94 protein-coding genes, 8 tRNA genes, 7 pseudogenes and 1 other annotated feature (1 of these 110 running past the window's edge) are annotated in these 115,343 nt (G+C 43.0%); of the genes and pseudogenes, 34 read left to right on the top strand and 75 right to left on the bottom strand.

What is annotated here, in order from left to right:
- Positions 1-309 precede the first annotated feature (309 nt).
- Positions 310-1,314, bottom strand: coding sequence for a patatin-like phospholipase family protein (locus I6L24_RS00005; RefSeq protein ID WP_085064458.1), 1,005 nt, complete (start codon positions 1,312-1,314; stop codon positions 310-312).
- 123 nt (positions 1,315-1,437) lie between these two features.
- Here I6L24_RS00005 and chrA point away from each other — a divergent pair, with 123 nt between their 5' ends.
- The gene (chrA, locus tag I6L24_RS00010) at positions 1,438-2,643 is read left to right on the top strand and encodes a chromate efflux transporter (RefSeq protein WP_085064459.1); all 1,206 of its coding nucleotides are present in this window, start codon (positions 1,438-1,440) and stop codon (positions 2,641-2,643) included.
- A 55-nt stretch (positions 2,644-2,698) separates the two neighbouring features.
- Here chrA and I6L24_RS00015 read toward each other — a convergent pair whose 3' ends face one another.
- Both I6L24_RS00015 and gltS read right to left on the bottom strand, forming a co-directional pair.
- A complete protein-coding gene (locus tag I6L24_RS00015; protein WP_005252633.1) occupies positions 2,699-4,174 on the bottom strand; it encodes an alanine/glycine:cation symporter family protein in 1,476 nt (491 codons plus the stop codon).
- 45 nt (positions 4,175-4,219) lie between these two features.
- Complete coding sequence (gltS, locus tag I6L24_RS00020; protein WP_064096397.1) at positions 4,220-5,458, bottom strand: sodium/glutamate symporter; 1,239 nt, start codon at positions 5,456-5,458, stop codon at positions 4,220-4,222.
- An 899-nt stretch (positions 5,459-6,357) separates the two neighbouring features.
- On the opposite strand from gltS, the gene I6L24_RS00025 reads away from it, so the two are divergent.
- Positions 6,358-7,065: a nitroreductase gene (locus I6L24_RS00025; protein WP_064096398.1), complete on the top strand. Its 708-nt coding sequence runs from the start codon at positions 6,358-6,360 to the stop codon at positions 7,063-7,065.
- 77 nt (positions 7,066-7,142) lie between these two features.
- Here the strand turns inward: I6L24_RS00025 and I6L24_RS00030 are convergent, their stop codons facing one another.
- Entirely contained in the window at positions 7,143-8,360 is a 1,218-nt protein-coding gene (locus tag I6L24_RS00030) for a multidrug effflux MFS transporter (protein WP_085064460.1), read from the bottom strand.
- Positions 8,361-8,498: 138 nt separating this feature from the next.
- Between I6L24_RS00030 and yccS the strand changes: the two genes are divergently transcribed.
- From yccS to I6L24_RS00050, 4 genes are all read left to right on the top strand, one after another.
- Positions 8,499-10,673 (top strand): YccS family putative transporter, encoded by a 2,175-nt coding sequence (gene yccS / locus I6L24_RS00035; protein WP_174894294.1) that lies wholly within the window; start codon positions 8,499-8,501, stop codon positions 10,671-10,673.
- 85 nt (positions 10,674-10,758) lie between these two features.
- On the top strand, positions 10,759-11,319 hold the full coding sequence (locus I6L24_RS00040) for a YcxB family protein (RefSeq protein WP_004280696.1): 561 nt from the start codon (positions 10,759-10,761) through the stop codon (positions 11,317-11,319).
- A 169-nt stretch (positions 11,320-11,488) separates the two neighbouring features.
- On the top strand, positions 11,489-14,071 hold the full coding sequence (locus tag I6L24_RS00045) for a PepSY domain-containing protein (RefSeq protein ID WP_216986249.1): 2,583 nt from the start codon (positions 11,489-11,491) through the stop codon (positions 14,069-14,071).
- Between the two features lie 98 nt (positions 14,072-14,169).
- On the top strand, positions 14,170-14,964 hold the full coding sequence (locus I6L24_RS00050) for a YdcF family protein (protein ID WP_085064463.1): 795 nt from the start codon (positions 14,170-14,172) through the stop codon (positions 14,962-14,964).
- A gap of 25 nt (positions 14,965-14,989) precedes the next feature.
- Here the strand turns inward: I6L24_RS00050 and I6L24_RS00055 are convergent, their stop codons facing one another.
- The 11 genes and pseudogenes from I6L24_RS00055 to I6L24_RS00105 all read right to left on the bottom strand — a co-directional run.
- Positions 14,990-15,451: a DUF2750 domain-containing protein gene (locus tag I6L24_RS00055; protein ID WP_004645832.1), complete on the bottom strand. Its 462-nt coding sequence runs from the start codon at positions 15,449-15,451 to the stop codon at positions 14,990-14,992.
- A 72-nt stretch (positions 15,452-15,523) separates the two neighbouring features.
- A tRNA-Val gene (locus tag I6L24_RS00060) sits at positions 15,524-15,599 on the bottom strand.
- A gap of 105 nt (positions 15,600-15,704) precedes the next feature.
- Positions 15,705-15,781, bottom strand: a tRNA-Asp gene (locus tag I6L24_RS00065).
- 12 nt (positions 15,782-15,793) lie between these two features.
- A tRNA-Val gene (locus I6L24_RS00070) sits at positions 15,794-15,869 on the bottom strand.
- A 69-nt stretch (positions 15,870-15,938) separates the two neighbouring features.
- Positions 15,939-16,015, bottom strand: a tRNA-Asp gene (locus I6L24_RS00075).
- Between the two features lie 14 nt (positions 16,016-16,029).
- Positions 16,030-16,105, bottom strand: a tRNA-Val gene (locus I6L24_RS00080).
- Between the two features lie 21 nt (positions 16,106-16,126).
- Positions 16,127-16,203: transfer RNA gene (locus I6L24_RS00085), tRNA-Asp, on the bottom strand.
- 48 nt (positions 16,204-16,251) lie between these two features.
- Positions 16,252-16,328 (bottom strand) — tRNA-Asp (locus I6L24_RS00090).
- 28 nt (positions 16,329-16,356) lie between these two features.
- Positions 16,357-16,432: transfer RNA gene (locus I6L24_RS00095), tRNA-Val, on the bottom strand.
- A 493-nt stretch (positions 16,433-16,925) separates the two neighbouring features.
- On the bottom strand, positions 16,926-17,459 hold the full coding sequence (elsL, locus tag I6L24_RS00100; RefSeq protein WP_085064464.1) for a cell wall-recycling L,D-carboxypeptidase ElsL: 534 nt from the start codon (positions 17,457-17,459) through the stop codon (positions 16,926-16,928).
- 125 nt (positions 17,460-17,584) lie between these two features.
- A pseudogene (locus I6L24_RS00105) lies at positions 17,585-17,938 on the bottom strand (YbaN family protein); the annotation flags it as partial.
- Positions 17,939-18,025: 87 nt separating this feature from the next.
- Here I6L24_RS00105 and I6L24_RS00110 point away from each other — a divergent pair.
- From I6L24_RS00110 to dapE, 3 genes are all read left to right on the top strand, one after another.
- Positions 18,026-18,901 carry a DUF1853 family protein gene (locus tag I6L24_RS00110; protein WP_085064466.1) on the top strand — a complete coding sequence of 292 codons (876 nt, stop codon included), beginning with the start codon at positions 18,026-18,028 and terminating at the stop codon, positions 18,899-18,901.
- Between the two features lie 112 nt (positions 18,902-19,013).
- Complete coding sequence (locus I6L24_RS00115; protein ID WP_004280704.1) at positions 19,014-19,166, top strand: entericidin A/B family lipoprotein; 153 nt, start codon at positions 19,014-19,016, stop codon at positions 19,164-19,166.
- 121 nt (positions 19,167-19,287) lie between these two features.
- The gene (dapE, locus tag I6L24_RS00120; protein WP_085064467.1) at positions 19,288-20,424 is read left to right on the top strand and encodes a succinyl-diaminopimelate desuccinylase; all 1,137 of its coding nucleotides are present in this window, start codon (positions 19,288-19,290) and stop codon (positions 20,422-20,424) included.
- 65 nt (positions 20,425-20,489) lie between these two features.
- Here the strand turns inward: dapE and I6L24_RS00125 are convergent, their stop codons facing one another.
- The 6 genes from I6L24_RS00125 to pilG form a co-directional block, all read right to left on the bottom strand.
- Positions 20,490-20,948, bottom strand: coding sequence for a hypothetical protein (locus I6L24_RS00125; RefSeq protein WP_044111490.1), 459 nt, complete (start codon positions 20,946-20,948; stop codon positions 20,490-20,492).
- A 3-nt stretch (positions 20,949-20,951) separates the two neighbouring features.
- Positions 20,952-25,403, bottom strand: a complete 4,452-nt coding sequence (locus I6L24_RS00130) for a hybrid sensor histidine kinase/response regulator (protein ID WP_085064468.1) — start codon at positions 25,401-25,403, stop codon at positions 20,952-20,954.
- A gap of 167 nt (positions 25,404-25,570) precedes the next feature.
- Entirely contained in the window at positions 25,571-27,643 is a 2,073-nt protein-coding gene (locus tag I6L24_RS00135; protein ID WP_005106253.1) for a methyl-accepting chemotaxis protein, read from the bottom strand.
- Positions 27,644-27,689: 46 nt separating this feature from the next.
- On the bottom strand, positions 27,690-28,226 hold the full coding sequence (locus I6L24_RS00140; protein WP_004280709.1) for a chemotaxis protein CheW: 537 nt from the start codon (positions 28,224-28,226) through the stop codon (positions 27,690-27,692).
- A gap of 5 nt (positions 28,227-28,231) precedes the next feature.
- Positions 28,232-28,600: a response regulator gene (locus tag I6L24_RS00145; protein ID WP_004280710.1), complete on the bottom strand. Its 369-nt coding sequence runs from the start codon at positions 28,598-28,600 to the stop codon at positions 28,232-28,234.
- Between the two features lie 25 nt (positions 28,601-28,625).
- Positions 28,626-29,009, bottom strand: coding sequence for a twitching motility response regulator PilG (gene pilG / locus I6L24_RS00150; RefSeq protein WP_004280711.1), 384 nt, complete (start codon positions 29,007-29,009; stop codon positions 28,626-28,628).
- Between the two features lie 286 nt (positions 29,010-29,295).
- On the opposite strand from pilG, the gene I6L24_RS00155 reads away from it, so the two are divergent.
- The 4 genes from I6L24_RS00155 to I6L24_RS00170 all read left to right on the top strand — a co-directional run bounded on the left by I6L24_RS00155 (position 29,296) and on the right by I6L24_RS00170 (position 36,069).
- Entirely contained in the window at positions 29,296-29,943 is a 648-nt protein-coding gene (locus I6L24_RS00155; RefSeq protein WP_005104054.1) for a hypothetical protein, read from the top strand.
- A gap of 51 nt (positions 29,944-29,994) precedes the next feature.
- Positions 29,995-31,122: an efflux RND transporter periplasmic adaptor subunit gene (locus I6L24_RS00160; protein ID WP_005104057.1), complete on the top strand. Its 1,128-nt coding sequence runs from the start codon at positions 29,995-29,997 to the stop codon at positions 31,120-31,122.
- A 24-nt stretch (positions 31,123-31,146) separates the two neighbouring features.
- A complete protein-coding gene (locus I6L24_RS00165; RefSeq protein ID WP_216986250.1) occupies positions 31,147-34,254 on the top strand; it encodes an efflux RND transporter permease subunit in 3,108 nt (1,035 codons plus the stop codon).
- Between the two features lie 96 nt (positions 34,255-34,350).
- Positions 34,351-36,069 (top strand): proline--tRNA ligase, encoded by a 1,719-nt coding sequence (locus I6L24_RS00170; RefSeq protein ID WP_216986251.1) that lies wholly within the window; start codon positions 34,351-34,353, stop codon positions 36,067-36,069.
- Between the two features lie 68 nt (positions 36,070-36,137).
- Here the strand turns inward: I6L24_RS00170 and I6L24_RS00175 are convergent, their stop codons facing one another.
- From I6L24_RS00175 to I6L24_RS00210, 8 genes are all read right to left on the bottom strand, one after another.
- Positions 36,138-37,559 (bottom strand): hypothetical protein, encoded by a 1,422-nt coding sequence (locus I6L24_RS00175; RefSeq protein ID WP_216986252.1) that lies wholly within the window; start codon positions 37,557-37,559, stop codon positions 36,138-36,140.
- A 21-nt stretch (positions 37,560-37,580) separates the two neighbouring features.
- Positions 37,581-39,866: a hypothetical protein gene (locus I6L24_RS00180; RefSeq protein WP_216986253.1), complete on the bottom strand. Its 2,286-nt coding sequence runs from the start codon at positions 39,864-39,866 to the stop codon at positions 37,581-37,583.
- Between the two features lie 33 nt (positions 39,867-39,899).
- Complete coding sequence (locus I6L24_RS00185) at positions 39,900-40,622, bottom strand: hypothetical protein (RefSeq protein WP_216986254.1); 723 nt, start codon at positions 40,620-40,622, stop codon at positions 39,900-39,902.
- A 12-nt stretch (positions 40,623-40,634) separates the two neighbouring features.
- Positions 40,635-42,638, bottom strand: a complete 2,004-nt coding sequence (locus tag I6L24_RS00190) for a hypothetical protein (RefSeq protein WP_216986255.1) — start codon at positions 42,636-42,638, stop codon at positions 40,635-40,637.
- Between the two features lie 234 nt (positions 42,639-42,872).
- Positions 42,873-43,442 (bottom strand): dCTP deaminase, encoded by a 570-nt coding sequence (gene dcd, locus I6L24_RS00195; protein ID WP_004280726.1) that lies wholly within the window; start codon positions 43,440-43,442, stop codon positions 42,873-42,875.
- Positions 43,443-43,565: 123 nt separating this feature from the next.
- Positions 43,566-44,159 (bottom strand): LysE family translocator, encoded by a 594-nt coding sequence (locus I6L24_RS00200; RefSeq protein ID WP_004732019.1) that lies wholly within the window; start codon positions 44,157-44,159, stop codon positions 43,566-43,568.
- A gap of 257 nt (positions 44,160-44,416) precedes the next feature.
- Positions 44,417-45,676: an iron-sulfur cluster carrier protein ApbC gene (gene apbC / locus I6L24_RS00205; protein WP_004645854.1), complete on the bottom strand. Its 1,260-nt coding sequence runs from the start codon at positions 45,674-45,676 to the stop codon at positions 44,417-44,419.
- Positions 45,677-45,951: 275 nt separating this feature from the next.
- The gene (locus I6L24_RS00210; RefSeq protein WP_004280731.1) at positions 45,952-46,749 is read right to left on the bottom strand and encodes a putative sodium/potassium/calcium exchanger; all 798 of its coding nucleotides are present in this window, start codon (positions 46,747-46,749) and stop codon (positions 45,952-45,954) included.
- 313 nt (positions 46,750-47,062) lie between these two features.
- On the opposite strand from I6L24_RS00210, the gene metG reads away from it, so the two are divergent.
- Both metG and I6L24_RS00220 read left to right on the top strand, forming a co-directional pair.
- On the top strand, positions 47,063-49,123 hold the full coding sequence (gene metG / locus I6L24_RS00215; protein WP_004280733.1) for a methionine--tRNA ligase: 2,061 nt from the start codon (positions 47,063-47,065) through the stop codon (positions 49,121-49,123).
- 142 nt (positions 49,124-49,265) lie between these two features.
- Positions 49,266-49,622, top strand: coding sequence for a hypothetical protein (locus tag I6L24_RS00220; RefSeq protein WP_216986256.1), 357 nt, complete (start codon positions 49,266-49,268; stop codon positions 49,620-49,622).
- Positions 49,623-49,676: 54 nt separating this feature from the next.
- On the opposite strand, the gene I6L24_RS00225 is transcribed toward I6L24_RS00220, so the two are convergent.
- Entirely contained in the window at positions 49,677-49,793 is a 117-nt protein-coding gene (locus tag I6L24_RS00225) for a hypothetical protein (RefSeq protein WP_086044934.1), read from the bottom strand.
- Positions 49,794-50,061: 268 nt separating this feature from the next.
- On the opposite strand from I6L24_RS00225, the gene I6L24_RS00230 reads away from it, so the two are divergent.
- Positions 50,062-51,042, top strand: coding sequence for an MBL fold metallo-hydrolase (locus tag I6L24_RS00230; protein ID WP_034436281.1), 981 nt, complete (start codon positions 50,062-50,064; stop codon positions 51,040-51,042).
- A gap of 448 nt (positions 51,043-51,490) precedes the next feature.
- Complete coding sequence (locus tag I6L24_RS00235; protein WP_216986257.1) at positions 51,491-52,678, top strand: ammonium transporter; 1,188 nt, start codon at positions 51,491-51,493, stop codon at positions 52,676-52,678.
- A 69-nt stretch (positions 52,679-52,747) separates the two neighbouring features.
- On the opposite strand, the gene I6L24_RS00240 is transcribed toward I6L24_RS00235, so the two are convergent.
- Entirely contained in the window at positions 52,748-53,371 is a 624-nt protein-coding gene (locus I6L24_RS00240) for a LysE family translocator (protein WP_004280739.1), read from the bottom strand.
- A gap of 103 nt (positions 53,372-53,474) precedes the next feature.
- A complete protein-coding gene (locus I6L24_RS00245; RefSeq protein ID WP_085064447.1) occupies positions 53,475-53,657 on the bottom strand; it encodes an NF038215 family lipoprotein in 183 nt (60 codons plus the stop codon).
- Positions 53,658-53,837: 180 nt separating this feature from the next.
- Between I6L24_RS00245 and I6L24_RS00250 the strand changes: the two genes are divergently transcribed.
- The gene (locus I6L24_RS00250; RefSeq protein WP_044111059.1) at positions 53,838-54,719 is read left to right on the top strand and encodes a 1-aminocyclopropane-1-carboxylate deaminase/D-cysteine desulfhydrase; all 882 of its coding nucleotides are present in this window, start codon (positions 53,838-53,840) and stop codon (positions 54,717-54,719) included.
- On the opposite strand, the gene I6L24_RS00255 is transcribed toward I6L24_RS00250, so the two are convergent.
- Positions 54,716-55,039 (bottom strand): DUF4870 family protein, encoded by a 324-nt coding sequence (locus I6L24_RS00255; RefSeq protein ID WP_044111062.1) that lies wholly within the window; start codon positions 55,037-55,039, stop codon positions 54,716-54,718. The genes I6L24_RS00250 and I6L24_RS00255 overlap by 4 nt on opposite strands.
- Before the next feature lie 187 nt (positions 55,040-55,226).
- Here I6L24_RS00255 and I6L24_RS00260 point away from each other — a divergent pair, with 187 nt between their 5' ends.
- The gene (locus tag I6L24_RS00260) at positions 55,227-56,426 is read left to right on the top strand and encodes a BaiN/RdsA family NAD(P)/FAD-dependent oxidoreductase (RefSeq protein WP_085064448.1); all 1,200 of its coding nucleotides are present in this window, start codon (positions 55,227-55,229) and stop codon (positions 56,424-56,426) included.
- 29 nt (positions 56,427-56,455) lie between these two features.
- Here I6L24_RS00260 and I6L24_RS00265 read toward each other — a convergent pair whose 3' ends face one another.
- The 7 genes and pseudogenes from I6L24_RS00265 to eat form a co-directional block, all read right to left on the bottom strand.
- The gene (locus tag I6L24_RS00265) at positions 56,456-56,605 is read right to left on the bottom strand and encodes a hypothetical protein (RefSeq protein WP_004280747.1); all 150 of its coding nucleotides are present in this window, start codon (positions 56,603-56,605) and stop codon (positions 56,456-56,458) included.
- 129 nt (positions 56,606-56,734) lie between these two features.
- On the bottom strand, positions 56,735-56,902 hold the full coding sequence (locus tag I6L24_RS00270) for a hypothetical protein (protein ID WP_004280748.1): 168 nt from the start codon (positions 56,900-56,902) through the stop codon (positions 56,735-56,737).
- Positions 56,903-56,970: 68 nt separating this feature from the next.
- Positions 56,971-58,917 carry a mechanosensitive ion channel gene (locus tag I6L24_RS00275; RefSeq protein WP_216986258.1) on the bottom strand — a complete coding sequence of 649 codons (1,947 nt, stop codon included), beginning with the start codon at positions 58,915-58,917 and terminating at the stop codon, positions 56,971-56,973.
- A 201-nt stretch (positions 58,918-59,118) separates the two neighbouring features.
- Positions 59,119-59,451 carry a hypothetical protein gene (locus I6L24_RS00280; RefSeq protein WP_005106219.1) on the bottom strand — a complete coding sequence of 111 codons (333 nt, stop codon included), beginning with the start codon at positions 59,449-59,451 and terminating at the stop codon, positions 59,119-59,121.
- Positions 59,452-59,589: 138 nt separating this feature from the next.
- A complete protein-coding gene (gene eutC, locus I6L24_RS00285; RefSeq protein WP_216986259.1) occupies positions 59,590-60,405 on the bottom strand; it encodes an ethanolamine ammonia-lyase subunit EutC in 816 nt (271 codons plus the stop codon).
- 9 nt (positions 60,406-60,414) lie between these two features.
- Positions 60,415-61,800: pseudogene (locus tag I6L24_RS00290) on the bottom strand (ethanolamine ammonia-lyase subunit EutB).
- A gap of 25 nt (positions 61,801-61,825) precedes the next feature.
- A pseudogene (gene eat, locus I6L24_RS00295) lies at positions 61,826-63,268 on the bottom strand (ethanolamine permease).
- A gap of 149 nt (positions 63,269-63,417) precedes the next feature.
- On the opposite strand from eat, the gene I6L24_RS00300 reads away from it, so the two are divergent.
- Together I6L24_RS00300 and I6L24_RS00305 are read left to right on the top strand one after the other, a co-directional pair.
- The gene (locus I6L24_RS00300; RefSeq protein ID WP_004280758.1) at positions 63,418-63,840 is read left to right on the top strand and encodes a hypothetical protein; all 423 of its coding nucleotides are present in this window, start codon (positions 63,418-63,420) and stop codon (positions 63,838-63,840) included.
- Between the two features lie 109 nt (positions 63,841-63,949).
- Positions 63,950-64,312, top strand: a pseudogene (locus I6L24_RS00305) (transposase domain-containing protein); the annotation flags it as partial.
- A 174-nt stretch (positions 64,313-64,486) separates the two neighbouring features.
- On the opposite strand, the gene I6L24_RS00310 reads toward I6L24_RS00305, so the two are convergent.
- Complete coding sequence (locus I6L24_RS00310) at positions 64,487-65,248, bottom strand: ferredoxin--NADP reductase (RefSeq protein ID WP_004280760.1); 762 nt, start codon at positions 65,246-65,248, stop codon at positions 64,487-64,489.
- An 85-nt stretch (positions 65,249-65,333) separates the two neighbouring features.
- Between I6L24_RS00310 and gigC the strand changes: the two genes are divergently transcribed.
- Positions 65,334-66,212 carry a LysR family transcriptional regulator GigC gene (gigC, locus tag I6L24_RS00315; RefSeq protein WP_004280761.1) on the top strand — a complete coding sequence of 293 codons (879 nt, stop codon included), beginning with the start codon at positions 65,334-65,336 and terminating at the stop codon, positions 66,210-66,212.
- Positions 66,213-66,251: 39 nt separating this feature from the next.
- Here gigC and I6L24_RS00320 read toward each other — a convergent pair whose 3' ends face one another.
- The 17 genes from I6L24_RS00320 to ndhC all read right to left on the bottom strand — a co-directional run bounded on the left by I6L24_RS00320 (position 66,252) and on the right by ndhC (position 83,941).
- Positions 66,252-66,974, bottom strand: coding sequence for a cold shock domain-containing protein (locus tag I6L24_RS00320; RefSeq protein WP_216986260.1), 723 nt, complete (start codon positions 66,972-66,974; stop codon positions 66,252-66,254).
- A gap of 162 nt (positions 66,975-67,136) precedes the next feature.
- Complete coding sequence (locus I6L24_RS00325; protein ID WP_216986604.1) at positions 67,137-67,496, bottom strand: hypothetical protein; 360 nt, start codon at positions 67,494-67,496, stop codon at positions 67,137-67,139.
- Positions 67,497-67,688: 192 nt separating this feature from the next.
- The gene (locus I6L24_RS00330; RefSeq protein ID WP_004732065.1) at positions 67,689-67,982 is read right to left on the bottom strand and encodes a cold shock domain-containing protein; all 294 of its coding nucleotides are present in this window, start codon (positions 67,980-67,982) and stop codon (positions 67,689-67,691) included.
- Positions 67,983-68,066: 84 nt separating this feature from the next.
- Positions 68,067-68,702: a uracil phosphoribosyltransferase gene (gene upp / locus I6L24_RS00335; protein ID WP_004280765.1), complete on the bottom strand. Its 636-nt coding sequence runs from the start codon at positions 68,700-68,702 to the stop codon at positions 68,067-68,069.
- 123 nt (positions 68,703-68,825) lie between these two features.
- Positions 68,826-70,370, bottom strand: a complete 1,545-nt coding sequence (gene nuoN / locus I6L24_RS00340) for an NADH-quinone oxidoreductase subunit NuoN (RefSeq protein WP_216986261.1) — start codon at positions 70,368-70,370, stop codon at positions 68,826-68,828.
- A 3-nt stretch (positions 70,371-70,373) separates the two neighbouring features.
- Positions 70,374-71,987, bottom strand: a complete 1,614-nt coding sequence (gene nuoM / locus I6L24_RS00345) for an NADH-quinone oxidoreductase subunit M (protein WP_004280767.1) — start codon at positions 71,985-71,987, stop codon at positions 70,374-70,376.
- Position 71,988: 1 nt separating this feature from the next.
- Positions 71,989-73,884: an NADH-quinone oxidoreductase subunit L gene (gene nuoL, locus I6L24_RS00350; RefSeq protein WP_216986262.1), complete on the bottom strand. Its 1,896-nt coding sequence runs from the start codon at positions 73,882-73,884 to the stop codon at positions 71,989-71,991.
- Positions 73,881-74,189: an NADH-quinone oxidoreductase subunit NuoK gene (gene nuoK / locus I6L24_RS00355; RefSeq protein WP_004280769.1), complete on the bottom strand. Its 309-nt coding sequence runs from the start codon at positions 74,187-74,189 to the stop codon at positions 73,881-73,883. Before nuoK ends, nuoL begins: the two co-directional genes overlap by 4 nt.
- The gene (gene nuoJ / locus I6L24_RS00360) at positions 74,189-74,707 is read right to left on the bottom strand and encodes an NADH-quinone oxidoreductase subunit J (RefSeq protein WP_171054322.1); all 519 of its coding nucleotides are present in this window, start codon (positions 74,705-74,707) and stop codon (positions 74,189-74,191) included. Before nuoJ ends, nuoK begins: the two co-directional genes overlap by 1 nt.
- Entirely contained in the window at positions 74,707-75,249 is a 543-nt protein-coding gene (gene nuoI, locus I6L24_RS00365) for an NADH-quinone oxidoreductase subunit NuoI (protein WP_004280771.1), read from the bottom strand. The genes nuoJ and nuoI overlap by 1 nt, the downstream gene beginning before the upstream one ends.
- An 18-nt stretch (positions 75,250-75,267) precedes the next feature.
- Positions 75,268-76,284 carry an NADH-quinone oxidoreductase subunit NuoH gene (nuoH, locus tag I6L24_RS00370; protein ID WP_004280772.1) on the bottom strand — a complete coding sequence of 339 codons (1,017 nt, stop codon included), beginning with the start codon at positions 76,282-76,284 and terminating at the stop codon, positions 75,268-75,270.
- Positions 76,285-76,287: 3 nt separating this feature from the next.
- Positions 76,288-78,966 (bottom strand): NADH-quinone oxidoreductase subunit NuoG, encoded by a 2,679-nt coding sequence (gene nuoG, locus I6L24_RS00375; RefSeq protein ID WP_216986263.1) that lies wholly within the window; start codon positions 78,964-78,966, stop codon positions 76,288-76,290.
- A gap of 11 nt (positions 78,967-78,977) precedes the next feature.
- Complete coding sequence (gene nuoF / locus I6L24_RS00380) at positions 78,978-80,309, bottom strand: NADH-quinone oxidoreductase subunit NuoF (protein WP_004280774.1); 1,332 nt, start codon at positions 80,307-80,309, stop codon at positions 78,978-78,980.
- Entirely contained in the window at positions 80,306-80,815 is a 510-nt protein-coding gene (nuoE, locus tag I6L24_RS00385; protein WP_004280775.1) for an NADH-quinone oxidoreductase subunit NuoE, read from the bottom strand. Before nuoE ends, nuoF begins: the two co-directional genes overlap by 4 nt.
- 14 nt (positions 80,816-80,829) lie before the next feature.
- A complete protein-coding gene (gene nuoC, locus I6L24_RS00390; RefSeq protein WP_004732074.1) occupies positions 80,830-82,617 on the bottom strand; it encodes an NADH-quinone oxidoreductase subunit C/D in 1,788 nt (595 codons plus the stop codon).
- A 91-nt stretch (positions 82,618-82,708) separates the two neighbouring features.
- Entirely contained in the window at positions 82,709-83,389 is a 681-nt protein-coding gene (locus I6L24_RS00395) for a NuoB/complex I 20 kDa subunit family protein (protein ID WP_004280778.1), read from the bottom strand.
- A 6-nt stretch (positions 83,390-83,395) separates the two neighbouring features.
- Positions 83,396-83,941: an NADH-quinone oxidoreductase subunit A gene (gene ndhC, locus I6L24_RS00400; protein WP_004280779.1), complete on the bottom strand. Its 546-nt coding sequence runs from the start codon at positions 83,939-83,941 to the stop codon at positions 83,396-83,398.
- Positions 83,942-84,513: 572 nt separating this feature from the next.
- Between ndhC and I6L24_RS00405 the strand changes: the two genes are divergently transcribed.
- Positions 84,514-84,870 (top strand): hypothetical protein, encoded by a 357-nt coding sequence (locus I6L24_RS00405; protein WP_004645876.1) that lies wholly within the window; start codon positions 84,514-84,516, stop codon positions 84,868-84,870.
- Between the two features lie 66 nt (positions 84,871-84,936).
- On the opposite strand, the gene bfmS is transcribed toward I6L24_RS00405, so the two are convergent.
- Together bfmS and bfmR are read right to left on the bottom strand one after the other, a co-directional pair.
- Entirely contained in the window at positions 84,937-86,607 is a 1,671-nt protein-coding gene (gene bfmS / locus I6L24_RS00410) for a sensor histidine kinase BfmS (RefSeq protein WP_216986264.1), read from the bottom strand.
- 42 nt (positions 86,608-86,649) lie between these two features.
- Positions 86,650-87,366: a response regulator transcription factor BfmR gene (gene bfmR, locus I6L24_RS00415; protein ID WP_005104084.1), complete on the bottom strand. Its 717-nt coding sequence runs from the start codon at positions 87,364-87,366 to the stop codon at positions 86,650-86,652.
- Positions 87,367-87,932: 566 nt separating this feature from the next.
- Between bfmR and I6L24_RS00420 the strand changes: the two genes are divergently transcribed.
- The 5 genes from I6L24_RS00420 to I6L24_RS00435 all read left to right on the top strand — a co-directional run bounded on the left by I6L24_RS00420 (position 87,933) and on the right by I6L24_RS00435 (position 94,493).
- Positions 87,933-90,770, top strand: coding sequence for a ribonucleoside-diphosphate reductase subunit alpha (locus I6L24_RS00420; RefSeq protein WP_005252681.1), 2,838 nt, complete (start codon positions 87,933-87,935; stop codon positions 90,768-90,770).
- 129 nt (positions 90,771-90,899) lie between these two features.
- The gene (locus I6L24_RS16710; protein ID WP_005104087.1) at positions 90,900-91,028 is read left to right on the top strand and encodes a hypothetical protein; all 129 of its coding nucleotides are present in this window, start codon (positions 90,900-90,902) and stop codon (positions 91,026-91,028) included.
- A 226-nt stretch (positions 91,029-91,254) separates the two neighbouring features.
- Positions 91,255-91,491 (top strand): DUF2188 domain-containing protein, encoded by a 237-nt coding sequence (locus I6L24_RS00425; protein WP_005104088.1) that lies wholly within the window; start codon positions 91,255-91,257, stop codon positions 91,489-91,491.
- 317 nt (positions 91,492-91,808) lie between these two features.
- On the top strand, positions 91,809-93,092 hold the full coding sequence (locus I6L24_RS00430; RefSeq protein ID WP_004645882.1) for a ribonucleotide-diphosphate reductase subunit beta: 1,284 nt from the start codon (positions 91,809-91,811) through the stop codon (positions 93,090-93,092).
- A gap of 300 nt (positions 93,093-93,392) precedes the next feature.
- Positions 93,393-94,493 (top strand): nucleotidyltransferase family protein, encoded by a 1,101-nt coding sequence (locus I6L24_RS00435; protein WP_086044541.1) that lies wholly within the window; start codon positions 93,393-93,395, stop codon positions 94,491-94,493.
- On the opposite strand, the gene I6L24_RS00440 is transcribed toward I6L24_RS00435, so the two are convergent.
- The 14 genes and pseudogenes from I6L24_RS00440 to I6L24_RS00505 form a co-directional block, all read right to left on the bottom strand.
- The gene (locus I6L24_RS00440) at positions 94,485-95,123 is read right to left on the bottom strand and encodes a Cap15 family cyclic dinucleotide receptor domain-containing protein (protein WP_086044540.1); all 639 of its coding nucleotides are present in this window, start codon (positions 95,121-95,123) and stop codon (positions 94,485-94,487) included. The two genes, I6L24_RS00435 and I6L24_RS00440, sit on opposite strands and share 9 nt — an antisense overlap.
- 320 nt (positions 95,124-95,443) lie before the next feature.
- A protein-coding gene (locus tag I6L24_RS00445; protein WP_148334753.1) for an IS3 family transposase occupies positions 95,444-96,663 on the bottom strand; the annotation gives its coding sequence in 2 pieces (ribosomal slippage) (positions 95,444-96,387 and positions 96,387-96,663; 1,221 coding nt in all).
- Positions 96,272-96,388 (bottom strand) — a sequence feature (AL1L pseudoknot). Its footprint overlaps the gene before it by 117 nt.
- A 48-nt stretch (positions 96,664-96,711) precedes the next feature.
- A pseudogene (locus tag I6L24_RS00450) lies at positions 96,712-97,110 on the bottom strand (HAD family hydrolase); the annotation flags it as partial.
- A 366-nt stretch (positions 97,111-97,476) separates the two neighbouring features.
- Complete coding sequence (actD, locus tag I6L24_RS00455) at positions 97,477-98,703, bottom strand: putative acinetoferrin export transporter ActD (protein WP_005180623.1); 1,227 nt, start codon at positions 98,701-98,703, stop codon at positions 97,477-97,479.
- Positions 98,704-98,757: 54 nt separating this feature from the next.
- Complete coding sequence (locus I6L24_RS00460) at positions 98,758-101,154, bottom strand: TonB-dependent receptor (protein WP_086044539.1); 2,397 nt, start codon at positions 101,152-101,154, stop codon at positions 98,758-98,760.
- A gap of 9 nt (positions 101,155-101,163) precedes the next feature.
- On the bottom strand, positions 101,164-102,399 hold the full coding sequence (gene actC, locus I6L24_RS00465; protein WP_004814643.1) for a putative ferric acinetoferrin MFS transporter permease subunit ActC: 1,236 nt from the start codon (positions 102,397-102,399) through the stop codon (positions 101,164-101,166).
- On the bottom strand, positions 102,396-102,767 hold the full coding sequence (locus I6L24_RS00470) for a hypothetical protein (protein ID WP_004961737.1): 372 nt from the start codon (positions 102,765-102,767) through the stop codon (positions 102,396-102,398). Before I6L24_RS00470 ends, actC begins: the two co-directional genes overlap by 4 nt.
- Positions 102,764-103,402: an acinetoferrin biosynthesis acetyltransferase AcbD gene (acbD, locus tag I6L24_RS00475; protein ID WP_086044538.1), complete on the bottom strand. Its 639-nt coding sequence runs from the start codon at positions 103,400-103,402 to the stop codon at positions 102,764-102,766. The genes I6L24_RS00470 and acbD overlap by 4 nt, the downstream gene beginning before the upstream one ends.
- A gap of 27 nt (positions 103,403-103,429) precedes the next feature.
- The gene (gene acbC / locus I6L24_RS00480) at positions 103,430-105,247 is read right to left on the bottom strand and encodes an acinetoferrin biosynthesis protein AcbC (RefSeq protein WP_086044537.1); all 1,818 of its coding nucleotides are present in this window, start codon (positions 105,245-105,247) and stop codon (positions 103,430-103,432) included.
- Positions 105,244-106,725 carry an acinetoferrin biosynthesis monooxygenase AcbB gene (gene acbB, locus I6L24_RS00485; protein ID WP_004814635.1) on the bottom strand — a complete coding sequence of 494 codons (1,482 nt, stop codon included), beginning with the start codon at positions 106,723-106,725 and terminating at the stop codon, positions 105,244-105,246. Before acbB ends, acbC begins: the two co-directional genes overlap by 4 nt.
- On the bottom strand, positions 106,718-108,502 hold the full coding sequence (gene acbA, locus I6L24_RS00490) for an acinetoferrin biosynthesis protein AcbA (protein ID WP_004781124.1): 1,785 nt from the start codon (positions 108,500-108,502) through the stop codon (positions 106,718-106,720). The genes acbB and acbA overlap by 8 nt, the downstream gene beginning before the upstream one ends.
- Before the next feature lie 408 nt (positions 108,503-108,910).
- Positions 108,911-110,198 (bottom strand): annotated as a pseudogene (locus I6L24_RS00495) (ISL3 family transposase); the annotation flags it as partial.
- Between the two features lie 21 nt (positions 110,199-110,219).
- Complete coding sequence (lspA, locus tag I6L24_RS00500; RefSeq protein ID WP_227592301.1) at positions 110,220-110,678, bottom strand: signal peptidase II; 459 nt, start codon at positions 110,676-110,678, stop codon at positions 110,220-110,222.
- 57 nt (positions 110,679-110,735) lie between these two features.
- Complete coding sequence (locus I6L24_RS00505) at positions 110,736-111,632, bottom strand: cation transporter (RefSeq protein ID WP_004781121.1); 897 nt, start codon at positions 111,630-111,632, stop codon at positions 110,736-110,738.
- A gap of 95 nt (positions 111,633-111,727) precedes the next feature.
- Between I6L24_RS00505 and cadR the strand changes: the two are divergent.
- A pseudogene (gene cadR, locus I6L24_RS00510) lies at positions 111,728-112,135 on the top strand (Cd(II)/Pb(II)-responsive transcriptional regulator).
- A gap of 180 nt (positions 112,136-112,315) precedes the next feature.
- Positions 112,316-112,570: a hypothetical protein gene (locus tag I6L24_RS00515; protein ID WP_216986265.1), complete on the top strand. Its 255-nt coding sequence runs from the start codon at positions 112,316-112,318 to the stop codon at positions 112,568-112,570.
- A gap of 89 nt (positions 112,571-112,659) precedes the next feature.
- On the opposite strand, the gene I6L24_RS00520 is transcribed toward I6L24_RS00515, so the two are convergent.
- Positions 112,660-112,872: a helix-turn-helix domain-containing protein gene (locus I6L24_RS00520; protein WP_004281769.1), complete on the bottom strand. Its 213-nt coding sequence runs from the start codon at positions 112,870-112,872 to the stop codon at positions 112,660-112,662.
- A 168-nt stretch (positions 112,873-113,040) separates the two neighbouring features.
- Here I6L24_RS00520 and I6L24_RS00525 point away from each other — a divergent pair, with 168 nt between their 5' ends.
- The 4 genes from I6L24_RS00525 to I6L24_RS00540 all read left to right on the top strand — a co-directional run.
- Entirely contained in the window at positions 113,041-113,523 is a 483-nt protein-coding gene (locus I6L24_RS00525) for a hypothetical protein (RefSeq protein WP_216986266.1), read from the top strand.
- A gap of 128 nt (positions 113,524-113,651) precedes the next feature.
- Complete coding sequence (locus tag I6L24_RS00530) at positions 113,652-113,843, top strand: helix-turn-helix domain-containing protein (protein ID WP_216986267.1); 192 nt, start codon at positions 113,652-113,654, stop codon at positions 113,841-113,843.
- 172 nt (positions 113,844-114,015) lie between these two features.
- Positions 114,016-114,687: a Tn7 transposase TnsA N-terminal domain-containing protein gene (locus I6L24_RS00535; RefSeq protein WP_216986268.1), complete on the top strand. Its 672-nt coding sequence runs from the start codon at positions 114,016-114,018 to the stop codon at positions 114,685-114,687.
- 2 nt (positions 114,688-114,689) lie between these two features.
- Positions 114,690-115,343, top strand: partial view of a Mu transposase C-terminal domain-containing protein gene (locus I6L24_RS00540; protein ID WP_216986269.1) — the beginning only. The gene runs 1,233 nt beyond the window's last position; 654 of the gene's 1,887 nt are visible here — the first part of the coding sequence; its start codon is at positions 114,690-114,692; its stop codon lies off the right edge, out of view.

The following is a 115,343-nucleotide window of genomic DNA, read 5'->3' on the forward strand; positions in this document are numbered from 1 at the left end:
ACTGCATTCTGGCATGAACATAGATGCTTTTGAATATTTGATCAACTTAAGTATACGAATAATAATATTTAAATTTTAATTTAGGACGAATAAGGCTTATTATTTAAAACAATATACTTATAATTCAATTTGTTATATTTAAAATTAATTTTATCTTTTGCGATAATTCCGACTGACTGATACACATAGGCAATCATCTTATCTTTTATAACAATCAGTTAAGCGTTACAGCCGATGATCCTTTATCCTTTTGATTGAATATACCTATCCTGCGATATAGGGATAAACAGAAATTTCAAAAAAAAAGATTTATTGAGCTTGATGTTCATGTACCACAAACTGTGGAATGCGATGTCCTTGAGCATAATCATGTTTTTGGTAGGCTTGTGAAATTTCCATCAACTTTAACTGGGTCGCCTCGGCACCAGCCTGCATGGTGAGTTCCCTGCCACGTACATCAAAGATATGGCCTTTTTCGCGTAAGTCCGGCTGAATCACCACATCTGCATGCTTTAATTCTTCATGCGCCAGATGTTGCTGCATAATATTGATGTTCTGGTTAAATAGCCCCCAGACATTGCTGGTTTCCGTGTGAATGGGCTGTGCCAGAATATCCACCGCAATCACAATATCGGCTCCCAACTCACGTGCCACATCGACCGGCACAGGACTGACCAGACCACCATCTACATATTCTTTACCTTGAATAAGAGTCGGAATAAACATACTCGGAATCGAGACTGAAGCACGTACCGCCTGTCCGGTATTGCCATAGTTAAAGACGACTTTCTTGCCTTCTTTCAGCGCGGTTGCTACCACAAACATTGGGATTTTCATGGCTTCAAGCGGGGTTTGATCGACCTGCAAATTGACATAGTCCTCAACTTTCTTGCCATCAAAAAAACCTTTTCTGGCCAGCTTGATATCACGGACATCATTCGGTCGCATGTTGAGAGCAATATTGCGCAGTTCAATCGCCGGTTTGCCACTTGCATAAATGGATCCCACAATACTGCCCGCACTGGTTCCGACAATAAAATCTGGTTGAATACCCGCCTGTTCCAGTACTTCCAACGCACCAATATGCGCATAGCCACGCGCACCGCCACTGCCCAGAACTAAAGCAACTACCGGACGTTGCTGGGTTTGCTTGATCTTTTGAAAATCAATTTGATTCGGACGTGCCTGAGCTTCTCCGCGTTGTGCAGCAGGTTGTAGATGACTAGTCGCCGCTTGGGCTGTCATTGGGGTCGTTTGGCAAGCACTTAGGCCAAATGTACCCAGTATCACCATACTCAACACATATTTCTGCATGCAGAGAATGTCCTCATTAATCTAAAGCAGCATAGTGTATAAACACATGCATAAATAGTCTGTAGAATTTCGTAAAACTGTCATACAGTTCAGCTACTTTATCTTCATTTTTCCCATAACTGTATGCCTTCAATCTCACTGTACCGGATTTTCCTGATTTTCCTGCAACTGGGCTGCATTTCATTTGGCGGTCCAGCGGCGCATCTGGTGTTTTTTCACCGAAAATTTGTGACCCAACTGCAATGGTTGAATGACACCCAATACAGTCAACTGGTCGCTTTGGCACAACTTTTACCCGGGCCGAGCAGCAGTCAGGTGGGGCTGTCGATCGGTTATCTGCAACGGGGCTATACTGGTGCCGTGATCGCATGGTTGGGTTTTACCCTGCCCTCAATGATTCTGATGACCTTGGTGGCGCTCTTGGGTCAAAGCTATTTTCATATTTTAAACTCAAACAGCTTTCATACCATCCAGTTAATTGTATTTTCTGTCATCGCCTGGGCATTCTGGCAAATGCTGAGAAGCTTCTGTAAATCGGCTTGGCAATACGCTGTCTTAATCCTCTCGGTGGCATTACTGATAGTCGTTTCAGTGAGTTTTAATCAGATTCTGGTCATTATACTGGGCGCAATCTGTGGACTCTTGGCTGGACATTTTTCCCACTCAGATTTGAAACCCAAAGAAATTAACAAAACGGCAATCAGCTCGCCTTATATTCGATCTGCCGCTGCGCCCTATTGGCTGTTGGCATTTATCCTCCCATTTGTGCTGCTGCCCTTAGCAGGCAAGTTATGGGGTGAATCAGAGCTGCAATTTTTTTCCAATTTCTATCAGACTGGCTCGCTGGTGTTTGGTGGTGGTCATGTGATTTTGCCTTTATTGCATCAGGATTTTGTCACGACTAGTTTGGTGAGTGCCCAATCTTTTGATCTTGGCTATGCATTTGCCCAGCTCATGCCTGGACCTTTATTCAGTTTTGCCAGTTATATTGGTGCTTTGCTGCCTTGGACGCCTTATGTCTGGCTAAATACACTGTTAGCAACCTGTGCAATCTTTTTACCTTCATTTTTTCTGATCTTTGCTACCTTGCCCTACTGGTCATGGTTGATGCAGCAGCGCCATATTCATCAGGCGGTGATGGGCATCAATGCTGCGGTGGTGGGGCTATTGCTGTATTTATTGCTGGATCTTTCACAACGTTATTTTAGTTATGGCTCCGACCTAGTCTTTGTCGCGGTGATGATTGCTCTGCTACGCTCAAAACTACCGGTCTGGTTCAGCCTGATTTTAGGCTTTGTGCTTTATCAAAGTTATTTAAATTTCTTTTAAATAAAACTTTGGCACAAAAAAAGCCCCGAATGATCGGGGCTTTTTGCTTCAAGTCTTACCAGATATCTGATTTGACCTTGTCTTTAAATTTAGGATGGTTATCCAGTTTAAATTCAGGCTCTTTCACACCACGCTTCAACTGACCAGTATAGTCGCGAAGTAGCATCAGCAAGAATGGCATCAGCAACAGGATTGCGATCAGGTTGATGCTTGCCATGACACCCATGAACAGATCTGCCATATTCCAGATCAATGGCACACTGGCGATAGAACCGAAATACACCATGACCAATACAAATAAGCGGAAAATCAACATCACCCGGCTATTGTTATTGATGAACTGGACGTTTCCTTCGGCATAGGCATAGTTACCAATAATCGAAGAATAGGCAAACAGGAACAGAATCAAAGCCAGGAAGTCATCACCCCAGGCACCAATCTGGCTTTCAAGCGCCATCTGGGTCAAGGTCACGCCTTCAAAGCCTGCATTTTCATACAGACCCGAAACCAGAATAATAATCGCGGTACATGAACACACCACAAAGGTATCTACAAATACTCCGAGCATCTGTACCAGACCCTGGTTGACCGGATGTTTGACATCGGAAGCTGCAGCAGCATTCGGTGCCGAACCCATCCCTGCCTCGTTAGAGAACAGACCACGCTTGATGCCCATCATCATCGCCATAGATACCATGGCGCCAAAGAATCCACCAGCGGCGGCTTCAAATTCAAAGGCTTTACTGAAAATGAGCTGGAAGATGGATGGGAGCAAATCGTAATTGATGACCGCAATATACAAAGCCACAGCCAGATAAAGCACAGCCATAAACGGCACAAAGCTTTCCGCAACTTTCGCAATCCGTTTAATCCCGCCAAAAATGATCACCGCAGTCATCAAGACCAGAAACAATCCGACCCAGGAAATTTCCAGATTCAGGCCGCCTAATGGCAGAATCAGGTTCGCCTGATCCCAGCCCCAGGCATGAGAGGTTGCTCCGGTAATGGCATTGGCCTGAACTGCATTGAAGACAAAACCATAAGTCGTGATCAATGCAATCGCAAAGACAATCCCGAGCCATTTCTGTTTCAGGCCTTGAGTAATGTAATAAGCTGGACCACCACGGAATTGCTGGTTTTTGTTATCTCGCACCTTAAACAACTGTGCCAAAGAGGATTCAACAAAAGCAGAACTCATGCCCAAAAAGGCAGTAAACCACATCCAGAACACGGCACCGGGGCCACCAATCGCAATCGCAATGGCGACACCCGCGACATTGCCCACACCGACCCGGCTTGCCAGTCCAGTGACAAAGGCCTGAAACGGGGTAATGCCGTGCGTATCCTGAACCTTGCCACGGCTATTTTTCATGACTTTCATGCTGTGCCAGAACAAACGAATTTGTACTGCACCCGTCATGATCGTGTAGAAAATACCGACTGCGACCAGAAACACCACCAGAAAATCCCATAAAGGGCCATTCAGGGCATTAATCCAGCCGAGTAAGGTTTCATTTAACTGATCATTCATGTCACATCCTTATGAGCCTATGACTCATCGTATCAGGCATAAAAATTATGCAAAAAACTTCAAAATCATCTGAATAACAGTAGCATTGATTAAGTCAACGAAGAACGCACCACATAATGGAACAATCAGGAAGGCCTTATGCGACGCACCATACATATTGGTAATCGCCTGCATATTGGCAACCGCTGTTGGCGTTGCGCCCATACCGAAACCACAATGACCTGCTGCAAGTACCGCAGCATCGTAGTTTTTGCCCATGATGCGGAAAGTGACGAAAGCTGCATACAAAGCCATGGTGATGGTTTGCGCACCCAGAATCACCATGAGTGGTCCTGCAAGGTCAGCCAATTGCCATAATTTCAACGACAATAATGCCATCGCCAAATACAGTGACAATGAAGCATTACCAAACACATCAATCGCGCGATCAAAAATCTGAACCTTGAAAATGCCTTCCAGTACATTACGCAGGAGTACACCGCCGCCCAATGCCCAGACAAATGTTGGCAGTTCAAAAGCAGTACCTTTACTGAAACCTGTCATAAACTCTGCAAAAGCCAAACAGCCTGCAAACAGGCCCAATGTGGTAATTGCATTATCGGCAGTAATCAGACGCAGACGATGTGGATATTCAAATTGTACGTATTCCTCTGAAGTGCTATCCATTGGGGTGTTGTCACGCTTTTCGATCTGCTGATCGGTACGTGCAGTAGCCAGGTTATAACGGTTGATCAGCAACTTGGCTAAAGGTCCACCAATGATCCCGCCGATGATCAGACCGAAAGTCGCACTGGCCATACCCAGTGCCAAAGCACCCTGAATGCCATGTTCAACTTCAAAAATCTCCCCCCATGCACCCGCAGTACCATGACCGCCGGTTAAGGTAACTGAGCCTGCAATCAGGCCAATCAGTGGGTCAATACCAAGCAGTGTTGCCAGACTCATACCGACTGCATTTTGCAAAACAATAAAAATCGATATAGCAAACAAGAAAATTACCAGACCGACACCGCCTTCACGCAACTTGGAAAAGTTGGCACTCAGACCGATCGAGGCAAAGAAGATCAACATAAAACTGGTTTGTAGCTCTGAACTGGTGGTGATGCTGTATCCCCACAGTGAATGCACCAGTAATGAGATGATCGCAGCAACCAAACCGCCTGCAACCGGCTCAGGAATGTTGTAGCGCTTTAAAAAATCGATTTTATTAACCAGGAACCGCCCAAGTAATAAAACAATCACTGCGGCAATCAGGGTATAAAATGCGTTAAAAGTAAAATCCATAATTTTTTGCCCAAGATGATTCTGAATTTTTTATTATTCTAAAAGTCGTAGAGTTGACTATATGTCTAGCTCTCTCATTAGATATGCATCCGTTACATCCGGATTTAATCTATGACCTTTAGAAAACAAAACGTTTATCATCTCTTTCAAACTTATGAATATCATCGTCACGATCATATTCAACAAATGAGAGATTTATAAAAGCAACACCATTTCTATTCCGATACTCAGTCTTTTGGAAAATTGCAGGCAATCTTCAAACAGACGTACATGCTAATAAAAAAACTGTGTTTTAAGCTCAAAAAACATTCACTGATTGATGAGTGCTTTCAACCTAAAGGCTTCATTCAAGCCATCTGGAATAGCGTTATTTCAAACAGATCTTGATCATGCAAAGCATGAATTAAGATGAAAAGTCGTACATTATGCTGTTTCTTTGTATAACGTTATATTGTTTTTTATTAGCAATAGTTAATAAAACTATAAAAAATAATTATAAGTTCTCATTTTTTATATGAAGATTAAACTATCTTTTAATTCAAAAAAAATATTAGTCTCTTACTCAAAACAGAATAACACCGGAATCCTGAAATTAAATTAACTCGATTTTCAGGCAAAATAAATGTGTTCTCTGTGTGAAATTGTTATTGTTAAATTGTTCAAACACTTGGGATTTAAGCTATTTTTTTCACTTAAAGACAATTTTCATAACGATCTTTATTCTGATCATTTAGAGGACTAAACTCGTATTTTGGAAGGCCAAATAAGTGCTCTTTGGCTATTTTTTGGATAAATCATTTTTATCAGCCGGTAAACAATAAAATTTTCCTATCCCCCCTTCTGTTTGTTTAGTTTATAGTCATTGCCAACTCAATAAGGATATTTGACTGGACTTTACAATGGATCAAAATTTTGTTCATGCGGTAGATCACACCATTACCTCTCGTCATTCAGTACGTGCTTTTTTAAATACACCCGTGAATACCGACACCTTAAAAGAGATTTTGGCCGTTGCCAGCCGTGCCCCTTCAGGAACCAATACCCAACCCTGGAAAGTGTATGTGGTAACTGGCAAAAAGCGCGATGAAATCGTGCAACGTGTCTGTCAGGCACAAATGCAAATCTATGCAAATCCGGAATTGTCACAGCAGTATCAGGAAACTTTTGCCTATTATCCTGAACAATGGATCTCGCCATTTATTGAACGTCGTCGTGAAAATGGCTGGGGTTTATATGGCTTGCTTAACATTCAAAAAGGTGAAAAGGAAAAAATGGCACGTCAGCAGTTACGTAATTTTGAACTATTTGATGCGCCTGTCGGCCTGTTCTTTACTGTCCATCGTTCTTTGGCGATTGGTTCCAAAATGGATGTTTCAATGATGATCCAGAATGTCATGCTGGCCGCAAAAGCCCGCGGTCTGGACACTTGCCCGCAGGCTGCCTGGAATCATTTTCACCCGATCGTACTTGATCTGGTGGGTGCTCCAGCCGATGAAGAGCTGGTCTGCGGTATGGCACTGGGCTATGCCGATCCAGAGCAGATTGTTAACAGCTTTATTACCCCGCGCGTTCCCGTAGAGGAATTTGCCGTGTTTATCGAAGAGTGAGGCAGGCAGGGCTAAGTCAATTGACTTAGCCCTCTGTCCAGACCAGTATTTTTATTGCCTGAGAGAACATCCAGCATCTATGCATTTTTTAGGCTGGGCATTTTTATTTTAAAAATTGTCCAAGCAGAAATACAAACAAAAACCAGCATGATCAATGCCATATTCAGTAAAGCCTGCCAGAGCATAAAATTCAGTAATACGCCGGCCAGTAATCCACAGACAAATTGCATACTTCCCATAATGGCACTGGCAGTTCCTGCCCGCTCGCCCTGTTCAGCCATTGCCAGAGCCATGGCATTCGGACCAGTAAAACCGATAGCTGCCACTATGACAAACATGCCTGGCAGTACCCAGAGCACAGAGTTTACGTCCAGACAGCCCAGCAGGATTAAAGCTGACACACCGGCAAACTGCAGACAGGTGCCGATTTTCAGACGCTGCAATATCGAGAAACGTCCGGCCAGATGCTTATTCAATGTCGAAAACAGCATGATGCCGACCGCATTTGCACCAAAAGCATAGGCAAACTGCTGCTCGGTGAGCTGATAACGATCCATCAAAATGGCCGAAGAAGCACTGATATAACAGAACATCACCGCACCGGAAAAACAGCCGGCATAAAGCGGGCGCCGAAAGCTGGGATCCTGAAAAATGCTACGGTATAGGCTTAATACCTGTTGAAAATTCAGCTTGAGACGGCGTTCTGGTTCCAAGGTTTCTTTAAAAAGAAAGTGCACACAAGCCAGACTCAGCAAACCACAGCCCATTAATACCAGAAATATCGTGTTCCATTCATAAAATTTTAGTATCCAGGCCCCCAGACTCGGGGCAATAATTGGTGCAATCGCAGTCACAATCATCATGCTGGCAAAGGCCTGAGCTGCTGAGTGCATATCCAGACGGTCACGAATTGCAGCACGTGCCATGACCACGCCAACACAGCCACCGAGAGCTTGTAAAATCCGGGCAGTGATCAGACTCCATTCATCCTGCACAAAGACACACAGCAAACTTGCCCCAATGTATAAGCACAGCCCAAAATACAGTGGCGGTTTACGTCCAATCCGGTCACTGATCGGTCCATAAATCAGCTGTCCGACAGCCAGACCAAAGAAATAGGCCGGCAGGCTATTGGAAACCATTTGAGTACTGACACCAAAATCTGCAGCCATGGCCGGCAAGGCAGAAAGATACATATCAATGGATAAAGGCCCGAGCGCACTCAGTGCTGCCAGCAACACAATCCAGGACATGGCATAAGGTTGTTGTACTATTTTATTCGATGTCATAAGCATGAAGATTTAAAGCGCTAATATGCAGACAAATTAACACAGTGCATAGTATGATTTAGCCTGAAATGAAGATTTATAAATCTACTATTTTCATTAGTATATTCAGATTCAGCTGTAAAACTGCAGCATAAAGGACGACCTTTGAAATCTTGGCTCACTCGTCTCAAGCAAACCACCTATAACACGACCTTGATGTATAACCTGCGCATGATGACGGCATTTGCAGGTACCGCCTTTGTTCCCTATTTTATGGGACAACAATTGATGACGATCCCATTGACTTTAGGGGTGGTCGCAGCTGGTTTAAGCGATATTGATGACCGCTTTTCGGTGCGGATTTTAAATCTGCTCTACACCTACATTGGCTTCTTTATTACGGCAGTAGGCGTATATCTGCTTTTTCCTTATCCCTTGCTGTTTGCCTTGGCCTTAATTGTGTCCTGTATTGCCCTGATTTTGCTGGGTTCACTAGGGCGACGCTATGCCACGATTTCCTACGGCTGTCTGGTGATTTCCGTTTATTCCATGCTCGGGGTGGAGCTGTTTGATGAATGGTATAAACAGGCTGGTTTATTGGTCATCGGCGCGATGTGGTACGGTCTGCTGTCGACCATCAGTTTCCTGATTTTCCCTGCCCGGTTGGCGCAAGACAAGCTTGCCATTTCCTATTCTGCTCTCGGTGACTTTTTATATGCCAAGTCCAATCTGTTTGATGTGGACATGACCCCGAAAAGCTATCAGCAAAGCATGATTGAACTCTCGCTTGAAAATGGGAAACTGATTGCGATTTTTAATGAGATGAAAACTGCCCTTTTGACTCGCCTGAAAGGTGACCGGGGGCAAAAAGACACCCGTCGCAGCCTGCAATATTATTTTGTCGCGCAGGATATTCATGAACGTGCCGATTCAGCGCATATTGATTATCAGAAACTGGCCAAGATTTTCCAGCATAGCGATATCCTGTTCCGCTTCCAGCGCATCATGTCAATTCAGGGCAAAGCCTGTAAGGACCTGAGTGAAAGTTTGCTGATGCGCAAACCTTATGTACATAACCAGCGCTTCAAGCATGCCTTTGATAACCTGAGACAGTCTCTGGATAAGTTACGTCAGGAGCAGCAGTATGATCAGGTCTGGATCAGTGCCCTGTTTGCGCTGTTTCAAAACCTGAAATCGATTGATGCCCAGTTACGCAACCTGGAAACCGAGCAGAATATCAAGTCCGAGCGTTTCAAACATATCGAGAACCAGCTTAGAGATGATGACCTGAAAGGCTGGGATGACATCAAGATTCGGATTAAGCAGCATCTGACCCCAGAATCGGTGCTGTTCCGGCATGCCATTCGCCTGTCGATTGTGCTGCTGATCAGCTATATTTTTGTACAGGTCAGCAATATTGAATATGGTTACTGGATTTTATTGACCGCACTCTTTGTCAGCCAGCCCAACTTTAACGCCACCAAACGGCGTTTACGTCTGCGTATTATCGGTACGTTGGTCGGTATTATCCTCGGTTATGCCATTTTATATTTTGTGCCGTCCATCGAAGGACAATTATTGCTTCTGGTACTGAGTGGGATTCTGTTCTTTGAATTGCGCAGTAAACAGTATGCACAGGCCACCGCCTTTATCACAATTTTAGCCCTGATCAACTTCAACCTGGACGGTATGGGCTATGCCGCGGCCATCCCGCGTATGATCGACACCTTGATTGGCTGTGCGATTGCCTGGTTCGGCGTCAGCTTTATTTTTCCAGACTGGAAGTTCCGGCGTTTGCCGCGAAGTATCAAACGCAGCCTGCAGGCAGAAGCAGATTATTTGAGTGAAGTAATCGAGCAGTATAAATCAGGACGTAATAATGGCCTGAAATATCGGATTGTGCGCCGTGCGGCCCATAATACCGATGCCGAGGTGGCTTCACTAATTTCGACACTGGCCACTGAACCGGATATTGATCCGGTACAAAAATCGCTAGCCTTTGAGTTCCTTTGTCTGAACCATACTTTTATCAGTTATATTGCTGCACTGGGCGCACACCGGGAAAAAATTGAAGATCAGGACATTCTGAATTTACTAGACAAAGCACTTGAGAACATTCGTGGTGCATTGCTAAGAGATGAAATGCCCGATTTAAGTGCGCAAAATATGATTGCCCATATTCGCCAGCGCCTGGCTCAAGATCAGGAGCAAGATCAGAAATCCCTGATCATTTTGCAGCAACTGTCTTTAATGTTCAGCATTTTAAAGCAGTTGAGCCAACTGAAACAAAGTTTGAGTCATGAGCGTGATGAACAGGCAACTGAATTAGGTTCATTATAATTTGGCTGATTTTGGAACAATATACTCACTGAATTGGTACAATTAGTGCTAAACTTTTTACAGTTTAAAATCTGCTAATTTCATTATGACTGCGAAAAATTTATACGCTTATACCCTACAGCCTGTGAACTATGAAATTTCAGAAGCCGAGCAGCGTCATGCTCAGCTGGTGATCTGGCGTAGTACCAATAAAATTGGCATGAAAGCATGGCTGATCATGGGTGCTGTTGTTGCACTTTCTATTCTGGGCATTCTGCTCCTGAAGAACTATTCTACCGTGTTCTGCTGGGTGGCCATTGTCTGTGTGGTGTTGTATTACCTGATCCGTACCTTTGGTCTGGAATGGTATGTTAAACGCAAGATGAATGAATTTCCGGTACAGGAAATCAAAGGTGTTCGCCTGGGCGTGCAACCGCATGGTATCGTGATGCGCCAGAAAATGGGCATGCAGGAAGGTGTTGGCGCGATTAGCTGGAAAGACATCTATGAATGGTACAACACACCAGAATTCATGTTGGTCAATTTCAAAGTAAAAGGCCAGCAAGGCGCCTATATCCTGCCGAAACGTCTGGACAGCAAAAACTTCTCTTTCGCTACGATTCGCAAGCATCTGGAAGCAGAAGTCGGCGCAGCAAAACAAATCTAAACTGTTCTTTCTTCAGTGAAAAACCTCCTGCCCCGGCATGGAGGTTTTTTTAATCTCAAAATAATAAATGATAATGAGAATAAATATTATCCTCAACACCTATAATTCGGGCTCAAACTTCAGTTATAATTTTGCCACTTTTATAGATCTCACCCTTAATCTGACGACCATGTTTAAAAAGACATTTTTCCAAATCCACTGGTTTCTGGGGATTACAGCAGGTTTAATCCTCTCGATAATGGGGGTCACTGGCGCAATCTATTCCTATGAACAACAAATATTAAAATGGATGAATAGCGACAGTTATACGGTTCAGGTTCAGCAACGTGACAAACTCACGCCTGCCGAGCTGTATCAGCACTTTAACCGTACTGCGCCTGACATGAAGATCAACAGTATTACCGTGGCACAAGATCCAAGTGCTTCGAGTACCGTGAATGTCGCTAAAGAAGGCGCACGGCGTGGTCAGAACATCATGATCAACCCGTATACTGCGGAAGTCTTACCAGAGATTAAGGGTCGGGAGTTTTTCCAGTTTATTCAGCAACTGCATCGTAATTTGACGGTTGGTCCAGTAGGTAAACAGATTACCGGTGCCTGTACCCTGATGCTGATCTTTTTTGTCTTGTCAGGTCTATACCTGCGCTGGCCGAAACGTCATTCGATCAAGCAATGGTTCTTTGTAAAACCTCAGCTGAAAGGCCGTAATTTTATCTGGGATCTGCACGCTGTTGTGGGAACCTGGGTGGTGATTTTTTACCTGATTTTAGCCTGTACCGGCCTGTACTGGTCTTATGACTGGTGGCGCAATGGCATGTTTAAGGTACTGGGTGTAGAGCGTCCGCAACCGGAAATGCAGGCCAATGCCGGCAATAACCGTGGTGAAGGACATCCAGGCGGCGAACGTGGCCCACGTGCTGAAGGTGAAGCACGCGAAGGTCTCAGCCCTGAAGCTACTGTCCGTGCATTGGACCAGAGCTGGATTGGCTTTAACACTGAATTTTCAGATAAGTATTCTACTGTAACGTTTAACCTTCCGAAAAAACCGGATGGTGAAATGCAACTGAGCTTTGTCGATCCAATCGTTCAGCATGAACGTGCACGAAACAGTGCCACTTATAATTACCAGACAGCTGAATTTACCAAAGTTGAGCTGTATGAAGATAAAAAGCTCAATGAAAAGATCATGAGCAGCATGTTACCGGTGCATCGTGGCAGCTTCTTCGGCCCGATCTACCAGTTCTTTGCCATGGTCGCAGCCTTGTTGATGCCGTTGTTCTTCGTGACCGGCTGGATGCTTTATCTGAAACGTCGCAAACAGAAACGCTTAACACTGGCAGCACGTCAGGGTGCGACTGCAGTAAACCTGGATGAAAATGCAAAACCGTGGCTCATCGCCTATGCCTCACAAACAGGGGTTTCTGAGCAACTGGCTTGGCGTACAGCAACTGCCCTGCAGGAAGCACGTCAACCGGTAACAGTGAAGCCGGTACAACAACTGACGCTTGCCGATTTACTGCAAACCGAACAGGTATTATTTGTTGCCAGTACCTATGGCACGGGCGAAGCACCAGATCTGGCTTCTTCTTTTGAGAAAAAAATCCTGTCTGCTCAAGCTGATCTCAGCCATTTAAGTTATGCGGTATTGGCTTTAGGTTCTCAGGAATATCCAGACAGCTATTGCAGTTTTGGTCACCGTATTGATCAGTGGTTAAAACAGAATGGTGCCCAGCAGCTATTCAATACGATTGAAGTCGACAATGCCAATAACGAGCATATCCAGCAATGGAATAGTGCGCTGGAACAAGTCACTCGACTTGAGCTACAAGCGATGAGTATTGATAAGACCTTTGATCACTGGAGTTTGAGTAAACGTGAAGTCCTCAATCCGGGTAGTCTGGGTGCGCCTGCCTTCAATATCGAACTGACCCCTGAGCATGAAGCCGTCTGGCAAGCAGGTGATATTGCCGAGATTCAGCCAGGAAATAGCCCAGAACGTATTCATGCATTTATGCAAAAGCACCAGATAGCAGCGGGTACACAAGTACCTTCTATGCAACAGAATATTGAACAGGCACTCTGGGATCGTGATCTGACTCAGGCTGAACCTTTTGATTCTCTGGATCAGCTCCTCACGCAATTACCGGTTTTGGCAACACGTGAATACTCCATTGCCAGTATTCCAAGCCAGCAGGTTTTACGTCTGGTGGTACGTCAGCAAACCGATGCTAGTGGTAATCTGGGATTGGGTTCAGGCTGGCTGACCCAGCATGCGGCTCTCAATGCGCCCATTGCACTGCGTATTCGCAGCAATGAATCTTTCCACCTGATTGATGACAACCGCCCGATTATCTGTATTGGTAATGGTACCGGCATTGCCGGACTATTAAGTCTGCTCAGTGCGCGTAACCGTCAGGACTATAGCCAGAACTGGCTGATCTTCGGTGAACGTCAGCGTGAACACGACTTCTTCTTTGAAGAAACCATTCAGGCCTGGCTGCAAATGGGAACCCTGAAACGTCTCGATCTTGCATTCTCGCGCGACCAGCAGGAAAAAGTTTATGTACACCATAAACTGCGTGAACAGGCTGAAGAACTAAAAGCTTGGATTGCTCAAGGTGCAGTGATTTATGTCTGTGGTAGCATCAATGGCATGGCCAGCGATGTGGATCAGGCCCTGATTGAGATTCTCGGTGAAACGCTGCTCGATCAATTACGTCTGGATGGACGTTATCGCCGTGATGTATATTAAGATAACCTGATATGCTAAAAACCGGGCTCAATGGCCCGGTTTTTATTGAAGATGCAAAAGCAATAATAAGAATATGAATAAGAAAAAAGGAACCCTGGATGCTCAATCAACTTAAACGAAGTCTTAGCCTGATCTCTGGCTTGATCCTATGTATCAATAGCGTCTGGTTACTGAGCCAAGGTCAGAGGCATTTTGCTATTGCCCTGTCGATCTTCATTGGGGTGGCACTCATCCTGTACGCCTTATTTTTTTCATCTATTCAGCGCTGGAAACAGAATTCCCGATTCAGAACCTTGTTCTGGAACAGTCTCTGGGGCGGATTTCTATTCTGGATCATCAGTGTCGCGGCTTTCTTCGCTTATATCCAGATGTCAATCAACCCGACTATTCCGGCACGACCTGCTGCAGCGATTTTAGTATTAGGTAGTGGTATTAATCAGGGTCAGCCCTCACCCATCTTAAAAAATCGTCTGGATACCGCAGCAAAATATGCAGAACGATATCCGAACACTTTAATCATTATGACCGGTGGACGAAATTTCTGGGAGAGACAGAGCGAAGCTGAAGTCATGCAAAGTTATATCTACACGAACTATCCGCAGCTCAAAAACCCCATTAGCTTAGAAGATCAAAGCAGAAGTACCCAACAGAACCTGCAATATTCTCAGGCAATCCTAAAACAGCAACATATTGATCGAAATGAGCCCATCGCGATTGTCACTAGCGATTTTCATAGCCCTCGTGCCCGTGCCATTGCCAGACATCAGGGTTATCAACAAGTCATCAGCCTGAGTGCCAGCACACCCCAGAATGTTCGCTATAATTCCTGGTTACGCGAATATTTTGCTTTGATAAGTGGCTGGCTACTGAATGAATATTCATTGTTCCAATAAACAAGCTGTTTTAAAAACAATAAATTTAATTTAAACGGATCTGCCTAGGCAAAGGCATATCCGGATTTTTAAACAGTTCCGGCTTTTGCACATAGATCTGATACAGATAATTTTTAATATCAAGTAATAATTTTTCCGGTGCCACCAGAATATTCTGCCCTTCCGGGGTCAGGTCAAGCGAAACAATGGTACTTTCCTGACGTAAAAAGGGAATGACTTTCTCTACAAAATCCTTGAGACCAATTTCCTGAATCTCGTAATTTTCCCAATTGTCTTTAATCAACAGTCGAGCCAGACCTTTACTTTGCCAACAGGCAAATGCGCGTTGTCCGGTCGGCGTGGCACATAAGGCCCACCCATCCTGATAGAGTGCAAAAATGCCAGCATTAGCAACAATGGCTTCAATATATTGCTTATAAAGCTGTTGAGGATCGAAAGCAGTTTTTTGGGATTTGGTCGCGGCTTTGCGCTGATAGGGATTTCTCATGGTCGTGAAATCTTAATATTATTATAATACAATCAGATTCTAAGGAATAAATAGAGTTGAAGCAAGAAGATATGGTGGGCGCTGACGGGATCGAACCGCCGACATTCTGCTTGTAAGGCAGACGCTCTACCAACTGAGCTAAGCGCCCTGAGAAAACAACAACGTTGTTTTAAATGACGCAAGACCAACAAGGGATGTAGTCTTGGTATCTTGAAAACTCAGATCTCAGGAATCCAAGCTTCTCATCTTAGGATGGCGCAGCGGACGGGGCTCGAACCCGCGACCCCCGGCGTGACAGGCCGGTATTCTAACCAACTGAACTACCGCTGCATCGTAAGAATCTGGTGGGCGCTGACGGGATCGAACCGCCGACATTCTGCTTGTAAGGCAGACGCTCTACCAACTGAGCTAAGCGCCCTGATAAAGAGTGTCAATCTTTAGTTTATTAAATTCAGGCTCAGGGACCTCAATTTAATTTCTTTTGAAATGGCGCAGCGGACGGGGCTCGAACCCGCGACCCCCGGCGTGACAGGCCGGTATTCTAACCAACTGAACTACCGCTGCATCGCAAAAGAATCTGGTGGGCGCTGACGGGATCGAACCGCCGACATTCTGCTTGTAAGGCAGACGCTCTACCAACTGAGCTAAGCGCCCTCAAAAGGTCTATCGTATAAATGGCGCAGCGGACGGGGCTCGAACCCGCGACCCTCGGCGTGACAGGCCGATATTCTAACCAACTGAACTACCGCTGCATTTACACAATGTCACTATTGTGGCAAACGAAAATCAAGATCTTAAAGTGGCGCAGCGGACGGGGCTCGAACCCGCGACCCCCGGCGTGACAGGCCGGTATTCTAACCAACTGAACTACCGCTGCAACTATAAGGTCTCAACATAAAAGAGCTTGGTGGGCGCTGACGGGATCGAACCGCCGACATTCTGCTTGTAAGGCAGACGCTCTACCAACTGAGCTAAGCGCCCTTTCTAAACGTCTATCATCGTTTGATGGGTGCATTATAGAGAATCTGCACAGCCTGTCAAACGCTTTTCGGAATGTTTTCCACTTTTTAGGTGTGACTGATTAAAAAATAGGTTGTTTGTTAAAAAAAACAACACTTTTTGTTTATTTTTTAAGTCTCTACCGAAATTTTTTAATTTTCAAAATGAAAATTGAAGCGAAATTTTGTGTTTTACCCTGCGAAGTTTCAGTCTAACCACACGACATATTGCAATTCTGATTAAGGATTATACAAAGCTTTAAAATACTCGACGTTGTGTTCATGTAATCTTTCAACTGTCATTTATTTTTATTCAGAAAATACCAGTAAATCTAAGCTTCAAATAATCATTTAACCCATTCCATGCGATAAAAATACCATCTGGATCAGATTAATCAATCTTTTCTGCTGTCTCCACCAAGCAGATTCAGTCCATAAAAACAAAACCATTTTCACATAATCTTAAAATCTAACTTTTATTCGCTTTTCGAAACATTCAGCCTGCCCAGATCTAATGCCTGTTCTGAAATATAGACCAGTGCATCTTCACTGATCAGGTCAAATAATTCAGCGACCTCCGGATTACGCATACGGATACAGCCGTGCGACAGCGGCTCTCCCATCTTTTCGGTTTCTGGGGTGCCATGAATATAGATATAACGCTGATAGGTATCGCAGCCTTCGCCTTGATTAAAACCTGCCTCAAGGCCTCTCAGCCATAAAATACGCGTCAGGATCCAGTCACGCTGCGGAAATTCCGCTGCCAGTTCGGCATTATAAATTTCACCCGTCGCCTGACGTGCGACAAATACACTATTTAAGGGAGCATTCTGACCAAACTTTTCAGCAACTCTGTGCCAGCCACGCGGGGTCTTGCCACTATTTTCAGTTTCACCAATGCCATTTTTGCCACTGGAAATCAGATATTGTTTGTTTAGACGGGGCAGATACAGTTTTTGTTGGGCAAGATCAATCAGGATATCGGCTTGATCCAGATGCAAGGTATTCATGACTTGTTATTCTCAGACTCTATTTTGTTTGGTTTTATAGGGTTTAACTGATTATCTTCAGATGGCGCTGTTGGTATATCTGTCTTTTCTGGGTCGACTGTATTTTTCTGAATAATGATCTGATTTGGTTCAGGACGTCGCCATAACCAGATCGCGACGATCAGCATCGTAATATTGGTAAAGGCTTTAACTGCTAAGGGTGCCGTGGTAAACAGCATGATGATCCCGCTGATCAGCATCATGATACTGGCCAGCCATTTGGCCTTACGCGGTACAGTACCGTGCGCGCGCCAATCTCTTAAGGTCGGGCCATATTTGGGATGATTCAATAACCAGTCATCCATTTGCGGCCAGCCTTTAGATGCCGCCCAGGCCGCCAGAATCAAAAAGACCGTTGTTGGCATACCCGGCAGGATTGCACCGATAAAGCCCAGGATCACAAACAGCACCACCAGACTTCGCCAAAACAACACTTTCATACATCAACCCTAACCGCAGAATTCAGGTAGTATAAAGCGTTTTCCGATACTGTCCGTTGTATTTCTGCACTTTTCACAGGTTGTACTATGCCCTTTTCCAGTTTAAACCAAAATCTTGTAGAAGCATGGCAACGTTATCAACATCCTCTGGTGCGGCAACTGGCATTTGCTGTTGGCAGTCCGAATATCCTGTCCCATATTCCAAATGAACTTGAACTCATACATCACTTTGAACTGCATGACAGCCAGACCTGGCAGCGACATCTTAGTCATTATCATCCACGCTTGGAATTTCTTGATCAGCATCCAGAAGAATTAATCAAATTTGTGCAGCAACTGAAAAGTACGCGTTTAGGACTGCGCTTTGAAATGCTGGTCTGGTTCTGGTTACTCGATGACGCTTTTCATCCCTATCGGCTGCTTGGCCATAGTCTGCAAAAAATTGAAGGCGCAAAGACCTTAGGCGAACTGGATTTTCTGCTATTAAATAGCGATACAGGACAGATTGAACATTGGGAAGTAGCATTGAAATATTATCTAGCCGAAGCCGATTTTAGTTTGCCGCATTGGTATGGCCTGAACCGCACCGATACTTTAATCAGAAAAATGAAGCATTTCACACAAAAACAATTCCAGTTTGATGAGGCTTTGCAGCATCCGATTCAAAAACGTTTTTGCGTCTTGAAGGGACAACTGTATTTGCCTACACATCATGCCGATCAGCCAATTCCCTCATGGATTAATACAGAACGGCGTCTGGGTTTATGGGGACAGCATATTCCCGTTGCACAGCACAGTTTCTATCGTCTGCAACGACATGAATGGATTTATCCGCAAGCCCGGCCGAGCAGTTCAGCTGCGATCTGGTGGACGGATGGCCTCTATAAAAAGGTCGATAGCAATGACTTTTATATGTATCGCAATCCGGTGCTGATCCAGCATCCATCGCATAAGCCCCTATAAAGCATTACATTTATTAACCGAAGCACTATGAAAACCACATATTTTTTAGAGCGTATATTTTCTACTCTAAGTCCCACATCATAATAATTTTATTATTGATTATACGGAGATGATGATGAAAAAAATTCTTGCTGCTTCATTAATGATGGCTTTTGTATTGACTGGCTGTAACACCGTAAAAGGCATGGGCAAAGATGTGTCTAAAGCTGGCGATGCGGTAACCAATACTGCTGAAAAAACCTCTGACGAAATCCGTCAAAACTAGTTTTTTTCTAAACGCTCACAGAACCCTATCCCAGATAGGGTTTTTTTATATCAGTCGTTCACATTCAAGCCTATATTCGCCTATTATAGAGCCGAAAAAATTATCGACTGTTGAATACCGTATGAGCTCTTCCGCTACCCTCGATTTAAGCCTGCAACTATTACGTCAGCCTTCTGTCACACCGATTGATCATGACTGCCAGAACATCATGGCTGAACGTTTAAAGAAGATTGGTTTCAATATTGAATCCATGCGCTTTGAAGATGTAGATAATATCTGGGCACGCAAAGGCACAGAAGGTCCGGTCTTCTGTTTCGCTGGCCATACCGATGTCGTGCCAACAGGGAATCTGGATGCCTGGAACTCAGATCCTTTTTTACCAGAAATCCGTGAAGGCAAACTTTATGGTCGTGGCAGTGCCGACATGAAGACGGCTTTGGCAGCCATGGTAGTTGCAACAGAACGTTTTGTTGAAAAATATCCGAATCACAAAGGTTCGATTGCCTACCTGATTACTTCAGATGAAGAAGGTCCATCGATTAACGGCACGGTGAAAGTGATTGAAACACTGGAAGCGCGTAATGAGAAAATTACCTGGTGTCTGGTCGGTGAACCGTCAAGTACTAATAAACTGGGCGATATAGTCAAAAATGGCCGTCGTGGTTCATTAAATGCCAACCTTACAGTCAAAGGCAAACAGGGTCATGTGGCTTATCCGCATCTGGCCGTGAATCCGATTCATACCGCCTCTAAAGCCATTGCTGAACTGTGCGACACAGTCTGGGATCATGGCAACGAATATTTCCCGGCGACGACCTTCCAGATTTCCAATATCAATTCGGGTACAGGCGCAACCAATGTTGTTCCCGGCACCATGAACCTATTGTGCAACTGGCGTTATTCAACTGAAGTGACCGCCGAAGAACTCAAAGTACGTACTTTAGAAATTCTGGATCGTCATGGTGTGGACTATGACATTTCTTGGACTTTATCTGGCCTGCCTTTCCTGACGCCAGTTGGTGAACTAGTAAATGCAGCTAAAACCGCCATTCTGAATGTGACGGGGACTGAAACTGAACTATCGACTTCGGGCGGTACCTCAGATGGCCGCTTTATTGCCCCTACCGGCGCACAGGTACTGGAACTTGGCGTATTGAATGCCACGATTCATCAGATCAATGAACATGTCGATATTGCAGACTTAGAGCCATTGGCTGAAATCTATGAGCAGATTCTCGTGAATTTACTCGCCAATTAAGTAAATTCATAACGCAATAAAAAAGGAACTCCATGGAGTTCCTTTTTTATATTTTATAGCCTGGATTACAGCCCGATTGTAGCCTGAATATTGGTCATATTCGGAATATGGAACAGCTGTTCGTTCATGCGCACATATTGAAAGATGGCAGGATCATTCACCGGCTGATCGACATCGACCACTTCGGAAATACGAATCCGGATGGTTTTCGGCATTTCATTACACATCAGGGCAAAGCGCTGAGTAATTTCATCCCCCTCAATCACCAGTGCCACCCCATTTTGACGTGACGGATCATTCACTGCATAGACCGGTAACTGTGCCTCATGCCATTCTACAGTTTTGACCTGAGTATTGCTATCCAGTGCTGACAGGACAATGTTTTGTGGCAATAACATCGGATCTTTGCCATGACAGTCAATAATATAGGCATCAATAAATCCGGTCGATACCGTAATCAGATGCTGAAGTTCCTGCTGGCTAATCTGATCAGCCATTTTATTGCTTGAATTGGTCTGACTCATATATTACCTCTGTTTTTCAGCAATCAGTTGCTGGATATTGGCCAACAGTTCCGCTTCCTGGAACGGTTTACCCATATAATGCGTTACGCCCAAGCTGAATGCACGTTCACGATGCTTCTCACCGGTACGTGAGGTAATCATGATAATCGGCAAGTCACGGTGAATATCATGGTGACGAACCAGATTGGTCACTTCGAAACCGTCCATGCGCGGCATTTCGATATCCAGCAACATCAGATCCGGTCTGACGTTTTCAAGCTGCTCGATCGCATCTACGCCATCTTTGGCAGTGACAATATCATAGCCTTGACGTTCAAGCAGACGCGACGTCACTTTACGTACAGTCACCGAGTCATCGACAATCATCACCAGACGACGTGCATTTGAATTACGCGAACCATCACGCTGATCATTCAGCTGTTTGACACGCTGTGTCGCCTGAATCTGGCGGGCAACATTCTGTCCATCGAGAATCAGACAGACCTGACCATCACCCAGAATCGTGGCACCGGCCACTACCCCGACGTTGGCAAACTGCTGTCCAATCGGTTTTACTACAATCTGCGCTCGTGAACCGACCAACTGATCGACCAGCAAGGCAATGGTTTGACCACTATTACCTTTAATCAACAGCACCGGCAATGAATGACCAACATTATTCAGACGTGGAATCGGCTGGTTGCCAACAAACTCAGACAGATAACGCAGCTTATAGTTTGCGCCATCGATCTTGAAATAGTCATCTTTACTGTTGAAATAGCTTTCCAATGTGGTCGGTGCAATACGCACAATTCGGTCAATCTGCGCCAGAGAAATCGCATATTGCTGATCGCCCACTTTCACCATCAAGGCATCGCTGACCGCTACGGTCGTCGGTACGCGAATCGTAAAGACCGTACCCTTGCCCAGTTCCGAGCTCACTGACACATGGCCGCCCAGTGATTTGATCTCGCTTTGTACCACATCCAGACCGACACCACGACCAGAAATCTGGGTCACTGCTTTCGCGGTACTGAAACCAGGATGGAAGATAAATTGCAGGATTTCTTCCTGATCAATGACTTGATCCGCTTTGATTAGATCCAGACTCAGCGCTTTTTCACGAATCTTCTCCGCATCGATCCCCTTACCATCATCACTAAAGGACACGATTACATCGGTTCCCTGACGGCTGATGTTCAAGACAATAGAACCGACTTCCGGCTTGTTCAGTGCGATACGATCTGCAGTATCTTCCAGACCATGGTCAATCGCGTTACGCAGCATATGCTCAAATGGGGTGACCAGACGCTCGAGAATGTTACGATCCAGTTCACCTTCGGTATTCTGTACGATCAGTTCTGCAGGACGGTTCAAGGTGGTCGAGGTTTGACGCACGATACGCTGTAAACGCGGCAACATCCGATCAAATGGAACCAGACGGGTACGCATCAGGCTTTCCTGAATCTCGGCCTGAATACGGGATTGTTGCAATAACAGACCTTCAGTTTCGCGAACCTTGTCGGCCAGTGTACTCTTGAAGTCGACCAAATCTGATGCTGATTCTGCAAGTGACTTGGACAGCTGGTTGAGCGACGAATATTGGTCCATTTCCAGCGGGTCAAAGTCGGCATAGCGCGAGTTCTCTGAACCATGTTTGGCAATAATCTGTGATTCCAGCTCGCCTTCCATTCGACGTAACTGATCAGCAAGACGTTTGATCGCCAATTCCATCTCGTTCAGGGTATTGCCTAGCTGACCCAGGTCCATCTCGATACGCGAACGGTTAATCGAGTTCTCACCGGACAGGTCAATCATCTTCTCGACCAGATCAGCAGAAATACGGATCATCTCGTTATTGCTATCGCTGGTGCCGCTATTCGCCCACTCACCCATCATCTGTGGCGGTTCAGTACCATCACCTTCAACGAAGCCAAAGTCGGTGCTGACCACCATATTATCTGTCTTCGCCAGACGCTCAGGCAATTGCGCAGTAACGTCCACATAAGCAATCTTTTTCAGACTGCTGTGCAGCTGATCAAAACCATTATAGTCACGCTGGAAAATCGCCTGTCTTAACCAGACCAGCGTTTTCTGCAATAAGCCATCATAGGCATTCGAGTTAAATTGATAGACCGCAAACTGTTCGAAAGTTGTTTCCAGCTCATAGGCGATACTGGCCACTTCTTCAACATCAATCATACGTGCACCACCCTTGATACTGTGGGCAGCACGCTGTAATTGCAGCAATAAACTACGGTCACTACGCTGATCAAACCATTGATTGAGGAGCTTCTCGGCATTCGCCAGAATCTCTTCGGATTCTTCAAGGAAAGATTCTTCAACAATGGATTTCAGTTCGTCTTCTTCAGAGCGTTCTACTGGTGTGTCTTCAATAGCCTCAGAAGACTTAGAGATTTCCAGTAATTCTTCAGCTTCAGCCAGATCAGTTGCAGGCTGTTCAGTCGTTGCTGACTCTTCAAGTTGCGGCTCAGAAATTGATGTCGCTTCGACCTCTGCAACTTTAACTCCAGTGTTCGCGCTCTCCACAGCAGCAACAGCTTGTCCAGAAACCAATGCCTGAATATTTTGCAGAATCGCAATCGCTTCTGGTGCAGGATAATCAATACCGTCTTCCCGAATGGATTGAATACGATCGGAAACGTTATCCTGAACCAGACGAATAATCTGGATTAAAGCAGGTGTTACGGCAATTTGCTGACGGATCACCCGCTCATAAATACTTTCTAGTTCATGCGCAATCAAACCGATATGCGATGCTGCGATCATGTTTGCACCACCTTTTAAGGTATGCAAATGACGCATCAGATTGTTCAGTGAGGTCGTATCATCCTGTTTTTTGCTCCAGGTATTCAGATCTTCATCAATGCCTGCGAGCAATTCATCCGCTTCTTCCAGGAAGATACTTAATAATTCTTCATCAAAATCACGGTTGGTTTCAGTACTTTGCTGCTGCTGACGATCTGCAGCGATGCGTTGACTCAAACCAGCAAAATCGACACTGCCAGGCGCGACAGTTTCAGCCACTTGTGTGGCCTCTGAGCTTAGCTCAATATTCTGATTACTAGTATCTTCAGCAAATATCTCGAGATCCTGCTGCACAAATGCAGACAGTTCACTGAGTATTTTTTGAATCTCATCATTCAGAATGACGCGCTGTCCTGCGGCCAGGGTATCAAATAAATGAATAAATTCCTGGTGTGCCTGTGCGAACAGCTCATAAGCATAATCACTGTTTAGCAGCACTGGCTTTTCAAGTAGCGCATCATAAGCCGATTTCAGATCGGCAGTGAATTCATGAATTCCTTGGGCTGCCCGGCTTTCTGTATGTGCCAGCAATTCTGCAGCCTGCTGGCTGAGTGCCTGAATATATTCCGGATAATCGACTTGGGCACGTTTATCAAATTCAAACTCGGCATCCAATAACAGATCAATATCCAACTCAACCAGTTTGGACACCAAGCCTTGCGTCTGAATGCTATTGGTTTCAATAACTGCAAAGCCATAATTATTCCAGACACGCTCAAAGGTGGCATATACCGCATCCAGTTTTGCAGTATTGCCCTGACGTAGCAAATGCAGATAGTCACTGACAAACTCAGCATACTGAATCAGTAAAGCGGTTTCTTTTGAGGTTGAGACAATTTCATCTTGTAGCAAGGTTTTGAACAGATGCTCCACTTTAGAGCTGGCCTCAAAAATCTGGTCAATCTGCGCCATGGATGAACTGCCGCGCAAAGTATGAATCGCACGAATCAGCGCATTATAATCTTGTGATTTTTCATCTTCAGTGCGAAGGAAGGTGGCAATCGTTTCCAGATGCTCTTCTGCTTCTTCAATAAAGATCGCCACAGTTTCTTCGATATCACTGCGAACCGGTACTTCTACTGGCGCTATTGTTAGCTCAACTTCACTTGGCTCATTCTCTGTAAGCTCAAGACCTGTCATCTGACCTTCAGCGGTCAAATGATCTGCCAATGCCAGTAATTCTTCCAATGCAGGTTCAGGCGAAATTTGTTGTTGTAATTGTTGTCCCAACAGCACCATTGGACGCAGATCGAGATCCAATTGCTGTACATGTTTGAATTTTGGATATAAAGCATATTGATAGACATTCAGTACCGCTTGGGCAAATTTCTGTACCGTCGGTGTTAGCTGAATCGAACCGGACAAAACCCGGTTTAAGGTATCTTCAACCGCCCAGGCCATTTCCCCTGCCGATTTTGCCCCGACCATGCGGCCTGAACCTTTCAGGGTGTGAAAATGGCGGCGAATGGTTTTCAGATTTTCTTGATGATCTGGATTGCTCAACCATTCTGGAAATAAAGCATTTAACTCAACGAAGATCTCTTCGATTTCCTCAACAAAAATTTCAAGAATTTCTGCATCTTGGTCAAGATAACTATCTTCAGGAAGCGTTGTCGTTTCAACTAAATTTTTTAATATTTCTTTCATAGCTCATGCTTCTTACGTTATGCCGCCAAGAAGGGCGCTCAAACTTAATTGTGACCGTCACGCGATACCTAACGTATGAAGTTAAGTACATCTTGTCGAGGCTTTATCTGTATTTTCTGAATGTGTCTCAACCGCGGTCAAGACACATTTCCCCATCATGTCTGACTTTATTCTGGTAGTTTAAAGTCAGATACAGATTCACGTAATGCATCGGCCATGTTTGCCAGTTCAGATACTGAACGTGCTGTATCGAAGGTTGCACTGGTGGTTTGCGAGGTAATTTCCTGTACGACATTCATCGTGGTCGCAATATGACCTGCAGATGCTGACTGCAGTTTCGCAGCATCAGAAATGTTCGCAATCAGTTTCGCAAGGTTGTTCGATACTGTTTGAATCTCATCTAGTGCTACACCGGCATCTTTAGACAAGTTCGCACCACGTACAACTTCCGATGTAGTTTGTTCCATCGAAATAACGGCTTCGTTCGTATCCGTTTGAATGGTTTTTACCAGGCCTTCAATCTGCTTCGTTGCAGAAGCTGAACGTTCCGCAAGACGCTGTACTTCATCGGCTACGACCGCGAAACCACGACCTGCTTCACCGGCCATCGATGCCTGAATTGCTGCGTTTAATGCCAGGATGTTCGTCTGGTCAGCAATATCGTTAATCAAGGCTACGATGTTACCAATTTCCTGAGAAGATTCACCCAAACGTTTAATACGTTTTGAAGTTTCCTGAATCTGTTCACGAATCGTGTCCATACCCTCAATCGATCGATGTACGACATCCGCACCGTTTGCAGCAATTTGTACTGAACGCTCTGCTACCACCGCTGATTCATCGGCGTTGGCAGATACCTGGTCAATCGACAGTGCCATTTCGTTAATCGCTGCAGAAGCACCAGCAATTTCTTGTGCCTGATGCTCAGATGCTTCAGCTAACTGGTTGGTAATGCTTTGTGTAGTTGCAGTATATTGCGCAACTTCTTGTGAAGTTTCAGTAATACGCGATACCAGGTCACGTAACTGGTCAATCGCAAAGTTAATCGAGTCGGCAATTGCACCAGTAAAGTCTTCAGATACTGTTGCATATGAACGCAAGTCACCGTCTGCAAGATCGGCGATCTCATCCAGTAAACGTAAAATCGCATTCTGGTTACGGTCATATTCTTCTTGTAAACGGCCTACACGCTGCTTATCCGACAAGCCACGCAGAGAAAGTAACTTGAATACACACAGCAAGAAACCGACTAATAATGCGATCAGAAGGACTGCCGGAACAACCGTTTTAAGACCTGAGTTACCCGATAATTTATTCAGGTTGTCCAAAAGCACATCAGATTGAGAAAAAATAGATGCGGCTGCCTGACGAACTTTTACGATCTGTGTAGAGTTTTTCAGAATAATCGCTGATGCAGATTCCAGTACGTCATCATATTCAGCCTTGATGCCTTCCAGAGATTCACGCAGGGTTGGATCAGCAATACGCTGTACACCCAGTTCAGCAGAACCATTTAACTGTGCATTCAGATAAGAACCAAAAGTTTCGGTATCGGCACTGAAGTCATCCGCAGATTCACGTGAACCATCATTACCTGTCAGTACCAAACTGATTGAACGTAAGATACGTTCTGCAATGAATACCTGGTTTTTGGCAATAACCACCTGGTTCGATGGCATATCTTGACGTGCCATCTGGTCGACCATCAAGTTATATTCCGCCTGAATCCCCGGAATCGCTTCACCAATCGCGATGTTGGTGTCGTATAACTGGTTAATAATCTTTTGTTGCGAGGTAATCAGATCAATACTGCTCGACACTTCTGTCCACTGTTTATCAACAGCTTGCAACGCATCATTGTTAGAGTGAATACTTTTAACTGTCTCAAGATTTTCAGCAAAAGCTTTTTGCGAGTCAGTGAGGTTCTTCATGGCCTCAGGCGTACCCGAAGCTGTCGCTTCAGTCGCTTGGCGCGAAATCGTTTGCGAGAGGAGACGCAAATCACCCAGACTTTGAGTGAGTTCGTTGGTACGTGGAACACTATAAAAAAGATACAATAAAGTGATCAGTGCGGCTAAAAGACAGCCTGCTGCTCCATAGATCAGCGGTTTTGATTTTTCACTATCACCAAATACACGTGATAACTGATCTACTTGCGTTTGAATCTTAGCTAAAAAAGCATTACCGCCTTTGCGGCCAGTGCTCTCACCTGTATTTTTCTTTTTAAGTTTAAAGCCCATGCAGCCTCTCCCCGGTTGACGCCTTGCTTAGTTTCGAGCGCGACATTTAATTTATAAATTTTATAGATGCGTTCATAAATTTTGGATTTTGCAACAGACGACTGAATAAAAACACATGCCACTGCTGGTTGTGCTGATGGAAAAACCCCTGACAATATTCTTGTAAGTTTTTATCCAATTCAGATTTCTTCGAAAAGAAACTTTTCTTATTGAAATGTTGTATACCCAAAACTTGATCTACGACCAAACCCACATACTGGTCATTATGGTTGATGCATAATACTTTTTGAGTCGGTGAAAATTGACTGCTCTGCCCTGATACATACTGCGTCAGATCAGAAACCGATAACAGTCTTCCCCGGATATTCGCCAGACCCAACACCCATGCTTGTGTCTTGGGTACCGGCGTATATTCTGGGGGATAAATCACTTCTGATACTTCCCCCAGCGGGGCAACAAAATATTGCCCCATCATCTCAAAAGCAATGCCCGACCATCGGTTAACTTCATTGCCATTGGAAACGTAGTTTTTATTCCCCCGTTTCGCAATGCGAAGCAATTCGATAAATCCATTTGCTGCCATAGAGCTTATCCTGCATTGAGGTGCTGCTTAATTACATCTATTAATTGTTTTTCATCGACTGGTTTTGTTAGATAATCCGCTGCGCCTTGACGCTTGCCCCATACACGGTCAGTGGCCTGATCCTTAGTACTCACAATCACGATTGGAATATGTTTGGTCGTTGCACCACGTGCAATCTGGCGGGTCGCCTGAAAACCATTCACGCCCGGCATAACCACATCCATCAGGACTAGGTCCGGCAATTCTGCCTGTGCCATGGTGACGCCATCTGCGCCATTTGCTGCTTCAATCACCTCAAAGCCGTGTTTAGAAAGAATCTCTCTAAAGCGAAAAGTTTCTGTCGGTGAGTCATCCACAATTAGGATACGTGCCATGCCAATTCCCCAAAAAAATCAAATATTAAGCACTAATATGGTTACGGATTGCATTGAGCAATTCATCTTTACTAAAAGGTTTAGTCAGGTATTCATCTGAACCCACGACACGACCTTTGGCCTGATCAAATAAGCCATCTTTACTCGATAGCATAATCACAGGAATATTCTGGTAATTCTGAGAGTTTTTGATTAAGGCGCAGGTTTGATAACCATCCAGGCGCGGCATCATAATATCTACAAAAACGATATCTGGATTTGCTTCGGCAATTTTTGACAAAGCCTCAAAACCGTCTACTGCAGTAATGACCTCATAACCTTCGCGTTGAAGAAGAGTTTCCGCAGTACGACGAATGGTCTTTGAGTCATCAATAACCATAATTTTTAGATTTTGGAATTTATCGTCCATTTGTTTAACCCTTCCCATTTTAGAAACTATATGCCATAAGGCTCATAGGATTATTTTATTACGATCGATAAACATTTTTAACATAAAGTCACTTGTATTATCAATGAACATTTTCTACACAAGTAGACAAAATCATTTATTTTTAATAACAGCTTCACATTTTCTTATCGTTATTGGTTTTTTTTTGACTAACGGTAGTTTTTTATTGATAAATTTAAGTCTAATATAACAAGATTATTACTTTAAAATAAGTAATTTAGTCAACTTTAAATTCGGGGAGCCAATGATGAGTCAGTTTTTAAGAAAACTTGCTGTCATTGATAAAAATAAAATGACTGGCCAATTCATTGTTGTTGTGCTGCTACTGTTACAGGTGAGCTTAACGTGTGCGAGTAGTAACCAACTCCCGCAAAAAGCCACTTGGTATCGTTATTATGACAGCAAGGGTGTGGCCAATATCAGTACTAATGTCACGCCAAATCATATCCGTTATGGCTATGAAGCACTTGACCAGAATATGCAGGTGATTAAGCGTGCCCGTCCTTATAATGCCGAAGCGGATATCAGGCAAGCGCCACAACGTGCCCAACAGGCGCAGCGAATTGCCGAAGATCATAAACTCAAGCGTGCTTATAACAATAGCCAGACCGCTTTACAGAAAAAGAATGACAGCCTGGTCCAGTTAAAAAAACAGATTGATTTTCAGCAAGAACAAATGAAGCAACTGCAAAAAGATCGGGTCATGTTTGTGCGTCAGGAACGTGAATATTTACGTAAAGGTAAAACCCCACCGGCACACCTGAAAACAACATTAGACAATAACCAGAAAAATCTCGCTTCCCAGAAAGAAAATATTCAATCTTTACAAAGTCGCTATCGAAATCTGGAAGCAGAATACGACAAAATTATCGCCCGTTTAAAAGCACTTGAATAAATACAAATAGCTAGCCGTGGTTTTGATCCATAGCCAGCTAAAAGGACTCATATGCAAACTGCACCGCATTCTCATGATTTAAATATGCCTTCCCCGCGCTCTATCCTGATCATGAGTGCACTTTGCTTAAATATGTTTTTAGTGGCTTGTGATAAAAATGAACCCGTACAGCAAACCGAAACAGCCAAATCCATTGAAGTCATTCCTCAAGATCTAGTTGCAGTTCAATCTGGCAATTCAGTTCAAAAAACCGCATTCACCGGCACCATTCGTGCAGTCAATCAAAGCAGCATACAGTCACAGGTCTCTGCTACTGCCACCAGCGTAAACGCACAGGTAGGTCAAACAGTTGCCAAGGGACAAGTGCTGGTACGCCTGAATAATCAGGACAATGCAGCTCGTCTGGCACAGGCGCGTGCGAATCTGGCCTCAACTCAAGCGCAAGCCAATCAGGCGCACAACATGATGCAGCGTAAAAAGCGTCTGCTCGATCAGGGGTTTATTTCAAAAGTAGAATATGAACAAAGTCAGGTCGATTATCAGGCCCAGCTTGAAAATGTCCGCGCCCAGCAAGCCAATGTCGATATTGCCCAGAAAGCCGATCGTGATGGCACCATGACCAGTCCGATCAGTGGCGTGATTACGCAACGTCAGGTTGAACCGGGTCAAACCGTTGCCATTGGACAAACCCTGTTTGAAATTGTCGATCCGAAACGGCTGGAAATTCAAGCACGCGTACCTAGTGATCTGCAATCAGGTTTAAGACTGGGCAGTCAGGTCGAATACAACATTCAAGGTAATCCAAATCGGCTCACTGCCGTAATTAGCCGGATTTCCCCCATTGCAGATCAGGCCAGTCGCCAGATCGAATTCTTTGCCACGCCGAATGAAACCATTCCTTCGCTAAGTATCGGCTCCTTCGTTGAAGGCAACATTCTGAGTTCACAACAGATTTCTGGCCAGCTGATTCCATTAGATACTATTCAAGACATTCAGAATAAACCTTATGTCTGGATAATACGCCAGAATAAAATTATCAAAGTCAATGTTCAGGTACTAGAACAGCGTTATAGCGACAACATTGCCGTGGTTCAAGGACTAGAAAATAGTGATCAGGTCAGCCGGGTTAAGTTTAGCGAAGCCGATCTGCAAAAAACTGTCACCCTTCGCGCCAACTAAAACCATTCATACAGGATCATTGACATGTGGTTTACCCGAATTAGTGTGAAGTATCCGGTTTTCACCATCATGATGATGTTCTGTTTGATGGTACTGGGACTGGCTTCCTGGCAGCGGATGGGCGTTGAAGAATTTCCTGATGTCGATTTCCCTTTTGTGGTGATCTATACCAACTATCCGGGCGCTTCTCCGGAAACGGTTGAATCGGAAATCACCAAGAAACTCGAAGATCAGATCAATACCATTTCCGGTTTGAAACAGGTGATTTCCCAGTCCAGTGAAGGCCTGTCCATCATCACCACTGAATTTAATCTGGATGTGACATCTACCACAGCAGCTCAGGACGTGCGGGATAAAATCGCTTCTGTAACTGCTGAATTTCGTGATGAGATTCAGGAGCCGATTGTAGAACGTTATGACCCGACGGCGAATGCGGTAATGTCGATCGTATTTGAATCCGACAATATGGATGTGAAAGCGCTCAGTTCCTATCTGGATCAGCGAATTGTGCCACAATTGCGTACAGTCCCGGGCGTCGGAACGGTCAACCTGCTGGGTGATGCGCAGCGCCAGATCCGGATTCAGGTGGAACCACAAAAACTACAAGCCTTTGGCATTGGTGTGGACAGTGTGATTAACACCTTAAAGGCCGAGAATATTGAAGTCCCGGGGGGGACGCTTAAATCGGGTAATTCGGAACTGGTCATTGAAATCAATTCCAAAGTACTGCATCCCCTCGCCTTCGGCGATCTGGTTATTGCCAATAAAAACGGCGTACCGATTTTCCTCAGACAAGTGGCCAATATTCAAGACAGTCAGGCAGAGCTGGAATCGGCTGCCTTTTTGAATGGTAAAACCGCAGTGGCAATTGATATTTTGCGCAGTTCAGATGCAAACGTCATTGAAGTAGTCGACAAGAGCTATGCAGCTTTAGAAAGTATTGAGGCGCAGCTTCCACAAGGTACCACTTTACAAGTGGTGGTGGACTCCTCCAAAAGTATCCGCGGCACCATTGGTGATGTAGCCCGAACCATTATTGAAGGTGCGGTACTGGCTGTGCTGATTGTCCTACTGTTCCTGGGTTCTTTCCGCTCCACAGTAATCACCGGTTTAACCCTACCAATTGCTCTTTTGGGCACCTTAACCTTTATCTGGGCCTTTGGCTTTAGCATCAATATGATGACTTTGCTGGCGCTGTCCTTGAGTATTGGTCTGCTGATCGATGACGCAATTGTAGTACGTGAAAACATTGTCCGGCATGCCGACATGGGCAAAGACCATGTCACTGCCGCGCTCGATGGCACAAAAGAAATTGGCTTACCCGTGCTGGCCACGACACTGACCATTGTTGCCGTATTCCTGCCTGTGGCCTTTATGGGCGGAATTATTGGCCGTTTCTTCTACCAGTTCGGGGTCACGGTAAGTATGGCCGTTCTGATCTCGATGTTTGTCAGCTTTACCCTGGATCCTATGCTCTCTGCACACTGGGCAGAAAAGAAAAAAGATCCGAATAAAAAACCAGGTCGGGTGAAACGTTTCTTTAGCTGGATCTCCGGCAAGCTGGACAACTTAAGCCATGTCTATGAAAAATTATTAAAACTGGCATTGCGCTTCAGATTGATTACCTTAATGATTGCTGTGGCTTCATTATTTGGTGCTCTGGGTTTATCCAAACTGATCGGCACCGAATTTGTACCGGTTCCCGATAAAGGTGAAATCCGGATCAAGTTTGAAACACCGGTCGATTCATCGCTTGAATATTCTCAGGCCAAACTCCAGCAGGTTGATCAGATTATTCGTCAGCATCCGGATGTCAAAGCCACCTATGGGGTGATTAATGGCGCAACCGACCGCGGTAAAAACCATGTCAGTTTACGGGTGACCGTGACGCCGCGTACCGAACGTGAAAAGACCCTGAATGACTTAAATAATGAATTTCGCCAGCGCCTGCAATCGGTTGCAGGAATCAGCATTACCTCGGTGGCATCCGCCGATGAAACCGTTTCTGGTGGCCAGAAGCCAATCATGATTTCGATCAAAGGCCCGGATCTGGATGAACTGCAAAAAATTTCTGATCGCTTTATGACGGAAATGGCGAAAATTAATGGCATTGTCGATCTGGAAACTTCATTAAAAGAACCCAAGCCAACTCTTGATGTACAGATTAATCGCGTCTTGGCCAGTGATTTAGGTTTATCAGTCAATCAGATTGCCAATGTAGTGCGTCCGCTGATTGCCGGTGATGATGTCACGACCTGGCAGGATGAAAAAGGTGAAACCTATGATGTGAATCTGCGCCTGACCGAAGACCAGCGCAGCTTGCCTAGCGATTTACAGAATATGTATATCACCTCAAATAAAACCGATGCCAATAATCAACCAATTCTGGTTCCGCTTTCGAGCGTGGCCAAATTTGAAGAAAAACTCGGTGCCTCGCAGATTAATCGACGTGATCTGGCACGTGAAGTGCTGGTCGAGGCCAATACCTCAGGACGTCCTGCAGGCGATATCGGGACAGATATCAGTCGCTTGCAAGAAAATTTCGATATGCCACCAGGCTATAGTTTCGACACTCAAGGCTCCAATGCCGACATGGCAGAATCCGCAGGCTATGCCTTGACCGCGATTACCCTATCGATTGTATTTATCTATATTGTTCTCGGTTCGCAGTTCAACAGCTTTATCCATCCTGCAGCAATTATGGCCTCACTGCCATTGTCGCTCATTGGCGTGTTTCTGGCCTTGTTCCTGTTTAACTCGACCATGAACCTGTTTTCGATTATCGGCATTATCATGCTGATGGGACTGGTGACCAAGAATGCGATTCTGCTGATCGACTTTATCAAGAAGGCCATGGATCGCGGTGAAGACCGTTATGATGCGATCATTGCCGCGGGTAAAACCCGTCTGCGTCCAATTTTGATGACCACCAGCGCGATGGTCATGGGCATGGTGCCACTTTCCCTAGGACTAGGTGAAGGTGGAGAACAAAGTGCACCGATGGCGCATGCGGTGATTGGCGGGGTGATTACCTCTACCCTGCTGACCTTGGTGGTGGTGCCGGTGATCTTTACTTACCTGGATGACTTTAAGAATTTTATGCTGCGTCAGGCACGTAAAATCATGGCATAATTTAATGCAACACAATGAGGTGACACTCCCAAATGCTCACCTCATTTTTTATTGTATAATCCCTGCTTTAACGCTTAATTTTTTAGGACAGTTTCCATGCGCGCGAGTCGCTTTTTATTTGCAACGTTAAGAGAAACCCCGAACGATGCTGAGGTTATATCCCATCAGCTGATGCTTCGTGCCGGTATGATTCGTAAGTTGGCTTCAGGTCTATACACCTGGTTGCCGATGGGCGTTCGCGTATTAAATAAAGTTGAAGCGATCGTTCGCGAAGAAATGGACAAAGTCGGTTCACTTCAGGTCTATATGCCGGTGACTCAACCTGCATCTTTGTGGGAAGAATCAGGTCGTTATGTACAATACGGCCCTGAACTTTTACGCTTCAACGACCGCCATGGCAACCCATTTGTTCTGGGGCCGACGCATGAAGAAGTGATCACCGACCTTGCACGTAACGAATTAAAAAGCTACAAGCAATTGCCTGCAAACTTCTACCAGGTACAAACCAAATTCCGTGACGAAATTCGTCCACGTTTTGGCGTAATGCGTTCACGTGAATTCATCATGAAAGATGCCTACTCTTTCCATGCTAACCAGGAATCACTACAACAAACCTACGACGACATGTATGCAGCCTACTGCAAAATCTTCACCCGTCTTGGTTTAAATTTCCGTCCAGTACAAGCAGATACCGGCTCAATTGGTGGTTCAGGTTCTCATGAATTCCACGTTTTGGCTTCAAGCGGTGAAGATGATATCGCCTTCTCGACTGAATCTGACTATGCAGCCAATATTGAAATGGCAGAAGCAGTACTTGTCGGTGAGCGTGCGGCACCGATACAAGAACTCAAACTGGTAGATACACCAAATCAAAAAACCATTGCAGATGTATCAGCATTCTTGGGTACGAACCCTGCTCATTCAGTAAAAGCCTTATTGGTTCAAGGTGTTGCGACTGAAGAAGGTCAAGATGCACCTGTGGTTGCTTTATTCCTTCGTGGTGATCACGAACTGAATGAAATTAAAGCTGAAAAACATCCTTTAATTGCTGCACCTTTGACATTTGCTACTGAAGAACAACTTCAAGCACTTGGCTTAACTGCTGGCTTTGTTGGTCCTCAAGGTCTGATTGAAAAAGGCTTAACTGTTATTGTTGACCGTGCAGCTTCTGTACTGTCTGACTTTGTAGCGGGTGCTAATGAAGCTGACAAGCATGCGACAGGTGTAAACTGGGAGCGTGATGCGAAGTATTCTGAAGTGTATGACCTACGTAATGTAGTTGAAGGTGATCCGTCTCCAGATGGTAAAGGTACCCTTCAAATCAAACGTGGTATCGAAGTCGGTCATATCTTCCAATTAGGTCAGAAATACTCTGAAGCTTTGGGCTGTAAAGTCTTGGGTGAAGATGGCAAGCCATTTACTGTGACAATGGGTTGTTATGGTATTGGCGTGACGCGTGTGGTGGCTTCTGCAATCGAGCAGAACTTTGATGAGAAAGGCATTATCTGGCCAACTGCCATTGCACCGTTTGAAGTTGCCATTGTGCCGATGAATGCCCATAAATCGCCACGCACATTAGAAGCTGCTGAAGCTCTTTATGCTGAATTACAAGCTGCAGGTTTTGACGTGTTACTTGATGACCGTAACGAACGTCCGGGCGTGAAATTCTCTGATCTTGAGTTAACAGGTATTCCACATCGTATTGTGATTGGTGAAAAAGGTCTGGATGCAGGTACGTTTGAATATAAAGGCCGCCGTGATGCTGATTCAGTCAATATCTCGAAAGAAGAATTATTGGCAAAGATTGCTAAATAATTTGTCTTTATAATAAAAAATCCCGCATATTGCGGGATTTTTTTATACTTCTCAGATTTTCTTCTGGATTAACAGAACTTATGACCGCCAAAGCAGTTTGAAGTCACATTCTGGTTTTGTAGCAACTTATCCATTAAGGTTAAGGTTGCTGGAGTCCCTGTTGCATAATTCGTAAACCTTCCCACATCAATATTTAATTTACGTACCACTGGCACATTTGCAAGCGAACCTAAAGCTTCACCTACATTTACATCAATCAAATTTTCAGGACGTAACAGGAATTCCGAAATAGCTGTGGCAACTTGAGGTAATACAAATGAAATATCAATTTCATCTGTGGTTTTTAATACCCCTAGTTGGACCGGATCTTTAAAAGACATCCACCAACCTGGTTTGGCAATATCAGCTGCATCTGCTCCTTGCCAATGTACATTTTGACTTTGTAACGATAAATAGCCGCCTGTACCATTTAAAGGAATATTATGAATCATGTTCAAAGCTTGGACAAAGGTAATGTCCATATTCAGATTATCCAGACTTGAACCTGCACCCATTTGAAAGAAGGAGTGTTCACCAAGATTTAATCCTAAAAAGCTAATTAAAGCCGGAAATTCAACATACAATTTATCATTTGAAAAATTTGGTGTACCAATCACATCATTTGGTAAACTTGAGCCCGATACAGGTGCTGCCAAAGGAATCGAGGCAATACTGGAACGAATATTCTTCACAGTTGCCGACTTTAGTCGTTGTCCGGTTACAATAGTCTCAGGCATGGTAAAGTCCACCCGCATGGAAGGCACCGTAATACCCGTATGACCATCAGCACCCGGCTTACTCGTGAATTTTCTTGTTTGTCCGAGTGCTTTCAAATTTCCTGAAATTTTCTGGTCATCCGCAACCCCAAACGTTCCCGCTTTTGTTACAGACTCACCCGTGGTTTGCGCCATTTTCATATAGCCACTAAAACTTTTGAGACCATCATTCGGATTCTCAACGTTATCAGTTCCCATGGTCAAAAGTCCGACAATTTTATCTGCACCTAAGCGAAAACCCACTACTTCTCGGGTAGAGGCACTTCCGCCATTTTTAATCGCAAATTCAATAAAAGGATTATTTATACTGGCACTAGTGTTAGCCCGATCACCTGAAAAGACTGGATTACCTTTAACATCAAGACTGGTATTTAATCCACTTAATGCTAAGTTGGAAATATCAATGTCACAACCATTCTTATTGCCGATACTGTTATTAGTTCCACCACAACCGAGCTGTAAAGTTTTAATATTAACATTTAACTCCATCAAAGCCTCAACGCTCAGCTTATGAAAGTTAATCCCTTGAGATGAATCATAAGCATTTTCTAGATTTAATAATGCTTGCGCATCAACTGCAGATAAAGCGTCATCATCTAAAGCTGTCATTGCAAAACTTTGTTGTGTAATCACGCACATTGCCAAAGCCAGACTATTCAAAAGTATTTTTTTCATTTTAACGTCCTAATATTCTTATTAACGTGGTGTGATTCCCATCGTGCTACGAATGGTTCCACCCGTCAGTGCAATACTTGCCATGTTTTGCATATTACCATTGGTTGCCATGGCGAAATTGGTTTTAAATGGGGTAGCGATATTATCTTTATAATTAAGTTTGACCTGATTATCCAAAGTCACTGTATCTGCACTGACACGAACTTTTGCTTTGACACCCAAATGACCTTCCATCCGGTTAAAGTTAATTGACGAAGTTTTTAATACCCCGGTTGAATCAATATCTTCATTGGTGATACTAAAATAGCTGCCCAGATTATCTTTATTTGCAGTTTCTTCTGCGGTAAGGGGTCTAAACTTAAAATTTGCATCAAATGACAGGAAGTTGGTATCTGGTGAATCGCTGGTCGGATCCACTCCTGGAATGATGAGGAGCTCGCCGTTTCCATCAAGTTTAAAAGCAATATTAGTCAGGACATCATCACGTTTAGAAAAATTATCATGAGGCACATAGCTCCCGCATTTAGCGATCGATGCATTGGTACAATTATATTTAGATCCTGGTAATTGACCAATCGCAAGCTCAGCTTTGGCTCCAATCAGCAGCTTATCAGCGCGAATATAAATACCTTCATCTTTATAACTAATAATCCCTTCTGACTTGATCAAAGCATCGATATTCCTAAAACCAGCATAATAGTTAACAGCCTCACCATGATCGCCATTCTTGCCATCAATCAATATAATCGAGGTTGTGCTTGGTAAACCGGTTTTCTTGTCAATTCCATAGCCTTCTGTGGATACCATCATGTTATAAGCAATTGCCTGCTTATTGTTTGTTCCATAAGTCGTTCCAGACAAGGCAACATTGGCATTTAAATTATAAATAGGAATACCGATTCCCCATGAACCACCATCGCCACCAATTTCCGCCAAAGAGTTATCTGATATGAAACGTGCTTTAGCAGCAATGGACTGAAAATCCATTCCACGTACGGCGATATAGGCAAAATCCTCTCCATTCGTGGTGGTACTGAGTGTCTGTTTAAGTACAGTGCTACTACTACCTAAAGTCTTTTGCATATTTTCATTGATTATGAAATCGAGACTTTTTGCAGTAATGGTATTTATATATATATTTCCAAAGTCGATATAAGCATTTTTACCGTGTAAAGCACCGGCAGCATTACGTGTAGTCAAGGGTCTGAGCTTGGAGAATTGCACAGCATGGCTTCCCTTACCGGTATGACCAATCTCAAATGTTGTAGGTGCCATAGTTGCTGGAAGCCCGGTACTATTAGTACCTGTAAAATATGCAGACAAGCCTAGATTCAACCCACCTTCTCCGACCAGGCCACTGTAACCTGTTGCAGCTTTGTCCTGACGTTCTAGTACACCATTCACCTTGTTACTAACATCAAAAGTACCTATCTGGGTTTGATCTGCACTCATGGATAATCTTGCGTTAGTGACTGCACCCGAAGCTCCTAAACGCATAATATTTTTGCGTTCATTATTTGGCGTATTATAACGCAGGTCAATATTAACCCCTGGATTGGTCGGATTAACCCGGCCAGCCGCGATATCAGTAATATCTTCAGCACGCTTTAGATCCACATAATGATCTTGACTGCCATTTCGTGTGGTGAGTACCACGCCTTCATCCGGGTCAATGTACATATATCCTTGACCCGCGAAGTTAAAGTTAAAGTCATTCAAAATCAGACTATTTTCGCCTAATTTATGACTAATCGTGGCATTTTTAAGTTGAAAATCGATACTGGCAATTGAATCTTTATTAAATAGACCTGCACTGGTTTGTAATAGCACACTAAGCGGTGTAGAGGTACTAATCCCTAATGCACCCAAAGTTTGATTAGATTGAGTACCCGTAGTCCGAATACTATTCGCAGATTGACTACATGGATTGGTCGTACAGGCGATCTTTACCAATTTTAAATCTGCAGTGGCTTGAAACGGTGAAACACTTGCAGCTAGCCGAAGTCCTGCCCCTTGTGAAGTGGCACCTACATCTATTTCAAGTTGACTAATGATTGGTTTATTATCTTTTCCAATAATCTCAACATTATGTAGACCTAAACCCATTTTAGTGTTGGCAGTTGGATTTGGATCATACCAATTGGCTTGAGCAATACTGGCTTTAGAAATTTCATGAGTAATCACCATACCATCTTGTCCAGTGACTTCACTCAATTCTTGCTCTTCAATAGTTTCAAGTGCATAACTTTGTTGTATAAGACACATGCATACTGTTAGCAATTTCAACTTTATTGTTGTTTTTTTCATTTATATATCCTTATGCTGTACTTGACGTTGTTACTAACAACGACTTTGTGCTCCACCTGTACAGTTATAACCAAATATTTTCAAATTGCCTGACGTATGCAGATTTCCATGAACGTTCAACCCCATAAATCCTTTTTCAGCACCTTTATCAAATGAAGGAACATCTTGGGGCGCGGTTGTATAAGTTCCATCGGCATTATAGGTACGCCCTGTATACGTACTATAAACACCTGTATTGGCATAACCTTCCAAGGCGCCAGCACCTGTACCCGTTTCAATGGAAACTGTATTAAAGCCTAAATTACGGATCTTTAAAGGCTGGTGATCATAAAAGGTAATTTGCATCGCCGTTTGTGGTTCATTACGATGATTAATGATGGTTGTTCCATCGATCGAAAACTTATCAATCTGAATCGTGCCTTGAATGCCTTTAAACACTAACCACTTTTTATTTCCATTGGCATCCATATGATTATTCGGTGCAATTGCTAATCGGCAAAACTGTCTACTTTCCCCACAAGTGTCCGGATCGAGCACATAAAATACGTCTAAAGGATTGCCATCGCTTCCCAGTTTGGAAATGGTATCTTTAGACAGATCGGTAGCATAAATATGGTTTAAGGATAAGGTCCAGTTCAGGTCCGCTCCACCCTGTCCTACGGTATCAGTTAATGCTTGCTGATCCAGAACCTCTAATCCGGCATAGCTAAACATCGCAGTACATAACAGTGTACAAAGAGTCAATAATTTGGACATGTTCGTACTCCTTTATAGACCTGTGGTTTTTATTTTTAAATGTTGAATCAGCACACCATCAATGACTGCCGAACCAAAGTTTTTACTTGAGCCATCAATGCTTTTAAATACAATGCCGGTTGAATCAACACCATCCTTAGCTCGCAGCATATTTGTTCCTGGAATCCGTTCTGTGGTGCCTATGGCAATACTACTGTGAGTTGCATTACGCCCTTGATAAAGTGCAGTAGTATCTAAAACATTATTTTTAATTGGTGTGCCACAACTATAGACATTACAGGTAGAACCCTTTAAATCGGTTGTACCCAATCCGCCCCCATAATTTTGATAAATTTGATTATAAATAGCAGGAATATTGGGAATACGTGTCACTTCTAAAATAATATTATTGCCTTCTGAACCGACAACGAAAGGCTGGTACATATTACCAAGCACCAAGTTAATATTTGGACTATAGAGATATAAACCCTCAGAATCATGAAATATAGGAGCATCACTTCCATTCAAGGCCGGGGTTGGAACATTACCATCAAGTGCATCTGTTTTTGCTGCGGTACTGAGACGAATACCTTTACTGTTAAGATTACTATCGCTACTGCTTAGAGTTTCTGGTCGATCATTGGTATTCAGACGAACAATACTCGCCATACCCAATGTTTGGCTGTAATTCTTATTGTCAGATTCTAAGGTTTGAAATAACCGAACTTGCGAGCCATTAAAACTCAGACCATTGGCAACAAATTGGGTTCTTAATCGGTAATCCGTATCAAGTCCTGATATTGGCCCACCTGTTATAGGATCTACAGCATTAGAGGAATTAAGCTCACGTGCAAAAATATCACTCCAAAAACCCAACTTGATATTATTATCACTTTCCACACCTGCAATCGGGCTTAATGGAGCTTCTAAAGCAATATAGCCTACATCTTTAGCAGCGTCCTTGAACTGTTTAACATTTTCAGTTCCTGCACGAAACAACCAGGGATTTTCGGCTGATCCCCAACTAAAGCCTTGGTTACTGTATCTTGTGCTTAGAGAGCCATCACTTTTTGATAATGCCAAACCATAAATAAAGACATCGGCTTTAGTACGGAGCGTACTGACTGAAGAATTCATTGCCGCCTCCTTGGCAGCAATGGTTGCGCTTACCTTCACCGCCTGCTCCATAGCTATGACTGCATTTTTAGCCTGAATCAATGCATATTTATCAGCTTCAATTGCTAATTTTTCTTGAGTCCTTTCCTCAACAATAATGGGTACTCTTGGATCAATCACATTGTTCCGCGCACCTACTGCTTGAGTCCACTCATTATTAAGCGAAGTCCCTATTCGATTGCCCCACAGTAATTCGATCATTTCATAGGTATTTGCCAATGCGAATTCAGCAGATTTTTCTTGATTCAATAAAGTAGCCTCTAAAGTATTTGGTCTAACAGTTGTACCATCATTAACAAGACTAATTTTCCCATCGTAATAATCATCATAGCGCTGGTTATAATAGCGTTGCATCAGATCAGAGCTGCGCTTTTCCTCGACAAGACCAGTACGAACACTCGTTTTAAAAGCCGTAGTATTAAAACCATTATAAACTGATGTGTAATTATCTGTTTTATATTGAATATATTTAGATGTATAGGTATTTACATACAGGTTAGCATTGGCACTAATACCATTTAAATAATTACTAGCATAAACCCGATCATATACTTTATTATAGGCACGCTCACCTAACTGATTATAGTTCTCTCCTGTTGGAATAATACGAATAAATCCTGTATCTGCTTGTCCGGGATTTTCAATGCCTCTGGCATAACTGGAACCAGCAGAAAGATCTTTAGGACCTTGAAACACCATTTTGAAGTCGTCAAGAACAAGCGCAACACCTTCACCTGTGGTGTTAGAAAGAGAAGAATCTGATAATTCCTGCATCGCATGTGCAGAAGGCAACAGGCTGAAACCGATTGTCATCGCTAAATAACTTTTGCGAAATTTAAATATGTCTTTTATCTGAGTCATCTCACTCTTTCCTTTTTATCCGATGCTCCGCACCTTTATACTTCAGCTTCCCAGCCGCCAAACTTTAATTTTTATGATGCATTACATCTTTTTTATGGCTATGCGGAATCCATTATGCTGATTTTTGATACAGATGCCAAAGCCAATTAGGCGAAAAATAGCAGTTTCCGATGAATGAAAATCTCAAAAAAATAAACGGGACATAAAGTCCCGTCATTCAATATTTTAAAACAATTAGGTCTTCGGCAAAGTAACGCCTGTCTGACCTTGATATTTACCACCACGATCTTTATATGAGGTTTCACAGACTTCATCAGATTCAAAAAACAGCATCTGCGCTACACCTTCACCTGCATAAATACGCGCAGGAAGATTGGTAGTATTTGAAAACTCTAAAGTGACGTGTCCTTCCCACTCTGGCTCAAGCGGAGTCACGTTAACAATGATGCCACAACGCGCATAAGTAGACTTGCCCAAGCATACGGTCAAGACATTACGTGGAATGCGGAAATATTCGATAGTACGCGCCAAAGCAAACGAGTTAGGCGGAATGATACAGACATCCGACTCGATATCAATAAAGCTGCGTTCATCAAAGTTCTTCGGATCGACAATTGCAGAATGCACATTGGTGAATACTTTAAATTCACGTGCACAACGCACGTCATAACCATAGCTGGATACGCCATACGAAATCAGCTTTTGACCATTTTCATCCAAACGTACCTGGTTTTCTGCATACGGTTCAATCATGCCGTGTTTTTCGCTCATTTCGCGAATCCAACGATCAGACTTAATTGCCATTGATATAATCCAAAAATCTTAAGAACAAGTTATTGCGACGTACTTTAACTGAAATTGACACTAATGAAAATAAGTGAAAGGCTTAGAGCTAAAGTTGCCAAAAAATTGCTGATTGAGATCAGCTTATAAACTTAAAAGTGCAGAATAGCTTAAAGGAATAGAAAAGCTCATTAATACCAGCGAAGCCGTTTTCTGCAGGTTTTTCTGATTGAGCCAGCGACTGTTTTTTCTGGCCAGGATTGAACCCAGAAAAGTCCAGAAGAATGCAATCGGGATCAACAGAAGCAAGAAAACCAGCATATGAGTCACATAATGTTGGCCGCTTTTCCAGACAATGACAGGAAAGATCGCTGAGGCAAATAAAAGTGCTTTAGGATTAAGCAAGGTTGCCAAAAATAATTCTCGTGCGCGAATCGAGACATTTTCAAGATTTTCGCTTATTTCTGCAGTCCGCCATAATTTCACAGCGAGAAATAGAATATAGCCAGCACTAAAAAGTTTGAGAATGGTCGGTAAAAGCGGAAGATGAACGGAAATTTTTCCGATCAGAATGCCCCATAAGCTAATGGCAATCAGATAACCAAAGGCTTCCGCAGGAATTAAACGAAATGTTTTTTTAAATCCGACTTGAATGCCTGAAGATGCCAATAAGGTATTGGTTGGGCCTGGTGTTAAAAGAATGGTTGCCACTAAACCAATAAAAAACCATGAAATCATAGTTTGACCTCGCTCTAATCCGAGTAGCATAGAAGAATTCGGTCAGTGCTGCAAAAAAATAATTGTAAGAGAACATATGATCTAAAATTTAAATTTATTTATTTTAATTAATTCAAATGTTTATATAAGCTTTCAGGATAAACACCCGATAGTCATTTCAGTCAATTTCGATCATTTAAATCGAGCTAATTTTAAAAATAAGAAATAAGAAGCCCTAGCTTTTAGCTAAGGCTTAAATATCTGAATTGTCTGTAGAATTAAAAAATTCGACTATGGTCTTTCTCTGCTTTAGGTAACTGCGCTGCAATTTTCTCTGCAATCAGCATATAGCTTTCTGCAGCAGCATCTCCCGCGATCACTGACGGCGTTCCAGCATCGGCATTTTCACGAATTTTAGCATCCAAAGGTAAACGACCCAATAATGGGACTTGATATTGCTCAGACAGTTTATCGCCACCGCCTGTACCAAAAATCTGTTCCTCAAAACCACAATTTGAGCAGATATGGGTCGACATGTTTTCAATCACGCCCATGATCGGAATCTGCACGCGGTTAAACAATTCAATGCCTTTGGTCGCATCCAGCAAGGCCACGTTTTGTGGCGTTGTCACAATTACTGCGCCCGTTACCGGAATACGCTGCGCGAGAGTTAACTGGATATCACCTGTGCCAGGTGGCATATCAATCATCAGCACATCAAGGTCTGGCCATAGGGTCTGATTGAATAACTGCATTAATGCACCCGTGGCTTTTGGACCACGCCAGGCGACTGGAGTATTGTGATCTCCAGTTAAATGGCCAATTGATAATACCGCCATCCCATAGGCTTCGATAGGGACAAACTGCTCTGCTTCGATCATTGGCGTTTTGCCGGCATTGCCGAGCATAGTCGGAATACTTGGGCCGTAAATATCGGCATCTAGTACGCCTACGCGCAGGCCTAATTTCTGTAGAGCCAAAGCCAGATTTACAGTCGTGGTCGATTTACCTACGCCACCTTTACCAGATGACACCAGAATCACATTTTGAATCCTTGGGTGTTTTGGAACATCACGCTGTTGCGGCGCAGCTTTTTGAATAGGTGGATTATTTGGATCAGCTTCTTCTGTTTTTGCAGGCTGTGCCGACGCATCAACCACAGGGGGAAGATTGGGTTTTGCTTCCGCTTTAGGCTCGCTTGAACAGTTTTCACCTTCAGCATGGTTATGCCCGCAACCCCCTTCTTTCTTATGTCCAGTTTTCTGCTGAATCACATGCATATTCAGTTCTTGAATACCACATTTTTGCAAAGCTTCCGCCAGTTCATCATGAATCTGTTGCAGCTGCGCTTTTTCTTCTGGATAGGTATTCAAAGTGATTTGCAGAATCTCACCCTGTACATTGACCTGCGTAATACGATCTTTCAAGGCATTGCTGGAATTTGGCAAGATATAGTTTTGCAGTACGTTTTGCACAGCTTCTTCGTTCACCTCCTTGGAAGGCGAAAAAACCGATTTAAGCGAAGAAAGCCAAGACATAGGTTACTCCAAAAATGTAGATCGACATCTGAATCGCTTAGTTTAACGGGGTTTTAGGCGAAGGTTAAGCACTGTATTGGAGAAGATGAAACAGATATCTTCAATTTCCAACCATTTTACTCGGTTTTGTGAAATATTTTATGGAATCTTGGTGAATAGAAATAATGAAAGAAAAGAGAGATGGACTATTTTGATGTAATAAATTTTTTTTATTTATCTCGAGCGTGTTAAGCCACTTTAACCTTCTGTGATTAAAGTGGCTTAACGATCACAGACTATTTATGATTTTTATTGTTTTCAGATTTGTCCTGTTGATCCTTGGTATTTTTATCCTGATCTTGTTTCGATTCATCCTTTTTAGACTGAGAGTTGCTTTCTGAATCTGTATCTTTGGCATCTTGCTGCTGATCAGAATCACCTTCCTTCGATTGATTATCTTTCATTTTATTCATCGTATCAGTTGCCATCTGTTTCAGCTCAGCGAACTTAACCGAGGCTTCGCTGAATAAGTCTGTGATTTTCTGTCTGGTATCTTCAAACTTATGCATGGCTTCATCTTTTAAATTTGCCATACCTGCCTGCTGATCGGTCTGACCATCTTTAGCATTTTGTTTATCTGACTTGTTAGATGACTTATCTTGAGAAGTATGATCCGCTTTGGCTTTTTTCGCATCATCCGAACCTTGCTCAGCATTTTGCTGGTTGTCAGATTTGCCATGTTTCAGCTCATTCAGAAGCTTTTCACCTTTTTGCAATAGCTCTTCACCAATCGCTATCGCTTTGGCTTTTAAGTCATCCATCTTAAAGCTTTCAGTTTTTTTATCAGACTGATTCTCTTGAGAACTGTCTTTTTGCGCTGATTGCTCAGCATTTTCCTCTTTACCGTTATGCTGGGTATCAGACTTCTGATCAGCATGGGTCTGGGCACTTTGCCCGTTCTTATGTTCCTGATTATGCTGTTTATCCAGCTCGTTTTGCTTTTGCTCTTTTGCAAGCTGATCATTCAATTCGCGTGCATGTTGTTCTTTATCTTGATTTTGCTTCGACGTATTGTTTTGGTTCTGCTGAGTCATGAGGTACCCTCCTTAGGCATATCATATAAACAATCAGCCATTTTTTTAGCACAAAGCATCACGCGAATCGGGCGAAGTAAGCAAACTGCAACAAAGCCTGTACAAGTTGTTGCTATTGTTTGCAGGATGTAGCATGAGCTGAGTCAAATCTGTATTGAAAAGCTATATGCTAAAGATGATGCAGGCTTTTGTATTCGGGCTGTCCAAGTCCATCTATTCGCAGGGTTTCAGCAAAGCATTTCTTTGTAATCCCCTCGGCATCATGTAAAATTATGGCCCATTGCATAATGAATACGAATGAGAGAGTGAATCCGTGCGTAAAATTTTAGTCACCAATGCCCTTCCTTACGCCAATGGCCCGATTCATATGGGTCACTTACTTGGCTATATCCAAGCAGATATTTGGGTACGTGCCATGCGTGCGATGGGTCATGATGTGACTTATGTCTGTGCGGATGATGCTCACGGAACCGCGATCATGCTACGTGCCGAAGCGAATGGCATTTCACCTGAAGCGCAAATTGCCAATGTGCAAAAAGAACACATTCGTGACTTTGACGGTTTCGGTGTGCATTTCGATCATTATGATTCTACACATAGCGATACCAACCGTGCCCGTGCATCTGAAATCTATGTGAAAAACCGTGATGCTGGCAATATTGCAGTTCGCCCGGTGACCCAGCTTTTTGATCCTGAAAAAGGCATGTTTCTGTCAGACCGTTTCATTAAAGGCACCTGTCCGAAATGTAAAGCGGAAGATCAGTACGGCGACTCATGTGAAGTCTGCGGTGCAACTTATAATGCGACAGAATTGTTGAATCCGCATTCCACTTTAAGTGGCGCAACTCCAGTCGAAAAATCATCTGATCATTACTTCTTTAAATTGCCAAATTTTGGTGAATACCTGCAAAAATGGACTCGTGATGAAGGTCGCTTGCCGGTATCGATTGCCAACAAGCTGGACGAATGGTTTGAAAATGGCTTGAACGACTGGGACATCTCACGTGATGCGCCATACTTCGGTTTTGAAATTCCAGATGCGCCAAACAAATATTTCTATGTTTGGGTCGATGCACCGATTGGTTATATGTCGAGCTTTGAAAACTACATCAAAGCCAAACGCCCTGAATTGAATTTTGACGACTACTGGAAAAAAGATTCTGAAAATGAGGTGTATCACTTCATTGGTAAAGACATCGTGTATTTCCACGCCCTGTTCTGGCCGGCAATGCTTGAAGGTGCAAACTACCGTACGCCATCAGGTTTATTTGTGAATGGTTTCTTGACTGTAAATGGCCAAAAGATGTCAAAATCTCGCGGCACCTTTATTAAAGCTGAAACCTATTTAGAGCATTTAAATCCTGAATATTTACGCTACTATTTCGCATCGAAACTTTCTGACAAAGTTGAAGATTCTGACCTGAACCTTGATGATTTCGTTCAGAAAGTAAATTCAGATTTGGTCGGTAAAGTCGTGAATATTGCCAGCCGTTGTGCGAAATTCATCAACACCAAATTTGATAACAAGTTAAGCACGATATGCGCTGAACCTGAATTGGTACAAAGCTTTATTGATGCTGGGAGTTCAATTGCTCAGGCTTATGAAGCACGTGAATTCTCGGCGGCGATTCGTGAAATCATGGCGCTTGCAGACAAAGCCAACCAGTACATCGACGAGAAAAAGCCTTGGGCACTTGCGAAGCAAGATGGTCAGGAACAACAGGTCCATGATGTATGTTCTGTAGGTATTAATTTATTCCGCCAATTGGCAGTTTACTTAGCTCCTGTATTGCCAACTTTGGCTCAACAGGTTCAAGATTTCTTGCAACTTGAAAGCTTCGATTTTGCTTCTCGCGAAACCATTCTAGTGGGTCATGAAATTGCATTGTTCCAACCGTTGATGCAACGTGTAGATCCAAAAGCTGTTGCTGCCATGGTGGATGCATCTAAAGATTCTTTAGCTGCTCCTGCTGCTGAACCAGCAAAAGCTGAGAAGAAAAAAGAGAAGAAGATTGAAAAGAAAGCTGAACCTAAAGTCGGTGAAGCTGAAATCATTAATATTGATGATTTTATGAAAGTTGACCTGCGTGTGGCTGAAGTTTTGGAAGCGGCTACGGTTGAAGGTTCTGACAAACTGCTTCAACTCACTTTAAACGTTGGTGAAGCTGAGCCACGTAATGTGTTCAGTGGTATTCGTGAGTTTTACCAACCTGAAGACTTAAAAGGTAAACTGGTGGTGATGGTGGCAAACCTTGCGCCACGTAAAATGCGTTTTGGGATCTCTAACGGTATGGTGCTAGCTGCGGGTAATGGCGACGGTGTTTGGGTGATTTCACCTGAATCTGGTGCTAAACCGGGTGATAAAGTGTCTTAAGTTTAGGTTTTGAGAAAAGAAAAGCCTCTACGTATGTAGGGGCTTTTTTATATCATCAGTTAAATTTACTTTCTTGATTTTTAATATTTTCAATATAAAATCAATGCGCTTTTTTATTCTTTTATAATTATTCGGGGTAAGCATGAAAAAATTATTAGTTTCAGTTCTAGCGATGTCTACAATTGCATTTACAGGTTGTTCGGTACGTATGGCTGACATGACAGTTGCATCTACTAAAAACTACAACCTAAACTCAAACCAGTTTGTGAAAGGTGAACGTATTAAAGGTGAAGATAAAGTTCCTGTGATTTTATTCCCACTTGGTATTCCTAACTTCAAAACAGCAGTAGATCGCGCAATTGAAAAAGACCGTTGTGCTGTTGCACTTTCTGATGTGGTAATTACTCAGCTTAATCAAGCATTTATTATTGGCCAGATTGGCTATCGTGTAGAAGGCACTCAAGTGATTGACCGTTCTCAGCCTGAATGTGCTAAATAAGTTATAAATATAAAAAAGCCTCTATCTCTAGAGGCTTTTTTATTGCTGGGTCACTTAGCCTTGCAACACAAATTCCCAAATCACATAGCCCAGTCCAAAGCCCAGTAGTGAATATAAGGTAATAATGAAAAATACAAAGCTGGCATTGTTTTTTCTTTTCCAAAAACTCATCGCGACACCCAAAGCTTGTTCGTAATACCCCATGTTAACGAGCTTTTCATAAAAAGTGAAATGTATCTAAGCATTTTATTTATAATAATATTTTCATCAAAAATAAATTCTTTACTTTCAAAAAATCAATATACAGATTCAGACTGATTTTTTAGTACAGATGCCAAATCGGCATTGCTATTTAAAAAAATGGTAAATATATTCATATTCTTTTTTGCTGGCATCCGTGCTAATACATAGAATTGACTTTAATTACATAAGAATAGCCATGAAATACTTCACATCTTCTCTCGTCATGTCACTGCTTGCTTTAGGTTCAATGACGGGTATCTCTCAAACACATGCACAAACCGTTTCTAGCACCCAACAACAAAAACAGGTTCCGGGGTATTATCAGTATAACTTCGGAGATTACCAGATTACTGCCCTGCTAGATGGCACCAATTATCTGTCCAAAGCCTTATTTAAAGATATTCCAGCAGCCCAAGCCGATCAGATCTTGAAAAAATACTACGTCGATCAGGCCAAAGGCATCCAGACATCCGTGAATGCCTTTCTGGTCAATACAGCCAAAGAACTGGTTCTGGTCGATAGCGGAACTTCAAGCTGTAATGGTCCACACCTAGGTTCAGTGTATTCCAATTTACAGGCTTCAGGGCATAAACCTGAACAGGTCAATGCCATCCTGCTCACGCATTTGCATCCTGACCATGTATGCGGCATCAGCAATAATGGCGTGGCCAATTTTCCCAATGCCAATATTTATGTGTCTCAAACTGAACTGGATTTCTGGATGAATTCTAAAACAGCAGACAAATTACCAAAAGCCAAGCAGGCAGGTTTTTTGGGCACAGTCGATAAAATCAAGAAAGCCATTGCCCCCTATCAGGTCAAGAATCAGCTCAAAACCTTTAAAACTGGCGATAAAATCCATGCTTTCGATGTCATCAGTTCGGCTGGACATACACCGGGGCATTTTGGTTTTAGCTTAAAATCACAAGGTCAGCAGATGGTGTTTATTGGAGATATTGTGCATTCACATACGCTGCAGTTTGATCGCCCACAGACCGGCGTTGACTTTGATGTCGATCCGAAAAAGGCGATCGAAACCCGCTTAAAATATTTTGCTGAATATGCGAAAAATGGTCAGACGGTAGCAGCACCACATTTGCCATTTCCGGGGATTGGACATATTTATTCTAAAGACAATAAAAGCTATCAATGGATTCCGGTACATTTTAAAGATTAATTGAATACTTCAATAATTTTATCTAAGCATGAAACCCTAATTTTTTAGGGTTTCATTTATTTTAAATATCCTTCAGCCAGATTCCCTATGACTTGGTAAATTTAAAACTTGAATGACGCTTTGAAATTTAAAAGCAATAGTTTCGTTTATTTTTAAATTTTTTCTTAAAAATCTTTTACTTTTTACGTGCACCTTTAGCATGCTTTTTTAGCACCGTTTTTCTTACGATAAATATAAACACCTAAAAATATAATATAAATCTGAATTTTATGAACTCTCGCCATGTCTTAGTTTGGTGCAAAAAAATAGTAACGTGCTTTATATCGAGTCTTATCAATTTCAAGAAATTCTTCATCAAAATTTCCCTTGCTTAGCCCTCTTCTACAATCAATTTGCCTCTATATACTGATTTTCTTTTGTGATCCCGCGCACTAAATTGGAACGCACCATGCAAAATATAGACTTATTATTTCTTCTTCTCGGTGCAGTTCTAGTGCTTGCCATGCATGCTGGATTTGCTTTTTTAGAGCTTGGAACAGTTCGACATAAAAACCAGGTCAATGCCCTAAGTAAAATTCTAACCGACTTTGCCATCTCCGCCATCGCCTATTTTTTAGTGGGCTACTATATTGCCTACGGTCAGCACTTTTTCCATGATGCTGCAACCTTGTCTGCCGATCATGGCTACAATCTGATGCGCTGTTTTTTCCTGTTGACTTTTGCTGCAGCAATTCCAGCGATTATCTCTGGAGGGATTGCAGAGCGTGCCAAAATGCGTTCACAGGCTTTAGCGACATTATTTCTGGTTGCGCTGATCTATCTGTTTTTTGAGGGTATGATCTGGAATGGCAACCTTGGTTTTCAGGATTGGCTGACCCATGCATTTGGTGCAAGTTTTCATGATTTTGCCGGCTCAGTTGTCGTTCATGCAATGGGCGGCTGGATGGCACTTGCCGCAATAATCCTACTTGGTGCGCGTCATGGCCGTTACAAAAATGATGGCCGGATCACCGCGCATCCTCCTTCATCAATTCCTTTTTTGGCTTTGGGTTCATGGATTCTGATTGTGGGATGGTTCGGCTTCAATGTCATGAGCGCGCAGCGGCTGGATGCCATTTCTGGACTGGTCGCTATTAACTCTTTGATGGCCATGGTCGGTGGAACAATAGCAGCTAAAGTTGCGGGGAAAGATGACCCGGGCTTCCTGCATAATGGTCCCTTAGCAAGTCTGGTGGCAATTTGTGCCGGATCAGATGTGGTTCATCCTTTGGGTGCTTTTTTTATCGGGATCAGCGCTGGCATTATTTTTGTGAAACTTTTTACCTATACCCAAAATAAACTCAGAGTAGATGATGTATTGGGAGTCTGGCCTTTACATGGCGTCTGTGGTGCTTTTGGCGGATTAGCTGTGGGTATTTTCGGTCAGCAATGGCTTGGAGGAATGGGAGGAGTGTCTTTAATTTCACAATTCCTAGGTACAGTGTTGGCGATTGTCATTGCTTTGGCGGGTGGTTTTTTAGTGTATGGCCTGCTTAAGGTTTTGATGGGTATTCGCCTGACTGAGGAAGAAGAGTTCAATGGTGCAGACTTGTCGATTCATCGTATTTCTGCTAATTCGGAAGAAAATACTTTTTAATAGACATAAAAAAAGCCTCTACGACTAGGGGCTTTTTTTATTTATAAGCAGAGCATCTAGATGAAGTAATTACTTCATACCAAAAATTAATTTTAAGCCAAGTACCGTCATAACTGCGCCTGCTGCGCGGTCAAACAAAGCCTTAAACTTCAAATAAACACGACGTGGCTTTTCCGCAGATAATGCAACTGCGACTAGTGAACACCAGCCTGCATCAATAAAGAAACATAAGACAGGCAAAACAAAATAAAAATACGTTGGAATTTCTTTGGGCAATAACGCGGTAAAAATACTGGCCAGCACAATCGCAATTTTGGGATTGGACAACTGTGTGATTAAACCAGTGGTAAAAGCACGGCGTAAAGACATCTGTTTGCTAATGGTTGTATCCGCTTCGATCGGATCTTTGGCATGTTTAATGATTTTAAACGCCAGCCAAAGTAAATATAAACCACCACAAATTTTTAAGGCCAGGTACGCTGAGGGTACAGCCAGTAAAAATGCCTGCAAACCGAGAACCGCCAGCAGACCAAAAATCGCTGCACCGAGACCAGTACCCAATGCAGTAAATAAACCATGTTTACGTGAAATGGCAATTGAATTTTTTGCCACATAAATAGAAGTTGGCCCGGGACTCATTGCGCCTAACATCAGGGCAAAAGCAATCGAACCTAAAATCCAGAATGATTCCACGAGATAACCTGACTTAAAAATTGAAGGGCTATTTTAAGCAAAAACCTGACAATTTGCTGTAAAAATTTCTGGATTTGTCATGAATTTCAACTATAGCAATTACTTAAGGTTTCAACTGATCCTGAGCACTCAAATGCTTGTCTAGCAGTTGATAATCCTGCTCATGTACAGGTACGCCACCAATAATCATGGTGCGGGTTTCTGTTTTAGGTTTATTCATCGCATCATCACAGCCCGACAGACTGAGCAGCATGCCGACCCACACAGCATAGGATAATATTTTCATTATTCTACCCTCCTCAGGGTTTCCTCTGTTTAGATTAGCATTGTTATTTAGATTATCAGCAGAATATTTGTGACAATCTACAACCAACTCCATAGCTCTCAGCGAATAATGGCTTATTGAAAAGCTCTGATTTTTAGCACTTCCGCTATAATGTTTTAATAACCTACTATCTTAATGTCTATGTTTGAAAAAATTGCTCAAAATATTCCAGATCAACAGATTAATTTTCACGATATTACTTTAACAATACGTCGTCTGGATCTGGTGCATCCGCAAATTTCGGGCAACAAGTTTTTTAAACTGAAATACAATTTTCTTGAAGCCAAAAGACAGGATTATCAGCATATTCTGAGTTTTGGAGGTGCTTATTCCAATCATATTGCCGCTACTGCATTTGCCGCACAGCAGTTTGGTTTTCAGAGTGTTGGTATGATTCGAGGTGAAGAACTGGCTGATCACCCATTGAATCCAACATTAGCCACCGCCCAGCAATTCGGGATGCAACTGCACTTTGTCAGTCGTGATGAATATCGACGCAAGCAACAGCCTGAGTATTTGGCCGAACTCGCTCAACAATTTCCTGAACATTATATTATTCCTGAAGGTGGAACCAATGCTTTGGCGATTCAAGGTTGTCAGGAAATATTAAAAGATGGCGATGCGCAATTTGATGTGATTTGTTGTGCAGTAGGCACCGGTGGCACCATCAGTGGATTGATCGAAGCCAGTCATGGGCATCAACAGGTTTTAGGATTTTCTGCACTGAAAGGTTCATTTTTAAAAGATGAAGTCGCCCAGCTGACGAAAAAAACCAACTGGAATATTCTCGATGATTATTGCTGTGGTGGCTATGCCAAAACCAGTGCAGCCTTGATGCAGTTTATCCGGGATTTTGAAGCGGAATTTGCAATTCCACTGGAGCAGATCTACACGGCTAAAATGCTGATGGGGATTTTTGATCTAATCGAGAAAAATTATTTTCCGGCTGGATCAAAACTGTTGGTGATTCATACTGGTGGTCTGCAAGGCCGTCATATTCCCTTTGGTTTTACAGCAACCTAAGCTTCAATCGGTTGATTATTATTTAAGGCAATTAACCCTTTGACCAAGCGGTAGATATGCCAGATAAAGACCAGAAATACAATCAGGAAACCAATCAAGATCACAGTCAATAAGCCACCGACGATATAGCCCAGCAAACTGATCCAGAAGGTTTTAATTTGCCAGTCGACATGACTTTCCAGCCAGGTACCGCGCATTTCATCACGCTTGATATAATTCATCACAATCGCAATAAATGGGGTCAGACCAAGAAAAAATCCTAAAATATAAAGAATATAAGTAATGAGATTATATTGTTTTAAATCTTCCGCGCTTGCCATTCGCTTTTCCTTGTTATTATGTTTTTAGTTTGTACAAAAACTATGCATGAGTTTTAGACAGCTTTCAAATATTTTATGTTTAAAATCCACTGTGAATCTGCAATCACGGAACTGATTTTTCTGGAATAGAGAAAGCTGAAATAAAATTGTCTATAATGCTTCCCTTTTCTTCTCCCTTGAGTGTGTGATGTCTTCCAAGCAATACGATGTTCTAGTCATAGGTGCCGGTGCCTCAGGTTTAATGACGGCGTATATGGCTGCGCAACGTGGGCGTAAAGTCGTGGTAGTGGAAAAAGCCAATAAGGTTGGCAAAAAAATCCTGATGTCTGGCGGTGGTAAATGTAATTTCACCAATCTGGAAGTCGAACCGAGCAATTACATTTCACACAATCCACATTTTGTGATTTCAGCTTTAACGCGTTATACCAACTGGGACTTTATCGGCTTGGTATGTGAATACGGTATTGCCTATGAAGAGCGCAAACATGGACAGCTGTTTACCTTAAATGGTGCAAAAGATATCTTGTCGATGCTGCTGGCGGAATGTGACAAAACCGGTCTGGTCGATATCAAAACCAGCTGCGAAGTGAAAGCAGTCAATCCAGTCGATGATCAAGGTTTTCAGGTGGCAACCTCACTGGGATACTTTGAAGTTGAATCTGTCGTCGTGGCATCCGGTGGTTTATCGATTCCTACGCTTGGCGGTTCAGGCATTGGCTATGAGATTGCAAAACAGTTTGGACATCACGTCTATCCAACCCGTGCCGGACTGGTTCCATTTACCTTCTCTGACGGATTTAAAGAAGTCACCACGCGCTTAAGCGGCAATGCCGTAGAAGCAACACTCTCGAATGAGCTTAATAGCTTTACCGAAGCGCTACTATTTACCCATCGCGGTTTAAGTGGGCCAAGTTCCCTGCAACTTTCCAACTACTGGAATGTCGGGCAGAGCTTTAAGGTAGATTTTCTTCCAAGTGTTGATCTGTTGGATTTCTTCAAATCCAAAAAACAAAGCCAGCCCAAAGTCTTGTTACGTACACTACTCAATGAATATTTACCGAAAAGTGTGGTGGCTGAATTACAAAGTATAATCTGGACTGAAAGCGCTGAAACTGCCATTGGCAATATCAGTGATGACAAGCTGGAACAGATTGCGGCACGTCTGCATGGCTTTGAAGTGAAACCTTCAGGAACTGAAGGCTACCGTACAGCGGAGGTGACTTTGGGTGGTGTAGACACCACGGAAGTATCCTCAAAAACCATGGAAAGTAAAAAGCAGAAAGGCTTGTATTTTATTGGTGAAGTGCTGGATGTTACCGGACATTTGGGCGGCTATAATTTCCAATGGGCATGGTCATCTGCGCATGCCGCATCGGAATATATTTAATCAATAGATGATCTGGATTGCTACTTAACTCATTCCAGATAATCTGTTTTAAACAGGTTGAGATTGGCCGTATTTGTTAAACGGTCAATCGTCAGCTGCATTTTCTGCGCTTCTCGCAGACATAGCGGTACGTTATCTGCTGAAGATGCCATGAATTTATGTTGCAATACTTTCCACATATTGTTGATCTCCTTTTCTTTATATTTTTAATGCAAGAAAAATACCAAAATCATTTTAGTATTCACTTGAATATTCTATATTTTTTAAAAAATAAATTCTATTACTAGTGACTGAGCAGGATTGACTTCTCAGTTAAATTCGTCTGTCTCTGGTATTTTCTTATCTAGCTCTCGCTCAGACTGCTCGTCCTGTGTGCTCTTCACAAAAATAAATCGATAGGCAGCGGTAAAAAAGCCAATCGTAATTCCTGCAATGACTAAAGGAGCCAGAACTTTGTTAGGTTTCTTGGTATTCATTCATTTTTCCTTATGACTGAACAAAATCGACCACATGAGCGTGGTCGATTTTGCTTAAAGATAACAGGTTATTTCAGGTCATCTTTTTTCTGAGTTGAACGGTCAATATCGACATCTGGCTCTTTTTCTCCGGTTGAACCAAATGGATTATTGGCTGGTGGATGAGTCGGATCGACTTTTACTGAATCTGGTACGGCCTGATCCGCATCCGGATTGACAGGATCAATACCTAATGACTCATCATCCTGTGGTGCAGTGGTAAGGATTGCCGGGGTAGTATGGGATAAATCCGTACTCATAGGCGTACTCTTGTCTGAATCCTGATTTGGCACGATGCCTGCTCCTGGAGTTGTGATTGAGGAATCGCTAATACCCGTAGCAGTTTGCGAACCACCAGAGGACTGGCTCATTGAGCTATCTGTAGAACTCATACCCATCGCCGCACCTGTAGTACCTGACATGTCGGCTGCACTTGTACCTGTGGTCTTGCTACCTAATCCAGAAAATATGCTGTTCTCAGCTTTTTCTTTGACTGGGTTAGGGTCTTTGGCTTCTCGTTTGGCTTTATCAATCAAATCTGTGAGTACACGCTCCGCAGGTTGACGACCACCCAAACCAAATGCCAAGGCAAATGCCACTGCTACAGCACCCAAAGTTAGACCAAATGCCAAGTTAACAATTGAATCGGCAATACCCATGGCACGCAGACCCATTGCCACAACGAGTCCCATGATCAGAACACGAACCAGATTGGCTAACCAGCGTGAGCTGTTATATTCACCACGTTGTACGATATTCGCAACAATATTTGCCAGCCAGAAACCGATTACCAGAATCACCGCACCGAGCAGGATATTGGCACCGAAGTAGATGAACATTGCAATAAGACCACTGATCTGTTCAAAGCCCAGACGGTTCGCTGCTTCAGATACCGCAAATAGCATGGTGAATAAAACGATCAGGAAACCGACTACACTGGAAAGTTTAGTCGTGCCTAAAAAACGCTGGATATCCAGTTTGGCAGGAATTTCATCAACACCTGTACCGGCAACTACTTCAACTACCAGACGTGCTACCAGTTTAGAGACCACATACGCCAGAATCAGAATCAACGCAGCAGCGATAATATTCGGAATGGCATTCATGATTTCATATAGCATGGCTGTAGCAGGCTGAGAAATGGCCTCGATACCCAATGCTTCAAATGCAATGATCAGTGCCGTAATGATCACCACGGCGAAGATAAATGAACCAATCACCTGAGAAACATTCGAGTTTTTGAAGATGCCTACTTTTTCAGCATGTTGCTGTACGTTCAGACTGTTTAATAGTCCTTCAACAATACCGCGCACAATTTTCGCCAGGATATAACCGACAAAAATGATGACTGCAGCAATGAAGATGTTTGGTAAGTAACTAACAACATCGGTCAGCATATTCTGAACTGGTAACAGCAGACCGTTGAGACCCAGAATAGACAGCACGATTGGCAAGAACAGTAATAAAATTAACCAGTAAGCAATTTCACTGATGTTTTTACTAATCGGACTGACACCGACTTCAGCACTGAGTTTTTCATCCAGTTGCGTTCGGTCTAGCAGTTTTTGTAGCCCTATCTTCACCAGATTGGCCACAATCCAACCTATGAATCCGACTGCAATTGCACCTAGTAACTGCGGGATAAATAACAGGAACTGCTGGATCATATTACTGAATGGACCGCTGACACTGGTAAGATTGAGCACGTTCAGCGCACCAATCACGGCAATAATCAGAATAATCCAGAACACGACGCGGGCGATAATGCTCTCCACATTGGAGTGATGACCTGTCGCCGTATTTAAATGTGTATTGGTGCCCAGTTTTTGCAAGAGCTTTTTAACGCCTGCCGAGACCAGTAACGCAATGATCCAGCCAATTACTAATATGGCAATTGCACTAAGAATGGGATGGAACTGATCCCAATAGTACATGGCATCGAAGCCACCACGCGGGCTTCTCATATAATCATTCATGTTGTTCTACCCTCTTTGTTATTAAGCTATTTATCTGAAATCGGGGGCATCTCCCTGAAACAATCAGCCCCTTCTTTTTCCGGATTCATATTAGATTTGATGTTTTCAGGCTCAAGCCAGGTAGATGGCACTACCTTAAAACATCACCATCCATTGCAAAAAAGCCCCAGTGGTTCACTAGAGCTTTTCAGGTATTTTCAGTTATTGAGTCGCCTGTCCATCAGTCGCAGTTGCTGTTGCTTCTGTGCCATCACCCACGGTTGCTGTAGCTTCCGTTCCATCATTCATGGTGGCGGTGCCTTGTGTAGGCTCACCGACTGGAGTTGAATTATTTGGGGTAGCAGGCTGTACATTCGGATTTGGATGTCCTGCAGGAGCATCATTCGCATCTGGATTCATGTCAGCAAACATATAGAACAGTAGTGCGAGTAAGAAAATACCGACCAAAATCAAGATATAAACAGGGATACGCTTTTTCTGCGTCACGTCTGCCTGATGATTTAAAGGTGGTTTTTTATTGAAATCATCGACCATAACCATCCTCACTCTTTGTTATTCATAAGTAGATTTTTAGAATAACAAGCTGTGAATAGGGCTTCTGTGACAAAACATAGTGAGATGGTGACGGGATGTAAGTCACTAATCCATCAGAATTCTCTGCTAGATGCTACTTTAAAATAGCCGTTTGGCTGGGCTATGTTGCATATCGACTGGGGTTTCGTGTTCATCTTTCAACTGCACCCCTGAAAGCTGTAACTCACAGGATTTACGCATCAATGCGACCAGTCGCTGGATAGCTAGTGGATAGGCCAAGCCCGCAGAACGGACATTGGAAATACAGTTGCGCAAGGCATCATGACACCCTTTAAAAGCATTATAAGTGTAATAAATTCCCATACTATCAGGTGAGCTCAAACCCGGCCGTTCGCCAATTAGCATGACCAGCATTTTCGCCTGTAAAATTTCTGCCAATTCATCACCCAGTGCCACACGACTGCCACGGGCAATCACTAAGGGGGCAATCTGCCAGCCTTGTTCTTTGCATGCCTCTAGCAAGGCCGAAATAAAATGCAGGCTATTTTCCTCAATGGCACGTGCTGATAGTCCATCTCCCAGCACAATGGCTACATCCCAATGTTGCTGATGTTCGGCCCGGTATTGCTGCAATATCGTTTTGGACTGTTCTGAAAGCACACGCCCAAGATCGGGACGTTTAAGATAAAGATCTTTCTCTACCGCCTGGCTTTCAATTTCCAGAATAGGCAGTCCCGTTTTAGCTAAGCCAGATTTTAAGAATTCAACATCAAGTGGCTTCAGTACCGCATCTTTAGCTTGCGCATGTGCCAACTGAAATTCCAGACTTGGTCGAGTCGGCAAGCTGCCCCCAGTTCGACCTAAGGCAATCCGTGCATCAGTAAAGGCTTTTAATTTCTGCCAGAGATTATCCTGTAATTGGGACTCAAATTTCACATCGGCAATCAGTTTCATAGTACTTCCTCAAGACAGGATTAGACGTGAAAATTGCTTCGGCAACTCTGTTGGCCAGTGCAGCTGATTAGACTGTTGCGCCAAAATTCCCTGATGCTCCAGCCAGTAGTCAAATTCGGGTGCCGGTTTTAATCCCAGTAATTGCCGGATGTAGAGCGCATCATGAAAGGAGGTCGTCTGATAGTTCAACATCACGTCATCTGAACCGGGAATACCCATGATAAAATTCAATCCGGCATTGGCAAGCAAGGTCAGCAGTGCATCCATATCATCTTGATCGGCATCGGCATGATTGGTGTAGCAAATATCACAGCCCATTGGCACACCGAGCAGCTTGCCACAGAAATGATCTTCCAGCCCGGCCCGGATAATCTGCTTGCCGTTATACAGATATTCTGGCCCGATAAAGCCGACTACAGTATTGACCAGCAAGGGATTAAACTTACGCGCCACGGCGTAGGCACGCGCTTCCAGGGTCTGTTGATCCACGCCATGATGGCCATTGCTGGATAAGGCACTGCCCTGTCCGGTTTCAAAATACATGACATTTTGGCCCACTGTGCCGCGTTGCAGGCTTAAGGCAGCTTCATAGCCTTCCTGCAGCAGCGCCAGATTGATACCGAAACCAGTATTGGCTGTTTAGGTTCCCGCAATGGACTGGAACATCAGATCAATCGGAACATTTTTATTTGCCAGCTGAATGCCAGAAGTAATATGGGTCAAAACACAAGATTGAGTCGGAATCTCATATTCCTGAATGACATGATCGAGCAGTTTGAGCAGCTCAGTCAAATTCTGCAGATTATCTGTGGCCGGATTAATCCCGATCACGGCATCACCATTGCCATACATTAGTCCATCCAGAATCGAAGCTGAAATGCCTATCAGATCATCAGTCGGGTGGTTCGGCTGCAAGCGGGTAGAAAGATGCCCTGCCAGCCCGATGGTATTTCTGAACCGAGTCACTACTCGGCATTTTTTTGCCACCAGAATCAGATCCTGATTGCGCATGATTTTACTAACCGCTGCGACCATTTCTGGAATCAGGCCCATTTTTAAGGCCGTAATCTTTTCTATGGTGGCATCTGCACTGAGCAGCCAGTTACGAAAATCCCCCACAGTAAAATGCGAGATCGGATAAAAGACATCAGCATCATGTTCATCCATAATCAGGCGGGTGATTTCATCCTCTTCATAAGGAACCACAGCTTCTTGCAAAAACTGCTGTAATGGTACTTCTGCCAGACACATTTGTGCAGCAACACGCTCGGTTGCATCAGTGGCCACAATCCCTGCCAGCTGATCGCCAGAACGTTCAGGCGTAGCCTTAGCCAACAGGGTTTTTAAATCCTCAAAGACATAATGCTGACTGGCCACATTAATCTGATACAACATAAGCAAGTTCTCCCTGCTAGATAATTTATTTCAATTCCTTTTCTGCTGCCTCGATACGGGCAAATTCTTCTTCCGGTGTCCCGGCCACCAGATGATGGCGGCTATACAGCAGAAAATAGAGAATCAGTGCAACGTAAATGGCAGCTGCCATTAACCAGACTTTTGGATCGACCAGAAAGCCTGCCACCACGGCAATCGCAGCAAGTACCAGCGCAATGGACGCAGTCACAATACCGCCCGGTGCCTGATAAGGACGTACCAGATTCGGCCGGGACAATTTCAGTTTGATATAAGACATCATCATCAAAACATAGGAAATGGTGGCACCAAAGACCGCCATCAGAATCAGCAGATCACCTTCACCTGAAAGGGACAGCAGGAAGCCAATAATCCCCGGAATAATGATGGCCAAATAAGGTGCATGATTGCTGTTGGTTAAGGACAATTTTTTCGGTAAATAACCGGCACGTGAGAGCGCAAAAATTTGACGGGAATAGGCATAGATAATCGAGAAGAAACTGGCAATCAGACCAGCGAGACCGACAAAATTCACGAAACTTGCCATCCAGGTATTGGCACCATAGACCGCCACCAAGGCATCCACCAGCGGTGCACCGGAATTTTTCAGCGTATCTGCACCTGCTGCGCCAGGACCGAGTAACAAAATACTTAGCGCAAAGAATGCCAGAATCAGCATGGAACCAATCAGGCCACGCGGCAAGGATTTAGCTGGCTCTTTGGCCTCCTCTGCTGCCAGCGGGACACCTTCAACTGCCAGAAAAAACCAGATCGCATAAGGCACTGCTGCCTAGATGCCCAGATAGCCCAATGGCAGGAAACTGCTTGCACCCGCCGCTTCCGTACTGACCGCAATATCAAACAGGTTTGCACTATTAAAATGAGGCAACATGCCAAAGATAAACACCATCAAGGCAACCGCAGCAATTGCGGTAATCACAAACATGATCTTGAGTGCTTCACCTGCACCTTTCAGATGCAAGCCCATAAAAACCAGATAGCTCACCAGATAAATGATCCAGCCGCCAATACCAAACAAGGCTTCGCAATAGGCACCAATGAAACAGGCAATTGCTGCCGGAGCAATGGCATATTCAATCAGGATGGCACTCCCGGTCAGATAGCCGCCAAAGGGACCAAAAGCAGTACGAGCAAAACTGTAACCCCCACCTGCAGTCGGCAGCATGGTCGACATTTCGGACATGGCCAGACACATACACAGATACATGAATGCCACCACAATGGTCGCAATAAACATGCCTCCCCACCCCCCCTGTGCCAAACCAAAATTCCAGCCAGCGAAGTCACCGGAAATCACATACGCGACCCCCAGACCGACGAGAAGCAGCCAACCTACGGCGCCTTTCTTGAGCTGGCGCAAGGCAAAATAATCTTCTTGTACTGCTGTTTCAGTCACACTGGTATCAATCACACTTTTTGACTCTGACATAGCAACCTCGTTGTTTTTATCGTTGTTCCGTGAAGATATGCATAAGCCATACCGGTTCCGCAGGCTTTAGTGAAGACAGTTGAGACGCTGCCTTTCAGCGATGAAATGCGTTATAATTATCCACCTTCTCATTTATACACCCGAGTTATATGGCGTATCGTCAACAAAGTGTATCGCTTGATCTTGATACTGACGTCACACATCAATGTACGCTGCACTACAGCCGTGATCAGCATCTGATTGGAATTATTGAATTTAGCAAGCCAAGCTTCCTGCTTCGCTGGCAGGATCTGGAATATTTCCGTCGTCGTACCGAAGAATTTTCCGTGATGCCTTTTCCGGACTGTGTGAATGCGATGATTATCGATATTCGAGATGTGACAGCATGGCTGGATAATGAAGTGCCGATTATTCCATGGCGTTTACTGGAAGAAGACTGTCCAGTGCGCCTGGTGGTGCCTGCAGACCGTATTGAGCACTATGCCGGATTTTTTGAACCGACCTGGCTCAGTCCCGATGTCGAAACCGCCATTCAGGAAATCCGTGAATCAATGGATATGTTTGTGCATTAAGCTTGAATCGAAAAAACCTCCGCAATGGGCAATGCTGTTTACTTAAGCATTTGAATCATTTTGGAATTCATTAGAGAATCCGATGTCAGGTTTGGCATCGGATTTTTTTATGGTATTTCAGCAGGATATTTTAGATCTTAACAATCTGTTTAAGCTCTCGAATCTGAGTACTTTTATTCACAATATCCCCGTTGAGTGGGTCAAGTCCACACTCAGGTTGAGCAGTCCCGCGACTATTCGCAGGCGGTGCTTGCCTGCGGATCAGGTACTTTGGCTGGTTCTTGGAATGGCGATTTTCCGTGATGTCCTCATCCATGAAGCAGCAAGAAGACTCAATATTTGCACTCAGTGGTTAGCCTCTTATGACTTGCTGACGCGCATTAGTCTAACCAATACACGTAAACATCTTGGTGCAGATTCTGTGGAGTGGCTATTTCACCAGACCGATCAGCACTGGGGACAAGAGCATTATCCGGCTGGGCTGTCGGAACTTAGACAGGGATAGGTAGTTTGTTTTAGAGAGGCCTACAAGGCTTCGGAGAGTCAAAATGTTAAAAAACCGTTATCCCTTAGATCACAATGCCGCTCCTGTTAAAGGAACCGCATTGCCTTCAAGCAGGGGGTTTTGCTCATAAATCCTTCAACCTTACCAGTAATTCTCGACCGCAATATTTCCTTCACCACGACGGTTCATGGTCAGGCCACGAGCTTTTAAGGCTTCTTTGGTATCATCGACCATATCCGGGTTACCACAAAGCATGACATGCGTCGTTTCCGGATTAAACGCGATACCTGCTGCCTTTTCCAGCTCACCATTGGCAATCAAAATCGGTAAACGGTCGTGTAAAGGTGCATCGGGTTCACGGGTAATAATCGGGATAAATTTAAAACCAGTATGTCCTTCGCCAAAGGTTTCAGCGATTTCCTGAATCCGGTCTACATAAGCGAGTTCTGCCCGGGTGCGTACACTATAAACCAGATTAATTTTTTCGTATTTGCTCCAGGTTTCAAAGTCTTGCAACATGCAAATAAACGGTGCCAGCCCCGTACCGGTACCCAGTAACCATAGATCTTTAGGCAAAGGCAATTGATAACGTGCCAGAGTCAGATAACCATAAGGAATTTTTTCCAGATGCAGCTCATCCCCGACTTTGAGGTGCTGTAAATTGGAGGTAAATTTACCTTCTGGAACGACAATCGAGAAAAACTCCAGAGTTTCATCAAAAGGAGAGGACACTACCGAATAGGCACGAACCACCAGTTCATCCCCCACTTGCAAACCAATACGCGCAAACTGCCCTGCGGTAAACTTAAAATGTGCCGGGCGTGTCATCGTAAAACTAAATAATGTATTGGTCCAACGGTGTACAGATAAAACTTTTTCTCGGGTAAATTTTTCAATTGACATGATTTCAACGTGGCATGAAAGACTGTGCTCATGGTAGCATGGCAACATAATTTATTAATATTTTTTAAATGTTAAGGCTCTACTCATGCGCATGACTTTACGCCAATTGGCTGTTTTTGTAGCAGTGGCACAAGAGGGTACCGTAACGAAGGCTAGCGATGCCGTCAAGCTTACACAAAGTGCGGCTAGTATGGCTTTAGCAGATCTGGAAGATGGTCTGGGTGCTCCACTATTTGACCGTCTAGGCAAACGTTTACAGCTGAATGACCTGGGGCGCTTTCTTCTCCCTCAAGCCCTGGAAATTTTAGGTCGTTGTGAATCTTTTGAACAAGTCGCTAAAGGTGAGCTTCAAAGTATCGATTTACGTTTAGGTGCAACCCTGACGATTTCAGATTACCTGATTCCTGACCTAATGGCCGATTTCTTGAAAATCAAGCCGCAAGCACATTTACAGCTTCAAGTCGGTAATACCCGTCAAATGATTGAAGCGGTGAATCAGTTCCAGCTGGATCTTGCCTTAATTGAAGGTTCATGTCATTTGCCACAGCTCCAATGTATCCATTGGCGTGATGATGAGCTGGCTGTGTGCTGTGCGCCAGACCACCCTCTTGCGCAATTGAACCGTGAACTAACCGCTGAAGATTTCAAATCTGTAGAATGGATTTTGCGTGAAGAAGGTTCAGGTACCCGTGAGGTGTTTGACAATGCCATCTTGAAAGATGTACCAGATGCCAATATCCGTCTAACACTCGGTCATAATGAAGCGATTTTAAAAATTGTAGCGGGCGGAATTGGTATGTCCTGCATTTCTAAACTTGCGATTGAGCCTTTACGTGAAAAAGGTCAACTGGTAATTCTGGATACACCATTCTGGTCGCTGACTCGTCCGCTGTTCATGCTGGTACATCGCCAGAAATATCAGGGTCCAGGTCTGAGAGCCTTTATGAATTTTTGTGAAAGCTAAAATATTAGAAGCACCTTCAGGTGCTTTTTTTAGGATTCATCAAAACTGACTTTCACATGGTATCCCATCGCCGTCACCATCCATTTTAGTATTTGGACAGTTACGAATGAAAAATAATGCTTCCTCATAAGAACCCATCTGACTACAGTGTTCTCGACCATCGCATTTAAATTGAGATACAGATGGCGAAGTCGTTTCTGAAGTTTTCGAATTAACTGGGTTACTTTGGCTTCTTAACTCAGCACCACGATTTTCCAGGTTCTTCCTGCCCTGCTCAGATAATCCTTGCATAGGTAGATCACCTTGCGCTGCTCGCTGTTCAGCGACAATTCGTTGCTGCTCTACCATCAGTCCTTCCAGCTTTTGCTGTTTTTGAACTTGGTAGCTTTGGTATTTGTTATAAACAAGAACAGCAAGAATCACCATAATCACCAGTCCTGATATTGTGATTATTTTTGATGTAGTTGATGATTTTTTCTTTTCATAACGTAGAGAAGCTCTGGTTTCACTATCTCCATGTAGATCATTGTTTTGTGTAACAGGAACTTCTTGCTTAATATCCAAGCGAATAATATGGTTTGCCTTAAACTTTCCATTATCTTCCACAATCAAAAACTTTAATTTTTCCCCCATTTTTGGCGGAATATTTTTATTGGGAAAGTCTTTGACATGGAAAAATAAATCTTTGGATTGCCCTTCGATCTGAATAAAACCAAAACCACGATCTTCGTTATAAGTTTTGATTTTCCCCTCTTGAAACATAATTCGCTCTTATCTTTAATATTTTTTATGATTGTAATCAAAAAGAGACTGAAAATCTTTTGTAAAATTCTCTAAAGTAGAAACATAAAAACTAGAAGTGCATCTTATGGCGGAAGAATAGATCCCTAGTTAAAAGTAAAAAAATAAAATTTCTGTTTTTATTTATACTTCGCCAAAAATCATAAAACCAACAGCTGATGCCAATGCCAGCCATAGGGTCGGACTAAAGAAAAGTGAATTACGTACAGGAACACCGACTGTGGGTGCCAAGGATTGCAAGGCGACGACTTCTGGCACAAATTCATCCTGCACTTTAATATCCAGACGTACCATGTTGTCTAATTTCATGCTGCCTTGTTGGGGAATGATTCTAAATTTAAGCCGCTCTCCAATTTGTGGTTCAATTTCAGGCGAAGGTAAATCCTGTAACTCGAAACTTAAATCTTGAGCTTCTCCTATCAACTCCAAAGTACCCATACCACGTTCGGAATCGTAAGTTTTAATTTTTCCATCCCTAAACATGACACTTTTCTCTATAGACTTCATTTAATTTATATTCTAAGCCCAAGGAAATGTTCAGCATTGTTGCTGTTCGGTGGATTTTTTATGTGTTATCTGTCTCTTTAAATATGTAAGCGGTGGTGCTATAAAAAAAGAGGCTCGAAAGCCTCTTTTTAAATGTGATTAAAAAAGATTAAGTATGAGAATAATCCATTAACCACGGAAGTTATTTAACAATGCCGATGTAATTGATTTATTGTGTGTTGCCACTTTGGTTTTTTTAGCTTTCTTTGAGTTGTCTTCGACACGTTCAATCTTAATCGCTTTGTACTTATCGCCATTTTCAACAACATTAAATTTTACGCGTTCATTACGTTTTGGCTCGCCTTCTGCCGCAGGGAAGTCTGAAATATGGAAGAATACATCTCCCTCAGCGCAGCCAATAAAACCGAAACCTTTGGCAGGGTCATACTGTTTGATTTTGCCCTGATACAATTCATCTTTCATGCTATTGTCCTATCCTGAAAATGCCCTGTCTACATTATATAAAAAAGAGGCTGTAGTAGCCCCTTTTTTCATCATATTCAAAAATTAGTCTTTTTGAACTGAACCAAAGATTTTATCGCCAGCATCGCCAAGACCTGGAACGATATAACCATTTTCATTTAAGCCATTATCGATAGAAGCAGTAAAAATCACCACATCCGGATGCGTAGCTTCTACACGCTTAATGCCTTCTGGTGCAGCAACCAGAACCATCACACGAATATCTTTACAGCCGCTGGCTTTCAGTACATCAATGGCAGCCACTAAAGAAGAACCAGTCGCCAACATTGGATCAATGATCATCGCGATACGGTTTTGTACGTCTGGAACCAGTTTTTTATAATAGGTACGTGCTTCCAGAGTTTCTTCATCACGCTCTAAACCAAGTACTGATACTTTTGCACTTGGAATCAGGTTCAAGAAACCGTCGAGCATACCAATACCGGCACGTAGAATTGGCACAACCGTGATTTTTTTACCCGCAATACGGTCAACTGTAACAGCACCATTCCAGCCATCAATGTCATGTTCAACCATTGGCAGGTCTTTAGTTGCTTCATAAGTTAGAAGCATGGTCACTTCTTGAGCTAACTCACGGAAATTCTTGGTACTGATATCTGCACGACGGAGTAAACCAAGCTTATGTCGAATGAGTGGATGACGGATTTCATGGATTGCCACGGGAGAACACCTAAAAGGTTAAAGATAAATTTCCGCTATTATAAAGGCTTTTATTGATTTGTATAAATAAAAAAGCCCCCAATCATGGAGGCTTTTTTGTAATAACGTCAATCTTTGCAGATATTAGTTAAAACCACTTTGAACCAAAGTGAAAATGAACTGTTGCAATTCAGGTGACATGGCAAAGAATGCATATTTAGACACTGCAATCACCGGATCTGGGTAGACACCGATCACAAGTACCGCAAGCGCAGCAAGAAGTACCATGATACCACCGACTTTTTGACCCCAATGATTCACCGCATCTAGACGTGGTGTTTCAGGTGGTGTCATGTAAAGCACAACCATCACACGTAGGTAGTAGTACAAACCGATACCAGAACCCAAGATAACCATCGCAGTCAGGAACCAGGCTTCGCCTGCAACCGCAGTTTTAATTACCAGGAACTTACCGATAAAGCCGGCAGTTAAAGGAATACCTGCAAGAGACAGCATCATTACGGTTAATACAGCAGTTAATACTGGACGGCGCCAGAACAAACCACGGTATTCAGCCAGACTACCCGCTTCATCCGTATTGTTATACGGACTAGACATTAGCGTAACAACACCGAACGCACCGATCGTCGTTAATACATAGGTAATCACATAAACGTTTACACTTTCAAAAGTTGCAAAACCTTGAACTTGTAAGAAATCCGTATTACGTGAACTTACGATGGCAACCAGCAAATAACCAAAGTGTGCAATTGAAGAGTATGCCAAGATACGTTTCAAGTTCACCTGGCGAACCGCCAGCAAGTTACCAGCAAGGATAGACAGAACCGCAATAATCGAAATGATTGTTACAAAGCTGTCTGCCAGAATTAAACCTGAAGACAACGCATAACGCACAAACAGACCAATCATGGCTACTTTCGCAACAGTCGCAAGGAAAGTCGCGATTGGCGCTGGTGCACCAGCGTATACGTCTGGTGTCCATTTATGGAATGGTGCAAGCGATAATTTAAATGCGACCGCAAATACAATTAATGCCAGACCAATCACGACAGCCGGTTGACTGAATACAGTAAACAGTTTGCCTGGTTCCGCAACGAAACTTAAAGTACCTGTATATGCATAAATATATGCCATACCCATGAGCAGCATTGCAGATGCAGTTGCTGAAAGCACCAGATATTTCACACCCGCTTCAAGCGATTGAGAACGTTGATGTGTATATGCCAACAAGCCGTATACAGGAATCGACATCAACTCAAGGCTGATAAAGAATGATGCATAGTGTGAGCTAGCTACCATTAGCATGGCACCCGCAACGGATGTCAGGATCAGGATATACAGCTCTTCACGGTTATCTTTATAGGTTTCGATATACGCGTGAGATAGCGTTGCACATGCAAGTGCAGCAACCAGGATCACAAACTGGTACAGCATCGTAAATGGATCTACGATGAACAGATTCATCACGTTGGCAGGTGCAAATACGCCCGCCAACAAAACGAAAATGATATAGAACGCAGCAAGGTTTAAACCAATCACCGTTGTGGTAGCCACTAGGTTATGGTTACGCTTGATTGCGGTCAGCAACATCACGACGATCGCAGTTAACGACACGACCATCACAGGCGCTAGAGGCATAAGCTCAGAAAAAGACATTGTGAAGTTCATGGCTTATTGGATCTCCACATTTTCAAGTTGAGTCGTTACTTGATCAGCAACTTCAACCACTTCTTGAACTGGAATGTAGCTATTCGCTAACCACGCCATGCTTGAGTTAGAAACGTCAAGGAAGCTTTGTGGATATAGACCAAGCCAAAGTAGACCAAACGCACAGATCAACAATAATGCGATTTCACGTGCATTTAGATCTTTTAATGGATTTGTATAGTGCTGCTGTTGTGCTTCATTTGGTACACCAAACAGGGCTTTGTGAATCAGGATCAAACCGTACAAACCCGCAAATACCAAGCTGATTGCCGCAAGAATGGTAAACGCCGGGAATTTCGCATAAGCACCCATCAGGATCAGGAACTCACCAATGAAGTTACCTAGACCTGGAATACCAACCAACGCCGCAACGAAGAACATCAGGAAGAATGCAAGATACGGGAATTGACCACGCATACCACCCATCAAACGCATATCACGCGTATGCACACGCTCATATACCTGACCACACATAATGAACAGTGCAGCAGATGAAATACCATGTGCCAACATCATGATCATCAGACCTTGGAAGGTCAGGATGTTACCTGCGTAGATCGCAAGTAAAACGAAGCCCATGTGTGAAATAGAGGTATAAGCCAACAGGCGTTTCATGTCGGTTTGCTGGAAAGCACACCAAGCACCGTAGAAAATACCGATTAAACCAAGAATGATTGCGAAGTCTGCAAACTGTGCAGACGCTGCCGGGAAGAACGGAATCACGAAACGTAATAAACCGTACGCCGCAGTCTTAATCAAGATACCTGCAAGATCGACAGAACCCGCTGTTGGTGCTTGCGCATGCGCATCTGGTAACCAGCCGTGTAATGGGAAAACTGGAAGTTTTACCGCAAAACCGATGAATAAACAGATCATGAATGCATAAGCCACCGCTGGCGCCTGAGCGTCAAGCGTATTCGCCACACCTAATAGATAGTTGTAGTCGAAACGGATTTCGCCAGTCATGGTATAGCCCACAGTCACCAGACCAAGGATACCAATCAGCATCACCAAACCGGCAACCTGCGTGTAAATGAAGAACTTGTTAGCTGCATAAACACGTGACTTGCCCTCTGCCCCTTTATGACCCCAAAGGGCAATCAGGAAGTAGATCGGCACCAGCATCATCTCCCAGAAGAAGAAGAACAGGAATAAGTCAATCGCCAGAAACACACCGATGACACCACCTAAAGACCATAAAAGGTTCAAGTGGAAGAAACCAACGTTCTTTTGAATCTCGCCCCATGAACAGCCTACTGCCAATACACCCAGGAGTGCAGTCAAGCCAACCATAAGAAGTGATAAACCATCCACTGCTAAGTGAATGTTAATGCCCAGGGTTTGAATCCAAGGCAATTTGAATTCGGCAGCCCACGAAGGTGTAGCACCGCCTAATTCATAGTTGTAAGTACCAGTCTGCCAAAGGACTATGGTCAAGACCAAGGTCACCAGCATACCGATCAGCGCGATATAACGCGGCAAGTGTTGGTCGAGTTTATCGACCAACCAGCATATGAAACCTGCAATGAACGGAATGAGGATCAGAGCCGGCAAAATAATATTGTTTGGAGCTTCCATTTTATTTCCCCACGACCTGAATCACGATCAAGATCATCAGTAGGACAACGACACCGAGCCCCATACTAGATGCATATTCACGCAGTGAACCGGTTTGACGTGAACTTGTAAAGCTGTGACCACCTTTAACAAGTGCAGGAAGTACCAGCCATAGGCCATCAATTGGATCACGACCAAAGATCTTCGCGAACATTAAATATGGCTTCACGAAAATGAGGTCATACAGCGTATCGAAACCTAATGCGTTACGGCAGATGTTGACCAGGCCAGCACCTACAGAAGTGGCTGCAAAACGTTTGACTGCATTGTAAGCAAAAGCGAACAGCACGACACCGACTGCAAGACCTGTTAAAGCAACAGCGATTGCGATGTATTCAGCACCATGTGCACCTGCTTCAAGCGCTTCAGGAATAATGAAGGCTGGAATTTGGGCTGCATCCAGAATGCTCATTACCGGTGCTTTCAGGACGATCGCCAGACCTGTTGAAAGTACAGCAAGAATTGCCAGTGGCGCCCAGTAAGTTGCACCTTGGATTTCATGATAAGGTGTGTTTTCTTTGCCAAAGAATACAACCCAAATTAAACGGAATGTATAAATAGAGGTTAAGAATGCACCTGCAACACCGACCCAGTACAGTGTGTTATATACTGGCAAACCAGCAATATGACTTTGCGTCCAGACTGCAGCAAGAATCGCATCTTTTGAGAAGAAACCAATCGTCAGGAATGGAATCGCTGCCAATGCACCGCCACCAATCGCGAAACATGCAAACAGGAATTTGTTCTTGTAGAACAGACCGCCCATCTTGAAGATGTTTTGTTCGTGATGGTAAGCCAGAATCACCGCACCAGACGACAAGAACAATAATGCCTTGAAGAATGCGTGAGTCAGCATATGGAACAGACCTGCCTGGTATGCTTCAGCACCTACCGCCATAAACATATAACCGAGCTGACTCATGGTTGAGTATGCCAGAATACGTTTGATGTCGGTTTGAACCAGTGCAGCAAAACCAGCCACAAGCAAGGTCACCGCACCTGTGATCGAAATAAATACCATCACTTCTGGTGCAAGTTCAAAGACTGCGAATAGACGGCAGCACAGGTAAACACCCGCTGTTACCATCGTTGCAGCATGGATCAATGCAGAAACAGGTGTTGGACCTGCCATCGCATCGGCTAACCATGTTTGTAACGGGATCTGTGCAGATTTACCCGCCGCACCCAAGAACAATAACAATGCTGTCCAGATAGTCAAAGATGAACTTTGGGTCATTACAGTCGCTGCATTTTCAACGATGTACTGAATGTTCAAGGTACCGAATTGCTGGAAGATCAGGAACATGGCAATCAGCAAGAATACGTCACCGATACGGGTCACGGTAAATGCCTTGATTGCCGCCAGACCGTTTGCAGGGTTCTGGTAGTAATAACCGATCAGCAGGTATGAACACAGACCTACGCCTTCCCAGCCCAGGAACAATAAGGCCAGGTTATCGCCCAATACCAGCAACAACATGCTCGCAACGAACAGGTTGAAGTAAGAGAAGAAACGTGCGAAGTCTTCTTCACCGCGCATGTACCATGATGCAAAGATGTGAATCAAGAAACCCACACCTGTCACCATGCCCAGCATCAATAAAGACAAGCCATCCAGCTGTAAGCTGATGCCCGGAGCAAAACCGCCAACACTGAACCAGGTCCAAAGATGTTGCACAACTGCAGTTGAACCATTATTCACAAAGTCCATCCCTGCAATCAGTGCGAACAGTGCAGATAAACCGACTGCACCGACACCAATAATGGCTGCAACAGATTCCGGGAGCTTGTTGCGCCCCGCCGCTAACAGGACAAAACCAATGAGCGGAAATAAAATTGTTAGATATAAATAACTCATCCGCGCATCTCACTAGCAGCATCCACATCCAGGTGATGGAAGCGATGATAGAACTGAAGGACGATCGCAAGACCAATACAAGCCTCTGCCGCAGCAAGCGTCAGGATCAGGATAAACATGATCTGACCATCTGGCTGTGCCCATGCACTGCCCGCCAGGACGAACGCTAAAGCAGCAGCGTTCATCATGATTTCAAGGCTCATTAAAATAAATAGTAGGTTGCGTCGCACCATTACACCGTAAAAACCCAGTGCAAAGAGAATAGATGCAACGATCAAACCATGCTCTAAAGGGATGTTGCCCATTATTCTTTTTCCTCTTCTGCATCTGGTTCACGTTTACCCAAATGGAATGCAGCTACCAAGGCAGCAAGCAATAACATCGCGGCAACTTCAACCAACAACAAGTATTGCGTAAAGAGTGCTTGACCCACTGCTTTCGGGCCCACCATTTCTGTACCCATTACCAGTGAAGCTTGTGTGTAATCAGAGTTTAATACCCATACCAGCACCAAACCGATCAGGAAGCTCATCAACGCCGGATAAGCCCAAGCCGATGAAGTCAACCATTTTCGTTCTTGTTCAACGGTCTGCTCACCTAGGTTCAGCATCATTACCACGAACACGAACAACACCATGATCGCGCCCGCATAAACGATCACTTCCAGCGCACCAGCGAATGGCGCACCGACGATCAGGAACATGCCTGCGACTGCAAGCAATGACACGATCAGGCTTAATAAAGCATGTACCGGATTCGCGTTAGTGACCACGCGAACCGTAGAGACAATGGCCACGAGGGCCATTAAATAAAATGGCCACATCATGGTAATAGACTCCGTACATCAACAGGTGCACTTTCACGCTGTGCTTGACCTTTGTCCTTGCCTGCAACTGCCATACCGGTTACACGGTAGAAGTTATAGTCAGGATATTTACCAGGACCAGAAATCAGCAGGTGTTCTTTTTCATAGACCAAGTCCTGACGAACATATTCGCCAAGCTCGAAGTCCGGGGTCATCTGAATCGCAGTGGTTGGACACGCTTCTTCACACATACCGCAGAAAATACAACGCGAGAAGTTGATACGGAAAAATTCCGGATACCAGCGACCATCTTCACGTTCTGCTTTTTGTAGTGAAATACAGCCTACCGGACAGGCAACCGCACACAGGTTACATGCCACACAGCGTTCTTCGCCATCAGGGTCGCGCGTCAATACGATACGACCACGGAAGCGTGGTGGCACGATTTCTTCGGCCGGCACTTCCGGATATAAAATGGTGTCACGTTTACGTGTTGCGTGGCTGAACACCATCCACAACGAACGAACGATTGACCCGAATCCAGCTAGAAATTTAAACATTTTGTTCTCCCTGCTGTCTTAGGCCTGATTCATCAGAATCACAGCACCAGTTACCAAAAGGTTAACCAACGCCAATGGCAAGCAAATTTTCCAACCAAAGTTCATCACCTGGTCATAACGTGGACGCATTAATGAACCACGCGCCAGTACAAACATCATTACAAAGAATGCTGTTTTGATAATGAACCAGAATGCTGCTGGAAGGAACGGAATATCAAGGTTGAATGGCGCAAGCCAGCCACCGAAGAATAACGTCACGATCAATGCAGAGATCAGTACCACGTTGACGTATTCCGCAACGAAGAACATCCCCCACTTCATACCGCCGTATTCAACATGGTAACCTTCTGCCAGTTCCTGTTCTGCTTCTGGTTGGTCAAATGGATGACGATGCGTTACCGCAACACCCGCAACCACGAAGATCAAGAAACCCAGGAACTGGGGAATTACAAACCAAACATCTTTTTGCGCTTCAACGATTTCACGCATGTTGAATGAGCCGGCAATTGCCACCACACCCATCAACGAGATACCCAAGAACACTTCATAAGAAATGGTCTGAGCCGCAGAACGTAAACCGCCCAGTAAGGCATATTTGTTGTTTGATGACCAGCCACCGAACAGGACTGCATAAACTGCAATACCCGCCATTGCCATAAAGAACAACAGGCCGATGTTCATGTCTGCTACACCTAAATAAGGTGATACAGGAATAACCATGAACGACAGCACCGCAGTTGCCATCGCAACTGCTGGCGCCATACGGAACGTCAATTTGTCAGCAAACTTAGGTGTCCAGTCTTCCTTGAACATGATTTTCAGCATGTCGGCAACAATCTGGAACATACCGCCCGGACCAACACGGTTCGGACCATAACGGTCTTGCCACAAGCCGAGTAAACGACGTTCAATAAAAGACATCAACGCAGCGATCAGTACTACAACCAGCAAGATCACAATCGCTTGAATGACTGAATAGGCAATTGGCCAGTTTTCAGCCCACAACGGCGTTTGACGGATTAATTCTTGTTCCATGAATTACACTCCTACCGCGACTGAAACAGGCTCTGCAAGAGATACCGTCGGTGCCAGACCGATTGGGTAGCCAATATAACCTGTCGGTAAATATTCAATCACTTGAACTGGAAGAACGATTGACGTCTCACCTGCTTTCACCGTGATTGTCTGACCATCTTGAACATTCAGGCGCGCTGCATCCTGCTCACCCACTGCAAATACCGCCTCAGGAATACGTGTTTCCATCGCTGGTGTTTTTACCGTGAATTCACCTGAACCAAAGATATGGTGCATCGGTACTAAACGGAAGCTTTCAGCATTGACCAAGACAGGTGCCGGTGCCACGAAGGTACGTGCTGGACGTTTTGCCAAACGGTCGAATAAACGAACGCCTGAATCACCACCTTTCAATGAACCCCCTACAGTTTCCTGGAACTTGTTCCAGGCTTGTGGCGAGTTCCAGCCAGCAGACCATGCAAATGGAACCAGTGGAGATGGAGTTTCATTGCCCACATAACCTTCCATAGAGAACGTTAATGCAGAGTCTTGATCTGTAGGCTGTTTTGGCTCATGGACAGACAATGGCGCACGCATCGAAGTACGACCTGAGTAACGACGTGGTTCACGTGCTACTTTCAAGCCATGAACACGGAAGCCCGCATCAGGTGCAACATCCAGAATGCCTTCAAGCGCAGGGACATTTTTCGCCACTGACTCGATTACGTCATCCAGTAAAGTCCAAGAAATCGCTTTGCCTTTTACGCCCGTTTCCAAAGCGTGTAACCAGCGCCAAGATTCCTTGATCGCCAATTCAGGATTGTAGTAGCTTGGGTCATACACCTGGTAGAAACGTTGTGCACGGCCTTCTTGCGATACAACCGTACCATCACCTTCCGCAAACGAAGCGGCAGAAAGCACGATATCGGCTTTTTTCACTGTTTCAGTTTCAGAGTGATCCAGTACGATCACATCTTTACCTGCAAGTGCAGCATCGACCTGTGCAGCAGGAAGACGACGGTAAAGGTCGTTTTCAACCACAATTACAGTATCGTAATCTTGTGCAAATGCTTGCTCTAGGCTTTGACCACCAAAGATTGCTATACCCATCGAGTTCACTTCAGGAACCGTCAAAGTCAGACCTGCATTACCCAGATTCTGTGCAACTTGTGCAGCAGCTTCCATAATGGCAGGATCTTGCAAGCTTGTACCCGAGATAATCAGTGGTTTCTTCGCAGCTTTTAAAGTGTCCGCAATGGTTTGTGCAAATGCTTTGGCATCGTCATCTAAACCAAGAATCGTTTCACCAGCAACTGCTGCAGCAACCGCAAAACCTAAACGCGCGATGTCGTTTGGAGAAGCAACCACTTCGCCTTCAGCAACATCAGACAAACGGGTTTGTGTTGCAGCCAGGATGTAAATCGCAGATTTTGCATCTTGGGCAATACGTTGTACCGGCTCAGCTAACCATTCTTGCGTACGGCGCTCTGCCGCCATCTCTTTGCCTTTATTTTTCGCAGCCTGGCGAACAGATAAAGCCATACGTGGCGCAGTTTGTGTGAGGTCTTCACCCAAAATTAACACAGCATCGTAGCTTTCAATTTCACGCATGTTCGGGTTGTAAACACCCTCGGTTTGCATGATAGAAGCTGCCAACTCAACCAGATTCTGTTCTTTTTGAGATAGACCTGTTGAGAAGTTCTCTTGACCCACCAACTCACGAAGTGCGAAGTTCGACTCAAGTGATGCACGCGATGAACCAATACCCAATACTTTTTTGCCCTGGATATTTGCAATGACCGTGTCTAGTGCTGCATCCACTGAAACAGTTTCAACAGTTGCACCTTGACGGAATTGTGGTTGACGCGGACGGTCTTCACGGTTCACATAACCTGTACCGAAACGGCCTTTGTCGCATAAGAAGTACTGGTTGACTTCACCGTTATAACGGTTTTCTACGCGGCGAAGTTCGCCATAACGTTCACCCGGAGAGATATTACAACCTGAAGAACAGCCTTGGCATACGCTTGGCGCATACTGCATGTCCCATTTACGGTTGTAGCGAGCCGAATGAGTTTTGTCGGTGAATACACCTGTTGGACATACTTCAGTCAGGTTACCCGAGAATTCAGACTCTAAAGTGCCTGATTCCGGACGACCGAAGTATACACGTGATGCGTTGGCATACACGCCGAAGTCCGTACCACCTGCGTAGTCTTTGTAATAACGCACACAACGGTAACACGCGATACAACGGTTCATTTCGTGGGAAATGAATGAGCCAAGCTCCTGGTTGTAATGGGTACGTTTGGTGAAACGGTAGCGACGACGGTCATGCTGCGTCATTACAGTCATATCTTGTAAATGACAGTGACCACCTTCTTCACAGACTGGACAGTCGTGCGGGTGGTTGGTCATCAAGAATTCAACAATCGAAGCACGGAAATCTTTGGCTTCTTTGTCTTCAATCGAGATGTAGGTATTGTCAGATGCAGGCGTCATACATGACATGACCAAACGGCCACGCGTATCTTCTGGATTCGCGTACTGGGTCACGGCACATTGACGGCAAGAGCCGACAGAACCTAAGGATGGATGCCAACAAAAGTATGGGATATCAATGCCAAGACTCAAACATGCTTGTAGCAAGTTTTCCGAGCCGTTGACTTCATACGATTTGCCATCGACATGAATTGTAGCCATAGTCGAATTCCTTAAGCTTGTTCTACGTTGCTGGTTTGAGCGGCGGCATTCACAACCTTCGCTTCAAATTCGCCACGGAAATATTTGAGTGCGCCCATAAGCGGCTCCATTGCACCCGGTGCGTGGGCACAGAAAGTTTTACCAATCCAAAGCTTACGAGTCAGTTCTTGTAAGTGATCGATATCTTCTTTCTTACCTGTGCCATCTTCCAGTGCTTTCAGCGCTTTCACAGCCCAAGGTAAGCCATCACGGCAAGGCGTACAGAAACCACATGATTCGCGTGCAAAGAATTCTTCGAGGTTACGTGTCGCTGAAACCATACATTGGGTTTCATCTACCACCATCAATAAGCAAGTTCCTAAACGCGAACCTGCTTTCATGATGCTTTCCGCATCCATAGGAAGATCAATATGCTCGGCAGCCAGGAAGTCAGTCGATGCACCACCCGGTAACCATGCTTTCAGTTTTAAGCCGTCACGCATACCACCAGCATGGTCTTCAATCACTTCACGTGCTGTCGTACCAAATGGAAGCTCCCATAGACCCGGGAATTTCACTTTACCTGATGCACCATAAATCTTGGTGCCTGGATCTTTCGACTTACCCGCAGACAAGTTGATATACCATTCAGGACCACGCAGCATGATGGCTGGTAAGTTGTTGTAGGTCTCTACGTTGTTGACAATCGTAGGACGACCCCAAGCACCTGCAACTTGCGGGAATGGCGGTTTAGTACGCGGGTTGGCACGGCGACCTTCTAGCGAGTTAATCAATGCAGTTTCTTCACCGCAGATATAACGACCCGCACCAGTATGCACGTGTAACTCGAAGTTCCAGCCTGTACCAAGGATATTATCCCCTAAGTAACCTTTGGCACGAACTTGCTCAAGTGCTTCATTTAAGTACTGAGCAGCTTCGATGTACTCGCCACGGATAAAGATATAACCATGTGTTGCTTCAAGCGTATAACCCGCAATCAGCATCCCTTCGATCAATTGATGCGGAAGATCTTCCATCAACAAACGGTCTTTAAAGGTACCTGGTTCCATCTCATCGGCATTACAAATCAGGTAACGTGGACCTGAGTTGTCGTTTGGCGCCATGAGTGACCATTTGATGCCTGCCGGGAAGCCTGCACCACCACGACCTTTAACAGTCGCTGCCTTAACCACTTCCAATACATCTTTAGGCGACATGGTCAGTGCTTTTTTAAAGCCTGCATAACCTTCCAGCGCTTCGTAATCATCTGCATTACGTACGTTGGCTTGTTTGCTTAAACGCCATGTTAATGGATGCGTTTCCGGGTTACCGTCGCCATAAATTGGTTTTGGTTCAGTATTCATACATACTTCTCCAACAGCTGTTTCACCGAAGTCACTTCAACCAGACCGTGCGTGTCTTCATCAATCATTAAGGTTGGACCTTTGTCACAGTTGCCCAGACAGCAAATTGGCAGCAAAGTGAAACGACCATCTGCAGTCGTTTGACCAAACTGAATGCCTAATTCGCGCTGGAATGCTTCTGCCAAAGTTTCCGCACCCATCAAGAAACACGCAATCGAATCACATAACAGAATTACGTGACGACCGACCGGCTGACGGTAAATACGGTTATAGAACGTTGCCACACCTTCAAGGTCTGCAACGCTCATGCTCAGCATTTGTGCGATGGCATTCATTTGCGCATCATCTACCCAGCCATTACGGCGTTGTACACACTTCAGCGCATCTAGACACGCTGCACGTGGGTATGGGTAGTGCCCCATGTGATGTTCGATATCGTGAATTTCGTCCGCAGTCAAAATCCCTTCAACATTCACACGTGGCTTTTTATCAGTCAAAATCATCATAATGCGATTACCCCTTAGCGATCCACGTCAGCCATTACGACGTCAATGGTCGCTAAATAAATGATTAAGTCAGACATAAGGCTGCCGTTAATCACAGAAGGCATTTGCTGTAAATGCGTGAAGGTTGGTGTACGGATACGGGTACGGTAACTCATGGTTGACTTGTCTGAAGTCAAGTAGTAGTTCGACGCGCCTTTCACCACTTCCGCCATCACAGATGCTTCACCCGCCGGCATTACAGGACCCCAAGATACGCTCAGGAAGTGCGTAATCAAGGTTTCAATATCTTGTAATGTCTTGTCTTTTGGTGGTGGAACAGCCAGTGGATGGTCTGCTTTGTACGCACCAGACGGCATATTATCTAAACATTGTTTGATAATTTTCAGTGATTCTTCGATTTCACGGTAGTGAACGATGACACGTGCATAGGCATCGCCTTCGTACTCAACCGGCACTTCGAAGTCATAATTTTCATAACCGCTATATGGGCGGTATTTACGTACGTCAAAGTCGATACCTGTAGCGCGTAGACCTGTACCTGTTACACCCCAAGCCAATGCAGATTTTGCATCGTATTGCGCAACATTACGGGTACGACCCACAAATACTGAGTTTTTCAGCGCTGCAGTATGATATTCCTTCAAACGTTTCGGCATCCAGTCCAAAATTTCACGGATCAGGTGCTGCCAGTTGTTTGGAAGGTCATGTGCGGTACCACCGATACGGAACCATGCCGGATGCATACGATAACCGGTGATCGCTTCAATCGCGTCATAGATTTTCTGACGGTCAGCAAACATGTAGAAGACTGGCGTCATACCGCCGGCATCTTGAATTGCAGTACCGATAAACAGCAAGTGGTTATTGATACGGAACAGTTCAGACATCATCACGCGGATACATTGCGCACGGTCAGGTACAGTAATACCGGCCATTTGCTCTACGCCAAGCACGTAAGGCATGTTTTGCGCACAACCACCGAGGTAGTCAACACGGTCTGTATACGGAATGAATGAATGCCAGGTTTGACGTTCAGCCATCTTTTCCACACCACGGTGGTGATAACCGATATCAGGTACACAGTCTTTCACTTCTTCACCGTCCAGCTGCAAGATCACACGGAACGCACCGTGCGCAGATGGATGGTTCGGACCCAAGTTCAGGAACATGAAGTCTTCATCGGCATTGCCGCGCTTCATACCCCAATCTTCAGGGACGAAGCGAAGATGTTCCTGTTCGTAGTCCTGTTTGGCTTTATCTTGCAAATACGGCGTATATTCAGTCGCACGTGCAGAATATTCTTTACGTAGCGGATGACCTTCCCAATAGGTTGGCAACAAGATACGACGGAGCATTGGATGCCCTTCGAAATTGATCCCGAACATATCGTAAGCTTCACGTTCGTACCAGTTGGCATTTGGCCAAATATTGGTTGCCGTCGGAAGATTCAAATCGCTTTCTGCTAAGGCAACTTTAATACGAATGTCAGTATTACGCTCGAGCGACAACAAGTGATAGAACACGGTGAAGTCAGACGCAGGTAAACCGTCGCGGTGCGTACGCAGACGCTCATCTACCGCTGACAAGTCGAACAACATCACGTAAGGACGTGACACTGTACGCAAGAACATTAAAACTTCTTGTACACGTGCGCGCTCAACCCAGACTGTCGGGAAATCCTCGAAAGTCGTTTGCACAAAGAAGTTCTCACCAAATTTGGTTTTGAGTTCTTCAATGATGGCAAATGCTGGGCGTGAATCAACAGGCGTTGATTCTGGCATAGCAATGTCAGTTTCAGCCATTGGCTTGGCTTCCTATTTAATACAAATTCAGTCAATCTAAACGATAATTACACCCATAGCGGGTGCACAACAAAACAACCTGTCGTTTAAATTATTTAATTTCATCCATTGAGCGCAGATTTTTCACAGCAACACGCTGGTCTTTCTTACGGTCACGTTCCGGCATCATCTTTGGCTTATACACTGGCTTAAGATCATCACCGATCACCGCAGAAAGCGGACGACGCTCTAGTTGAATCTGGTCTTGCAACAGCATCAATGCCTGAATCAAAGCTTCAGGACGTGGTGGGCAACCTGGAATATACACATCGACCGGGATGATTTTATCCACACCTTGTACGACTGAATAAATATCGTACATACCACCTGAGTTGGCACATGCACCCATTGAAATGACCCATTTTGGTTCAAGCATCTGTTCGTACAGACGCTGAATTACTGGCGCCATTTTTACGAAGCAAGTACCCGCTACAATCATTAAGTCCGCCTGACGCGGTGAAGCACGGATAACCTCGGCACCAAAACGTGACAAGTCATGCACGCCGGTCAAGGTCGTTGCATATTCTACGTAGCAGCAAGATGTACCAAAGTTAAATGGCCAAACTGAGTTTTTACGACCCCAGTTGACTGCTGTATGTACCACATCCTCTAAGCGAGTCATGAATACATTTTTATTCACTTCTTCTTCTAGCAACGGATCTTCTACAACAATACGTTCCTGAAGTGGATATTGGTCAGCATTCGGATTCGCACGGGTTAATGTATATTTCATCCCGTCTTACTCCTTATCAGATAATTGAGTTTGTGACTTTTTCACAAAACCAGATGATTGAGCCGGGATTTGACCCGTTGGATCCATCACCAATTCTTCAATCGAGTTGAAGCGCGTAATTTCTGCAAGATCCATATTTGGCGAACCAATCTTAGCTTTAATTCCTGCTGCCTTACGTCTGTCTGAAGGTGCCCAATTGAGTGCGCCTGTCGATAATTCGTAAATCAAACCAACAAGTAAAACTATGATAAAGATAGCTGCAGTTGCAAAACCAATCCAACCTACCTCACGAACAGAAACTGCCCATGCATATAGATAAAGTGCTTCTAAATCAAACACCACAAAGAAAATTGCAACTAAATAGAACTTTGCAGACAAGCGGATACGAGCTCCACCTGCGCTAACTACACCTGACTCAAACTGCTCCTGCTTGGCACGGCCCCATGATTTACCCCCGAGGAGTAATGGGACAGTCAGCATAAAGACGCATAAAAATGTAACGCCGATCACGAAGGCAATAATTGCCCATTCGTATGGAGTAATAGCACTCATGCGGGGATAACTCCTGGCAGGCCTATTTGTTAACAAAGAATGTATGTATTGGCCTTCAAATACACCAAACACAAAATTAATCCCGCCAATTGTACCTGATTTTGGATTTCACTTGCTAGTTTATAAGCCTTAGTCTTTGGGATGATTTTTTAGACATTTCAGCATTTAATTTGACTTTAATCATTCAGAATTCGTTTTAATCGTTTTCCCAAATTAAATTTTAATTATCTATTAATTTTTCTATAAATAGCGCTGCCAGAAAATAGGCTGATCGATGAGCTGCTTTTCTCGCCCACCCATTTAGATATAGTCTTTTTCACTATTGAATCCAAGTTAAATCGGATAAAAACTTATTTTAACAACTATTTTTTCTTTCAAACCAATTGATTTAACTTGATATTTAATGTGATTTTTTATATTTAACGGTTGCTTTACCCCCTGCAGCTACTTGGTAATCTTGGATTGGCAATTGTGTCTTTTTGCAACATGCTCAACGGACTGATTCAGAATATGTTATTTCTATTTCTAAACCACATCATGACATTAATAAAGTAACAATAAGGAGTCCTTGCATGTCTCTACGCTTTTCCCATCGACCTAATTATTTTTTATTTGCTCAATTACTGGTTCGCCATATAGAAAATTACATCCAGAAAAATCCCAACATAAGCCAGGCAGCTTTTGACTTACGTGACATCCATGCACTTTTTCAAGAGGACCATGCTTCTTCCAGCATCAATCTGGATGGCATTATGAATATCGCTGACGAATATAAAGTCGAAACATTATCAGGCGACCAAAAACTGATTCAGCGTTATAACGTCGATGCGAAAAATACCAAACTGGTGATCGACTTTAACTCTGAAGCGCTACAAAGCTTAAAAGAGGGTAAATCACTCATTGAACCTGATGCGACCATTCAGGAATAAAAATCGCTCCTAATAAAAAACGATGCCGATGCATCGTTTTTTATGACTAAAATCATTTATACAATATCAAGCTAAATGATCACTCGCTTCCTCAGGCTTTTTTTCTAGCATCTTGCGCTTACTCTTCTTGACATAACGCTGTGCCGGCCAGGTCATGGTAAAACGCGCGCCACCCAGCGTCGGACTTTGATCCACCTGAATCGTACCACCAAACCAGTACGCAATCCGGCTGACAATCGACAAACCTAAACCATAACCACCCGAAGCACGGGTACGGCTATCATCCAGTCGGGCAAAGGCTTCAAAAATGCGGGCACGATCTATTTCCGGAATCCCCGGCCCGTCATCTTCAACGCAAACATAGGCTTGACCATCCTGATCCAGACCGCCGCTAATCAAGATTTTATTATCGCAATAACGTACAGCATTGCCGACCAGATTCTGAATTACACGATGCAGGTAGCGACGCTCTGCCTCAACCACCACATCAGGCATTGAATGTAGCTCAATGATTTTCTGGGTTTTTAATGCTTCAGTTTCCAGAGCTACCTGATTCAGCACTTCAAACAGATTGACCTTTTCAAACTCGATCGAAGGCATGCCCTGTTCTAGCTTGGCATAGGTCATGATCTCGTCAATCAGGGTATTCAGCGCCTCAATATCTTTATCAATCTGTTCGACCTGTTGCAGACGATAATCGTAATCATCTTCATCTACCATCATTTCCACACCAAAACGAATCCGCGCCACTGGTGTACGAAGTTCATGCGACACCGCACGCATCAATTCACGTTGGGCTTCAATCAGGCGCTGAATATGATCAGACATATTGTTAAAGCTAGAGGCCAGCGTTGCCATTTCGTCACTTCCTTCTACAGGAAGACGCAATGACATATTACCGGTTTTCATTTTGTTTAAGGCATAGCTGACTTCACGCAACTTGCGCTGCATTGGCACCAGCAAACCATACACCCCCAGACTCAGCACAAACAGGCTCAATAAGGTAATACCAGTCGCTAACTGGAATGGCATCCAGTTAAACAATGGCACCGGTCCCATCACCAAGACTTGTGAGGTCGAACCTGGAATTGGCGAAATAATTGAAATGGTGATGCCACGGATTGAGGCACTATCCCGATACAGGATAATACTGTGATCAAGACGCAAGCGCCCGATCTGCTCGGAATCTAAAGGTAGATTCTGGACGTTTTCGATGGAAACCGGATAAGAAAAATAATCCTGAATACGAGCCAGGTATTCTTTTTCCTGACCTGGATAGAAGACCAGATAATCCAGGATAAAGACTGGTAAGGCCTTCATCTGGCGCTCAGTAATGCTGTCGGCCTTAATATAAAGGTAATGACCCGGGTCATCGCGCAGCCCCACCACAATATAGGCAATACCCGATTCGGCGTCCCAACGCACCACAGCCTTACGTTCGGCAATACGGCGTCCTTCAGCACGGGTAATGTCGACCTTGCTGGCTTCTACATAGTGAATGGGCAATTCCAGCAAATCGGAGGCATCAGAAACCCAATCCATTTTTTGCTGGAGATTTGGCTGGCGTGCAACCCCTTCACTGATGATATATGCCATACCATCAGTCAGGGATTCGCGATATTCTTGCGCACGCTGATAGTTGATAATCTGTACCAACAGATAGCCGAACACCGCCACCAAGACGACAAGGATGACGAGTCCTGCGTATATACGCAAAAATATACTGTGTTTAAACACCTATAATTTATCCTGCTTGTTCAAGCAACAAACCACATTTGCTTAAAGACCATTGGTCTCTTTAACAAAAAGATAACCCTTACTACGTACTGTTTTAATACGCTTCGGATTTTCTGGATCGTCACCGATTTTTGGACGGATACGAGAAATACGCACATCAATTGAACGGTCTTGGCCGTCATATTCAATGCCGCGTAGACGCTCAAAGATATCTTCACGTGACAGGATGCGGCCCGCATTTGAAGCCAGCAGCCACAACAGGTCATATTCTGCACTGGTAAAGTCAACCAGCTCACCATTTAAGGTCACTGAACGACCACCATTGTCGATCACCAGGTCATCAAATTCGATGCGCTGAGCCACTTCATCTTCAGGCACTTTGTCAGTACGGCGTAATAAAGCACGAATACGAGCCAATAGGACACGTGGCTGAACCGGTTTAGCGACATAGTCGTCCGCACCCATTTCCAGACCTAAGACCTGATCCATATCTTCAGTACGTGCAGTCAGCATTAAAATCGGTTGATGATAATGTGGACGAACTTCACGACAGATGGTCAAACCATCAGCACCTGGCAACATGACATCTAGAACCACCATGTCTGGTTGCTCAGCAATAATACGACGAATAGCACGGTTGCCATCCGGCTCTACCCCAACCTCAAGTCCGTTACGAATGAGGTATTCTTGCGTTAAACGAGCAAGACGCTCGTCATCTTCAACAATTAAAATTTTGGGTAACTTTTCTTCTTGGCTCATGTATTGCCCCTTATTTGGTGGATCTACGCTATAGGCGTATCCTTTTGAAATCCAATAGATACGTTTTTAATATGCTTGCAATATACACACGTTTACATTGTAAACAAGATAGCGTTCACCAAACTGATACATCAAAATAGCATTTTGTAATATTTTATCGGGCACTTTTTGGACAATTATGCTTGAAACAGTGGCTTAGATCTGATTTTCGATTTACACAACTCTCACATGGACAAAATATGACTGCTTGATTCAGCAGTTTTTAGTTATCCACAGTGTTATCTATAAGCAGTTTCTTTGGACTTTGTTATGCTATGCCTTGCCTGATAAGGCTTATACAAAAATCAATAAAAATAGCGATATTTTTGCAATGATTAAAGCACAACTTAAGAAAAATATTTAGCTAAATGTCAATATTGATCTACCCTAAATTTTCCCGTATCTTGTGTTCAATTAATTTTAAAACCACTAGGTCTTGTGTTTATTCCTCAAATACTGTGGCATAGAATTTGCCCAGTTCAAACGGTCCATAAACATAAAAATAGATGACAATGGAGCTATGCTAAATGAGCGTAATCACTTCAACTCCTGGTCAACTTCAGGTGATTAAACGCACCGGTGATGTTGCCGCTTTTGATGCAGAAAAAATTTCTGTCGCAATTGGTAAAGCGTTTTTGGCGGTTGAAGGCCAACAAAGCGCTGACTCGAGCCGGATCCATGATCGTATCGAGCAACTGACGGAAATGGTATTAAATACCTTTAAACGTCGTTTACCTTCTGGCGGAACGATTCATATTGAAGAAATTCAAGACCAAGTTGAACTTGCGCTAATGCGTACGGGCGAACAGAAAGTTGCACGCTCTTATGTCATTTACCGTGAACAACGTTCTGAAGCACGTAAACAGTTAGGTGCTCATCATCACCCCACCCTGCAAATTACTGATGCTGAAGGCAAACTTAAGCCACTGGATTTAAGTGCTTTAACTGCGCATGTTACTAAAGCAGCAGAAGGCCTTGAAGGCATTGATGTACAAGCGATTGTCGATGAGACTGTGAAAAACTTGTACAACGGCGTAAAAGAGTCTGACATCTCGACCACGATGATGATGGCGACCCGTACCCGTATCGAGCAAGAACCTAACTATACGTATGTGACTGCACGTTTGTTACGTGATGACCTGGTTGCAACTGGTTTGAAATTCCTGGGTCTGTCTACAGAGACCAATGAAGGCGATGCACTTGAGACTTTCCTGAAGAAAGGGATCGAGCTTGAGCTGCTTTCTCCAGAATTGCTGAACTTTGACCTTGCGAAATTGGCAGCGGCGATTCAACCAGAACGCTCGAACCAGTTTACCTACTTAGGTCTGCAAACCTTATTTGACCGTTACTTCATTCATTCAGATGGCGTACGTTTCGAATTACCGCAATTGTTCTTTATGCGTGTTTCTATGGGCTTGTCGCTCAATGAAGAAAACCGTGAAGACCGCGCGATTGAGTTCTATAACTTATTGTCTAGCTTCGACTACATGGCATCGACGCCTACCCTGTTTAACTCAGGTACGCTACGTCCACAGTTGTCTAGCTGCTACTTAACAACCATTGATGATGACCTGTATGACATTTATGGCGCGATGCGTGATAACGCAATGCTGTCTAAATGGGCAGGCGGTTTGGGTAATGACTGGACGCCAGTCCGTGCCTTGAACTCATACATCAAAGGGACTAACGGTAAATCTCAAGGTGTAGTTCCGTTCTTGAAAGTAGCGAACGATACGGCTGTTGCGGTTAACCAAGGTGGTAAGCGTAAAGGTGCAGTTTGTGCATACTTAGAAACCTGGCACCTAGACATCGAAGAATTCTTGGAACTGCGTAAGAACACCGGTGATGACCGTCGTCGTACCCACGACATGAACACTGCGAACTGGGTTCCTGACCTGTTCATGCAACGTGTATTCGAAGATGCGGAATGGACACTGTTCACCCCTTCTGAAACGCCTGATCTGCATGATTTGACTGGTGCTGAATTCGCTGAGCGTTATGCACATTACGAAGCGATTGCCAAAGAAACAAACATGTTGCACAAAAAAATCCGTGCAAAAGATTTGTGGCGCAAAATGCTGTCTATGCTGTTTGAAACAGGTCACCCGTGGATCACATTCAAAGATGTATGTAACCTGCGTTCACCACAACAACACGTTGGTGTAGTTCACTCTTCTAACTTATGTACAGAAATTACTTTGAACACCAGCAAAGAAGAAATCGCAGTTTGTAACCTGGGTTCAATCAACCTGGTACAACACGTTCAAGGCGGTGTACTAGATCGCGAAAAGCTTGCTCGCACAGTAAAAACTGCCGTTCGTATGCTCGACAACGTGATTGACATCAACTACTACGCTGTTCCGCAAGCGCGTAACTCGAACCTGAAACACCGTCCAGTCGGTATGGGTATCATGGGCTTCCAGGATGCACTGTATGAGATGAACCTTGCTTATGGTTCTGATGCTGCGGTTGAGTTTGCTGATGAATCGATGGAAGTGATTTCGTACTACGCGATTTCAACATCTAGCGATTTGGCTGTTGAACGTGGTACATACGAAACATTCAAAGGTTCATTGTGGGATCAAGGTATCCTACCAATCGACTCGCTTGATCTGGTTGCGAAAACTCGTCCAGAACGCATGTTCGAAGTCGACCGCACTCAACGTCTGGACTGGGATACTTTACGTGCCAAAGTTCAAAAAGACGGTATGCGTAACTCGAACGTGATGGCGATTGCACCAACAGCTACGATTTCGAACATCTGTGGCGTGTCTCAATCCATTGAGCCAACCTTCCAGAACTTGTATGTGAAATCAAACCTGTCTGGTGAATTCACAGTGATCAATCCGTACCTGGTACGTGCGTTGAAAGAACGTGGTCTTTGGGATGCTGTGATGGTCAATGACCTGAAACACTTCGAAGGTTCTGTTCAGAAGATTTCCCGTATTCCTGAAGAGCTTAAAGCCATCTTCGCGACTGCGTTTGAAGTTGAAACTCGCTGGATCGTGGATGCTGCTTCACGTCGTCAAAAATGGATCGACCAAGCGCAGTCTCTTAACCTTTACATCGCTGGTGCAAACGGCAAAAAACTGGACATCACTTACAAGATGGCCTGGTTACGTGGTCTTAAGACGACTTATTACCTTCGTGCATTGGGTGCGACTTCTGCTGAGAAATCAACCATTAACACTGGCGCATTGAACGCAGTTAAACCTGCAACTGTTGCGGCGCCTGTTGTAGCAGCAGCTCCTGTCGTTGAAGCGCAAAAACCTGAAGCTCCTGCAGAGGAAGAAGGTTTTGCTCAAGCGGCGCCAGTGCCAATGGCATGTTCGATTGACAACCCTGATTGTGAAGCTTGTCAATAAGCTTCGCTTGACCTCCCCTAACCCCTCCTAAAAGGAGGGGAATCACAGCTCAGTCATCTGACATGTGAAAGTCCCTCTTTTTAAAAGAGGGATTTAGGGAGATTAAAATAACAAACAAAGGAAACCTCAATGCCCCATATGACTCACAACTACATGTTAGGACTTGCGGCATTGCTGATTTCCTTTGGCATTACCTTTTATTTACCAATTGCTTATTTCTGGCTCAAAGTTTGCCAGCAGCGTAAACAAAATAAGTAGTTTTCTTTAGACGAATTACTTCTTTTGATTATGTCAGCAGATTAGCTGATTGCCGAAAATGAAAAAAGGGAACACCGCGTCAACGATGCTCCCCTTTTCCCTAAAGATCATTAGGCTGTCTTTAGGGCGATAACTTTTTTACCAAAAAGCTAGGGAATATTCTGAACTAGTTTAAAGCAATCGTCAAATTAGCCTTTGTTGAAAGCTCAAATTTAGGAGTATTCTCATGAGCAAATCAAATGACCGTATGGTATATCAACGTGGAAATGAATGGGTAAATAAAGCAAATGGTAATTCTACCGCTTCATCCATTCACTCAACACAACGTGATGCAATAAACTCAGCTAGAACTATGTTAAAAAACTCTGGCGGAGGAGAATTGACAATCAAAGGTACTAATCAATTGATTCGTCAAAAAGACACAATTTCCCCAGGAAATGATCCAAGAAACATAAAAGGCTAATTTATCTCTTAAAAAACAACCTCGATTTAATCGGGGTTGTTCTGTTTTTAAAAAACTATAACCGATTGATTTTATTATTTTTTTCAACGGAAAAACCAATAAAGAAATTCTACTTAAAAAACAAAAGAATAGAAGAACCATAGTCGTTTTTTCATCAAAAAAAATCTTATTACCTATTAAATTTTCGCGATCAAAACTACAATACATTCCAAATTTATTAAAAACTAAATCGCCTCGCTTAACAAATGTTCGTTGTTTCTTTAAACACCAGATAGTCCAATGTACATAAGTGAAGCGTATAATTTGAGAGAATTGATATGTCTATCCTAAGTTGGGACGATTTCGAAGATGATTCGCAAAAACCGGCTGCACCTGAACAGCAGCCTGCGCCCGTCGAGCCGCAAAAAGCGACTAATTCACAGATGGTATCTGATGCAGGCAACGCATCGCCGGATGTGGCAGCTGCACAACCCCTTAGAGCCACTCAAAACCGAGGATCAAATCCAACCGATTCGCTGGCAAGAGCATCTGCTTCCCTAGAGCAACTTGATGTTGCTCCAGGTCTGGAAGAGCTTGAAATGGGTGCGCAACGTGTACAAGTTGATGACAAGGCAATGATCAACTGTCGTGCTGACTTGAACCAGCTTGTACCGTTCAAATACGAATGGGCTTGGCAGAAGTATCTGGACGGATGTGCAAACCACTGGATGCCGCAAGAAGTCAACATGAACCACGACATCGCGCTGTGGAAGTCTGAAAATGGCTTGACTGAAGATGAACGTACCATCGTGATGCGTTCACTTGGTTTCTTCTCGACTGCCGATTCACTGGTTGCAAACAACCTGGTACTGGCGATTTACCGTCATATTACCAACCCTGAATGCCGTCAGTACATCTTGCGTCAAGCGTTTGAAGAAGCAATTCATACGCACGCTTACCAATACTGTATCGAGTCGCTAGGTATGGATGAAGGCGAAGTCTTCAACATGTACCGTGAAGTACCGTCAGTGGCACGTAAGGCAGCGTGGGGCCTGAAATATACTCAATCTTTAAGTGATCCTACTTTCAAAACTGGTACCCCTGAAAACGACCAAATCCTGCTTCGCAACCTGATCGCGTTCTATTGTGTACTTGAAGGTATCTTCTTCTACTGTGGTTTCAGCCAGATTCTGTCTATGGGCCGTCGTAACAAGATGAATGGTGTTGCTGAGCAGTTCCAGTACATCCTGCGTGATGAGTCAATGCACCTGAACTTCGGTATCGATATGATCAACCAGATCAAGATCGAAAATCCGGGGCTATGGACGACTGAATTCCAGGAAGAAATCATCCAGATGATTCTTGAAGGTACGATGCTGGAAATCGAATACGCACGTGACACCATGCCACGCGGTGTACTCGGCATGAATGCTGGCATGATGGAAGAATACCTGAAGTTCATTGCTAACCGTCGTCTGGCGCAGTTAGGCTTGCCTGAACAGTTCGCTGGTGTGAACAACCCGTTCCAGTGGATGTCAGAAATGATGGACTTGCGTAAAGAGAAGAATTTCTTCGAGACACGCGTAACGGATTACCAAACTGGTGGTGCGTTAAGCTGGTAAGGTTTTTTACCGTCCGCTGAATGACAGATAATGTGAGATTTTTGACACATATTTCGAGATTGTTACAAATTTATTTAACAACTCACTAAATAAAAAAATAGAGCCTAATGGCTCTATTTTTTTTAAATTATGTTCTTAATCTAATTACTTGCTCTTGATTACATACATTAATCTGGTAAATCTATTTCTCATAAATATGGAAATATCAAAATAAGTAAACTAACAAATATTTTAATTTAAATTCATTGAAATATTTTTAATGTACCCAATTTATATTTAAGATTAAATTGGGTATTTTTCATGGCTAAAATTAATTTTGATGATAGATTAAAAAGATTAGAGAAAAGGAGAAAAGCTAAAGATCTTAGTTATAACCTATTCGATAGCATAGGAACTGGAGTCACTTCTTATTCTGAATTTACTTCACTTCAGAATAAACGTGAACTTTGGGAAAATATTTCAACTAAACCATCTATACGCTATTCAATTGGAGCTATGCAAGCAGTGGACCAAAGGTATACTGAAATTGGTATTGAAACTGCAAAAAGAATTGAAAACCAACTTAAAACTCGACTGACAAACCATGGATTAGCTACAGAATATAAATTGCAAGGTTCTGTACCTTTAGATATCCATATTAAGGGAGTCAGTGATGTTGATCTATTAGTTATACATAAAAATCACTATCGCTCAGAAGACTGTACAACTTTATTAAGAAATGAAGATATAAAAATTCTACAACAATTAAGAAATTCTAGTTTTCATGAGCTAAAGCAAGCATATCCCGCTGTTAAAATTGATAATACTGGTGGAAAATGCATAAGCCTTACAGGAGGGTCATTACCAAGAGATGTAGATGTAGTCCCATCTCATTGGGTCGAAACGAATGAATATAAGAACAAAGGGTCTGAATATTTAAGAGGAATAAACGTTTTAGATAAAAAGATCCCTACAACATTTCTAAATTTACCATTTTCCCATATTTATTGGATTAAATTAATTTGCCAGTATTTAACAGAAGGTTCATTAAGAAAATCCATTCGGCTATGTAAAACTATCAAAGCTGATTTAATTGACGAAGGCTCAAAGATTACACTAAGCAGCTATGACCTAGCGTCTGTTATGTACCATGCTAATAGGGATAATTTAAAAAATAGCAAAAATCATTCTCTTGGGATTGTTTTAGAAACCCAAAGGTTTTTGGATTATTTATATCACAATCCAAATTATGCAAAATCTTTAGACACTCCTGATGGGACTAGAAAAATTTTTGATTCCGCTGACAAATTAACTTCTCTCACCACACTGAGTATTGCATTAGATAATTTAGTAAGTGATTTATGTCAGGATTTGGGCTTTTCATCTAAAGAATCACTAAATTTTTTTCCATTATCAATTTAATTTCTTCCATTCCATTGAGCCAAAAGTTCTTCTACCACTTACATTATAGTATTTGGCGGAAGCACTTTTTGAGTTCTTGTTGAGTTGAAGTTCTACAAAACCTAAATGGGTTCGTAGTTCTTTATGATCTAAGTCTTTAGGCTCATTTTTATAACTATATAAAACCTTATATGAATCAATTTCATCATAAATAATGGCTGCTGAAATACTCTCAGAAGTAGAGTATTTAGTTTCCATTCTAATTCTTAGCTTATCCCAAGTTTGAATTATAGTTACTTTACCTTGCCATTCTGAGTTGTTTGATTTCACTAACTCATTATCAAGTTCTTGATAGGATGTTTTACCAATACACTCCCATTCACCAGAAATATCAGGGTATTTTAAAAAATGAAATAACAAGTTCCATTTCCACACCCATTTATCAAATAAAAAGTAACAAGCTAAAAATAATATACCCGTACTTAAACTTGAAATTACAATGTTTTCTAATGGGGAGAGTTCACCATTAAATTTTAAAAAAATATAGATTACTACCCAAGAAATACCCATGGCTACAACATATATATATCTGCCAGCATGTGACCGATTAAAAGCATTTTGAACGCAATATTCATGTCCATTGGTAGCCATTAATTACCTCTATTAAGTAGCCATTTTTAATAACTATATAGTTAAATTACAAAAAAAGATGTTTCAAATTTGACTGTTAAAAATTTAACTTTATATCTCTTATTAAATTTTAAACATTTTACAATGGTACAACTAAATTTTGCTTCATCCACTTAAACCCATTCAACACTTCATTTTTACCAAACCCTTTCTTCTCTTCCGACCAAGCATAAAAATCTTTTAAAAGTAGTTCTTCAGTAATAGATTGCTTGTTCTCAAGCAAACGCAGCCAACATGCAAAGTGAACCGTACCGGGTTTGTCGGAGACTTTTTTATTTAAGTTAGGCCACCTGACCTAACGGGTTAATCTTATCATAGTACATTGCTTCAAACTCAAAAGGCGATACATAACCCAGTGCACTGTGTACACGCTTTTTATTGAACCAATCTACCCAGTTTAGTGTCGCAAGTTGTACATCTGCTAAACCTTGCCAATCTGCTTTTAAATATTCAATCACCTCTGTTTTGTATAAGCCATTCACCGTTTCAGCCAGAGCATTATCGTATGAATCACCAGTTGTACCGACTGATGCTCGTAAATTTGCTGCTTCTAAACGATTGGTATAGCGAATAGAAAGATATTGAACACCTCTATCGGAATGATGAATCACATTCTTTGGCATGCCTCGATCGTGCAAGGCTTGCTCTAATGCATCGAGCACCATATCTGTATTCATCCGTGTCGATACTTTCCATCCAACAATTGCTCGTGAGAACACATCAATAATAAAGGCGGTATAGACCCAGCCTGAATGAGTTTGAATATACGTAAAGTCACTCACCCACAGTTGGTCAGGATGATCAGCATTAAAATTACGTTTCACTAAATCATCTGCTCTTTTTTGATCATCTTGGCTACGGGTGGTTTGTTTATTCTTACCACGCCAAACACCTTGTATACCTAGCTTCTGCATCAATCGAGCAACTGTACAACGTGCAATAATATAGCCTTCACGTTTCAATTGTTGCCAGACCTTACGCACACCATATCGACCTGAACTTTCTTTCCAAATTCGTTTAATTTGTTCAGCATGATGCTCATCATGTAGATCTCGTTTCGCTCGATGTTCTGGATTGTCCGCGAGATCTAAAGTTCGGTAATAGGTTGAAGCTGCGATCGGTAAAATCCTACAAATCGCATCAACACCATATCGATCTTTATTGTTATGGATGAAATCCACCATTATTTGTGTGGGCGGTCGAGCTCCGCCTGGGCGAAAAAAGCGGCTGCTTTACGTAGAATTTCATTGGCACGCTTTAATTCTTTAATTTCACGTTCCATTTGCTTCATTTTTTCTTGATCAGATATCTGTTGTACTTTAATAGGATTTTGCTGATCTAAATGCTTTTGATGCCAGGCACGAAGTGTTTCAGGAGTATAACCAATCTTAGGCGCAATTGCTGTGATTGCAGCCCAAGTAGAAGGATAATCTTTTTCAGATTCAATTAGTAATTGAACCGCTTTTTCTCTGATTTCAGGGGTATATTTTAATTTTGTCATCGGGGTAGTCTCTCAGAATATTGACTCTCCGACAAACCCGGTACGGTTCACATTTGCATTAATCAAATACTCTTCAGCGATCGCTCTGCGACTTGATGTTGCAACAGCCATTCTAAGTCCAGACTTTCTCAGTCGTTCTAGCACTTGTACCAATCCTTTTTTAATCGGTACCCCCTGATTTCGTACAAACTCAAGCTCTAATTCGTCTGCACGTTTACGAATTGTCTGATAAGGAACTTCTGTTCCATAAATTTTTTGTGCGAGTTGTTCTGCTGTTTTTGCACTTAATCCTAGACATTGCATCAAATAATCATCAGAGAATTCCTGTCCAATGAGTTCTTGAGAGGCTTGTTTTAATGTTTGAAAGCGTAATCGCTCAGTATCAAACATTGTGCCATCCATATCAAAGATCGCCCCATGGACAGGATAATCATGAAAAATCAGCATTATTACTCCTTGATTGTTATCACGATCTTTAGCATACCGAATAAAATTTGTGATAATCCAAGTTGTAAATAAATGAAATAAAAATGATTAAATTTTAACCATACATTTAAAATATTTATCGAATACCTATAATAGTATTGGTCAAAAAATTTGCATTATGAAAGGTATTGTGATTGACATTTTTTATAAATAGGTTTTATGTTTTTTGTCTTAGGAAGTCCCCTTGGATAGAAAATGTGAATAAACTGCAGAATGAATATCCATACGCCTAGATCAAACGTCCAACTAAAAATAATCATCTAAGAATTGATTACGAGACTGCAATCATAAAAATTTAATATTCTCTGTCTTTCAAGCATATTTGATTTAGGAGTTAACCTTATTGCTTATCATCGTATTCTGATTTGAATAGGATATGATCAACAAGTAGACCGCCACTGTGACCATCAATATTAAGAGTAAATAAAAAGGTAAGTGAATGCCGAACTGATATAGAAAAGTGCTCAGTAAAGGCGCCACAATGAGACCAATCGCTTGAGTAGCTGTACAAATACTTGCCATTTTGACTTGAGCAGCTTGCGTAACAGATTGAGCCGCCCCTGTGGTAAATGCAGGCAAAAGGCTTGCCACTCCGACCCCATAAAATAAATAACTTATTTGAAACATCCAAATATGGATTGCACTTAAAGATAGGATGAGTCCAATAACCATGCTAAACGTACCCACCAATACCAAAGCTTTCAGTTTTAAATGAAGTACTTTTACAATCAGGATCTGAGTAATCACTAAGCTAAAACCAACAATGAGCATACATTGGGAAAAATAAATCGCACTTTGTTGTGAGCTTAAATGAAAATGGTCTTGAATATAAAAACCTGCCGTCATATTGAGCGTCACGATAGCCATATAGGTAGTAAATCCTAAAATAAGCCAAGGAATAGCTGGTTTTAATGAAAATGAATGCTCTATTTTTACAGGCTGTTTTTGATCCAATATTGTGTTTTGTTTACCCTCATCATGTTTAAAATACATTGTGATAATCAAACTAAAAATCACCAATAAAATAACTGCAATCCACATTGGCAATAAAATTCCACCGAACAATAACACTGAAGTTAGAAATGGGCCGACGATCATACCTAAACTATTCATCGCACCATACATTGCCATTTTTTGACTGCGTTGTTGTTCCTCTGTGACATGTTGCATGACATAACTTTGTAGACCTATTTGTGGCATAGCCATAAAACCACCAGTACTTGCTCGACTAATCACCAACAAAGCAAAAACTATCATTACGGGTAATGTTTGTTGTATTCCCCAATAAAGAATCGCTGTAAATATAGCCCAAGTAATGGTCATGCCCCAGAAACCATAATTCATTAATTGATAAGGAGTCTGTATTTTTTCCCCTCTGGCAATCAGAATAGATGCAATCGCCATACAAATTGCACCCGCTGAAACAATTACTCCGCCCTGTACTTCTGTTAAGCCAAGCTCACGAATTAATGGGGCAAGTAAAGGTAAAATCATTGAAAAACAAGTACCGTTGGCTAGAGTTGCCCAAGCCAATAATTTAAAATTTTGTTGCATAGGTAGTATTCATCAAAAGAAAAGGCATCTTAATCAGATGCCTTTATGATTGGATTAGTATTTAAGTGTATAGCTTAGACCGTATGTACGACCTTGAGCTGGTAAGCTAGACATAGCACCGTATACAGATTGTGCAACTTGACTAAATACTGTCTTGTATTCAGTATTCCAAACGTTATATACACCAAAACCTAATGTACCTGAACCGGCTTTAGCATTGGCAATTACATCCATGACAGCATAACCTTTAATTTCACTTGGTAGTTTCAGATCTTTACGATTTTTTTCATCGATTGCTTTGTAAGCACGCATATCTTCACGTGCTTTATCAGTCCCACCCACAGCTAAAGCCTGAACTCTAAGACCGAAACCATCATTAAATTGCCAATCCGAATATATCATTCCCTTTAATGGAGCAATCCGTGTGCCATCTAATTCTTGCCATTTTCCGTCAGAGTTTTTAAATTGCCCTCTTGTATATGCAATCGTTCCCCCTAATGACATACTATCAGTTAGTGGGTAATTAACATTTGCTTCAGCACCATAAATACGTTCATCCGTATCAACAATGTCTATGTTATAAGCAGGAGCACTATTAAAACGTACGACTTTATCTGAAGTATTATAAAAAGCAGTTACACTTGTATTTAGACCACTATCACCTTGTAAACGCCAACCTAATTCATAGTTATTGACCTTGATCGGATCAATATTATTACTATTCACAGCAAAATTAGCTGGTACATCTCGAAGCATACGCTGTACATCGGGAATACTAAAACCCTGTGAGAAATTTGCAAAAACTTGTTGAGTATCGTTCAAATGATATACGGTACCTAAGTTAAATAATGTCGCATTATGTTTAACTTTACCACCTACTAAAGTTTTAGCATCATAAGGATAATTTAGATCATTTGTTAAAATATCAGCAGGAATAGACTCACGATATGGCGTTGAATCAGAAACTTTACTATCTATCCTTTCATGGCGAATACCAGCTTGGACATTTAAACGCTCTGATATTTCATAATTACCTTGTAAAAATACACCTAATTTTTTAATTTCTGTGTCTGGTCCAAATTGATATGTTTTATCAGGCTCAAAATTCAGACCATTACTTGCATAAAACTGATCAAAATTAAATCGACGAGCAGAAGCTTTATCATTTTCATTTTCATAATCTAAACCATAAGTTAAACCCAACTTACGATTCGAAATTTCAAAATCTTTTTGTAATGCTGTACGTAAACCCCATACATCAATTTCTGATTCCGACTGTAAAACAGCATATCCTAAACGGACAGCTTTCAAAAAATCAGGTGAACGTGGATCAGCATAATTTGGATAAAGTTGTGCTAGTCCAAAATTTAAAGTTCCATGCCCCAGAGGAGAGACAGTTGGAAACCAACGTCCTTTTTCATTACGATAAAAAGCTTCAGCATTCAACTTCTGTCCCAATATATCTTGGTTTTCATATTGCGTATTAATTACATAACGCTTTGTTCTAGGTTGAGTGTCTAATTGTAAACCTTTTACAGACTTTAAACTTGGTGAAACTGCTGTTGGAAATAACAGGTTCGCAACATTATAACCAGAAAGATGACCATAGTCCGCACCATATTCACTATCCTGCTCATCATTATAGTATTGCGCACCAACACTTAGTTTTTGTTTGTCTGCAAACTGCCAGCTCAAACGACCACTCACATCAACCGTTTCTGTATCTTGGCGATCCGTTTGTGCAATTTCTGGTCCAATGCGATTACCATGACTGTCTTGGATTTCACCACGTTTGGTATAGCTTGCTCCTAAAAAACCACTCCAATCACCTTGATTAAATGATGCAGACTGAAACGCTTCATAAGCTAAAGCATCACTTTTAAAATTATCACCAGAAGTCACACCGAGTTTGGTTTCAAAGTTTACACCATCACCCGAACCTCTTTTGGTGATAATGTTGATAATCCCCCCAGTAGCACCAGCACCATAGATACTGCTTGCACCAGATACAACTTCAACTCGTTCAATCATGTCTGGGCTAATACTATTTAGCTGACGTGAACTATCACGTGATCCTGTTTGAGGAACACCATCAATCATATATTGCACAGTACGACCACGCATGGTCATACCATAGTTACTGGTCGTACCTGAACTTGGAGTTAAAGATGGAACTAACAAACCTAAAATATCGGCGGTACTTTTCCCAGCAGCAGCTTGTTTGGCAATATCTTCTTGGCTAATACTGTAAACAGTCCCTGCAATTTCAGCGATACTTTGTGCTGAACGAGTTGCTGTTACAACAATTGGCGCAAGTTGTGTTGGTTTTTGGACTTCTGCTGCAACATTATTTTGAATCGTGGTATCGATCTCAGTTGTTTGAGCATAAAGCTGGGCACTTACTGCCAAGCTTAGAAGTGTTAGTGTTGTCGAAAGTGTATGAACTTTCATAATTAGCCCCTAGATAAGTTGTTTCGATTGTTTTGCTTTAGAAATCAAAACTTGACTGAGTAAAACGCTTAAAATGGATGCAGCGGCGAGAATTAAATAAAAATTTCCATAGCCAAACGCTTTAGCTAAGAAACCTGACATCGCACCACCAATGAAATAAACCAATAATTCAAAACAGACCAAAATCGTAAAATCCGTTCCTGCTTGATCTTTAGAGCTGGTCTGCATGAAATGTGCATATAACGCCGTCATCGCGATATAACGAATTGCAAGAATGACAACTACAAATACACCAAGTAATCTGTGCCATTGATCAAACCAACTGAGTAGAACAGCTGCACCCAACAAGGCATAAATCAAAGTACGTGCCCAGCCTGCCCAGATCAGTAATTGTGTTGCGGCTATTTTTTTTAATAAAAATGCAGCTGAAACAGCGGCTAATAATCCAATACCCGCACCGATCACAGACATCAACACTCCAATCTCTGCCAAAGACCACTTTTGATCAATTAGCATCGGATTCAGCATTGCCATTGCAGGTGCTTCAACGAAGCGATAACACACGATCAAAGCTAAAGCCCATAACATTTCTGGACGTTTAAATGCACGGATCAAACTTGGCGGCTGTTTTGAGATTTTCTCTGTACTTGATTTTTCTTTAATTTGGAAAATAGCCAACATGGTCAGTGCCGTCATAGCGGCTAAGGAAATCAATGCAGTTTGCCAGCCATAAAGCTGGTAAAGCCATAAAGTTGCTGCTCCACCCACCATACTACCGAGCGCAACGCCGATGCTTTGTGCCATGCTTCCTAAGCGATATTCAGACTCTGAAAAGGTTTCGACGGTATAGCCATCAATGGCAATATCTTGAGTTGCTGCAAAAGTTGAAATCCATAAACCAACAATGACAAATACACCGAGGCCATAATCAAACTGTGTTAATGCCAAAGCAACAACACCTAGCACCAGTGCAATTTGTGTAAATAGCAACCAAGTCTTACGCTTTCCTAGTTTTTTTAAGTAGAAACGATCAATTAAAGGCGCCCAAAAGAATTTGAATGCCCAAGGAATATAAAGTAGCGACAACATGCCAATCCATCGTAAATCTACACCTTGATGGCGCAGAATCGCAGGTAATGCGACGTTATAAAAATATAGTGGTAAGGCATGCGCGAGATATAAAACCACCACGACACTCAGGCTCAAGGCTGAGACTTTCTGAATATTTAATGAATTTTGATTCATAAATACCTCTGCAAAGCCCATTGTGTGGCTTCAGCTTTATCTACGCTCACAAAATATGGAACATGCCAAGCTTTGTGCAGAGCTGGTGTATCCAATCGAATACGATCTTCTTCATCTTGAGCAATACGAGCAAAACCCAAGCAATATTGGTAAAAATCTTGTTTATATTGCTTATACCATTTGCCTTGGATTGCTCTATATTCTTCAGGAAATTCAGTATTTACATCGGTTTGCATGATCAACACGAAATTTTGCTTATGTTCGAAATAGTGCTGAATCCGTGCTAACCATTGTTCAAATTCTGCAACAGAGACATTCGCCGCAAAGCGCATGTCTAAAATATGCATTTCATTGATATATAAGCTCATGTAACACTCAGGAGTTTGGCTGGCCGATCTGCTAGCTGTTGTTGTGATGTTTGGTAATATTCCCCAAACTTGTGATAAAAAGTTTCTCTAAAGCAGTAATACAACATTGCAGTTTTTTCAGGCATCGGTATTAAACGTTGACTTTCATAGCAAAGCTCTGCCACCACAGCTGCATAAGGTTTAACGGTATGATCTGGCTCACCCACAATTTTTTTCGCTTTAGAGTGCTCAAAAATATAGAAGCTGAGTAAACGAATAGTTGGGCGTAAAAAACCTTTACCAAACACTGATTTGTCACCAAATAGCAAATGCCAACCGAGATCATTGTCATCACCATCGTAATAACGGCCTAAACGATCTCGTTTACCCTCATAAATTTCGGTATAGCCCACATCTTTGCCATCAATTCCGACGATCAATAAACGGTGATGGTCATCTGCAAGCATTTTGTCGAAGTAAACTTGTAACTCCAGTTCCGATTTATTTAGCTGCCACTGTGGAATCACATGTGGTTCATGCATCCATTTGTGCAATAAAGGAATATCCTGCGGATATTTCACTTGTCGTAAGTAGTACTGTGTACCATCTTCAAAGTATTCAAAATAATCTGGTAATTGCTGAGAGATTGTTTTCATATCGAACCTATAAAATGACGAATAAAATTAGCCCACTTTCGCTTGGCGAGGTTGTTGTGCCCATGTTTTCAATGTTTCTGGGCTAACTGGATTTGCAATGGGATCAAGAAAGACAGGAACAGGACGCTCTGCTTCATCGTTATAACTTGTGGTAAATAAACGCACACGGTTTAGGCAAATTTTGGTGTAGTTAGGACGTAACATGGCAAATTTGTCAGCGCGCTCAGCCAGTTCTGGGTGTTTTTGGTTAAATTCAACAATCGTGTTGGAAATGGTCTGCCAGAAATCAAGCTCAGAATATTCAGGATAGTCTTGCAAGAACACATTACAGATATAGCGGTAATGCACCATGAACAGACCTGTGAAAATAAAATGGCTTAGATCAGTCGCTTCATGACGGAGTAATAAATCTGCTTCAGATGGTAACTGAGCTAACTCAGGAAAATCCTCATCCACTAAATTGATGTCATCAATGAAATCTTTTAATACCATGGCTTTCGGCACACCATTTTCATGTACCAACATTGTGTTCTCACCGTGTGGTGAAAATGCTAAACCATAACGATATAAGCAAAGTAATAATGGACTCATGCTTACTTGAGCAAATTGTGCTAACCAATCCAAAGGACTTAAACCTGATGCTTGGATCAACACGCTCAGGATCGATTGACCTGAAATATCACGGTGTAACAATGCTGCTTGAGATAACACTTGATGAGATGGATCAACATAACGATCAACACTTTCACGCCATAAACAACCGAACAGCTCTTTAAATTGATACGGTGCACCGTCAATGCGGTCAAAACACGGCTGATGGATAGTTAAAGTCGCAACTTCACCTAAGAAAATCACACCTGTATTTTGTAAGTCTTGATCTTGTTGATGAATTCTTTTTAACCATGCGGTCACTGCTGGAGCTGCTAGATTACGCTTTGAGGGTAATCCACGATAAACAGCGGTATTAAAAATACTGACAGGCAACTTAATGTAATGGCGTTGTAGGTTTGACGTATTGCATAATGTGCGGATTGATTGCATCGGCACATAGCTATCTTGGCTGATATTTAACTCAATAATTTTCTGATCCACAATCTCATTGGCATAAGTCGGGACAAGCCATTGATGCCATTGCCAAGCATGTACGGGAATCAAAAAGTAATTTTGTGGATCTAGGTTTTTTTCTTGGAGAATATTGATGAACTGCTGTAGTTCATTGGCATCAAATTCATGTTGATATAAACCGCAGGCACTCCAATCTTCAGTACTTCGATACTCTGCTAAATCACGATGTACGGCTAACCACAACACTTTAACTTCAGGTGAAAGCTCTGGTGCAGCGCTTAAATAATCATCATAACCAAAACCCATACGCCCTTTACTCATGATGAGCCAAGGATGACCACGTAGCATGCCTTCAACTTTGTAATGTGGCTCTGTCAAAACCGCTATACTTGGCAAACGTGTTTCATTGAACAAATGTGCTTCTGCCAGCCAAGTATTATTCATTTCTTTGATCAAATACGCTTTGGTAAATGGCTTAACATTAGAACTGTCAGACATTGCGACAATAAACTCATGTAAGTTCCAAGCAGGTTGATCATTTTCCTGACTATGAGTCACATCACGTACCGAAGCTTCCTGAATATTCCAGTGTCCGAGTAGATATTGATTTCCTTGAAACTCATACTGACGATTGCCTAAATCTAAACGATAACGCCCTGCTGACAATGCTTTAACTTCAATAATTTCTTCGTATAGAAACTCTGCAATCGCCATTTCAATAAGACGTTGTCCTGCGGCACGCCATTGCTGCTGATTAATTTTTAAAGTTGCAAAGTTCATATCAGTTTCTCATATGTTGAATGTACAGAAGCAGTTTGTGTACGTGTGTTTGCACCACGACGATTAGGATGCGCCGTCATCACGTTCTGTTCTGTTTTCTTGAAAATTGAATGGTTTTTATTGGGAGAATTTTCGCAAAGGCACTCGTTTGATTGTGCTTTGTCATCTGCCATACAAATTTTTGGATTTTGAGAGAGATTAAAGTGTTGGAATGTCTGCGCTTGATTGCCTAATTCATAAAGAGGCTCAGCAAGCAATTGATTAATGATCTTTGCTGCACGATAAGCACCAAGACCTAAATCAGGTGTGCCGACACCATGACTATGCATTTCCTGATTTTGAACAAAAATATGACCATTCAGCCGATGTACAACACGATAGTCGTCTGTAATCTGCCAACGCTGTTTATGATCAAACTCGATGTATGGCTTGAGCAACTGCATAAAACCAAAATCAGGCGTGAAATAACCCGTCGCGGCTACAAGAAAATCACAGTCGAGATGAAAAGACTGAGCTGTAGCACGATGCTGGAAATGCAGTCGGATTTTTTGTGTATCCAATGCTTCTGCATCTTTCAAATCACATTGACTATGTAAATGTGTCTGTAAGCTTTGACCTGCAATACTGCGGTGATAAAGTCTTTGATAAATTTCCCGAATGGTTTTTGCACTAATTCCCTTGTATAACAAGGCTTGTTGCTTTAACTGCTGTTCCTTTTGCTGCGCAGTCAAATCATAAAAATGCTGTGCATAATCTGGACTAAAATGTTCCAAACCTAATGGCGCATACTCCATCGGGAAGAAACCTTGAGAACGAGTAAACCAATGCAAATCAAACTGATGATTAACAGTATCTTGCTGTTCATCAAATAAGTCGATAAACACTTCAGCTGCAGATTGTCCAGAACCAAGTACGACCACATCGCCATGTAAATCTGTATCGGCATGCGTCATATACTGTGCTGAATGCAGACATTGTTGTGGACGGACTTTCTGAATCTTTGCCAAACATTCAGGCAAATATGGCACATTACCACTTCCAATCACTAAATGACGGCATAAATAACTTTGCTGAACACCGTTTGATTCAACGACTACTTTAAAACCTATCGTTTGAGGTTCAATCTTTAGAACCTGCGACTGGTATTCGATACAATCAAGTTGTTCTGCAACCCATTGGCAATAGTGGTTGTATTCACAACGTGGAATATGTGGCTGCTCTAAAAAGTAAAACTTATACAAACGTTGCTGATGACGCAGATAATTCAAAAAACTAAATGGACTGGTTGGATCAACCATCGAGACTAAATCTGCCATAAATGGCACTTGTAATACCGTATTAGGTAGTTGCATACCTGCATGCCAATCAAATTGCGCCTTTTGCTCAAAAAATACGTAATCGAGTGAGCTTTTGTTTTGTAGCAAACTAGCAAGACTTAAATTAAAAGGTCCTAGACCAATTCCAATAAAATCAAGCATAACTGACATCCTTCTGTGAAATACGCAGTGGATTTGGCAGTTGCACGTAAACAGATTGATTTTCTACAGGTGCGATCAACTCGTCTAATTCATGCAAACGTGTCAGCAAGTTGCCTTTATAAGGCAGCGTTGAATTGAACAGTAGTCCTTGTATTAAGGTACTCTCAGGATATTGCTGTAATTGCTCTTCTAAAAATCCAGTTAGATGCGCTAACAATTCATCTTCAGTGATATAGCCTGTTGCACCGATGGCATTAATAATCCCGAACAAAGTATTGCCAAAGAAATAATAACTAAAACGTTCATCAACAAAAGCTTTCGGACCTACCGCAAAGGCTTTTTCTTTCAGTTCAGGAAGTGCTTGCAGAATTTCAGTGGCAAATTCTTCAATATAATAAAAACCTTGGTTATCACGTAACCATAAAGTTTTAGGAAAATGGTTTTCGAGTTCTAATAATACATTTTGTTGATGTGACTCAAATGCCATACCATAACGATGGTATAGATACATCAAAGGCTGCAAACTGACTTCGAGGAACCGATTAAACCAATCTGAAGCAATCTCTGAAACTTCAGCATCAGGATGGGCTTTCGCAATTTTTGCAAATAAGGCATTAAAACGATTTAAAGGCTTGATCGGATGATCTTGGCACAAAGATGCGATACAAGTGACTTGTTGTTGTGGATGGAATGGTTGATCTCGGAAAATACAAATACTTTCATTGATCACTTCATCATCGATTTTTAAAGCGATCCAAGCTGGATCATTGACTGCTTTTAGACTTGGACACTGTTTAAGAATATTTTGCCCAAACTCACTATGCCACAGACGATGTGTCAATTCACCACGATGACATTCTTTGGCCAAATTCACTCGAATAGAATTGGTAATCATCACTGAAAGTGACGGCTTCATCATCCAAGGTGCATTGAAGCTCGCTAATGTGCGTATGGAAGTGGTTGGAGAGAATTGCCAACCACGCAAGCCCAAATCAATCAGTTGCCCTGTTTGCTTTAATCGTTCAAACCAAGCTTTGCCCTGTAAATAACGCGCTTGCCATGGATGTAAAGGAAGTAACTTATATTCCGCATGTGTCTTTAATAAATTGAGATCACTTTCAGATAAATACCACTGTAACGCAGTTTTTAATTGCGCTGAAATAGGTTCATCAGTCGCACTACCTTCTGCAATATAATCTTGGTGCACTAGCCAATAATGAAGTTGAGTCTTACCTTTATTTTCAGGAGAAAAGTTTAACCAATCTTCATGAACAAAGCCTGTCCTACTTTTTGGCGCGGGATGCATACTATGCCCTAAAATCAAAGCTTGCTCTGTTTCAATAAAGCTTTGCCCTGCTTTTACTAAATCATCAAATTCATATTCACGATTTTGTAAAAACTGTTGTAGCGCATCTCGACTTTGAATCCATTTTTCAACTAATGAAGCAGCATCTAGATGAACAGCGGCTTCTTGAACAAGTTCTTCTAGCAACAACCCAACAATTGCTACAGGACTAAATACCTTAATTTTTTCATCGATGATAATTTGCGGAAGATCTGCTAAGCGATGTCGCCCCACACAGCTCACATAAGATAAAGGGAAAAAGCAACGTGCTTGAATAGAGGTAATCGGTATTGATAACAGCGTCAAACCTTGGCTAAACGTCTGTAGTTGAAGAGATTGCTGACTTTTATGAAGCAAGTGACCTTTGCCAGTTTCTTGCGTATATGCATTGACGAAATGTTGTAACGCCAACCGATTAGCAAGTGAATGCATCTGTCGATATCCTCTTTCAAAAGAGTTAATTTGTTTTTCGAAATGTTTTAGGCCTGAAACACATCTTAAGTACAAGGGAGTTTGTAGTTAAGATAGAACTAATGATAATTATTATCATTTACTATTTCAATTCCATAAAAGAACCTAGAAAAACAACACTAAATCATTGAATTTATTTTGTTTAACAAGGAATATTGCTCAGTAAAGATACAAAAAGATAATAATAATTCTCATTAAATAAAATGATCAGCTTGTAGCCATCAATAGTTTTTATAGATGTATAAAATTTTTAAATAGTCTCAAATGTAATATTTCCCCACATCAAAAATCTAATATGTCAAAAAATGGGGTATACGGATTTAATGGTTGATGGGGCACCTTCACCCCATCAATCTGATACCACCCTGAGATGGTTGATAGATCGACTCCGTAGTTGAGTTCCTCTGCGAAGTCCGGCAGTCCGTAACCGATGGTTTTCTTGTAGAAAGGAGAGACCTTCGCAGTCGGTGCCTTCTTCTTGTGCTTCGTGGTGTAGAGCATTCGTGCCCGCATCACCTCGAAGGAGTAACCGCGCCCTTCACGGTTCTTGTCCTTGGCCAGTCGGTTGATGGACTCCGTGTAAGCGTTGGTGACGGGCATGTCCGTCTCGAAGTAGGTCATGGTCTCTTCGCGCCAGTTTCCCACTGCCCTGACCAGATCGCTCCAGACTTCCTTTTGGCCCTTCGGGATGGTGGCTATCCACTCGTCCAGGGCGGCTTCTGCCTGGAGCCGTGTGGTGGCGTCCCAGATGCCGTAGAAGCGCTCCTTGTGCTCGTAGGCGGCCAGCAGTTGCGGGAACGCGCCTGTCCAGGTCTCCATGATGAGGCGCTCCCGGTCTGAGACTTCGTGAGCGCGTTTCAGCAGGATTTTCCGGTCTCCCTTGAGAGTCCGGCTCTGGGACGGTTTCAGCTCCTTTCTGAGGTCCTTGCGCACTCTCTCTAGGGCATCGTTGGCCATGCGCACCACATGGAACTTATCGACCACGATACGGGCCTGGGGCAGCACAGCCTTGACCGCTGCCCGGTAGGGGGTTCCACATGTCCATGCTGACGATCTCGACCTTCTGCCGGTCTTTCAGCTTCATCAGGTAGTTGGTCACCACGTCCTGGCGGCGGGTGGCCAGCAGGTCGAGCAGGGTTCGCTCCTCAATGTTGGTCAGAATGCAGCGGTAGCGCTTGTTCAGGTATAGCTCGTCAATGCCCAGGATGCGGGGCGTCTCGAAGCGGTGCCAGCGCCCCAGCAACTCGGCGCGGGCGTTGAAGATGTCGCGCACCGTCTTCTCGTCCAGGCCGGTCTGTGCCGCCACAAAGGTGTAGGGGTGGTTGAAGGATTCCTTCTCCACGTACTCATGCAGCCGCAGTGTCATACGGAATCCGTCCACCATCTCCGGTAGCTGGGGCCTGAATGTTGTCTTGCAGGCCCGGCAGGTGTATCGGCGGCGGACCACCCAGAGAGTGACCCGCTTGCCGTGGATGGGCAGATCACGATAGGGAACGTCACGCTTGCCGAACCGTACGAACTCACCCTGCACGCCGCATTCCTCGCAGGCGATGGGATTGGGCACGTCCACCTGGAAGTGCATTTCGTCGTCGGTTGATTTGCAGCCCAGTACTTGGTATTGCGGCAGGTGAAGGATGTTGTCGGGAAGTTCGGTCATGGTGTTGTATAGGCGTAGGTGTCAGTCAGATCCATCCGACTCAGCATTGGTGTTTGCTTTTTTACCCAACAAGCTGCTGGAAACTAAAAGTAAGGCACCGAGGACAATTGCAATATCAGCCAGGTTGAAGGCCGGCCAATGCCAGTCTCGCCAATAGAAATCAAAGGAATCCACAACATAGCCGCGAAAGACCCGGTCAATCAGGTTGCCCATGGCGCCACCGAGGATAAGACTGTAAGCGATGGCTTCTCCTTTATGACGATTTTCAAGGATCAGCTTGATCAGAAAAATCGAGACCACTACCGCGATTCCGATAAAAAAGTAGCGCTGCCAGCCTCCACCATTCGCAAAAAGACTGAATGCGGCACCGGTATTCCATACGTGTACCCAGTTAAAGAATGAGGTCACTGAAATAGACTCGCCATATGCCATTGATTGTTGCACCAGCCATTTTACGGCCTGATCAGACGCTGCCAGCAGGCCCGATATGGACAACAGAGCGTACGGTGACAGATGTTTGCCAAAAATGGACATTGCTTAATCCTTGAGCGCCAGAATGCGTCTAGCACCGTTAAGTACAATTACCCCCGCGATGGTGCCGATAATCAGATCCGGATAATTGGACCCGGTCCACGCGACCAGAGCGCCGGCGGTGATGACCCCCAGGTTGATCACCACGTCGTTGGCCGAGAATATCCAGCTTGCCTTCATGTGCGCCCCGCCCTCCCGATGTTTGGATATGAGCAGCAGACAACTGGTATTGGCAATCAATGCGACGAATGCGATAGCCATCATCACCAGCGATTCAGGCTCACTACCGAATACAAAGCGTCTCACCACCTCTATGAGTACGCCCACAGCCAAGATCAGTTGCAGTACACCAGCAAGATGCGCGGCACGTACCTGCATTTTCACGCTATGTCCAACCGCATAAAGGGCAAGCCCGTACACCGCCGCATCGGCAAAATTGTCCAGGGATTCTCCAATCAGGCCGGTGGACCGGGCGATCAGACCGGCAGTCATTTCCACCACGAACAGAAGTGCATTGATGCCGAGCAACCAGCGCAGGGTCCCGGATTCTTGCTTAGCAGAAGCTGCCGAAAACTCGGCGGCCTTGATGGTCTCCGGATTTGCAGCGACGGTTTCCTGAAGCGAGGCGCCTAGCCCCAAGGTCTTCAGTTTCGAGGTGACGGGCTCGACCTCACCGTCATGCACGACCTTCAACCGGCGGTTCGACAAGTCGAAGGACAGTGCCCGAATCCCCTCAACGCCGTTCAGGGCCAGGCGAATCATGCGCTCTTCTGATGGACAGTCCATCTTCGGCACGGCATAAACACTGACCCATTCCCCCGACGCATCGGAGGAGGCCTGCATATCGGTATCCGCCGCAGGCCTTGCATGGTCGCCACAGGGGCCTCCGCAGTTTTTACTCATGATATGACTCCACTTGAATGTGATCGGGTTTTCATTTAAAACTATATAGTAGCTATAATGTCAATAGCGTAGAGAATCCGTTGCGGAGGAACCCGATGCGTATTGGTCAGTTGGCATAGTCAGTAGGGGTAGATACACAGACGATCCGCTTCTACGAACGGCAGGGCTTGTTGCCGCCGCCTGGTCGGCAGGAGAACGGTTACCGTGTCTATACCGAGAAACACGTTGAGCGGCTGGCCTTTATTCGTCGCTGCCGCATCCTGGATCTGTCACTGGCAGAAATTCACGAACTAAAGCGCTATCAGGACGACCCTCATCAGTCCTGTACCGCTGTCAATGCCTTGCTCGATGATCACATCTCTCATGTGCGCTCGCAGATAACCGCTCTACAGGCGCTTGAGAAACAACTCGTTTCACTAAGAGCGCGTTGCAACGATGACCGGGAAGTTAAGGCGTGTGGGGTTCTTGCTGGGATTAGCGAGGGAAGCATGCATCAGCAGTAGGTTGGAGTGCCAACCAGATAATCCGATGAGATGCCGGTTTGCCTCACTCTCATGCAAAGGTAAGATCAACCATTTAATCCGCTTACCCAATTATTTTTATAATTAAATGGGTGACGGTAACCCTCCCAAAGGATATGAATAACACTATTAACCCAATTTAATCGATTTAAGGTTTTAGATATGACAATTGAAAACCCAGAGAACGAACGTGAAATAGCTAAAGCTGCCGCTCTTGTGCTTCAGAACCGCTTTATTGAAGTTACACGTACTAGAACAGTACTCTATGTAAAGAATGATATCTTATGGAGTAAAGCTCCCAATAGCGAACCTGTATTGGTCAAAAAGTTATCCGAACGCAATCCAGATCTTGCGAAAAGGTTTGCTGGCCGAGGGACTTACAAAATTAAAAAACGTGATAATGATTTTATTACCTAATAGTAGTCTATCTTTGAACGCATACTATCCATCTTCAAGATAGATAATTATAAAAATAATAGTAAATCAAGAAATAGCTAGAAGCCTCATTAGTCTTTAGGCAGCAAATCATGTGGTGCAACTTTAAGTATTTGTGCAATCTCATAGAGCTTTAGTACCGTGATATTTACTTCTCCTCGCTCAATACGTCCCACATAACTACGATCGATATTGCAAAGTAATGCTAATTTTTCTTGAGTAATTTTCTGCTCAATTCGACAATTCCGAATAGCATGTCCAATTTTCTGTGCTAAATCGTTCATAAGTTCTATTCCTATAAAGAATAGAACTATTCATTTTTGAGGACTAAGTATCCACGGCTTATAATCCTCATAAGCATTAGATTTTAAAATTTTATATTTAAAAATAAAACCTTAAATAAGACAGAAAAACGGATTATAATCCCCTTTATTTTTACGTATTACCTTTAAATGATTGAAATTAAGCACCCTCTAAAAGAGCAGTTTCTTGTAGTTATTGAGAATGGCATTTTCTTATTCTTGTTCAAACCTAAAGATCTTTGGATACGCTTTGAAGGTGCTCCTGATTCACTAAAATGGCAAACATATTCTTTAATTAAACAATTATTGAAATTTGGCTACTTAAGAAAAGAATATGACGATGAAGGAAATCAATTTTATTCAGAAACTGATAAATTAACTGATTTTAGAATTACTCACTGTAAAGAAAAAGCAGTTAAAGTATTAACTAAAAAATTAAGTTTACTTAAACAAGAGCAGCTAGAAAAAACCTTGGAAATTCAAGAAACTAATGAACTATCCAAACAATTACCAGAAATTAATTATTGCTTTAAAAATTATATAAGAGATAGAAGCAAAAAAATATCAAGATTAGAAAATCATAAAAATATTATTTCCAAAATCATTAATGATATCGATTCATTTATTTACTAAATTAATATAATATTTTATTAATGTTTTATTAATTAATAATAAATAAATTAATCCATTATAATAAAACCTTGCAAAACTAGAAAAAACCTATATTTTTAGATTAAGTTCTAATTATTTTTACTACTATCATGAAAACAAATCAGCAAATTAAAGATGATTTTGAGCAAGCGGGAATCAGTATTTCCGACTGGAGCTTAAAACATAATTTTTCTAGGGATTTAGTTTACAGAATTCTAAATACAAATCGCATACCAAAGCGTGGTGAAAGTAAAAGAATTGCAATCGCTTTGGGATTAATTTCGAAGGAGAGAGAAAAATGACTTAAGAAAAAATAAAGCGGATTCATAGAATCCGCTCTACCCGTTTGCAATCAAGAGAAAGCTAACTAGTCGTGTTTTTAGTATCTCTTGATTGCAATGTTCCGTCAAGTCTTGAGCAATAAAATCAAATTGCTCAAAGCTTTATCTCATCCTAAAAAATGTCAGAACTACTATGCAATCAAGTTATCTAGAGCAAAAAACTAAACAACTTAATCAAAATTTACTAAGAAAATTTGAAGAAGCTTTTCAAAAACAGACTCATGTATCATCAAAATTCATTGGTGAACGTAGAGTAAAATCACGTATAGGTAGTCGTGTATCACTCTTTCCAAGTGTTAAAAATCAAGGGTTAATATGCCTCGAAAGTAATTTAGAACTAGCCCATGCAATAGCTTTGGAGCGCAATGAAGATGTACTTCAATACAGAACACAAGCAGTTCAGATCTTTATTAATGATCGACACTTTATTATTCCCGACTTCATTATAAAAACACTGAATGGATATGAAGTTCATGAAATTAAACCTAATTTAAATACACTTTCAGAAAAAAACATTGCAAGATTTAATTTAGCAGAAAGTATTTTAAATAGTTACTCGATTAAATTTAGAACTTTTGATCGTAATAATCTTATTTCAAAACAAGACTGTCTTTTATTAAGTATCAGCTATCAAAGAGCAAATTATAAAAAAATAAATAAAATTGATTTAGAAAAAGCAGACACCCTCATTAGAAATAGAAACTTCAAAAATAAAATGGATTTATATAAATTACTGAATGCTAATAATTTAGATTTAATGATTGCTGATTATTTTATTTTTTATAAAAAAGCTTTAGGAGTTTAATTATGAAAAATAATTTTCAATTAAAAATTGGTGATCGATTTAAATATCGTGATGAACTTTATGAAATATGCTATATAGAAAATGAAACTATCCGCTACTCTAACTCCACTAGTGGAAATATGTACTTTCTTAATGAATATGATTTAATTAATAAAATCTTAAATGGAGATATAAAGTTAACTAATTTAAGCATTCCACAATTTCACAAAAATAAAGCTCTGACAATTGAGGAAATTTTCAAGTATCTTAACTACGTTTTTTCAAACAAAATTCCATGTTCGACCAAGTATTTGAAAATTGCAATTATAAATATAACCAAAGAAAATCCTAATCTTAGAAAAATATCTGCAAGCACTTTGGCACGGTACATAAAGATATATCGAGATAACTCAGATTCATTTCATGGTTTTTATCAAGGAGCTGGTGGAAACAGAAGTTTAAGATTCCCGATTGAAATTGAGGAAATTATTAATGAAGTTATTTCTGATTTCATTAAAGAAAGAGAAAATTTTAGTCCAAGTGATGCTCATGTAATTATTAAAGATCGAATATTATCACTTAACCTAAATGCTACAATACCGTCTGAACGAACTATAGCTCGGCGTTTTGAGAGACTTGATCCCTATATTGTATTTAAGAATAAAAATGGAGCAAAA

The sequence above is a fragment of the Acinetobacter lwoffii genome, assembly GCF_019048525.1.
Taxonomy (GTDB): domain Bacteria; phylum Pseudomonadota; class Gammaproteobacteria; order Pseudomonadales; family Moraxellaceae; genus Acinetobacter; species Acinetobacter lwoffii_K.

Bases quoted from the DNA above. Each gene is read 5' to 3' on its own strand.
- I6L24_RS00220 (WP_216986256.1), top strand. From the start codon at position 49,266: ATGAAAAAATTATTAGTTTCAGTTCTAGCGATGTCTACAATTGCATTT.
- actC (WP_004814643.1), bottom strand. From the start codon at position 102,399: ATGAATCAAAATTCATTAAATATTCAGAAAGTCTCAGCCTTGAGCCTG.
- I6L24_RS00055 (WP_004645832.1), bottom strand. From the start codon at position 15,451: ATGAGAAATCCCTATCAGCGCAAAGCCGCGACCAAATCCCAAAAAACT.
- I6L24_RS00435 (WP_086044541.1), top strand. From the start codon at position 93,393: ATGGCTAAAATTAATTTTGATGATAGATTAAAAAGATTAGAGAAAAGG.
- I6L24_RS00405 (WP_004645876.1), top strand. From the start codon at position 84,514: ATGTCTCTACGCTTTTCCCATCGACCTAATTATTTTTTATTTGCTCAA.
- nuoK (WP_004280769.1), bottom strand. From the start codon at position 74,189: ATGGGCAACATCCCTTTAGAGCATGGTTTGATCGTTGCATCTATTCTC.
- I6L24_RS00270 (WP_004280748.1), bottom strand. From the start codon at position 56,902: ATGAATACCAAGAAACCTAACAAAGTTCTGGCTCCTTTAGTCATTGCA.
- acbC (WP_086044537.1), bottom strand. From the start codon at position 105,247: ATGAACTTTGCAACTTTAAAAATTAATCAGCAGCAATGGCGTGCCGCA.
- I6L24_RS00255 (WP_044111062.1), bottom strand. From the start codon at position 55,039: ATGGCAAGCGCGGAAGATTTAAAACAATATAATCTCATTACTTATATT.
- I6L24_RS00235 (WP_216986257.1), top strand. From the start codon at position 51,491: ATGCAAAATATAGACTTATTATTTCTTCTTCTCGGTGCAGTTCTAGTG.
- I6L24_RS00230 (WP_034436281.1), top strand. From the start codon at position 50,062: ATGAAATACTTCACATCTTCTCTCGTCATGTCACTGCTTGCTTTAGGT.
- I6L24_RS00005 (WP_085064458.1), bottom strand. From the start codon at position 1,314: ATGCAGAAATATGTGTTGAGTATGGTGATACTGGGTACATTTGGCCTA.
- I6L24_RS00395 (WP_004280778.1), bottom strand. From the start codon at position 83,389: ATGAAATATACATTAACCCGTGCGAATCCGAATGCTGACCAATATCCA.
- I6L24_RS00210 (WP_004280731.1), bottom strand. From the start codon at position 46,749: ATGACTCAGCAGAACCAAAACAATACGTCGAAGCAAAATCAAGATAAA.
- I6L24_RS16710 (WP_005104087.1), top strand. From the start codon at position 90,900: ATGCCCCATATGACTCACAACTACATGTTAGGACTTGCGGCATTGCTG.
- I6L24_RS00040 (WP_004280696.1), top strand. From the start codon at position 10,759: ATGACTGCGAAAAATTTATACGCTTATACCCTACAGCCTGTGAACTAT.
- nuoL (WP_216986262.1), bottom strand. From the start codon at position 73,884: ATGAGTTATTTATATCTAACAATTTTATTTCCGCTCATTGGTTTTGTC.
- ndhC (WP_004280779.1), bottom strand. From the start codon at position 83,941: ATGAGTGCTATTACTCCATACGAATGGGCAATTATTGCCTTCGTGATC.
- pilG (WP_004280711.1), bottom strand. From the start codon at position 29,009: ATGGACGATAAATTCCAAAATCTAAAAATTATGGTTATTGATGACTCA.
- I6L24_RS00535 (WP_216986268.1), top strand. From the start codon at position 114,016: ATGCAATCAAGTTATCTAGAGCAAAAAACTAAACAACTTAATCAAAAT.
- I6L24_RS00420 (WP_005252681.1), top strand. From the start codon at position 87,933: ATGAGCGTAATCACTTCAACTCCTGGTCAACTTCAGGTGATTAAACGC.
- I6L24_RS00185 (WP_216986254.1), bottom strand. From the start codon at position 40,622: ATGTCCAAATTATTGACTCTTTGTACACTGTTATGTACTGCGATGTTT.
- I6L24_RS00260 (WP_085064448.1), top strand. From the start codon at position 55,227: ATGTCTTCCAAGCAATACGATGTTCTAGTCATAGGTGCCGGTGCCTCA.
- I6L24_RS00190 (WP_216986255.1), bottom strand. From the start codon at position 42,638: ATGACTCAGATAAAAGACATATTTAAATTTCGCAAAAGTTATTTAGCG.
- I6L24_RS00155 (WP_005104054.1), top strand. From the start codon at position 29,296: ATGAGTCAGTTTTTAAGAAAACTTGCTGTCATTGATAAAAATAAAATG.
- I6L24_RS00160 (WP_005104057.1), top strand. From the start codon at position 29,995: ATGCAAACTGCACCGCATTCTCATGATTTAAATATGCCTTCCCCGCGC.
- I6L24_RS00140 (WP_004280709.1), bottom strand. From the start codon at position 28,226: ATGGCAGCAAATGGATTTATCGAATTGCTTCGCATTGCGAAACGGGGG.
- I6L24_RS00175 (WP_216986252.1), bottom strand. From the start codon at position 37,559: ATGAAAAAAATACTTTTGAATAGTCTGGCTTTGGCAATGTGCGTGATT.
- I6L24_RS00440 (WP_086044540.1), bottom strand. From the start codon at position 95,123: ATGGCTACCAATGGACATGAATATTGCGTTCAAAATGCTTTTAATCGG.
- I6L24_RS00115 (WP_004280704.1), top strand. From the start codon at position 19,014: ATGATGAAAAAAATTCTTGCTGCTTCATTAATGATGGCTTTTGTATTG.
- I6L24_RS00330 (WP_004732065.1), bottom strand. From the start codon at position 67,982: ATGAAAGATGAATTGTATCAGGGCAAAATCAAACAGTATGACCCTGCC.
- I6L24_RS00170 (WP_216986251.1), top strand. From the start codon at position 34,351: ATGCGCGCGAGTCGCTTTTTATTTGCAACGTTAAGAGAAACCCCGAAC.
- I6L24_RS00515 (WP_216986265.1), top strand. From the start codon at position 112,316: ATGACAATTGAAAACCCAGAGAACGAACGTGAAATAGCTAAAGCTGCC.
- I6L24_RS00125 (WP_044111490.1), bottom strand. From the start codon at position 20,948: ATGAGTCAGACCAATTCAAGCAATAAAATGGCTGATCAGATTAGCCAG.
- I6L24_RS00245 (WP_085064447.1), bottom strand. From the start codon at position 53,657: ATGAAAATATTATCCTATGCTGTGTGGGTCGGCATGCTGCTCAGTCTG.
- nuoH (WP_004280772.1), bottom strand. From the start codon at position 76,284: ATGGAACAAGAATTAATCCGTCAAACGCCGTTGTGGGCTGAAAACTGG.
- I6L24_RS00300 (WP_004280758.1), top strand. From the start codon at position 63,418: ATGGCGTATCGTCAACAAAGTGTATCGCTTGATCTTGATACTGACGTC.
- gltS (WP_064096397.1), bottom strand. From the start codon at position 5,458: ATGGATTTTACTTTTAACGCATTTTATACCCTGATTGCCGCAGTGATT.
- nuoG (WP_216986263.1), bottom strand. From the start codon at position 78,966: ATGGCTACAATTCATGTCGATGGCAAATCGTATGAAGTCAACGGCTCG.
- I6L24_RS00135 (WP_005106253.1), bottom strand. From the start codon at position 27,643: ATGGGCTTTAAACTTAAAAAGAAAAATACAGGTGAGAGCACTGGCCGC.
- acbD (WP_086044538.1), bottom strand. From the start codon at position 103,402: ATGAAAACAATCTCTCAGCAATTACCAGATTATTTTGAATACTTTGAA.
- nuoJ (WP_171054322.1), bottom strand. From the start codon at position 74,707: ATGTGGCCATTTTATTTAATGGCCCTCGTGGCCATTGTCTCTACGGTT.
- I6L24_RS00250 (WP_044111059.1), top strand. From the start codon at position 53,838: ATGTTTGAAAAAATTGCTCAAAATATTCCAGATCAACAGATTAATTTT.
- I6L24_RS00200 (WP_004732019.1), bottom strand. From the start codon at position 44,159: ATGATTTCATGGTTTTTTATTGGTTTAGTGGCAACCATTCTTTTAACA.
- I6L24_RS00525 (WP_216986266.1), top strand. From the start codon at position 113,041: ATGATTGAAATTAAGCACCCTCTAAAAGAGCAGTTTCTTGTAGTTATT.
- I6L24_RS00505 (WP_004781121.1), bottom strand. From the start codon at position 111,632: ATGAGTAAAAACTGCGGAGGCCCCTGTGGCGACCATGCAAGGCCTGCG.
- I6L24_RS00015 (WP_005252633.1), bottom strand. From the start codon at position 4,174: ATGAATGATCAGTTAAATGAAACCTTACTCGGCTGGATTAATGCCCTG.
- I6L24_RS00470 (WP_004961737.1), bottom strand. From the start codon at position 102,767: ATGAGCTTATATATCAATGAAATGCATATTTTAGACATGCGCTTTGCG.
- I6L24_RS00520 (WP_004281769.1), bottom strand. From the start codon at position 112,872: ATGAACGATTTAGCACAGAAAATTGGACATGCTATTCGGAATTGTCGA.
- I6L24_RS00530 (WP_216986267.1), top strand. From the start codon at position 113,652: ATGAAAACAAATCAGCAAATTAAAGATGATTTTGAGCAAGCGGGAATC.
- I6L24_RS00165 (WP_216986250.1), top strand. From the start codon at position 31,147: ATGTGGTTTACCCGAATTAGTGTGAAGTATCCGGTTTTCACCATCATG.
- I6L24_RS00050 (WP_085064463.1), top strand. From the start codon at position 14,170: ATGCTCAATCAACTTAAACGAAGTCTTAGCCTGATCTCTGGCTTGATC.
- elsL (WP_085064464.1), bottom strand. From the start codon at position 17,459: ATGAATACCTTGCATCTGGATCAAGCCGATATCCTGATTGATCTTGCC.
- dapE (WP_085064467.1), top strand. From the start codon at position 19,288: ATGAGCTCTTCCGCTACCCTCGATTTAAGCCTGCAACTATTACGTCAG.
- nuoI (WP_004280771.1), bottom strand. From the start codon at position 75,249: ATGTTTAAATTTCTAGCTGGATTCGGGTCAATCGTTCGTTCGTTGTGG.
- chrA (WP_085064459.1), top strand. From the start codon at position 1,438: ATGCCTTCAATCTCACTGTACCGGATTTTCCTGATTTTCCTGCAACTG.
- I6L24_RS00325 (WP_216986604.1), bottom strand. From the start codon at position 67,496: ATGTTTAGGGATGGAAAAATTAAAACTTACGATTCCGAACGTGGTATG.
- gigC (WP_004280761.1), top strand. From the start codon at position 65,334: ATGCGCATGACTTTACGCCAATTGGCTGTTTTTGTAGCAGTGGCACAA.
- apbC (WP_004645854.1), bottom strand. From the start codon at position 45,676: ATGTCTTGGCTTTCTTCGCTTAAATCGGTTTTTTCGCCTTCCAAGGAG.
- nuoF (WP_004280774.1), bottom strand. From the start codon at position 80,309: ATGAATACTGAACCAAAACCAATTTATGGCGACGGTAACCCGGAAACG.
- actD (WP_005180623.1), bottom strand. From the start codon at position 98,703: ATGCAACAAAATTTTAAATTATTGGCTTGGGCAACTCTAGCCAACGGT.
- I6L24_RS00430 (WP_004645882.1), top strand. From the start codon at position 91,809: ATGTCTATCCTAAGTTGGGACGATTTCGAAGATGATTCGCAAAAACCG.
- I6L24_RS00425 (WP_005104088.1), top strand. From the start codon at position 91,255: ATGAGCAAATCAAATGACCGTATGGTATATCAACGTGGAAATGAATGG.
- I6L24_RS00320 (WP_216986260.1), bottom strand. From the start codon at position 66,974: ATGTTTCAAGAGGGGAAAATCAAAACTTATAACGAAGATCGTGGTTTT.
- eutC (WP_216986259.1), bottom strand. From the start codon at position 60,405: ATGAAACTGATTGCCGATGTGAAATTTGAGTCCCAATTACAGGATAAT.
- nuoC (WP_004732074.1), bottom strand. From the start codon at position 82,617: ATGGCTGAAACTGACATTGCTATGCCAGAATCAACGCCTGTTGATTCA.
- nuoE (WP_004280775.1), bottom strand. From the start codon at position 80,815: ATGATGATTTTGACTGATAAAAAGCCACGTGTGAATGTTGAAGGGATT.
- acbB (WP_004814635.1), bottom strand. From the start codon at position 106,725: ATGCTTGATTTTATTGGAATTGGTCTAGGACCTTTTAATTTAAGTCTT.
- dcd (WP_004280726.1), bottom strand. From the start codon at position 43,442: ATGGCAATTAAGTCTGATCGTTGGATTCGCGAAATGAGCGAAAAACAC.
- acbA (WP_004781124.1), bottom strand. From the start codon at position 108,502: ATGCATTCACTTGCTAATCGGTTGGCGTTACAACATTTCGTCAATGCA.
- I6L24_RS00275 (WP_216986258.1), bottom strand. From the start codon at position 58,917: ATGAATGATTATATGAGAAGCCCGCGTGGTGGCTTCGATGCCATGTAC.
- I6L24_RS00145 (WP_004280710.1), bottom strand. From the start codon at position 28,600: ATGGCACGTATCCTAATTGTGGATGACTCACCGACAGAAACTTTTCGC.
- I6L24_RS00025 (WP_064096398.1), top strand. From the start codon at position 6,358: ATGGATCAAAATTTTGTTCATGCGGTAGATCACACCATTACCTCTCGT.
- I6L24_RS00310 (WP_004280760.1), bottom strand. From the start codon at position 65,248: ATGTCAATTGAAAAATTTACCCGAGAAAAAGTTTTATCTGTACACCGT.
- I6L24_RS00130 (WP_085064468.1), bottom strand. From the start codon at position 25,403: ATGAAAGAAATATTAAAAAATTTAGTTGAAACGACAACGCTTCCTGAA.
- I6L24_RS00225 (WP_086044934.1), bottom strand. From the start codon at position 49,793: ATGAGTTTTTGGAAAAGAAAAAACAATGCCAGCTTTGTATTTTTCATT.
- I6L24_RS00265 (WP_004280747.1), bottom strand. From the start codon at position 56,605: ATGTGGAAAGTATTGCAACATAAATTCATGGCATCTTCAGCAGATAAC.
- I6L24_RS00045 (WP_216986249.1), top strand. From the start codon at position 11,489: ATGTTTAAAAAGACATTTTTCCAAATCCACTGGTTTCTGGGGATTACA.
- I6L24_RS00180 (WP_216986253.1), bottom strand. From the start codon at position 39,866: ATGAAAAAAACAACAATAAAGTTGAAATTGCTAACAGTATGCATGTGT.
- I6L24_RS00030 (WP_085064460.1), bottom strand. From the start codon at position 8,360: ATGCTTATGACATCGAATAAAATAGTACAACAACCTTATGCCATGTCC.
- nuoN (WP_216986261.1), bottom strand. From the start codon at position 70,370: ATGAACTTCACAATGTCTTTTTCTGAGCTTATGCCTCTAGCGCCTGTG.
- I6L24_RS00110 (WP_085064466.1), top strand. From the start codon at position 18,026: ATGCCCTTTTCCAGTTTAAACCAAAATCTTGTAGAAGCATGGCAACGT.
- I6L24_RS00460 (WP_086044539.1), bottom strand. From the start codon at position 101,154: ATGAAAGTTCATACACTTTCGACAACACTAACACTTCTAAGCTTGGCA.
- I6L24_RS00280 (WP_005106219.1), bottom strand. From the start codon at position 59,451: ATGGTCGATGATTTCAATAAAAAACCACCTTTAAATCATCAGGCAGAC.
- bfmR (WP_005104084.1), bottom strand. From the start codon at position 87,366: ATGAGCCAAGAAGAAAAGTTACCCAAAATTTTAATTGTTGAAGATGAC.
- nuoM (WP_004280767.1), bottom strand. From the start codon at position 71,987: ATGGAAGCTCCAAACAATATTATTTTGCCGGCTCTGATCCTCATTCCG.